Below are 115,343 nucleotides of genomic sequence, written 5' to 3' on the forward strand. Positions count from 1 at the left end.
GATTACTGATGGAGACGGCTCAGTGGTAAAATCCTTTACTCCTGCCTTAAACAGTACAGTAAGCTTACCGGAATTTGTATGGAATGATGTGGCAAAAGGTATGAACGAACTGGTAAAATCCAATGCAAACTTAAAAGATTTAAAAATTGATGCAGCAGGAAAAACCGGTACGGCAGAGGAATCAAAAACAAAACCAAACCATGGTCTTTTTATTGGATATGCACCCCTTGTGAATCCACAGATTGCCATAACGGTAAGAATCGCAAACGGATACAGCTCCGGTAATGTGGTAGGCGTAGGAAAAAATATATTTAATTATTATTTCCATCTGGAAGATACCGAGAAGATTTTAACGGGTACGGCTTCCGGTGTATCCAATAACCTTCGTACGGATTAAAGGAGAAATGGAATGAGACGGGGAACGAAACGGGGATTGAGACGATTTGTGTTTTCTGCTGTTTGCACGTTATTAATACTGATGATTGGTCTGGCCGGAGGATTTTTATTTCTCCGGCTTGAAAGTCAGAAGAACCAGTCAAAAAAGCCGGATGTGCTTTTCTCTGATTATGTGACAAACTTACAAAAGGCGGATTATGAATCCATGTATGGCATGCTTGACGGGCAGAGCCAGTTAAATATCAGCCAGGAAGATTTTATTGCCAGAAATAAGAAAATATATGAAGGAATTGAAGCGGAAAACATAAAAGCAGATATAACCGGCGTTGACTTAAAAGATGAGGAAGCAGTAGTCACTTATCAGATGAGTTTAACCAGTCTGGCAGGAGAGATCAGTTTTTCCAATCAGGCAGTATTTAAAAAAGAGAAGAAAACCGGCTATAAACTGGAATGGAATGACAGCATGATCTTTCCAGAGCTTAACAAAACTGATAAAGTCAGAGTTTCAACCGATGAGGCACAAAGAGGGTCTATTTTTGACAGGAACGGTCTTATGCTGGCGGGAAAGGGAACTGCTTCCTCTGTCGGCCTTGTTCCGGGGAAAATGAGTGAGAATTCCGGTGCGGATGTGGAAAAACTGGGAGAACTTCTATCCATGTCTCCGGAGAGTATTCAAAAGAAGCTGTCTGCTGGCTGGGTAAAAGAAGATTCCTTTGTTCCTTTAAAAACCTTGAAAAAGGTAGATGACTTTCAGATACACGCAGATCAGGTCAGTGAAGAAGATCAGAAAAACAAAGAGCTTCAGGATCAGCTCCTTACAATTCCCGGAGTGTTAATTACAGACACTTCCGTGCGTTCCTATCCTTTGGGGGTAAAGGGCGCCCATCTCATAGGATACGTCCAGAATGTGACCAGTGAGGACTTGGAGAAACATAAGGGAGAAGATTATTTAACAGACAGCGTAATTGGAAAAAGCGGTATGGAAGGGTTGTATGAAAAGGAATTAAAGGGAACCAACGGCCATACTGTTTCCATTACAGATGCAACGGGAACCAGCAAGAAAAAGCTGGCGGTAAGGCCCAGAACCGATGGTGCAGATATCACACTTACCATTGACAGTACGCTTCAGAGTGCGATCTATGATGCATTTCAGGAAGACAAAAGCTGCAGTGTAGCCATGAATCCCCATACAGGTGAGATTCTGGCTCTTGTGAGCACGCCTTCCTATGATGACAATGATTTTATTCTGGGAATGCCGGCAGAAAAATGGGATTCCTTAAATAATGATGAGCGAAAGCCCCTTTATAACCGGTTCCGTCAGAAGTTTGCTCCAGGATCTTCCTTTAAGCCCATTACGGCTGTGGTTGGACTTGAAAGCGGTGCCATTGATCCCAATGAGGATTATGGAAGTACCGGGTTAAGCTGGAGAAAAGATGAGAGTTGGGGAAACTATTACATAACCACCCTTCATGACAGCAGTCCCCTTAATTTAGAAAATGCTTTTATTTATTCAAATAATATTTATTTTGCCAAAGCTGCATTAAAGATTGGCTATGATGATTTTATGTCAGGGCTTAACAAGCTGGGATTTAACCAGGACCTTCCTTTTGAGATTTCCGTTGCCAAGTCCCAGTATTCCAATTCAGACCGGATCGAAACGGAAGTACAGCTGGCTGACAGCGGCTATGGACAGGGGCAGATGCTTGTTAATCCCATCCACCTGGCAGCCCTTTACACCATGTTTACCAATGGTGGCAATGTGATACAGCCTGTTTTAAAAGCAGAGCAAAATGCTGCCCCCAAAGTGTGGCTTCAGGGAGCCTGCTCAGCAGACAATGCCAATCTGGTCCGTGAGGATCTGATCAAGGTCGTCAGCTCAGAGCATGGAACCGGTCATGCCATTATGAGATCTGACCTGACCCTTGCAGGAAAGACAGGAACTGCTGAGATCAAGGCTTCCAAAGGGGATACTACCGGAACGGAGCTTGGCTGGTTTTCGGTATTTACTGCAGATCCTGATACCAGGACACCGCTGCTTCTTGTCAGCATGGTGGAAGATGTGAAGAACCGGGGCGGAAGCGGGTATGTTGTGAGAAAGGATAAGCTGATTCTTGATTCCTATATTCCGGTACAATAAATAAATAAGACAGAGCCTGAGGCTGGTGAGATTCTCCCGTCTCAGGCTCTGTTTTACTGTCTGTAGATATTCTGGTTCTCTAAAATGTCCAGAGTGATCGCTGCGGCAGTGCGTCCGTTGGCAGACTGGTCGCTTTGAATGTTGGTGGAGAACACATAAGTTTCATCCCTGGACTGTGCAAATCCGATAAACCAGCCATTGACATCCTGACCGTTTATATTGCCGGTTCCCGTTTTACCGTATAATGAAACACCCTGGCTGGCAGAAATAAAAAGGGAATCCTTAACGGCTTTGATATGATCCGGTTGAAACGGGAGAGTTCCCTGGCAAAGCCGGGTTAAGAGCTTCACCTGTTCTACCGGAGAGATTTTTAACGAAGACTCCAGCCAGTAGCTGCCGATTCCTCCTGATAAATCCTGATTTCCATATTCCAGTCGCCCAATGCAGTTTTTTAATGCGGATATGCCGCTTTCCTTATCCAGAGCATTAAAATACCAGTTAACAGAACGGCTCATGGCAGTATTCAGGTTCTGATCCTGATTCCAGGCTTCAAAGGGGAATACAGATCCGTCCCATTTAATATAAGAGGAGCCAGGAGTAATCACTCCCTGTTCCAGTGCGCACAGCGCGCTGTATATCTTGTAGGTGGAGTCAGGGGAAATCCTGGTTATTCCAGCTTTCTGATTATAAATATAATATTGATGGGAATTGACTCCGTAAAGAACAAAACTCCCTTCATAACCGTAAAAACAAGAGCCTAAATCCAGCTGTTTCATATGTTCAGGATAAAAAGAGTAAAAAGAACCGCTGGATGCATTGACAGACATGACAGGTATAAAAGCCAGCAGCACCAGACTGGTCACGGAGAGTAAAAACCGGCTTTTTAATTGTTTCCATCTGGATTCTTTGCGGTAAGAAGCAATGCAGCGGATTCTCCTCCTGATCTCTTTTTCAGAGCCTGCGATTTGGGAGGCAAAGGAAAGCCGCCTCACTATAGTTTCTGCAAAACGAATCAGGGTTTTTCCATAATCCAGATAGCTGTTTTCTTCTAACATGGATAAAACGGACAGATCACAACTAACTTCCTGGTCCTTCCTCATCTCTCTTAATCCAATCCAGACGACTGGATGATACCAGTACAGTGTCTGCATAAGAGCCAGGAAACGGTTAAGAAAAAGATCTCTGTGTTTAATATGGGTCAGTTCGTGAAGAAGAATAAAGCGAATCTCTTCTTCTGTAAATTCTGAAAGCATATGGATGGGGAGTATAATTATAGGTTTTACTAAACCCACAGCCATGGGAGAACTTAAATATGCACTGCTGTAAAGGGAAATTTTCTTTTTTATATTCATTTCACGGAGGCAGCAGTCGAACAATTCTCTGATCCGCCTGTTTTGGAGAGGGAGGCTGGCCTGTCTGATTCGTCTGATTTTAATGTCGGAAAAAAGATTAAGGATTGACATAATACCAATTCCCAGTCCCCATACATAAGGCAGAAAAGCAGGAAGTTGAAAAATACGGCTTCGGCTGACGGATATGGAGAAGTCTTGTATAAAGCTGGAAATACCGGCATCATTGGCAATAGTGGGAGTCATTACTTTGACAGGCGAGACACTGCCTCCAGAAAGGCTTAATAAACGAAGCCCTGCATGGATCATGGAGGAGGGGAGAAAAGGAAAGATCAGTACAAGCAACAGGTAATACCAGATTCTGTATTGGGCTTTCCAGGTAAGATGGTTTTTAAATAATTCTTTTATCAGCTGGATTATTCCGAATGACAGAATTATCACAACGCTGTTTAACATAAGACGGATCATAAGGGAATGAAGCATATTATGTTTCCTCCTCATGTTCCTTAAAAAGAAGCTTTTTCAGCTCGTCTAAGTCCTCGCTGGATATATGATTGCTGTTCATGTAGTTTGTTACCATACCGGATATGCTGCCGTTATAGAACCGGTTTAAAAAGTGGCTGTTTTCCTTCTTCAGATAGTCGTCCTCTTTAATAAGAGGAGTATAAATAAAAACACGGCTTTCCTTGGTGTAGGTAGCAGCCCCCTTTTGAACCAGTCTCTTTAACAGGGTGTGAATCGTCTTGGGATTCCAGTCGGTTGTCTGGATTAGCTTTTCAGTTACCTCGTTGGTGTTAATTGGAGCATACCTCCAAAGTACCTTCATCACTTCATATTCTGCCTCAGAAATTTGCGGAAGGTGGCTCATACTCATTCTCCTGTTCTTACAACTGTAATACATATATTATAAGAGTTTAGAGCCACAGTGTCAAGAAAGCAGAGGCTGATTATTTCATAAGTGTGCTTAAACCAGCCACATCATTCACTGGAAGAGAGAATGCAATTGCATGTTCTCCTGTTTCTTTTAATACGGTTTCACAGATGGATTTTAATATTGCCTGTTTATCTGCTTTAGGTACCAGCATCAGAAGAATTTCTTTTTCATTTGAGACGGTCATACCAAACAGTTTGCTGGTAGAATCTCCGCCCAGTTCTCTTGCTTTTATTAGTGTGCCGCCTTTACAGCCTGCATTTCGTGCAGATTCCATAATAGGGTTTGAAAGGTCTGTATTTATGACGGATGCAATTAATTCATACGCGTTCGTATCTGACATAGGATGATCCTCCTTGTGATAATCTGTAGATAAATGGTTCTCATTGCCTGCAATGCCGGAGTTAAGCAGGTTTGAAGCCGCGGCACTGATTCCTGACAGAGAGATGGTGAATACGATACCGTATCCAGGGTTATCCAGCTCCAGTTTTTTATGAAGCGCGGATATCAGGCTTTGGGAGGCTGACTGATCAACCGCTCCGATTACCAGGTCCTTTTCCGGCTCATCAAGCCCCAGGCAATCTTTAATTGCAGAACTGGCTGTTCCATGTCCTCTGACGTTAAGCAGCAGTTCCTGATGGTATTCTTTGAAAACGGAAGCAGCTTTTTCGCCTTTTCCACGGTCAACAATAACCGTAATCCAGTAAACTTTATGATTGGAAGTCATCTGCTTCATCCTTTCCTAATTCAATAAATTCCAGTTCCATATCAATTGAGGCGACTCCTGCAAGAGAACTGGATTTCTTCGTTTTAAAATGGTAAATCACACCGATCAGCTGAATGGTGATTAAGGGTGTCATGGCCACCATGGCAACGATTCCAAAGGCATCGGTCACTATGTTACCGCCCACTGCTTCACATGCGCCCATTGCAAAGGGAAGCAGGAAGGTAGCCGTCATGGGACCGGAAGCCACACCACCGGAGTCAAAAGCGATTGATGTAAAAATGGGCGGTACAACAAAGGAAAGACCCAGTGCCAGCGCATATCCGGGGATCAAAAGTGCAAGAAGGGGGAGGCCCGTTAATATCCTAATGACAGATAATCCCAAAGAAACAGACATACCTACCGATAATCCTGTCATCATGGTTTTTTCTGAAATGGCGCCTCCTGTTATATCTTCTACCTGTTTATTTAATACTAAAACAGCTGGTTCTGCTTTTACAATATAGTAACCAATCAGCATGCCGATTGGAATCATAATCCAATTAAAGGGTAGAGAAGCCAGCTGTTTTCCAAGATAATTGCCGGCAGGCATGAATCCAACATTGACACCAGTTAAAAACAGTGTGAGTCCAATGTAGGAGTACAGCATTCCCATCAGTATTTTAATGATCTGTCTTTGTCTGAGTTTTAAGAAAAATATCTGGAAAACTATAAAAAATAAAAGAATGGGAAACAAAGCCAGAAAAACTTCCTTTGCATAAACCGGAAATTCATGTTGAAAAGCCAGCCACAGATCCTGTGAATTGGTGAAGGCAGGAATTACCGTGGGTTCATAGCTGCTGGAAGAGGAGCCATAGAGTAACCCCAGAATCATGACTGAAAGAATCGGTCCTACAGAGCAGAGGGCCACAAGACCAAAGCTGTCGCTGCCTGAATTCTTACTCCTTCCAACAGAGGAAAGACCCACGCCAAGAGCCATGATAAATGGAACGGTAATAGGTCCGGTTGTTACACCACCGGAGTCAAAAGCCACAGCCAGAAAATCTTTTGGAACAAAAATTGCGGTAACAAAGAGTACTCCATAGCAGATCAGAAGAAGCTTGGATAAATTCCAACCCAGCAGAGTTCTTAAAAATGCCAGGGCGAGGAAGATTCCCACACCGGCTGCGACTGAGAGAATCAGCACCATATCCGGTACTGCAGGGGTCTGACCAGCCAGAACCTGAAGATCTGGTTCAGCAATGGTAATGATAAAACCAATGATGAAGCAGGCAAAAACAATAATAGGTAATTTTTTTGATTTTGCCAGATGGTTTCCTACTTTCTCCCCGATAATCATCATGGACATATCTACGCCAAGTGTAAAAAAGCCCATTCCGACAATGAGTAAGGTTGCACCTACCAGAAACAGCATCAGCGGATCAAGCGGCATAGGTGTAATGGTTATACACAAAATCAGCACAATGCATGTAACGGGCAGTACAGATGAAAGGGATTCAATAATTTTTTCCTTTAGTTTTTGATTCAAGCGAATACCTCCTGTTGTCCGTTTTTTTTGAGTCAGTGGTGCAAAAGCTGAGAAGAAGCAAAATTCATGCCTTTGCAACTCTGACTCTATTCGATTATATTAAGTGTAACACAAAAATAGTTGCGAGTGCAACTATAATTTTGTTAGAGCTTCGTTAACAATTACCTGTATTTGGAAACTTCTTCGTAACTTTCTCCCAGTCTGGTTTCTGTAAAGGGCACAGAAGGACCAATGCGAAAGACCGGTTTTAACACGATTGGTGTGATTATTGTGGTAATAATGACAACAAGAACCACTGGTCCCAGAAAATCACCGCTGAGAAGTCCAAGCTGCTGTCCTTTTCCTGCAACAATCAGAGCGACTTCTCCTCTGGAAATCATTCCAACCCCGATTCGAATGCTCTGATAATTTTTATAACCGCAGATCTTGGCTCCGATTCCGCAGCCAATTACTTTTGTTAGTATGGCAGTAAGTGTTAAAAGAAATGCAAAAAGAATAATTGCTGGAGTCATGGACGGGAGTTCCACCTTAAGACCAATGCTTGCAAAAAATACCGGTGAAAGCAGAAGATAGGACAGGGTGTCAAATTTAGAGGTCAGGAACTGGGATTTCTGGGTGTTGGATATGATAACTCCGGCTATGTAGGCTCCTGTAATATCGGCCACGCCGAAAAAGTGTTCTGCGATGTAAGACATGAGAAGACAGAGACAAAAAGCAGCGATTGCATGGCGTTGCAGGCCACGTTCCGCGTCGTTGCTCCAACGGGAATATGCTTTATAGATCAAAATGCCGCCAATGGCAGAAAAGACAAAGAATGCGGCGATTTTTAATAAGACGGCAAACAGATTGACATTGGGGTCGGTGGTGCTGGTAATGATGGTTAGTGCGATAATTCCCAGTACATCATCAATGATGGCGGCCCCCAGAATAGCGTTGCCGGAATGGGTCTTTATCTTACCGATTTCTTTTAAGGTTTCCGCTGTTATGCTTACGGAGGTTGCAGTCAGAATGACTCCGATGAACATATTCTGAAGAAACAAAGAGCAGGTAGCATCGGAAGAAATCACACCAGGGCGGTTAAAGAAAGAAGCAACAGCAAAGCCGCCGAATAAAGGTACGATGACACCGATCAGTGCGATTATAAATGCTGATTTACCACTCTTTTTTAATTCTGCGGTATCTGTCTCCAGACCAGCGCAAAACATGAGGACAATCACACCAATTTCCGCCAGTTTGTCAAGGAATTCGGTTTCATGGAGTGTGCCCAGCATGGCAGGACCAAGAATTACCCCCGCTAACAGTGCTCCTACTACCTGCGGCATGTGAAACTTCCGCGTTACAAGACCTAAAACCTTAGTGCTTAAAAGAATAATTGTGAGATTTAACAAAAAGCTGTAATCCATACAAACCCCTCCTTTTAATTATATAAGAATTATATAAGATCAACAAAATTTATCTTACTCCTATTGAATCTTACTGTCAATTGTTACTAATAGTTTGTCTCTTCTTTACATGCATCCGTTTTCATGATATAGTGACAAAGTAATTCACTACGAAATTCGGAGGGCAGATTTATGCCATTATCTATTTTCTCATTATATGATCCCACGTAGAAAAAATTTATAGAAGATTGGTATTAAAAAAGCACTGTGAAAACAGAGCTTATTTTTGGTACCTGTTATTTTGTAAATACGGATCATTGGAGAAAATATGAAAGATAAAAAAAATATATATTTGCTTTATGCCCTTTCCTTTCTACAGGGACTGGTATTTTATGGACCTGTGGCCACTCTCTACAGACAGGCAGCAGGTGTCAGCGTATTTCAGATTACAGTAATCGAAAGCATTTCTCTTGCTCTCTGTATTGCTCTTGAGATGCCCTGGGGACTGGTCGCGGACCGGATCGGATATAGAAAGACCATGATTATCACCTGCGGAATCTATTTTATTTCCAAGGTGGTTTTCTGGAAAGCGGACGGGTTTGGTTTGTTTTTACTGGAGCGATTGCTGCTCAGTGTGGTGATGGCAGGAATGTCAGGATGTGATTTAAGCATTCTCTATTTTTCCTGCCGGGAGGAAGAAAGCCAGCAGGTATTTGGCATTTACCAGTCCTTAGGAATGGCGGGGTTGCTTTTGGCTTCTCTTTCTTATTCTGTTTTTATTGGGGATAATTACAGGCTGGCAGGTTTTTTTACCATGGCAGCATATGGAGTGGCAGCCGTTCTTGTCTTTGGATTAAAAGAAGTAAAAGAGCCGGAGAAAGAGAAAAAAAGCAGCATGCATTTTTTTCACACCTTTCTTGACGTGGTAAAAGACCGGTATTTCCTTCTTGGCATGGTGGGAATTACACTGCTTGAGGAGACAAATCAGACGATCACTGTCTTTTTAAACCAGCTGCAGTATGTGAAATGCGGGATGGAGCCAAAGACAATGGGCTATGTTTTTATTATGGTCACATTGTCAGGAATTGCAGGAGGTATGTGGTCCTGCCGGCTGAATAAAAAAATGGGGATTCTTCCTTTTACCATTGCCCTGTTTTTAGGCGGGGGAATGTCCTGCCTGGTTCTTTTCCAGACTAAAAGTGGATTGCTTTCCGTCCTCAGCATCATTATTTTAAGACTTGCGTCTTCTCTGTTCGGACCATTAAAGGCCAGGCTGCAAAACTGCCGGGTTACTTCTACAGACCGGGCTACCGTACTTAGTATCTATGCAGTGATTGGGGAGGCATGCGGGACGGGAACCAATCTCATATTTGGGAAGGCTGCCGCCGCTGACCTTACCTATGCCATGCTTTGGGGCAGCCTGTTGTGTATGGTGGGCGGCGTACTTTTTGTAATTTCCCATTTAAAAATGATTAAAAACAATTAAGGTGTGGTAAAACTGACGTCTCCTGTGTGTATGGTTTCATAACCGTTAAAATGCAGGAGACTGTTTTTAAATTCCCTAGAGCGGATTGTTTCCAGGAGAGCCGTAAAGGCTGGCTGTTCCATGGCAGATTTAAGTATGACCAGATCCATGGAGGCCTCTTTGAACGGGATAAAATCCATATGGGGATATGCAGCCAGATGGGAGAGATCCCCCATACTGACATCAGCAAGCCCGGAAGCAACCGCATTGGCAGATGACATGTGAGACAGGCTTTCATCTGCGTAACCCTTAATAAGGAACCTGTCTATTTTTTTCTCTGTCAGTATCCGGTCTAAATAAATCCGCAGACCATTTCCCTTTTCCCGGTTTAAAAATTTAATTTCAGGGCGGCATAAATCCTTTGGGCTGCTTATATGATCCGGATTTCCTTCTTTTACATAAAAGCCAGTTTTTAATGTGCAGATATGGATGACCGCAGCTTCTTTCCCAGGAAGGAAATGGCTGATCTGGCTGATCCGTTCTTCAAACTGTTCAAAGCAAAAACAGGTCAGTGCCATATGGGTCTTCTCATAATAAAGCGAATAAAGACTGTTGTAATCGTTCATATAAGAATGAAGGAGCGGCAGGCTGTTATCTCTCTGACTTAACAGACTGCGAAGCAGTTCTACTGTCCTGGATTCCTGACTGTTAATAATAAGCCCGTTTGTATGAAGAAGATAATCCATCTGTCTGCTGGCCTGATCGGCTGAAAAACGGGGGATATCCATAACGGGAGGCAGAACATTGGTAAATCCGGCCGCCTCTTTCTTCTGGTTTGTTCTGGTGAGATACTCATCAAGCTGATCCTGGCTGATGCGGATCTGCTTCCCCACCTTTGCGGACTTTAATTCTCCCCGCTTAATTAATTCATATACGGTCGTTTTTTTGATTTTTAGCTGATCCGCCACTTCCTGGGGTCTGTATATTTTTTCCATGTGATATCCTCTTTCCCCTGTCTCATAATTATTTATGGTATAACAAGGTTTATTTTTTGTCAATCAAAGGTGAGGACTAATATGTTGAAATAAATTCATTAATTATTGAAGAAAAATAAGAAATAATCGGAACATATAGGGATATTGACTTTTAATTGTGTATCATTTAAAATAAACAAATACTTACAAAACGCAACAAAACAGAACAAAACGGAACAATAATGAATCAACTAAAAAGAGGAGGAAAAAAGATGAAAAAAAGAAAAAGATTACTGCAAATTATGATGGCGGTATCACTGGCTGGCGGATTGCTTTCAGGCTGTGGTCTGGCGGGGGTAAAAGCGGTTCCTGCCACCCAGGCTGCATCAGCACAAACTGAGACATCAAAACCTGCCCAGGAGACAACAACCGCTGTTCAGACTGCAAAGGCAGAGGAAACAAAGCCGGTTGATGTATATGTGTTTATTGCAGCAAGTCTGAAAAACACCATGGAAAAGATTAAGGAGAATTATGAAAGTGAACACCCCGGAGTAACTATCATTTACAATGCAGACAGTTCGGGTACTCTTCAAAAACAGATTGAGGAGGGCGCCCAGTGCGATATTTTCTTTTCAGCAGCGCCCAAGCAGATGAATGCTTTAAAGGAAGGTGGATTGGTAGAAGAGGGGACCGATACGAACCTTCTTGTAAACAAGGTTGTGCTTATTAAGCCGAAGGGGGAAAAGACGGCAGTAACCGGATTTGAGAATATCACGGCGGCTTCCAGTCTTGCACTTGCAGGAGAAGATGTACCGGTGGGACAGTATGCCAGAAAACTCTTTACCAATATGGGAATACTGGATCAGGTCATGAAAATGGAGATCAACGAAGGTGCCAATGTCACCGCAGTTTTAACCGCAGTTGCAGAAGGCAGTAACGAGGTAGGTGTGGTTTATGCAACAGATGCCGCTTCCATGCCGGATAAAGTTGAGATTATAGCAGAGGCGGATAAAACTAAGATTGATCCCGCTGTCTATCCGGTGGGTCTGATTAAGGACAAGGAAGCCAGTGAGGATCAGAAAAAGGCAGCAGCAGAATTTAAGAAATATTTGACCAGTGATGAGAGTGTAATGAAGCTCTTTACAGATGCAGGGTTTAACAAATATACAGAATAAAAGACCGTATGAAGGAGGTGAATGCATTGGGGGAGATACTTAGAACCATCGACTGGAGTCCTTTCTATCTGTCATTAAAAACAGGAATTGTAGCCACTGTACTGACCTTCTTTTTAGGAATTGGTGCAGCCAGGCAGATTATGAAGCTGAATAATACGACAAAAGCCATTGTGGATGGAATTCTTACACTCCCCCTTGTGCTGCCTCCAACGGTAGCAGGCTTTTTTCTCCTTTTGATTTTCAGCCTGAGAAGACCCTTTGGAAGATATCTTCTGGAAAATTTTGATATCAAGCTGGTGCAGACCTGGCCGGGATGCGTTATGGCAGCATTTGTCATAGCCTTTCCCCTTATGTACCGCAATGCCAGAGCCGCATTTGAACAGGTAGACGTAACCATGATTCAGGCAGGAAGAACGTTAGGACTGTCGGAACGTAAAATTTTCTGGAAGATTGTGGTACCAATTGCTGCTCCGGGACTGGCTTCCGGTACCGTACTTTCTTTTGCAAGAGCCATTGGAGAGTATGGTGCAACTACCATGCTGGCGGGAAATATTCTGGGTAAAACCAGAACGGTATCCGTAGCCATTGCTACGGAAGTGACTGCTGGAAACTGGGACACGGCAGGATTCTGGGTACTGGTCATTGTCCTTTTATCGTTTTTTATTGTGGCAGCAATGAATGTAATATCAGGAAAAAACAGGATAAATGGAAGCGGGTGGGTCTGATATGCTGGAAGCGAGGATCGTAAAAAATTTCCATGGTTTTAAACTGGATGCGGAATTTAAAACCGACAGAGGATGCATGGGAATATTAGGGGCTTCCGGATGCGGAAAAAGCATGACTTTAAAGTGTGTGGCAGGCATTGAAAAACCGGACAGCGGAAAAATCGTTCACAATGGAAACGTGCTTTTTGATTCCGAAAAAGGAATTAATCTGCCGGCAAGGGAACGCCATGTGGGGTATTTGTTTCAGAATTACGCCTTGTTTCCCACCATGACAGTGGAGGAAAACTTAAGTATTTCCCTGACAGGCAGGGATAAGGAAAAGCGGGTTCAGGTTTTGGAACAGATCCAGCGTTTTCAGCTGCAGGGACTGGAAAAGCGCCTTCCCTCCCAGTTATCTGGAGGTCAGCAGCAGCGGGTGGCGCTGGCACGCATGCTTTTATGCAAGCCGGAAATGATTCTGTTAGATGAGCCCTTTTCTGCTTTGGACGGATTTCTAAAGGATACTCTCCAACTGGAGATGCTGGAACTGTTAAAAGAATTCAGTGGTGATGTGCTGTTTGTTTCTCATTCCAGAGACGAGATCTACCGGTTCTGTGACCATATGATCCTGCTGTCCAATGGAGAAAGCGTTGTAAAGGGGCTTACAAAAGAAATTTTTAGGAAACCTTTAAGAGTAGAAGCGGCAAGACTGACTGGCTGCAAAAATATTTCTCCCATAGAACGGATCAGCGAATATGAACTATATGCGCTGGATTGGGGGATAAAACTGAAGACAGCCGAACCAATTGAAGACTCCATTTGCTACATTGGAATCAGAGGTCATAATCTGGTGCCGGCTGCCAATCCTGAGGAAGAGAACACAATGAAAATCTCTCTTGCAGGAAGTGCCCATACAACCTTTCAGCGGCAATATTTAGTTCAGAATGCTTCCAGGTTGTCATCTTCCAAAATCTGGTGGATCAGGGAAAAGAAAGAATATGAAGCGGAAGAAAAGGAGACAATCCCATTATATTTAAAATTCCCAAAGGAAGATCTGTTACTTTTGTCTTAATTTTATTAGGTATTTTTGAATTAGATTGACAAAAGCAGGGACAATATTTATTATGAATAAAAATAACCGGATTGAGAGGAAGGCTGATCATATGAAAATAAGTGCCAGAAATCAGTTAAAAGGAAAGGTTGTAGAGATTGAGTCCGGCTCAGTAAATGCAATCGTAACCATAGACATCGGAGGAGGTAATTTTATATCCGCCACGATTTCCATGGCATCAGTAAAGGATTTAAAGCTGGAAGTTGGGTCAGATGCATATGCTATTATAAAGGCAACTTCTGTTATGGTAGGAATTGATTCATAAGACGGAAGGGGCCTGTGATACGGCTCCTTTTCTTTTATCACAGCGGCAGTCCAGGCGGGCTGTTATTTTTTTAGATGGAATAATTTTTAGATAACAAGCATTGGTTTGTATAAAATACTGTAAATAATTAATTTTAAGATTTATATTTGTGCATTGTGGTGTATTGAATTCAATGGTGAAAACATATATAGTGATAGCAACCTAAGTCGTCGACAAAACTTCAGGGTTACTTTTTCATTTTCTATTCACAAAGAGGTGGAATGGCAGGATCTGCAATAGATCTGCCTTCCGCCTCTTCTTTTATGTAAGGAGGAATTGGTTATGAGACAGGTTGCTATCTATGGAAAAGGCGGTATCGGTAAATCTACAACGACTCAGAACTTAACAGCAGGTCTGGCAGAGATGGGCAAGCACATTATGATTGTTGGGTGCGACCCGAAAGCAGACTCCACCAGACTGGTTTTAGGAGGTCTGGCACAGAAGACGGTACTGGATACCCTTCGGGATGAAGGCGATGATATCGAGCTGGAGGCAGTGTTAAAAGAAGGTTACGGCAAAATTAAAGGAGTGGAATCCGGCGGACCGGAGCCAGGAGTTGGCTGTGCAGGCCGGGGCATTATCACTTCCATTAATCTGTTGGAGCAGCTGGGAGCCTATACCGACGATCTGGATTATGTATTCTATGACGTTCTTGGTGATGTAGTATGCGGAGGTTTTGCAATGCCCATCCGGGAAGGGAAGGCACAGGAAATTTATATTGTATGCTCCGGCGAGATGATGGCGCTATATGCGGCAAATAACATTTCCAAAGGTATCACCAAGTACGCAAAGACCGGTGGCGTCAGGCTTGGAGGTCTGATCTGCAACTCCAGAAAGGTTGATAAGGAACAGGATCTTGTAGAAGCCGTAGCAGCGAAGATCGGAACACAGATGATTCATTTTGTACCTCGTGACAATGCGGTGCAGAGGGCTGAGATCAGAAAAAGGACTGTAATCGATTTTTCTCCTGAGGAGCCACAGGCAGATGAATACCGTACTCTGGCAAGAAAAGTGGATTCCAATGAAATGTTCGTCATTCCCAATCCTATGAAGATTGATGAACTGGAAGAAATTTTAATGCAGTACGGAGTTATGGACTAAGGGGTCAGGAGAGGAGAAAATATTATGTTATTGGTGAGAGCGATTATCAGGCCGGAAAAAGCAGATTATGTCATGAAGGAAGCATCAGAAGCTGGATTTCAGGCAGTGACCAAGATGGATGTATATGGACGGGGCAAACAAAAGGGAATTACGGTAGGGGATGTTCATTACGATGAAATTCCAAAAGAAATGCTGTTGTTTTTCTGCAGTGACGAAGACAAGGATGATCTGGTTAAGGTGATTATGAGAACTGCCAGAACAGGGGAAGGCAATTATGGAGACGGACGTATCTTTGTATCTCCCGTAGAAGATGCCTACACCATCAGCACAGGAAAGCAGGGACTTTAGGAGGAACGATTGCTATGAAAGAAGTAATGGCATTTATCCGGGTGAACAAAATAAACCCTACAAAGAAGGCGCTTGCAGAAGGCGGATTTCCTGCATTTACCTGCAGACCGGTATTAGGAAGAGGAAAGAAGCGGATTGATCCGGAGCTTTTGTCCCTGGTTCTGGAAACAGGAGAGCTTCCCATGTCTCCAAAAGGAGAATATTTAACAGAATCATTCCGATGGATTCCAAAACGGCTGATTACGTTGATTGTAGAAGATCCCCAGGTGAAGGGTGTGGTGGATATCCTGATAAAGACAAACCAGACAGGAAATCCCGGTGACGGAAAAATATTTGTGCTTCCCATTTATGAAGCTTATACCGTCAGAAGCGGAGAAAGCACAATTGAGGCTTATTGACAGGAGGTGAGGGAGATGTCAAAGGAACGAGATTTATTACTGGATAAATATTCATCCAGAGTATTTAAAAATAGAAAAAGTCATATCACCCAGCTGGAATTCGGAGAAAATGGGGATGAGATTACAGCAAATACCAGGGCAATACCAGGGATTATTACAGCAAGAGGCTGCTGCTATGCAGGCTGCAAAGGCGTTGTGGTAGGACCTGTCAAAGATTCTGTGGTTATCACACACGGTCCCATTGGCTGTGCCTTCTATTCCTGGGGAACCAGAAGGAATAAGGCAAAACCTTCCTATGAAGGCGAACCTAACTTTGTTCCATATTCCTTTTGTACAGATATGAGGGCATCAGATATTGTATTTGGAGGTGAAAAGAAGCTGGAAGAGGGAATCGATGAGATCATGGAGCTGTTCCATCCCAAATGCATTTTCATCTGCTCCACCTGCCCCATTGGTCTGATTGGTGATGACGTGCAGGCGGTGGCAAGAAGAGTGGAGGAAAAATACGGCATTACAGCCATTGGATATTCCTGCGAAGGCTATAAGGGAGTTTCCCAGTCAGCCGGTCATCACATTGCCAACAACGGACTGATGCGCTATGTAATCGGAAAAGGGGAAGAGGCGCCAAAGGGAAAATACAGCGTCAATATCCTGGGGGAATACAACATCGGAGGTGATGGATGGGAGCAGGAGCGGATCTTAAAGAAAATCGGATACGAAGTAGTTTCTGTATTTACCGGAGACGGTTCCTATGAAACCTTAAAAAATTCCCATCTGGCAGATTTAAATCTTGTCATGTGCCACCGGTCCATTAATTACATAGCGGAGATGATGAAAACAAAATATGGAGTTGACTGGCTGAAAGTGAATTTCATTGGAGTAGGGGCCACCTCCAAATCACTGCGTATGATGGCTAAATATTTTAACGATCCGGAGCTTACAAAGCGGACAGAGGAAGTGATTGCAGAGGAACTGGCAGAAATTAATGAGGATATGGAGTATTACAAGTCCAAATTAAAGGGAAAAACAGCCGGAATCTTTGTAGGCGGCTCCCGTTCCCATCACTACCAGATGCTTTTAAGGGATTTTGGTATGGAAACCACCATTGCCGGTTATGAATTTGCCCACCGGGATGATTATGAAGGGCGGGATGTCATACCCCAGATTAAAGCAGATGCAGATTCTAAAAACATTGAAGAGATATCAGTGGAGAGAGCGGTTGGATATGATGACAGATACTCTGTGGAAGAGTTGACCAGTCTGCGAAACCAGGGGGTGGAGCTGGATACTTACAACGGAATGATAAAAGATATGAAGGAAGGCTATATGGTAGTGGACGATTACAACATGTTTGAAACCGACCAGCTGATTGAAGAGTATAAACCAGACATTTTCTTTTCCGGAATCAAAGATAAATACGCCATACAGCATGGAGGGGTCGTGTCCCGCCAGATGCATTCCTATGATTACTCCGGACCCTATGCAGGCTTTCGGGGCGCAGTAAATTTTGGAAGAGATGTAACCATGAGTCTTTATACCAACGCCTGGTCGCTGGTGAAGCCGCCGTGGAAGACCATGCCAATGTTAGAAGGAACGTTAGGAGGTGCAGGCTGATGCTTGAATTAACACCAAAAGAAATAATGGAAAACCGCCACATGACCATCAATCCCTGTAAAACCTGTGAGCCCGTAGGCGCCATGTTCTGCGCACTGGGTGCCGAAAAGTGTATGCCTCATTCCCATGGATCACAGGGGTGCTGTTCCTATCACAGAACGGTGCTGAGCCGGCATTTTAAAGAGCCTGCCATTGCTTCCTCAAGCTCCTTTACAGAGGGTGCCTCTGTATTCGGAGGACGCAGCAATATCACCACAGCAGTGAAGAATGTGTTTGACATTTATAAACCGGATATTATGGCAATCCATACCACCTGTCTTTCTGAAACCATTGGTGATGACGTTGGTTCCTATATTATGGATATGGAAGTGCCGGAAGGGAAAACCGTTCTTTATGCCAGTACCCCTTCCTACGAAGGCTCCCATATTCAGGGATTCTCCAACATGATGATTGGCTTCATGCGGTATATGACCAAGAAAACCGGGACCCCCAATGGAAAAGTAGCCATCTTTCCAGGCTGGGTCAATCCCGGAGATGACAGGGAGTTAAAGAAGATTGCAGGGTTAATGGGCGCAGAATATATTTATTTTCCTGATCATGAGGGGATACTGGATCACCCGATGGATGGAAAGAGTGAGTATTTTCATGAAAATGCAGGAACCAAGGCCAAAGATATTGGGGCACTGGGAGATTGTGAAAAGCTGATCTCCATGGGGATCTACTGTTCTCTGGAACCGTCGGAGTATTTAAAAAAGGAATATAAAGTTCCTTTCTCCAATATTCCAGTTCCGGTCGGCGTCAAGCTGACTGATCAGTACATATTGGAACTTCAGAAGTTTACAAAGAAAGAAGTTCCGAAAGAACTGGAGGATGAGCGGGGCAGACTGGTGGATTTAATGCTGGATTCCCACCAGTATGTATATAAGAAGAAAGCCGCCATCTATGGAGATCCTGATATTGTGTATGGCTTCACCGCCTTATGTCTGGAACTGGGGATGAGCCCCAAATACATCATAACCGGTACACCAAAAGCGCACTGGGAAAAAGAGATCAAAGAGCTGATGGATCAGTATGGTGTAGATGAAAGCGAATATGTGGTAAAGGCAGATACGGATTTGTTTTATCTTCATCAGCTGATTAAAAATGAGTCTGTAGATCTTCTTTTAGGCTCCAGTTATGGAAAACAGATTGCAAAGGCAGAAGATATTCCCCTGGTACGTATGGGATTTCCTGTACTGGACCGATACGGTAATCCCATACAGGCCACGGTTGGATATGCAGGTGCAATCCGGTATACAGAAAAGATTGTAGACGCCATGATGGACCGGCAGGACCGGGATGCGGCAGACGAAGATTTCGATGTAGTCATGTAAATCAATTATGAAATGGAACCAGGGAGGGAGCCACCCCTCCCTATTTCTGTTTAAATTTGCGGGTCTTTGAAAGGAGTATGATTATGGAAACGGAGAACAGCAACCGGAATATATTGGACGCAAGGAAAAGTTCCATTGTTGTAAAAGACGGGTGCAGCGGCATGGGGGGTGGAATTTCATGTGACAGCAACAGTGTATCCGGTTCCGTGTCCCAGCGGGCCTGTGTATACTGCGGAGCCAGAGTTGTTTTAAATCCCATTACCGATGCCTGGCATATTGTACATGGTCCCATCGGATGTTCCAGCTATACCTGGGATATCAGGGGATCTTTAACCAGTGGGGAGGATATTTACAGAAACAGCTTTTCCACGGATTTGCAGGAAACAGATATTATATTTGGAGGAATCAGAAAGCTAGAGGCAGCAGTCGATGAGCTGATGGAGAAAGAAGATAATGTGAAGCTGATCTTTATCTATGCCACCTGTATTGTTGGGGTAATCGGAGACGATGTGGAGGCTCTGTGCAAGATGAAATCAGAGCAGTATGACATTCCAGTGATTCCGGTAAAGTCTCCTGGTTTTTCCGGTAATAAATCCACGGGCTACCGGATGGCATGTGATGCGATTATGAATGTGCTTCTGCCTCATAAAAGTGAAGAGAAAAGATCTGCCATTAACATATTAGGGGATTTTAATCTGGCAGGGGAAATGTGGATTATTAAGAATTATTTCAGGGAAATCGGCATTGATGTGATCTCAGGTTTTACCGGTGATACCTGCTATGAGGATATGATTGAGGCGCCGAAGGCTGCTTTAAATATAGTCCAGTGCGCAGGCTCCAGTACCTATCTGGCAAACCGAATGGAGGAGGAATTTGGCATTCCCTTTATCAAGGTCAGTTTCTTCGGAATCGAAGACACTACCAATTCCTTAATCAGGACAGCAGAGGCGCTCCAAAATGAACTGGCAAGAAGAAAAGCGGTGGAATTTTGCAGGAGGAAAGCAGAGGAGCTGGAAAATTTCTTAGGCCGTTACCGGAAAAACCTGGAGGGGAAAAAGGCTGCTATCTACGTAGGGGGCGGATTTAAAGCAATTTCCCTCATACGCCAGTTTCAGGCAATGGGGATGGAAACGGTGGTGGTGGGAACCCAGACAGGGAAAAAAGAAGATTATGAAGTGATTGAGAGTCTGGTGAAATCCGATACTGTAATTTTAGACGATGCCAATCCGGCAGAGTTAGAAACCTTTATGAAAGAAAAGGGGGCGGATATTCTGGTCGGAGGCGTCAAGGAAAGACCTCTTGCCTATAAGCTGGGAATCGCATTCTGTGATCACAATCATGAGAGAAAGTTTCCCTTAGCCGGTTTTGAAGGGGTGGTCAATTTCACCATGGAAATCAATAAAAGCATAAACAGTCCGGTATGGGGCTATATCAGCTGACAGAAAGGCGGAATGACGATGAAGAGTGAAGTAAAACCTCTGGTGAATTTAAATATCAATCCCTGTAAAATGTGTATGCCCATGGGGAGTGCAACGGCATTCTACGGTCTGAAGAACTGCATGACAATCCTTCACGGTTCACAGGGGTGTGCTACCTACATCCGGCGTCATATGGCGACCCACTACAATGAACCGGTGGATATTGCTTCCTCATCCCTGACTGAACAGGGAACCGTCTATGGCGGCAGTGAAAATTTAAAAAAAGGATTAAAAAATTTAATTGAGCTTTACCACCCTGAAATCATCGGTGTCATGACAACATGCCTGGCAGAAACCATAGGAGAGGATGTTCCGGGAATACTCCAGTCTTTTCTGGAAGAAAATCCAGGGTATGAGGACATTACACTGATTCCCTGCCATTCCCCTGGATACAGTGGAAGCCAGTATGAGGGATATTTCGCAGCTCTTTCTGCCATTGTTTCTTCTATTAAAATGGAGACAGAAAAGAATCATCTGGTGAATGTAATCACGGCACCCATAAGCCCGGCAGATACCAGATATTTAAAAAGGATGTTCTCCCTTTTTGGAATTGATGCCGTTCTCCTTCCTGACTTATCCGATAATTTAGACGGAGCCCACGACCCCAGTTACAACCGCCTTCCTCATGAGGGAACGGATCTGGCACAGTTAAAGCAGATGGGTGGAGCCAGATTTACATTGGAATTGACCGCATTTCACCATAAGAATTCTGTGGGAGAATATTTATCCGAAACATATGGAGTACCTTATGAGCGGCTGCCCCTGCCAGTAGGATTAAGGGATACGGATGCATTTTTAAATACACTGTCCCATATTTCCGGGAAAGAAATCCCTGATGAATTAAAAAAAGAGAGAGGGCGCTATTTAGATGCCATGATTGATTCTCATAAATACCATTCTTCAGGAAGAGCGGCTGTATTTGGGGAACCGGATCTGGTATATTCCACTGTGCGCATGATGTGTGAATGCGGAGTCATGCCGGTAGTCTGTGCAGCGGGATCGGCAAGTCCGGAACTTGACGGACTGATCAGACCGGAGATTTCTGATCTTGCAGGTCTGTACCTGGTAGATGAGTATAAAATTGCAGATAAAGCGGATTTTAAGGATATTGAGGAGATGATTGTTACCTATAAGGCCAATATCCTTGCAGGCAGTTCTGACGGAAGGCGTATCGCAGAAGATTTACACCTTCCCCTGGTTCGAAGAGGATTTCCCATACATGATCATGTGGGAGGACAGCGGCTTAAAATGCTTGGCTATGAAGGATCGGTAGAATATATGGATGAGATTGCAAATCAGCTGATCGACACGGTTGAAACCACATTTCGGGAGACTTTATATGATACGTATTATAAAGGTACAGCCATTGATCAGAAGAAGGAACCGGAATCTGCGGAAGAGATCATGAAGCGTAAGACAAAGGAGCACCCCTGCTATAATTGCCAGGCTCATCAGTTTGCCAGAATCCATCTTCCGGTAGCACCTGCCTGCAATGTTCAGTGCGGCTACTGTGTAAGAAAATTTGACTGCCCCAATGAAAGCCGTCCGGGAGTCACTTCTTCCATTCTGACACCTGAGGAAGCACTTAACCGCTATCTGTCAGTGAAGGAGAAAATGCCAAACTTAACTGTTGTGGGGATAGCCGGACCTGGGGAAGCCCTGGAAAACTGGGAGAATGTAAGAAACGTGTTTGAACTCATAAGAAAACAGGATCCCAACGTAACCTTCTGTCTTTCTACCAATGGACTGAAGCTTCCCCAGTATGCGCTGGAACTAAAGGAACTGGGCGTTTCCCATGTAACCGTAACCATGAATGCGGTGGATCCCCATATCAGTGGACAGATGTACCAGTATATCCGGTATATGGGCAGGGAATACACCGGTGACGCAGCAGGAGCCCTTATGGTGGCAAACCAGATTGCGGGAATCAGGCAGTTAATTGCCAATGGAATACTGGTAAAAGTTAATATTGTGACAGTGAAAGGAATCAATGACAGCCATGTACCGGAGGTTGTAAAGACCGTCAAATCACTGGGATGCTTTATTACCAATATTATGCAGATGATTCCGGTGAAGGGGAGTGCGCTGGAACATGTGGAGCCGGTTTCAAACAAACAGTTAAATGAGATCAGAAAGCAGTGTGAAGAGATCATGCCCCAGATGTATCACTGCCAGCACTGCCGGGCAGATGCAGTTGGAACCCTGACCGATGACAAATCCATACAATTAAAAGGATTTGTGGCAGAGGAAAGACCGGTTCTCGTTCCTGTTTCAAAAAGCCTTCGTTTTGCAGTCGCTTCCAAAAGCGGGGTGGTAGTGGATACCCACTTTGGTCATGCAAAGGAATTTTATTTGTATGACTACCGCAACGGAGAAGTCCGGTTTGCAGGTAAACGAAGTGTTGAGCAGTACTGTCAGGGGGAAGAAGAGTGCGGGGAAAAAGAGGATAAAATAGAACGGATTATAGCTGCTTTAAATGGCTGCAGCGGAGTCATTGCCATGCGTATCGGTATGGAACCAGCCAAAAAGCTGACAAAACTGGGCATTAAGCCGGTGAATACCTATGACATGATTGAAGATGCGGTAAAAAAAGCGGCGGAAGCCATGTAAGAGGAGGAGAAAGATGGTACAGCCAAAATATCATGTATTTATCTGCACAAGCTGCAGAATCAACGGGACACAAAAAGGGATGTGTTACCAGAAGGGAGCGGTTGACTTAATCCAGGCTTTTATGCAGGAGATTGAAGACAGGGATCTTTCCGGAGAAGTAGTGATCAACAATACCGGGTGCTTTGGGATCTGTGACAAGGGTCCTGTTGTGGTGGTTTATCCGGAAGGAGTCTGGTATGGCAATGTATCAGAGGATGATGTGGAACGTATATTTGATGAGCATTTTGAAGGAGGAAATCCGGTTGGTGATTTATTGATTTAATACCTGGAATGATGCGGAAGGAAGCACAGGAAAAAGGAGGGGCTGCTGTTGATTAAAATCATTGATGCCACACTGACGATGCTGGAGGAATATCCGTTAAAAAAGGAACTGGTGTATGAATTTGCCCGGACATTAGAGAGTCTTTGCATATGGGGAGCCGTGTTAACCCCAAGAGTTTATCAGCTGATGCAGGGGGACTTACCTCAGGGGATCATCTGGTATATGGAACTTCCCAGTCCATCGGAAAGCGTTAAATATCCCGGAATTCATTTCTTTTTTTCTTCTTTTTGCGATGGTACAGGAAAATATATACGTAATATACAGGTCAATGATGTATCGGAGTTAAGGGGGCTGGAATGTGCCAGACCAGATAACCGGTTAAGACTTACGGGGCTGGACGATTTACTCATCTATGAAAGCCGTGATATTTATGAGCGGGGGATGAAGCTGTTAATCCAGGCTTCTCCCATCCTGTATCCGGAAAACTCCTGCTATTGTGCTTCTGCCATTGCTGCTGATTATTTACAAAATCACCATAACGGAACGGTGATGACTACCTTTACCGGGATCGGAAACAAGGCAGCTACGGAACAGGTCATTCTTGCCATGAGGGTGGTGGAACGTTATAAACCCAACAACAGCTTTGAGAAGCTGGCGGACTTACGAGATATCTTTGAAGCCATGACAAACACACAGATACCGGGTCATACCCCCGTTATTGGAAGAAAGATCTTTTATGTAGAATCGGGGCTGCACGTGGATGGCGTTTTGAAAAAGCCATCCAATTACGAATCCTTTCCTCCCGAGCTTGTGGGAGCATCAAGAAAGGTGATTCTGGGAAAACATTCGGGAGGCACATCCATTCGGTATAAGCTGAAGCAGTACCAGATGGAGGACTGTTATCCGGTAGAGCATCTTTTAGAAATGGTAAAGCGTCTCAGTATTAAAAAGGGCGGGGAAGTAACTGATGAAGAGTTTTTAACAATGATGAGTGAGTGTGATAAGTATGAAAAGGCGAATCAAAATAGTTGATACCACTCTTCGTGATGGCGAACAGTGTCCGGGTGTTGTATTCTCACCTTCTGATAAAGTGCGTCTGGCTTTGTTTTTAGACAGCATCGGTGTTTCCGAAATCGAGGCAGGGATTTACGATGTAGGTACAGAGGGCGTTCATTATATCAGCGAAATTATGAAAAAGAAAAAACAGGCAGCCATCTCCCTATGGTCTAAATTAAACCCTGAAAATGTGGAAGAGTCAGCCAGACAGAAACCGGATCTGATTCATATCGGCACTCCTGTATCCTATGCTCAGATATATAATAAATTAGGGAAAAATAAAAAATGGATTGAAAATTCCCTTCAGGAATGTATGGAAGTCGCCAGGAATTATAACATCCCCATTACGGTAGGTCTGGAAGATGCGTCAAGGGCAGATGTGGCTTTCCTGGTATCTTTAATTCGTCTGATGCGTCAAAAGGGAGTGGAAACCATTCGCCTTGCAGATACGGTTGGGGTGCTGTTCCCCAGACGGGCAGGGGAGCTGGTGCGGGAAATAAAGCAGACAGGAATTATGATCGAGGTTCATGAGCATAATGACTTTGGAATGGCAGTGGCCAATTCCATGGTTATGGCACTTTCCGGGGCTGATATGGTAGATGGGACACTGCTTGGGATCGGGGAGCGTGCCGGTAACTGCAACCTTTACGAATTTGTCCATAGTGCAGCCCGTAAGTTTGATCTAAATGTAAGCAGTGCAGATATCAAAAAAGGGGAAAATCTTTTAAAATCCATAATGAATGGAGGGAAGAAGAATGATTCGGAAAATCAAATTTGAAGATGGCAGAAAAAAAATGGCAGAGGGAATTTTAAGTCTCTGCCGCGTTCTCTCCTGTGAGGGGCAGGTAATGGTAAATGGTGCTTACAGTTTTGCTGCTTCTGAGGTAGCTGGAAAGCTTGAGGGAACAGATTTGTTTTTTAACCAGGGAATCCGTCTGGCAGCTGCAGCCATTGGTGAAATCAATCAGGCAGCAGGCTGCGGAACGGGGGAGTCAGCCCGTCTTGCAGCCCAGCTTCTGGCTTACTGCGAAAGGAAATCTGCGTCTGGAATCAGTCCGGTACTTCTTGCCCGGGAATTAAAAGCCGCTGCAACAGCGGTGGAAGAATTTGTTGGTGAAAAAGCAATCCCCCTGCCTGATATAAACCCGGATTTAATAGAAGGAATCACCAAAGACCAGAGGACTGCCCAAATGATTGTGGAAGGATCAGAAGCGGGGGAACTGGTTGTAAAAGAATCCATGTCTGGGGAAACCAGGCTTGAAATAATAAAAGGAATGCGTCTTGATGGAGGTTTGACAGTGGGGGCGGAAGGAACGGTAGGGGATGCCCTTGTTCTGATTGTAAAAACCCCCATTATTTCCTTTTCAGGCATCTACCCCCTTCTTCAAAAGATTGGACAGCAGAACCTTTTTATTCTGGCTGACGGGATAGAGGGGGAAGCCCTGACTCTTCTGAGTGCAAATGTAAAACAGAACCGCATTCATGTAAGAGCCATGAAGGCGCCGGGGATTGGCAGGAGAAAAGAAGATCTTTTTGAGGATGCTGCGGTGTATACGGATACCATGGTTTTTGACGGTATTTATCCTTGTCAGATGGAAGAAATTTCGCCCGCCATGCTGGGGCGGGTAAAAGCAGTGACAGCTGCCGGTTCTTATACAATTATGAAAGGAAATGCGGATAACAGCCGGATAAACAGGCGGATAGATGGAATTAAAGAGCGGATTGGGGATCCCAAAACCAATTATTACGACAAGCAGATGCTGCGGGGTAGAATTGCAGGATTAATGGGTTGTGCGCCAGTCATCTATGCAGGTGGATATACCACGGTTCAGGCGAAAGAGGAGAAACGCAGAATTGAATCTGCAGTAGCCTATTATCAGACCGTAAAGAAGTTTGGAGTACTGAAAAAAGATGATTTAATTAACTATCAAGCTGGATCAGAAGCAGAAAAGTACCTGACAGAATCCATGAAGAAATGTTTTCAGAATGAGGAAATCAGTGCATACCTGATGATCCTCACGATTCAAAAGATCTGTGGGATGATTGTCATGTGGCTGACAACCGGAGCGGTCATGGTGAGTACCGGATATGACAGAGAAGATTTAGAACTGATAAAAAGCGGAGTGGATGTAGAAAGGTTAAGGAGCTGATATGAACATCAGAAAAGTAAAGCTGAAGCCTGGATTTGCTTTAATGGAACTGGGAGGAGAATTCTGTATTTTCGATGAAAGAGACAGCCAGAACGGTTCCTTAGACGGTCTGCCATCGGTAAATGAGATCTGTATCTTCTTATGGAACAGCCTGGAGAGGGGAGCGGGAGTGGAGGAATTAATCACTCTGTTATCTGAGGAAAAAAATATTGATGAAGAAGATGCAAGGCTTGAGCTGGAGGAGTTTCTTGCAAAACTGATCCATGGTAATGTGGTTGAAATCAACGGGTAAAGGAGGAGCAGACGGGTGGAAAAAATAGCAGTGATCAGCAAAGATCAGGAACTGGTTCCTTTTTTGTATTGCAACCTGGTGGAAATTTTTGAAAAGGTGGGGGAACAGTGGCAGGTGGTGCGTACCGCTTCCTTTTCTCCCATAACAGGAAATACCATTGAAAAACTGAGAAAAGAAGCGGAAGCAATCATGACTCTCGCAGAAGATGCGAAAGCAGTTTTGTGCAGAGAACTTTCAGGAATCCCATTTTCCGTATTTAACCAAAACGGATATTGCATCTTTTGTTCAGAAAAAGCGGACCAGGACACTTTTGACGGAATGATAAAGGATATAGAGGAAAGTGATGAAAAACGCAGAAGGAAAGAAGCAATGATTCAGAATGCCGGTCCTGTGGAAACGCAGACACCTGGAATCTATTTTCTGGATTTGGTCCAGCTTCAGAAAGAGTGCCCTGAGATATCATCCAAAAAGGCACTTTTGCCCTTCCTTTCCCATACTCCGTTTCTCGAATTGCAGCTTGTCTGTGCCCATATTCCGCCATGGCTTGAAACATATGATTCCTATGAAAAAAAGGTGCTTAACGGAAATGGGAAAGTACATATAACCATAACCAGAAAACAGTGTTAGCAGGAGGTGGAAAATATGCAAAATTATATGGTTTTAGACGCTGGGACGCTTCAGACCCCTTATGGAATCCTGGGTGGAGTAGATTCCTTTCTCTGTCATCCAAACGGAGAATTATCAGGAGTAACCCTGTCGGAAAAAAATATGATTGTTACCCAGGCAGGAGAATTAATTCCGGCTTATACGGAAAACGGCAGAAGAAAAAAGAAGCCGTCTGTAGAATTTGACAGGCAGGGAATGGTGGTGAGTGTGGCGTTAGAAGAGCAGCAGGAGGTCCTTACCCCCATTGGAGAGCTTCCGGTTGAACTGATTAAATTTTACCCAACTGGAGAGCTTCACCGAATATTTATCCTCGATGGACAGATCAGCGGTTTTTGGACAGAGGAAGATGAACGGGAGCTTAACATTTCCCTGACCTTTGATCTGGGCTTTACGGAATTTCGGGCAATGATTAATGGTCTTTGTTTTTATAAAAGCGGAGATATAAAAAGTATCACACTTTTTCCGGGGGAAAGGGCTGCCATACGGACTCCCATGGGAATGGTGGAAACTAAGGTGGGACTTTCCTTGTATGAGTCGGGAAACTTAAAATCAGTAGAACCGGCAGAGCCTGTCCTGGTATCAACTCCCATTGGAAGAATAACCGCTTACGATCCGGACCAGATTGGAATCAATGCTGACAGTAATTCTCTTTCGTTTACGGAAAGCGGGGAGATCAAAAGTCTCATCACCTGTGATCACTCCATCTATGTTCAGACTGAGGAAGCGGTAATGAGAAAGTATTCTCCCCACATAAAGCCCCATCCACTCTATGATGAGGTCCTCACTGTATCCGGGATTAAAGTAGAGTTTCTTCCTGAATCAGGAGAAGTATTGATTGAAAATGACAGATATGAACTGGAATCGTGCGGATTTACCATAGAACCGTTTGCACGGCCGGGAATGCACTGCAGCCCTTCTGACTGTGCTAACTGTTCCCTGTGCAATAAGTCCATGGCAGAATAAATGGTTCCAGATTCAACCCTCACTTTCCTGTCCCTTTCAAGAGCCGGTTTTACGTGTTAATAATTCATGCATAAGGATCATAATAAGTAAAACAGCCAGCAGATACAATGGCAATAATGCCACAGTTATCTTATTTGCCAGTATTCCAAATATAGGAGGCATGAGGCAGGTACCAATATAGGCACTTGCCATTTGCACTCCAATAATCGCTTGAGAACGTTCCGCCCCAAAATGTGTTGGAGTGGAATGTATGATGCAGGGATAAATGGGGGCGCACCCAAGACCAATTAAAATCAGGCCAATGAGGGAAAATATCTGCATGGCAGGAAGTAACATTGTAAATATTCCCACTGCAATTAAAATCTGGCCCAGTCGAATCATCTGAACATTATTTAATTTCATTGTAATAAATCCACTGATTGCCCGGCCGATTGTAATCCCAATAAAGAATAAACTGGCAAAACTGGCTGCCGTTTCCGGGGCGATGCCCTTATACAGTGTCAGATAACTGCTTGCCCAAAGCCCAGTCGTCTGCTCTAATGCACAGTAACAAAAAAAGCAAAGCATAACTTCTTTTGCACCTGGAATACGGAAGATTTGATGTAAGGACAGTGGCTTCTTACTTGTATCCGTGCTGACCGGAGCAGTAGTTTTTGAACTTTTCCAAAGTGGAAGGCTGAAAAAGAGTACTGCTGTCAACAGGATCTGCAAGATACCAATATAACGATAACCCATATTCCAGCCATTTCCACCTGTTAGTGCAAAGCCCATAATATAAGGTCCTAAAGTTGCACCGATTCCCCACATGCAATGCAGCCAGCTCATGTGCCTGCTCTCATAATGCAAGGCAACATAATTATTGAGTGAAGCATCAACACTGCCTGCGCCCAAACCATAAGGAATCGCCCAAAGGCAAAGCATTGCAAAAGAATGTGACATAGAAAAACCAAATAGTGCAAGAGCAGTCATAACAACACTGAAGGCAGTTACTTTGCCGGTTCCCAATGTGCGTGTCAGCCGATCACTTTGCAGACTGGAAACAATGGTCCCAAATGCAATAATCATGGATATGATTCCTGCATAAGAAAGGGGCACACCGAATTCCGTATATATGGACGGCCAAGCAGAACCCAGTAAAGAATCTGGCAGTCCAAGACTGATAAAAGCTATATAGATAATTGCTAAAAGAAAATGTGTCATCTTGTAATCCTCCTTCTTTGTTGATATGATTATATCAGCGCAAAGGTAAGAATTATAGAATGAAATCGTCGATTTCCTATGATTATATCTTCGTTTTTGCTAAAAATGGAAAGGGGGTATGATTGTGGCATTATCTGCTTGTGAAGTTATCACGGATAAAACCAGAAAAGAACTGGTCAGTCACGGAGGTGTTATGTTTCCCATTGCCTGCTATGAAGACGATTTAGCATTAACAACGGTACCATGGCATTGGCATGATGAGTTTGAATTTATTATGATAACAGAAGGGTTCGCTCCGGTACAGGTGGAAGAAACAACCATTCAGCTCATGGAGGGAGATGCTGTATTTATCAATTCAGGTGCGCTCCACAACATAGACCATGGAAAAGCGGTGGAAGCCAGATACCACTCCCTGGTGTTTCACGCCAGGCTCATAGGCGGAAGTATTGACAGTATTTTCTGGCAGAAGCTCATTACTCCCTTGATACAGGATAAATCCTTTCGATATCTGCATCTGAGTCATTCCATTTCCTGGCAGGCAGATCTAATTAAAAATATGTCAGAAGCATGGCAGGCAGTAGTGAATAAAAAAGATGATTACGAAAATTTTACACGCTACAGTTTATCAAAAGCATTCCGGCTCTTAAACAACAATCAAAAAGTGCCAGATGCAAAAACAAGTTACCGGGAAAGATTATCCGTCGAGCGGACTAAGATTATGATACAGTACATGGAAGAGCATTATTCTGAGGAACTATCTCTGGATACCATTGCAGACAGTGCATTTGTAAGCAAAAGTGTGTGCCTGCGCTGTTTCAGCCAGGTGATTGGTACCACACCGATTCGATACCTGGTTCAATACCGCATAGAAAAAGCAGCGGAGCGATTAACAGAAACCGATGAAAAGGCGAATGAAATTGCAATAAGCTGTGGATTTTCAGATATTAGCTATTTCTCTAAGTGCTTTCGTGAGATAAAGGGGCTTACTCCATTGAAATATAGAAAATTATTTACGAAGATGTGAATATGTATTTGTTGACTCTTATTTGGATTAATCATATAATTCTGTTAAGTCTACAGACTGACAATGGGACGCTGCTTATTAAAATCAGGGAATGCACAATTATTGGAGGTATGGCAATGAAATTGTTTATAAAATATATATCTATTGTTCTTGCAATCTATCTGCTGTCATTGGTATTAAACACCATTTATATAGGGAGCTTTGGTTCGCTTTTCATTATGGGCATGGTACTTTTGCTTGTAAATCTGATAATAAAACCGATTCTTATGTTGATTACATTACCGGCCAATTTGTTGACGTTAGGCTTATTCAGCTTTATCGTAAATGCATGGACGATCATGATTGCCGATTCCCTTGTTGGAAATATAAGTATGGGTGGCTTTCTCAATTCACTGATTGCGGCTTTCGTCATTACTATTTTAAATAATCTGTTTCAGGATAAAGATTAATTAAGTGCACAAAAGCATGGCCTGAATCCAGGAGTATGGATTCCGACCATGCTTGTTGCTTCCTAATATTTGACACCCTTCCAGTAAAGCGGTTTATAAACATCTGCCTCTTCCGGCAAAGTCACATCCTTCATTGCCCAACGGTAGAATTCTTCAAATCCGGTCCGGTCCACGATATATCCGATGTGTTCCTTTCCGCCGGGAGCGGTGGTATCAATGTATTTTGTTACATAATCATAAGTGTTTAAAATAATTTTTAAAATGCTGTCCTCATCGGCCCATTTGATGAAATCCTCGCCCAAACGGGGATTCTTCTTTCCAGTACGACCAAGCAGGGTGAGGCGGTAAAACTTCTCCTGACTTCTGGTCCAGGCTCTGGTGGGGCAGGCAAGTACACATTCCCCGCAGCCAATGCAGGTCTCATGATTGCGGGTTACCTTGCAGTTTACTGTTTCCAGAGCCCCGGTAGATTTCCGCTTGCATGCTTTCACACAGGCGCCGCAATTGACACAGCGGTCCGCATCGTAGTGGGGGAGTGTCATTCCCATAATGCCGAAATCATGCATCCTTACCTTGGCACAGTCGTTGGGACAGCCGGTTAATGCAACCTTAAAATGGAGATTGTTGGGGAAAATGGCTTTCTCTATTTTCTTTGCAAAATCCGCCGTATTATAGCAGGCATAAGGGCAGACGTTATTGCCGATGCATGCGGTTATATTCCGGGTTCCCGCAGCGCTGTAGCCCTCCCCTGATTTTTCCTGGTTAATACCCAGTCCTTCAATAATCGGCTGCAGGAGAGCATTGACCTTTGGAATATCCGCAAATGGGATTCCAGGGATCTCAAACCCCTGTCTGGAGGTAATGTGTACAGTGCCATTACCGTAAGTATCAGCAATATTCTGAATCATAGATAAAAATCTGGCTTCCAGATAACCGCCTGGAACCCGGACGCGGGAGGCAGTAAGACCTCTGTGTTTCGTTATCCGGAAAGCATTTTTTTTCAGTTCCTTTGTGTTAATATCCATTAGACGTTCCCCTTTCTAATCCAAGAGTTTGCGGCCTTTGGTAAATGGAAAGACAGGTCCGTCCAGGCACACATAGGTGTCATCAATTTTACAGTGTCCACATTTGCCGATTCCGCAGCACATTTTCCGTTCATGGGATATCCAGATATTTTCTTCCTTTAATCCGATATCCAGAAGTCCCTGGGTGGTAAAGCGCATCATGGCAGGAGGTCCCACCACAATAGCAGTGGTTTCTTCTTTGTTCTTCAGCTTTAGTTTTGGTATATACTGGGTGACCAGTCCGATCTGGCATGCCGTGTCATCATCTGCACAGTCGACAGTCAGAATGACTTCCATTGCCTGCTTCCATTTGCCGAAGTCCTCCAGAAAGAGAATGTCCCTGGGTGTCTTAAATCCGGCAATGAGTGTCATGCCCTTTGTTTCTTCCATATGACTGGAAAAATAATCAACCACACCCTTTACAGGAGAAAGCCCGGTTCCGCCTGCTATGACCAGAAGCTCTTTGCCGCGGAAATTTTCCATATCAAATCCATTGCCGTAAGGTCCTCTTAAAAACAGGCTGTCTCCCTGATAACGTTCAAAGATTTCTCCTGTCACCTTACCTACCCGGCGAATGGTTAAATCTACGGAATCCTCCCGGATGCCGCTGACAGAAATAGGCGCTTCCCCGAACTTTGGAATGGAAACCTCAAAGAACTGTCCCGGTTTTACGTCTCCATGATAAGCCATGCGAAATGTGTATTCAATGTCCGTATGGCGGATTACCTCCTTGATTTCAGAACGGAAAGGAAGATATTCATTATGATTCATTTCCATTTACCTCCTTCATGGCATCTTCCAGCTGATTGATGCAGTGGGAAAATGAGATGTACTCCGGGCAGACATCGTCGCACCGGCCGCAGCCTACGCACATATGAATGCCATTACGTTTCTTGTAGTCATATACCTTGTGAAGAACTTTAAAGCGCATGCGCTGTCCGTTGTTCTGGCGGTAGCTGCCGCCTCCTGCAACATCCGTAAAACCATCCGTCATACAGGAAGCCCATACTCTGCGGCGTTCTCCAACTTTACCGTTATCAGTATAGAAAATATCCTGCATGGTAAAACAGGTACAGGTCGGACATACAAAATTACACCGTCCGCAGTTGATGCAGCGGCTGTCATATTGTTTCCACATGGATGACTTCATGACATCTAAGGAAAGAGACTCAGGAATGCTGACCTGTGTTTCAGTCTCGGTTACGTAAGAGGGGGTTACATCTGCCTGTTTTGAACAGTTGGCAGCAAATAACTCATCCCATTCCGGATTTTTATTATCAATTCTCACCCCGTCTTCCGACAGTTCCATGGAAGCATGGTAGTCGTCTGAACGATTGGTACCCATATCAACACAGAAACAGCTCTCAAAGGAGTCTTTACACCCCATAAGTACGAATTTCACCCGGTCCCGAAGACGTTTATAATAAGGGTCTTCAGCCCCGTTATGGAGATACATGGTATCTAAGCGTTTCACCGCATGAAGATCGCAGCTGCGCAGAAATATAATTGCCTGTTTCACAGGGGCTTCCGGTTCCTTTACCGAATCTTCCGTAAAATAAAATAAGGTCTCCGAGATGGGAAGAAGTATTTCTTTAAAAGAAAAGTCTGACTTCTGATCAAATACGATTTCGTCAATGGACTGGATTTCTCCGTAGTGAACAGAGTCCGTATCAGAAAAAGCACCTCCGTTTTTCATCAGCATGGGAGCATAGATGACGGAATCCTTTTTCCAGTTTTGAAATACTTGGTTGATCTCTTTTGTATTAAGGATATATCCCATGCTAAGCCTCCTTTTTTCCGGAAATCAGATAATAGGGAACAGCAGTAAATAAAATTCCGCCTGCCATATTTCCAAGAGTTACAACCAGAATATTGTAAAAATATCCGGAAAGTGAAACTGCCGCACCGTTGGGACTTAAGACTCCCACCGTGAGCAGTGTCATATTTGCAATGCTGTGCTCATAACCGCTTGTTATAAACGCAAAAAGACACCAGAACACCATGATTAATTTTCCGCTTTCTGATTTGCAACGGAAACTGCACCAGATAGCAAGGCAAACTAAGATGTTGCAGAGAACCGCTCTGAAAAAGAGAGGAATGAGGGGGATTGCCATTTTTGCAGCAGCAGCATTTGCCATAAATTCCCCAACTGGCCCCTTTGCCAGCCCGGCACCCCAGAAAATAAGAGCAAGGAGAATGGAGCCAGCCCAGTTTCCAAGTAAACAGACCACCCACAGTCTGACAGTCTCCGAAAATGTGACCGTACCGCTGAACATTCCGCCTGCCATTACTAAATTATTGCCGGTAAACAGTTCTGCTCCTGCCATAACAACAAGACTGAGGGCGATGCCAAAAGATGCACCCATAATAATCTTGACGTAAGGCTGACTGGAAATCATCCCTCCGGCAGAGAAGATCAATAGAATTCCAAAACCCACATAAATACCTGCCAGCATGGCCGCAACCCAGTATCCGACAGGATTCTTTTTCAGTAACTTTGATTTGTTTTCTGCCGCTTTTGCTAACATTGAATATTCTTCCTGAAACATAAACAACCTCCTTTGTTTATTTTTTATCAAACTACCCACAAAACCAGTATAATCAATAAATTAATAAATCACCGTGATCTAAATCACGGTAACAGGTAATTTTATTACGATAACAGGATAAATAGGAATATAGATAGAATAGGGATTTGACCTTATGCAAACTTAATGATAAAATTAATCTGATTTTAATTAAAATTAAGCATAGAAGCAGGTAATTAAATGGAAAAAAAAGTTACAATGCAAATGATTGCTCAACGGGCTGGTGTTAGTGTGGTAACTGTATCAAATGTGCTCTCTGGAAAGAAAGGGGCAAGTGATCAGGTGCGCAATCTGATCTTTGCTTTGGCAGAGGAAACCGGATATCGTAAGAGTGCATCGAAAACACAGGATGGTGGGCAGACATATCGCTTCGGAGTTTTGATTGCTGAACGTTATGTAAAAGAATATCCTTCGTTTTATATGCATATATACAAAGAAATTGCGCAGGAGGCGGCTAAACGGGACTGTATCACAATTTTGGATGTAATTGATGAAACTTGTGAACGCATTGCAGATCCGGTTTATCTATTTCCGGATGCTGAAATAGATGGGCTTTTGATTATTGGTGAGATGGCCTCTTTGTTCGTGGATTTAGTCAGGGAAAATTCAAAGGTGCCTGTAGTGGGTGTGGATTTTTATGATGTGGATAAAGAGATGGATTTTATCATTGCGGACAGTTTCAGGGGAATGCAGAAGGCAACGGAAAGATTAATTGAATGCGGTCATAAGGATATTGTATTTCTTGGAACACCCAGAGCGACAAACAGTATTATGGACCGGTATATGGGTTATTGTAAAGCAATGTTACTGAACCATATTGATCATACCAGCCTGATCTGTGACCGCAGCGTGGATGAATATGGCTCTGTAATCGATTTTGATTTACCTTCACAGCTGCCAGCCGCATTTGTTTGTAATTGTGAAAGAAGTACTGCCTTACTAATTGAGAAACTGAGGGAAAGAGGCGTGAGAATTCCGGAGGATGTATCAATCGCAGCGTTTGACCGTTTTTTGGATGAATATCCGGATGGGCTGAAAGTGACAACGTATGAAATTGATGAGAAAGTATTGGCACGGATCAGTGTTAACACACTTTTAAAAAGAATCAAAGGAAAAGGCAAGAGCTTTGGTATCCGAATGGTGGATGGTGTTATAAAAGAAGGAAATACCGTAAAAAGAAGGGGTAGGTAAGTCTTTGGCTAGAATAGTGACGTTAAAAGATATTGCAAACGAATTAGGGACAAGTATTGTGACGGTATCAAATGCTCTTTCCGGCAAGAAGGGAGTCAGTGAAGCTGTTAGAACTCAGGTTATTGAAAAGGCAAGAGAGCTGGGCTATGACAATGCAAAGCAGAATAAAATCCCGCAAGGAAAAGTTACAATAGGTGTGATTGTATCAGAGCAGTATATTGGTATTGGAACCTCTTTTTATTGGACAATGTATCAGCAGGCAGTCTGGGCTGCCTCCACACACAAAGCGCTTACAACGCTTGAGATTATCAGTACTGACCAGGAAAAGAAGCTTGAACCGCCTCGCCTGGCTGCTGACGAAGCAATTGACGGTCTTATTGTGATCGGAAAACTGGAAAAAATATATCTGGATTGTATACTTAAAGTGCTGAAGGTTCCCGTGGTTCTGCTGGATTTCAGATGTGAGGAATCCGGCTGTTCCTCTGTTATGTCCAACAATTATATAGGAATGTATAAAATGACCCGGTATCTGTTAAAGAAGGGACACCGCAGCATCGGATATGTGGGGGAAGTAGAAACAAATGAAAACCTATGTGACCGTTATTTCGGATATCGAAAAGTAATGGAAGAGTGGGGAGTTCCAGTGAATCAGGAGTGGGTGATTGCAGATCCCCAGGTTGTCAGCCAGAAGGCAGCGATATCGCTGCCAAAAACCCTGCCCACGGCATTTGTGTGCTGCAATGATTACGTTGCAGGTTTTCTCTATGACAGACTTTCCCAGTTGGGATATCGCGTTCCGGAAGATATATCGCTGGTAGGATACGATAATTACCTGTACGGGCATTCCCTGGCAAAGAAGCTTACAACTTATAATGTGGATATGAAAGAGATGGCCGCTGTTGCAGTAAAAATGCTTTTAAAAAAGGCAAATGGAAAGTCAGATTATTATAAAATAGTATATTTGGACAGTCAAATCGTGGAAAGGGATAGTGTAAAAAGCATAACAGTATAATTCTAAAATGGGTGGCAGTGTGCCACTCTTTTTTTATTTATGAATAAAAATTTAACTTAAATTAAATAAACTTAAATTTAAGCCAAAATTTAATAAGACAAAGTACATTTAGATAATGGTAATATGTATTGTGCATAAGAATATTACATAAAAATGTGATATATAAACAAAAATATAGGAAAAATGAAAATAAACTTGTGATTAAAATACAAATATGCTAAGATTAATTTAAGTTAAAAAAGATTAAATAATTGGGAGGTTTTATCATGAGGGTAAGATATGGGAAACAACTTCTGGCAATTGTTCTTGCCGGAACATTAACCGTTTCACTGGCGGCCTGCAATAAAAAAGTGGAAAGCAGCGCAGATAAGACAGACACAGCGGTTGTATTTGACCAGGTTAAGCTGGGAGAGCATACAGACTTAAAGGCAAATTTAAAATTTCTGACCCATAAAACAGACATTGTTGACACGACGTTTAAAGAGTATGTTTCAGAGTTTCAAAAAATGTATCCAAACATTAGTATTGAATATGAGGGGATTACCAATTATGCCAATGATATCACCACCCGGCTGACTACGGGAGACTGGGGAGATATCTGTATGATTCCGGTCACGGTAGATAAGAATGAACTTAAGAATTATTTTGTTACCTTTGGAAATTTAGATGAGATGTCAAAAGAATATACAATGCTGTTTAATTACAGCTATGACAACAAGGTATATGGACTTCCATCCATGGGTAATACTCAGGGGATTGTTTATAACAAGAGGATATTTGAAGAGGCTGGGGTGAAAGAGATTCCTAAAACCCCGGATGAATTTTTGGACGCTCTTTCGAAGATAAAAGAACATACAGATGCAATTCCGCTTTATACGAATTTTGCAGCCGGTTGGACCATGACAGCCTGGGATGCTTACATAGATGCATGTGCTACCGGGCAGGCGGATTTTGCCCATGAAGGACGTGTTAAGGGAAAAAATCCATTTGCCGACAGGGGGGACCAGACCGGACCTTACGCCGTATATAACTTGCTTTACGAGGCAGTTTCAAGAGGGCTTACAGAGGAAGACCCCACCACTACAGACTGGGAAGGAAGCAAGGCCCGTTTAAACAGGGGAGAGATTGCCTGTATGGCACTGGGCTCATGGTCTATCGCCCAGATGAAGGCTGCGGCAGAGCATGGGGATGATGTGGCATATATGCCATTCCCGATTTCTGTTAACGGAAAACAGTATACTTCCGTATCCCCCGATTATAATTACGGGATCAACTGCAACAGCTCAGCAGACAATCAGCTTGCCGCAATGCTGTATGTCAAATGGCTTATAGATAAGTCAGGCTTTGAAGTGAGCCAGGGTGGAATTCCGATTAAAGTAAATGCTCAGTTGCCGGATTTTCTGAAAGCCTTTGACGGAGTGGGGCTTCTATATGATTTACCCACACCGGCAGGTGAGGAAACCCTGGGGAATGATGTGAACAATGAATCAGAGCTGGGAGTGAATGTATCCGGCGGTCTGGCTAAAGCTGTGGTAGAAGCAGCAATTAATGGTCAGCCAGGAATGAAAGAGCTGGCTGCAGAGTGGGATGAAAAATGGACGGCTGCACAGGAGAAATGCGGAATTACTCATTGACAGACAGCAAAAGGGGAGATGATATGAACACAAAAAGAGCACCATTTAATTTTTTTAAGTGGATTCAGTCGGGAAAAGTAAACCGCAGGCTGTGTATGGTTACGTTCATGCTCACACCGCTCTTATTACTTCTGGTTTTTACATATATTCCTTTTGTAAAGATGTTTCAATTCAGCTTTTATGATATGAAATACATCGGAGAACGGAAATTCGTAGGTCTTAAAAATTATTCAGAAGTATTTTCCAGAAAGGATTGCTTTCAGGCATTAAAGCTGAGCGGTTACTATATTGCTGCTTCCTTCTTACAGTTGGGAATTGCTTTGTGGTTCGCCTCTATTTTAAGCTTCCGGGTAAAAGGCGGCAGTCTGTATAAAGGATTTCTGTTTTTTCCATACCTTGTTTGCGGAATCGCTGTAGGTTTTATATTCAAATTCTTTTATACCAGGGGATTTGTGCTGGACACAGTTCTTCAGTGGATCGGATTTGATCTGCAATCTCTGCCTTATTGGCTGAAGGATAAGAAAATCAATAACATTTCAATCACCGCCACCTCCGTGTGGCGGTACACAGGGCAGAACATGGTTCTGTTTATCGGTGCCATTATGTCTGTTGACAGTACACTTTACGAGGCGGCGGCCATTGATGGAGCAACAGGTTGGAATAAGTTCCGGTATATTATTTTGCCCAGTATTAAAACAATTATTGTTTTGAATATGATACTGTCAATTACCGGTTCACTCAGTGTTTTTGAACCGCCTTATGTTATTACAGGCGGTGAGTTCGGAACTGGTACCTATTTTGTTATTATGAATAAGCTGGCCCATGAAAGCCAGAAGGTGGGTCTGGCTTCAGCTATGGCAATCGTTCTCTTTGTATTAATTCTGGTGGCAACGCTGCTTCAGAAAGCGGGAGAGTGGTATTTTCTGGGAGTTGGTGATCGGGAGCCAATACGGACCATAAGAAGGCAGAAGCGGATCGTAAAGCAGACAGAGGAGGGCGGAAGATGAGGAAGTTCAATTTAAAGAAAATTATTTGGACAATAGTAAAATATATATCATTGATTCTGGGTTCTGTCATTTCCGTGCTTCCGGTTATTGTTTGTGTAATCACCGCTTTTAAAACGCCGGAAGAATATGCGACCACCAGTGTTATGACTCTTCCGGACAGCTGGCTCTATCTGAATAATTTCATAGAGGCATGGCAGAAAGCAAATATGGGAGTGGCTTTTCGGAATTCGCTGATCATTCTGGTGTGCGTGCTGGCTGGTTCTGTGCTGACCGGATCTATGCTGGCTTATATTTTAAGCCGGTTCAAGTTTCCCGGTAATGGTTTAATCCGCAGCCTTTTTTTGTTTGCTTCCCTGCTTCCCGGAATTGCCATGCAGGTGTCCGTATATCAGATTATGTACAGCCTGGGCTGGATCAACAGCCTGATGGGATACATGATCCTGATGTGCGGTACTGATGTCATGTCCATTTATATTTTCATTCAGTACTTTGAAAATATACCCGTATCCCTGGATGAATCGGCTATTATGGATGGCTGCACCTATTTTGGAGTATATTTTCGGGTGCTCCTGCCACTTCTGAAACCGGCGATCATTACCGTGATGATTTTAAAAGGAGTGGGAACTTATAATGAATACTATGCAGCAAATCTTTATCTTCAGGATAAAAACAGGCTGGTGACAGTGGCAACGTCTCTGTTTAAATTCACGGGGCCTCTTGGAAACCAGTACAATTATATTTGTGCAGGAGTCATAATAACGATGATTCCTGCGTTGACTGTCTTTATCCTGTGTCAAAAACAGATTTACAGTGGCCTGACCCAGGGAGCAGTCAAGGCATAAACAGGAACTGGAGTCATTGCAATACATAAATGGAGGAAACGATCATGAGTGAAGTAAGAATAATTGGGTCACACGTTCCGAATATGCCGTGGCAGGATAGACCGGAGAGAGCAAAAAAATGGATGCCTGTGTGGAGATATGATAAAAATCCCATTATTGAGCGGAATCCACTGGAGGGGGTAGCCCGTATTTTCAACAGTGCTGTGATTCCATATGAGAATGAATTTATGGGAGTATTCAGGGGAGAACAGACAAATGGAGTTCCATTTATATATCTGGGACACAGCAAAGATGGGATTTCCTGGGAGTTTGAACGTGAAAAAATACAGTTTGTTGATGAGAATGGAGAACCATTCATGCCTGTTTACGCGTATGACCCCCGGCTTGTAAAGGTAGAAGAAACTTATTATCTCATGTGGTGTCAGGACTGTTACGGCGCTTCCATTGGGATGGCACGGACCAGGTATTTTAAGACATTTACAAGAATTGAGAATCCTTTTTTGCCTTTTAACAGAAATGCAGTCCTTTTCCCCAGAAAGATCAGAGGGAACTTCATGATGCTTTCCAGACCCAGTGACAGCGGGCATACGCCCTTTGGTGACATTTATATCTCTGAGAGTCCCGATCTGATCTATTGGGGAAAACACAGGCATGTAATGGGGAAAACAGGAGACAGCTGGTGGGAGAATGTGAAGATAGGGGGCGGAGCGGCTCCTATTGAAACCACAGAGGGCTGGTTATTGTTCTATCATGGAGTAACAGGAACCTGCAATGGTTTTGTGTACAGCATAGGCGGAGCAATCCTGGATATTGACAATCCCTCTATTGTGAAATACCGCTGCAGGAATTTTCTTCTAACACCGGAAGAATGGTATGAGGAGCGGGGATTTGTACCCAATGTGACCTTTCCCTGTGCAACAATACATGATTCAGAAACCGGCAGGATTGCAATTTATTACGGAGCGGCTGACAGCTACGTAGGTCTGGCATTTACAACCGTACAGGATGTAGCGGCCTATATAAAAGAACATAGTTGGGTTACGGAAAGTGATACAGAAATAGGATTGCGCTAGAGGAGATAAGCATATGTTAGCGGAGGAAATGAAACAGCACCTCACAAGGGATATCATTCCCTTCTGGGAAAAACTTGAGGATAAGGAGTTTGGTGGTTTTTACGGATATATGGGATATGACTTAAAGGTCCATAAGAAGGCGGTAAAGGGATGTATTTTAAACAGCCGTATCCTCTGGTTCTTTTCAAATGCGTATCTGCTTTTGCAGGAAGACAGTCTCCTTTTTTATGCCAGCCATGCCTATTCATTTCTCAAAGATCAATGTCTGGATAAAGAAAACGGAGGGGTGTACTGGTCCGTGACATTTGACGGACATCCGGAAGAAAAAGTTAAGCATACATATAATCAGGCATTTGCGATTTATGCACTGTCGTCCTACTATGATGCTTCGGGAGACGAAGAGGCACTGGATCTTGCAAAGGCTCTCTTTGAATTGGTAGAGACAAAGTGTACCGATGAATACGGTTATCAGGAAGCCTTTGATGAAGCATTTCATATCATTGATAACGAAAAACTTTCGGAAAATGGAATTGTTGCAGAAAAAACAATGAATACTTTGCTCCATGTATTTGAAGCTTACACGGAACTTTTCCGGGTGAGCAAAGATCAAGATGTAGCAGAGCGGATGCGCTTCATTCTCGATACATTTGCAGAACGTGTCTATAATCGGGAGGCCGGACATCAGGAGGTGTTTTTTGACCGGGAGTGGAATTCTTTAATTGACCTTTATTCATACGGTCATGATATTGAGACCGCATGGCTGATAGACAGGGGCTGTGAGATTCTGGGAGATAACAATTACAAGGATAAGCTGGGAGTAATTACAAAAGAGATCACTGCGAATATTTATAACAGAGCCTATGTGGACTCATCGCTTATGAACGAGTGCTTAAACGGAATAAATGATACCACAAGAGTCTGGTGGGTTCAGGCGGAGGCTGTAGTTGGTTTTTTAAATGGATATGAAAAGAACCATAAGGAACACCAGTATTTGGAAGCAGCAAACGCTGTATGGAACTACATAAAAACGTACTTGATTGATCGACGCACCGGATCGGAATGGTACTGGGCACTTGATCAGGATAGAATTCCATTAAACAGGCCCATTGTGGAGCCGTGGAAATGTCCGTACCATAATGGAAGAATGTGTTTTGAGGTAATAAGGAGGGCGAAGCATGATTCATAGCAGATATTATACAGAGCTTGACAAATACAACCAGCTGATAAAGAAAAAAAACAAAAAAAGCGGATTTTATAATGGTATTATTGACCGATATGAAAATCCGGTACTGACAAGAAATCATGCACCGCTTATCTGGAGATACGATCTTGATGCAGAAAGAAATCCTTTTTTTATGGAACGTCTTGGCATAAATGCAGTCATGAATTCTGGTGCAATTGAAATAAACAATAAATTTTATCTCGTAGCACGGGTTGAGGGAAATGACAGAAAATCTTTTTTTGCTGTGGCAGAAAGCAGCAGCGGAATTGATGAATTCCAATTTTGGGATTATCCTGTTTTACTTCCTGACACCTGCCCCGAAGAAACCAATGTTTACGATATGCGGCTGACAAAGCACCAGGACGGTTTTATTTACGGCGTCTTCTGCTCCGAAAGTAAGGACACAAAAAGCAGTGATTTATCTGCGGCAGTGGCCGCGGCAGGAATTGTAAGAACAAAAGATCTAAAAACCTGGGAGCGCCTAGATAACCTGACCACACTGCATTCACCACAGCAGAGAAATGTAGTTTTGCATCCGGAATTTGTAGACGGAAAGTATGCATTTTATACCAGGCCAATGGATGGGTTTATTGAGACGGGAAACGGTGGAGGAATTGGGTTCGGACTCTGTGAAAATATAGCACATGCCGTGATTGAGGAGGAGAGAATTATCAGCCGTCGGGTCTACCATACGTTGACAGAAGTGAAAAACGGCGCTGGTGCAGTTCCTATTAAGGGAAAGAAAAGCTGGATTCATATTGCTCACGGAGTGCGCAACACAGCAGCAGGACTTCGCTATGTACTTTATGTTTTTGCAACGGATCTAAATGACCCCTCCAAAGTGATTGCCCAACCATCTGGTCTGTTTCTGGCGCCGTTAGGAATGGAACGGGTGGGGGATGTATCTAATGTAGTGTTTACCAATGGTGCAATTGCCAGGGATAATGGTGAAGTTTACCTGTATTATGCTTCCTGCGACACACGTATGCATGTGGCAACTACTACAATAGATCAATTAGAGGATTATGCATTTCATACGCCGGAGGATCCCCTTCGCTCCTCAGAATGCGTATTACAAAGATACCGGATCATACATGACAATTTAAAATTATTAGAAGATAAAGGTGAAAAGGGAGCTGTTTATGAAAATCAACTTGGATGATCGTAAGCTCCAGTACAGCGGGCGAATTGACAATACGGACCCCAGTCGCCCGGTATTTATCTTTCCGGCCAGCTCTCTCTCCTTTACCTTTATAGGAACAGGGGCAACAGTTGTCATAGATAATCAAAGAGCCTATTGGGATAACTACATAGGAATCATTGTGGATGGAGTACAAAGAAAAGAACGTCTTGCGGATACAGGAAGCAGAAAAATCGTTCTGGCTGAGAACCTGGAGGAGAAGGAACACCGTATTATGATATTCAAACGTCAGGATTCCTGCCATATATTTACAATCCAGGAACTGACTCTGACCGGTGCAGGAAATCTGACGGATAGTCTGGTAAGACCAGTGCGCAGGATTGAAGTCTACGGAGATTCCGTATCTGCAGGAGAGGTGTCAGAGGCAACCGCGTATGCCGGAATGGCAGACCCCTGTCACAGCGGAGAGTACTCTAACAGCTGGTATTCATATGGCTGGATAGCAGCCAGAAAATTAAAGGCTGAAATCCATATTATAGCACAGGGAGGAATTGCCCTGCAAAACGGAACTGGCTGGTTCTTAGCACCTCAGTATCTGGGGATGGAAGACGTCTGGAATAAAGTACATTATAATCCTCAGCTTGGAGCTGTCATGGATTGGGATTTAAATAAGTATATTCCCCATGTGGTAATTGTGGCAATTGGACAAAATGACAATAATCCTGAGGATTACATGAAGGCGGATATAGAAGGAGAAAAAGCTCAGCTCTGGCGGTTAACTTATAAAACCTGGATACAGAAAATCCGGGAAAAATATCCCAAGGCGCTCATTATTCTTTCAACTACCATATTGGAGCATAATGGGAATTGGGATGCTTCTATTGGCAGGGTGTGCCGTGAACTTAAGGATGACAAAATTGTTCATTTTCTATACTCAAAAAACGGTGTGGGGACTCCTGGTCACATACGTATCATGGAGGCGGAGCAGATGGCAGATGAGCTATGTGCATTTATAGAAAGTGTATCGGAGGGTGTCTGGGAATGAATGGAAAATTAATTGATGATGGAACGCTGATATCCGGCATGGAGGCTGTGACGGATCAGGAAATAGCAGATAACAGTGTGTACAGTAAGGGAAATCTGTCGCGTCTCATCAATGTTTTTAAGAAAGCAAACAGAGGGGAGTGCGTGACAATTTCTTATCTGGGCGGTTCTATTACCAATGGTTCCAGCGCAGATCCCAAGGAGACCAATTGTTTCGCATACCGAACTACTCAGTGGTGGAAGAAAACGTTTCCTGATGCAAAGATTAACTATGTCAATGCCGGTATTGGAGCCACGGATTCCTATCTTGGTGTCCATCGCGTTGCGCAGGATGTACTTTTTAAGAATCCTGATCTGGTGGTAGTAGAATTTAGTGTAAACGACTATCGCAGCCATAACCAGGAGAGCTACGAAAGTTTATTGCGGAGAATACTTAAGTACAAGACAAAGCCTGCAGTAGTGGCCTTGTGCCTGACCGAGTTTTCACAGGAAGGCCAATGCATTGATTACAGCCAGTACCATAAAATAATAGCAGATCACTATGACGTCTCTGTAATCAGCTATGGAGACGTAGTGGGGGCAAGGCTTGAAAACGGGACGTTACAGTGGAACCAGTTAGGTCCTTCCGATGACTTCACGCATCCCAATAATGCTGGACATAAGATCATATCACGGTGTCTGAACTGCTTCTACGAAAAGGTACTGGAGGATATAAAGAGCCAGAGTGACGGCGATTTCGGTATCTATGAGATGCCGGAAGATACTCTGACTGAATCCAGATATGAAAATGGTAAAATTCTGGATCACCGTTCCGGCAGCATGGATGGCATTTCCATATCAGGCAGCAATGTGTTCAGAGTTACGTTAGAAAATGCTCAGTTTCCATATGGGTGGCAGACTGATACAGGGGCAGATATTACATTTACAATTGAAAATGCCACCAACATTGGACTGATATATTATGGAGGAATGGAAAAGAGCTACGGAATTTTTGATGTATATATGGATGATCGGTATATTGATACCATCGATACATATTTTTATGGAAGCTGGGGAAGCCATGCGGATTATAAGCTGCTTCTGACAGATGGAACCACAGGTCATCATACGGTGCGTATCATGAAAAATGAGAACAGCCAGGGAAATAAATTTATCATTTTGGGATTTACCGTATCAGGGAGCTGTTATGAATAAGCACCAGAAAGAGAATGTGAGAAAATAAGATGGAAGCCAGAAAAGAATATGAATCATGGTGTAAAAATCCATTTTTTGATGAGAGGATTAAAAAGGAACTGCTTGCCATTAAGGATAATGAGACAGAGATTCAGGACCGTTTTTATAAAGAACTGGAATTTGGGACCGGAGGACTAAGAGGTATAATGGGAGCAGGTACAAACCGAATGAATATCTATACGGTCCGCAGGGCAACCCAGGGGCTGGCTAATTATATTATCGGGGAAAAGGGAGAAAATAGAGGTGTAGCCATTGCCTATGATTCCAGGAATCATTCCCCAGAGTTTGCTCAGGAGGTGGCTCTTTGCCTGGCAGCAAACGGAATCGGCTCTTACATATTTGATTCATTGAAACCGACACCTATGCTTTCCTTTGCAGTTCGAAGGCTGGGGTGTATTGCTGGAGTTGTGATTACAGCCAGCCATAATCCACCTGAATACAATGGTTATAAGGTATATTGGGAAGACGGTGCACAAATTACTGCTCCAAAAGATAAGGAAATAATCGGAGAGGTAAAGAAAGTAACGGATTATGCGCAGGTCAGGACCATGAATTTGGAAGAAGCAATTAAAAAGGGTTTTTACCACGTAATTGAAAAGGAATTAGAGGATTGCTATATGGAGGAATTAAAAAAGCTGGTAATTCACCCGGAAATTATTCTTAAACAGCAAAAAAAGCTGAAAATTGTATATACCCCTCTTCATGGAGCCGGTAATTTACCGGTGCGTCGTATCTTAAAAGAACTAGGCTTTGAGCAGGTTTATGTAGTGCCTGAGCAGGAAATTCCGGATGGAAATTTCCCTACTGTAAATTATCCCAATCCGGAAGACAGTAACGCTTTTTCCCTTGCAATTAAGCTGGCAAAAGAGGTGGATGCAGATATTATTCTTGCTACGGATCCGGATGCAGACCGCCTGGGAGTTCATGTAAAGAACGGCGTAAACGGAGAATATGTGTCCTTTACTGGAAATATGTCGGGAATGATTATCCTGGAGTATATCTTATCACAGAAAAAAGACAATTATGAGCTTCTTAAGAATGGGGCAGTAGTAACAACCATAGTATCAGGCAAAATGTCCAAGGCTATTGCAAAGGCTTATGGCGTGGAATTAATAGAAACTCTGACAGGCTTTAAATACATCGGAGAGCAGATAAAACGATTTGAGCAAAGCGGCAGCCATAACTTTTTATTTGGCTATGAGGAAAGCTATGGCTGCCTTGAGGGAACGCATGCCAGGGATAAGGATGCGGTAGTCACAGCAATGGTACTATGTGAAGCGGCAGCTTATTATCAGACACTGGGAAGAAATCTATGTCAGCAGATGGAGCATTTATACAAAAAATATGGTTATTATAGAGAAAATCTCAACACCATCATTTTTAAGGGAATGGATGGTGCAGAAAAAATAAATGGAATATTGGAAGCGATCAGAAAAAATCCTCCGTCCTGCATCGGGACATTTCCAATAATAAAATTCCGTGATTACGAAACCGGAGTGGTAAAAGATTTGAAAAGCAGGGCAGAGTATCCTACATACCTTCCGCTTTCCAATGTTTTGTATTTTGATTTGGCTGACGAGGCATGGTGTTGTATCCGTCCGTCAGGAACTGAGCCGAAGATAAAATGTTATATCGGCGTAAAAGGCTCTGAAAGCTGTGATGCAGCGGAAAAGCTGGCTGGTCTTACCGCTGCGGTAAAAGTCTTAATCAGCAATTAATTCCCTTAAAAAATGCAGACAGGGCATCTCTGTCAGGAATGACAATTTTACCTCTTAAAATACGGACCAGCCCCTGATCGGTTAAATGCTTTAACTGACGGGAAACGGTTTCCCGTCTGGAACCCAGCATATCTGCCAGATAAGTAATGCTTAATTCCATATTGATTAAGGTCCCTTCCTCATGGGGTATGCCGTAATCCTTGGAAAGCCGCCACAGCTTTGCCGCGATCTTCTTTTCCCCATGTATGGAGTTGGAAGTATTTTTTAACTGCCGGTATAAGCGGCGGTTTTTTAAAGCAAGGGAATCAAGAATCAGTTTTGTCAGTTCAAAATCATGACGCATAACCTCTAAAAAATCCATCTTTCCAAAGCACAGAACTACCGATGATTCAAAGGCTTCGCAGTTAATGGAGGCGGGCATATTCTGCAAAACCTCTTCATTCACCATTTCCCCTTTCCCCAATAGAAAAATGGTTTTTCTCTCTCCCTGGGAATTAATCTTATAAAGGGATACGAAACCGGTTACTACTATATAAAGCGTCTGGCTCATTTCTTTATCCCAGAACAGGTGTGATCCTTTTGGAAAACGCCTCAGGCTGCCACAGGCCATCAGTGTCGCAGCTGATTTTTCAGATATGTTTTGAAAAAGCTGGGTACAGGAACAGGCTTCTTTTATATTCATGGGAACCGAATTCTCCTTTTGTATCTTTGTTTGTCAGGTATATGATGTATGCAAGTATTATACAATGCCATGAAATTCAACGCAAGGAGTAGGAAAACATTACTGCCCTGAGGATTTGTTTCATTGTAATAAGATCTTTTTGAGAGCCATAAATCATTGCTTTACACCTTTACTCTTCCCCGTGTTTCATAATGTGAGCTCCAAACAGCAGTACCAGGTAAAAGACACTTAAAATCAAGATATGTAATGCCGTCTTAATAAACAAAGGAAGGCCTCCAAATGGATCCATGAAGGAAAATGCAGCGTAATAGATTCCAATAGCCAGTATCATGAGTGCCGATGGTTTTGCAATCATATCCCACGCATTCCACACAAAATCCACCATTTTCTTCAAAGTCAGAACATGCATGAAAGCCAGCAGCAGTTCACTTGCCAGAGCTCCCACCAGATATGCAAATATTCCCAGCCGGGGGATACCAAAAAGCACAAACAGGAGCCGGAGAGTCATGGCAATGACGTTCTGGGTAAACGTGATGGAGGTTTTCCCCAGTCCGTTTAAGATACTTCCCATGGTGGTAGCCATGTAAAGAAATGGGCAGAGCCATGCCAGCACAGTCATATACTGTCCGGCAGAACTGTCTTTAAACACACTGACTCCCAGATCATTGCCGAATAAAGTAAATATACCAATGCAAAGAATTCCTACATACATACAGTAACGAAGGGACATGGAAATCGCCGTTCCGATCCGTTTCTCATTCCCCTCAGACTGGGCTTCTGCCACGGTAGGCAGTAATAGTACTGCCAGGGAATTAAATACAGTGGAAGGGAACAAAATAAAAGGCAGTGCCATTCCGGTCAAAACACCGTATACAGAAAATGCGGCCGAATCCGAAAGACCGGACATCTGCAGTCTGCTGGGAATGAGTATGGCCTCTGCACTGGCAAGAATATTTAATACCAGCCGGTTTCCCATAAGAGGAACTGCCAGGTGAAGGAGTCCCGGAGCCGTTTCACTGAAATGGGAGGAATCATAAGCAAAATCTTTGGCCATTTTTGGCGGGAAAAAGCGGTAGGCAAAAACCGTAAAGAGAGAAGAGGCAATCTCCCCGATTAAATGCCCCATAACTGCCAGCTGGACAGTAATGGTAATTCCTGACTGGATCATAATGTCAGCAATGAGGAAAACAGCGCCGATTCTGATGATCTGCTCCATGATCTGTGCCAATGCCGGAACGGAGGGACGCTGCATACCATAATAGTAACCGTTGATACAGGCATGAATCGCCGCGCAGGGAACCGATACGGCAAGGAAAGTAAGTAATGGCGCGCAGCGAGGTTCCATCAAAATAGAACTGGCAATAAAATCCTTAAACTGAATAATAAGATAAGCAAGGATCATGGAAATAGCCACTGAAATGATGAGACCGCTGCGAAAAACAGAACGGCCTTTCTTCACATTAGCGGCTACGGACTGGGAGATGGCGGTCTGAATGGACCCTGCACAAAGGGCAAAGCAGATTCCAAAAACCGGATGAATCAGATTAAAAATACCCAGACCCTCAGCTCCAATGGTACGGGAGAGGAAGATCCGGTAAAAAAAGCCCAGCACCCGTGTGATAAGCCCGGCTGACGTCAGAAGAAGGGTGCCGGTCAGAAGCGCATATTTTCTTTTTGAAAGTTTTCTGGGGATCTTTAGAGAATCATTCATGAAATCTCCTGAAAAAGAGAATTATTATAAATATATGGAAATTGTTCTTTCTTCATGACACAATCATAATGAGAATCATTCCTATTGAATTTCTAGGAAATGTGTGTATAATAGGAAATGTAGATGAAGCTTTTAACTTTAGAACTACAGAAAGGCGGAACTAACAAATATGAAACAACTGATTTATTTAGACAACGCAGCGACGACCAAAACCAGACCAGAGGTCGTAGAAGCCATGCTGCCTTACTTTACGGAATATTATGGTAATCCATCTTCCGTATACGAATTTTCCGGTATCTCAAAGAAAGCGGTTCAGGATTCCAGAGAGATCATCGCAGGTTCTCTTGGAGCCAAGACGAACGAGATTTATTTCACAGCCGGCGGTTCTGAATCCGACAACTGGGCTCTCATCGCAACAGCAGAAGCCTATGCAGACAAAGGAAAACACATCATTACCAGCAAAATCGAGCATCATGCCGTGCTTCACACCTGTGAATATCTGGAGAAACGCGGTTTTGATATCACTTATCTGAATGTAGATGAGAATGGTTCCATAAAGTTAGACGAGCTGAAAAAAGCCATTCGCCCTGACACCATCCTCATTTCTATCATGTTTGCCAATAACGAGATCGGCACCATTGAACCCATTAAGGAAATTGGTGAGATAGCAAAAGAGCATAAGATCCTATTCCATACGGATGCAGTTCAGGCATTCGGTCATGTGCCCATTAACGTAGATGAATACCACATTGATATGTTAAGTGCCAGCGGTCATAAGATTAACGGACCAAAGGGAATTGGATTTTTATATATCAGAACAGGCGTTAAGTCCCGTTCCTTTATTCATGGCGGCGGCCAGGAAAGAAAGCGCCGTGCAGGAACAGAGAATGTAACAGGAATCGTAGGTTTCGGAAAAGCGGTTGAGCTTGCAGTCGCAGGAATGGAAGAGAGAACCCGCAAAGAAACCGAGCTTCGTGAATATTTAATGGAACGTGTCATGAAAGAAGTTCCATACACCAGAATTAACGGCAGCAGAAAGAGCCGCCTTTCCAATAACGTAAATTTTGCCTTCCAGTTTATTGAAGGTGAATCCTTACTGATCATGCTGGATATGAAAGGAATCTGCGGATCCAGCGGTTCAGCATGTACTTCCGGTTCCTTAGATCCGTCTCATGTACTTCTGGCAATCGGTCTTCCTCATGAGATCGCTCACGGTTCTCTCCGTCTGACCCTTGATGAGGTAAACACCAGGGAAGAGATGGATTATGTGGTGGAAGCCATTAAGGAGATCGTAGCAAAACTGCGCAGTATGTCACCTCTTTATGAGGATTATATCAGACATCAGGGAAACTAGTACAAGGTAGAAGAATTACCAGAAAGTGGAGATTATAGAATATGTATACAGAGAAAGTTATGGATCATTTTGAACACCCGAGAAATGTGGGTGAAATAGAGAACGCCAGCGGCATGGGTACAGTTGGTAATGCAAAATGCGGCGATATTATGAGAATTTATCTGGATATTGATGACAACCAGATTATTCAGGATGTGAAATTTAAAACATTTGGCTGCGGTGCAGCGGTTGCTACCAGCAGCATGGCAACAGAGATGGTAAAAGGAAAATCAGTTCAGGAAGCTATGGAGGTTACCAATAAGGCTGTATGTGAGGCACTTGATGGTCTGCCCCCTGTAAAAGTCCACTGCTCCTTACTGGCCGAAGAAGCAATCCATGCTGCGTTGTGGGATTATGCAACCAAGCATGACATTAAGATTGAAGGCTTGGAGAAGCCGAAGTCTGATATCGGCGAGGAAGAAGTAGAAGAAGAATATTAATGGAAATGGAATACTATGAGTAAAGCGAAAGTAGTAGTTGGAATGTCAGGCGGCGTGGATTCTTCCGTTGCAGCCTGGCTGTTAAAGGAACAGGGCTATGACGTAATCGGCGTGACCATGCAGATCTGGCAGGACGAGGATAACGTGACCCAGGAAGAGAACGGAGGCTGCTGCGGGCTCAGTGCCGTGGACGATGCCAGAAGAGTTGCCTGGGATCTTGGAATTCCTTATTATGTTATGAATTTTAAAGAAGAATTTAAATCACAGGTTATCGATTACTTTGTAGAGGAATACCAGAGAGGACGGACTCCCAATCCCTGTATCGCCTGCAACCGCTATGTCAAGTGGGAGTCTCTTTTAAAGCGGAGTTTAGATATTGGAGCGGATTATATTGCCACAGGTCATTACGCCCAGATCGACCGGCTTCCAAACGGCAGATATGCCCTTAAGAAGTCAGTGACTGCAGCAAAAGACCAGACCTATGCTCTTTATAACTTAACCCAGGACCAGCTGGCCTGCACTCTGATGCCGGTAGGTGCCTATTCCAAGGATCAGATCAGGGCAATTGCTGACCAGATTAATCTAAACGTCGCTCATAAACCGGACAGCCAGGAGATCTGCTTTATACCGGATCATGATTATGCCGGATTTATTGAAGAGAGCGCAGGAGAGCGGGCCCCGGAAGGCAATTTTGTAGATCTGGATGGTCAGGTTATTGGACGCCATAAAGGAATCACCCATTACACCGTTGGGCAGAGAAAAGGGCTTAATTTATCCCTTGGCTACCCGGTTTTTGTTGTGGAGATACGGCCTGAGACAAATGAAGTGGTGATTGGAACGGGAGAGGATGTCTATTCTGACACTCTTCGCGCCGGTCATTTAAACTGGATGGCAGTTGACGGTCTTCATGGAGAAGAGATGGAGGTAATGGCAAAGATCCGTTACAGCCATAAAGGCGCCCCCTGTACCATAAAAGAGGTGGAGGACGGCGTGGTGGAATGCAGATTTGAGGAGCCGCAAAGAGCGATCACTCCCGGACAGGCTGTGGTATTTTACCAGGGCGAATATGTAGTGGGAGGAGGAACCATACTGTGATAATCAGAAAAAAATTATTAAGGTGGATGGTTCCTACCGTCCTGCTTTTTTGTCTGTTTCTGCTTTCCGGCTGCGGGAAAAAATATGAAGCCATACAGACTCCTGCAGTGGAAGAAGCCAAAGGAGAATTATCCCAGGAGGCTGAAAGTGCTCCTGTAACCATTGAAGACGATACGGAAAAGACGGCGGAAAAAAGCTCTCACGAAGCTTCTGTGACGAAGGAGACAGCTCCTGAGTTTCAAAAAGCAGATGAGACGGTTTATGTGACAGGCAGCGGAGTGAATGTCAGGACACAGCCATCTTCTTCCGGCCAGATAGCAGCCTCTCTTAATCAGGGAACAGCTCTGAAGCGAACCGGATACAGCCAGAGCTGGAGCCGTGTTATCTATGAGAACAAAGAATGTTATGTGTCTTCCCGTTATTTATCCAAGGACAAGCCGGCGGATAAGGCGGCAGTCACTCCTTCCGTATCAGGAAGCGGGAACGGAAAGCTCATTGCCATTGATCCGGGACACCAGGCAAAGGGTAACTCGGAAAAGGAACCCATCGGACCAGGATCCTCTCAGATGAAACCAAAGGTGGCTTCCGGAACCCAGGGTGTGGCTACGGGCATACCGGAATATAAGCTGACTCTGGATGTCTCCCTTAAATTAAAGCAGGAGCTGCTGAACCGGGGATATCGTGTTTATATGATCCGGGAGACCCATGATGTGAATATCAGCAATGCAGAGCGTGCCAATATGGCAAATGAAAGCGGAGCGGATATTTTTGTAAGGGTTCATGCTAATTCATTAAACGACAGCTCTGTAGCCGGAGTCCTGACCATGTGTCAGACTTCTAAGAATTCTTATAACGGCAATCTGTACGGTAAAAGTTCCGCTCTTTCTAAAACAGTGGTAAACGGGATCAGCAGCCAGACCGGATTTAAAAACCGGGGGGTACAGGAGACCGATTCCATGAGCGGAATTAACTGGTGTAAAATACCGGTAACCATCGTGGAGATGGGCTTTATGAGTAATGCAGAAGAAGATAAAAAGATGGCCACCGATGAATATCGGGACAAGATTGTAAAAGGAATTGCAGATGGAATCGATGCCTATTATGCAGGCGGGAATTAAATCGATATAAGATGCCGGAAAGTAAGAGGGGAACCCCTTCTGCTTTCCGGCTTTTGGCTGTCTTCCTTCCTCCTGCCAGGTCATAAATGAACGGAAAAAAGCATACATTTTCCTGAAACGTTTCTTCAGGCAAGGAGAAGAAAAACATGGCGGATTATGGGCTTGCGTTAGCAGGAGGGGGAACCAGAGGAGCGGTTCATGTAGGCGTTCTTACGGCGTTAGAAGAAAACGGTCTTTTGCCCACCCAGGTTGCAGGAGCCAGTGCAGGAAGTATTGTGGCTGGATTATACGCATCGGGAATGGATATTGGAAAAATGAGAGATACAGTGAGATGGCTGGCAGCCCACGGAGAAAATTATATTGATCCAAATATAATCGGTGTCATTTTGTTTCTGCCTCAGGTGCTGCTACATAGAAAGACATCTTTAATGGGCTTAATTAAAGGCAACCGGCTTTCTGATTTTCTCTGCGATTTAACCGAAGGGATAGAAATACAGGATTGTAAGAAGGGGCTGTTAATTCCGGCAGTGGATATTAACAGCGGGAACACGGTTGTATTTACAAATCTCTTTCAGGAAAAGGTTCCTATGTCAGCACTTCGGGAAGAAAATGTGAGGTGGCAGAAAAACGGGCTTTTATGCGACATTATGATGGCAAGTTCTTCTGTTCCGGCAGTATTCTGTCCAAGACAGATTAATGGCTTTATGCTGGTGGATGGGGGAGTGACCAACAATCTTCCGGTAGACTTACTGATTTCAACGGGAGTATCAAACGTCATTGCGGTTGATATTGGGGAAGCGTATGAAATGCCAAAGGATCATTCCATCATGGAGATTTCGTTCCATTCATTCTCCATTATGAGCAGGGAGTTAAAGGACTGCCGTTCCAGCGGTGAGATTCTTCTGTTAAAGCCCCCCATCCCCAAAGGGTCTGGGCTTTTAACCTTTGAGTTTATGGAGGAATGCATGGAAAGCGGATATCTGTATACGAAAAAAATGATGCCGCGGATTAAGCATATTCTGGAAAAAATAAAATAAATACGGTATACTGTATAAAAATACATTTACAAGAGGAGAAATAAAATGGAACTGACCTTTCGATATGCACAGGAATCGGATACGGCACTGATTCTGGAATTCATTAAAGCACTGGCAGATTACGAGAAAATGTCAGATGATGTGGTTGCTACAGAAGAGCTTTTAAAGGAATGGCTGTTCGGGCAGAAAAAAGCAGAAGTAATCTTCGCACTTGCAGATGGGAAAGAAGTAGGGTTTGCGTTGTTTTTCCATAATTTCTCCACATTCCTCGGCAGAGGCGGAATCTATCTGGAAGACTTGTTTGTAAAGCCTGAATACAGAGGGAAGGGAATTGGAAAAGCCATTTTTAAGAAGTTGGGCGCCATTGCAAGAGAACGTGGCTGTGGAAGACTGGAGTGGTGGTGTTTGGACTGGAATCAGCCCAGCATCGACTTTTATCGTTCCATGGGAGCAGTGGCAATGGATGAATGGACGGTATACCGCATAGCCGGTGAGGGTCTGAACCGACTGGCAGATGGTGGCGAAAAATAAAGGGATCAGAATACAGGAAGCCAGGGAGCGTTATCATGAAAACGCTCCCTTTTTTATTTGGAAAAGAATCATGAAATTGTAATGTCTTTGTAACCAATTTTATTTCATTACAGGTTATACTGCTATTGTAAGAAATAAATTCCAAGGAGGATATCATGAGACGTATCATGGGGAAAAATAATAAAAAACAAAGCAGGAGGCTGCTGGCTGCATTGTTGCTTTTTAGTATATTAGGAGTAAGCGGGTGCAGTATAAAACAAACAGACAGGACAGCTGGTAGTAGGAACGAGTCCACAGTCCCTTCCATAACCCAGACTGAGGCTGCAACGGAAAGTTCTACGGCTGCAGAAATCACTACAGCTGCAGTCACAACGTCAGCAGAAAATGAGTCAGCCCGGTTAGACCGTTACATTGGTTTGCTGGGTCTTACAAAAGAGGAACTGGTGAATAATCTGGGCGAAGAACCGGAGAAGATTGACGAGGGGGGGCTGGAATTTAAAAAAGCCGGAATCCGCATCTGGTTTGATCAGACCAACTACAAGACAGCAGAACAGATCTTTGTCATGGATCCGGATTTTGATATTCATGGTGTGAAACTGGGAGAAAAAATTGACAAATTTAAAGAAGTATTAAAAGATCCGGTCAGCGACCGGAACGGCGATGCTCATTTTAAATATAACGATATCTATCTGTCCATTAACTACGACACAAACACCCAGGTTACCTATGGATTGTATCTGCTGAAAAATGATTTTTGACTTCAGGAGCACAGCAGCTTTAAAAGAGACGGAGAGACAGACATGAAGAGAAATAATAAAAATATCCTGTTGCAGACAGCAATCGCAGCAGCAATGGCCGCGTACTTATCCGGATGCAGTTATTCCGGCAATCAGGCGGGGTTCATACAGCAGCCCAAAGCGGACAATTCTAAAGAAGAAGACCTTACACAGAAAATAAAAAGTATTCTGCCTGCAGGCGCTGAATATTTAACGGCTGATCATTCAGATAAGAAACAAAGCATCGTTCTTGATGACATCAATCAGGATGGAAAACAGGAAGCGCTGGTTTTATATCGGGATACCAGGGATAATAAGCAGGCACATTTTCTGATATTACAGGAAAAGGAGGGGCATTACGAAAAAATATGGGACCAGGAGACAGGTTTTACCTCTTTTGATTCATTTGAAGTGGTGGATTTAGAGGAAGACGGAAAAAAGGAGATTATAGCAGGCGGACAGATTTCCGGACCGGAGAGCCCAAAGCAGCTTTTCATCTATGAGCTTAATCAGGATCAGCTCGTGCAAAAAGAAAACAGAAGTTATGAAAAGCTTTTAATCAGGCAGTTTGGAAACAGTCAGACCCTTTCTATATTTTTATTAGACGGAAAAATAGAGGAAGAACAGAAAGCAGAACTGTTTTCCTATGAGGCAGGTCAATTGATATCCCGTTCCAGCGTGGAGTTAAATCCCCAGGCAGTCCCGGAACATATCACAGCCGGACTTCTGGCAGATGGGGCAGATGCCGTCTTTATTGACAGCGGACTGGGTGCCCATTCCATGTTAACGGAAATTCTTGGAGTGAAAGATGGGAAACTGATAAAAATCGGAGATGACAACGACAGTACTCTGATGAAGGCATATCCCCTTTACAGCAGAGATATTAACGGAGACGGTGTGATTGAGGCAGGAGGAATGTATATACCAGACGGGTATGAAGATGCTGCTATGGCTGAAATTCCATTTATCCAGGTTTATTATGACTATAAGCTGGATGGATCAAAAACGGCTGTTGAGGAACGTTATGCAGAAGAAGGACAGCATTTTTATATTACCATCCCTCCCGATTTATACGGTAAGATCACCATAAAACCATTGGATCAGGGTGTACAGCTTGTAACCGTTTCAGGGGGAGAGACCGTGTTTGAAGTGAAATGGGCAAAGAAAGATGATGCTGGACAGCACGGCACCGTTTTGGGAAAGACAAACGATACGATCTATTATACTGAGTTAAAAGATGAACTGCCTATATCCAAAGACCAGTTTCACCTGGTGGGGGAGGAAAATGAAAGCAATACTGGTAGTTGAGGATGAGTTGTCCATCAGAAGCTTCATCTGCCTGAATTTAAGAAGAAAGAAGTATGAGGTTTTAGAGGCAGAGACCGGAGAAAAGGCTCTTGAATTGTTTGCTTCCAATCCGGTGGATGTGGTGTTACTTGATCTCATGCTCCCAGGTATGGATGGATTTGCTGTCTGTGAGAAGATGAGAGAGTTAAGTCCTCTGGCAGGAATTATTATGTTAACTGCACGTTCCCAGGAAGAGGATAAGATAAAGGGACTGATTCAGGGAGCCGATGATTATATCACTAAACCATTCAGTATGACAGAGCTGGAGGCCAGAATCATTTCTCTTCTGCGCCGTATGGATTTGAGATCCTCTGATCAGGAGGGGACAAGGCTTTGTTCCGGACCATTTGAGCTGGATTTTGAAAAGAACCGGTTATTAAGAAAAGGTGCTGCCGTGAAGGTGACGCCAACGGAGTTCAGCCTCATTCAGTTCTTTATCAGAAATAAAAACAGGGTTTTTACCAGAAACCAGATTTTAGATCAGGTGTGGGGAGAAAACTATGTGGGAGATATAAAGGTGGTTGATGTTAACATCAGGCGGATCCGAAGAAAGATTGAAGATGACCCGGCAAGTCCAGTGTATCTGTGTACGGAATGGGGATATGGATATATATGGAAGGAGTGATTGATTGAAACGGAAAGTAATGGCCTATTTTATGATAATCATCCTTCTTACACTGGGACTTGTACTGACAAGCTTTGGCATTGGTGTAAAAAAATATTTATATCAGCAGATATCAGATACCTTTGAACATTATGCCCAGGCGGTTGTTCCTGTTTGGGATGGCCAGTCTGATTCCCGCCCGTTTGGGCTGTCGGATTTCAGTGACCAGATTATTAAAAACTATACGTTTCAGGGTGCAGATTTAGAGCTGCTAACCAGGAGCGGACAGATGATCCAGTCTTCAACCGGATTTTACAAAGACCGAAGTTACTGGGTAGATTCCCAGGTGCCTGGCGGAAAAACTGTTTACAGGGTGGAAAAAAACGGTCAGACGAAAGAACGGATTATGGCTGTATACACGCCTTTATTGTATGAAGAGCAGGTAGTGGGAATATTAAGATATACCACCTCTTTAAATCCGGTGGACAGCACCATTTTAAGAATTTTCTCTTATGCACTGCTCACCTGTACTGCAATAGCAGCCATTACTTTTTTTGTCAGTCTTCATCTTGGAAATTCCATTGTAAAGCCACTGGAGGATATTATCTCTTTAACAGGAAAAATGGCAGAGGGAAATTACCGGGAGAAAATTAAGAAGCAGTATCCTTATGAGGCTGGAGAGCTGGTAACCATATTAAATCATATGGGAGATGAAATTGGAAAAGCGGATCAGTTGAAAAATGATTTCATTTCTTCCATATCCCATGAGCTTCGCACTCCTCTGACAGGAATTAAGGGCTGGGTGGAAACCATGAGAGAGCCTGAGGGGTTACAGGAAGAAGAGATGGAATTTGGTCTTAAGATTATTGAACATGAAACCCAGCGGTTGATCACCATGGTAGAAACCCTGCTTGACTTTTCCCGATATCAGTCGGACCGGGTGACTGTTTCATTTCAGCGGCTAGACATAGAAAAACTGGTTATGGAAGCAGTGTTTCAATTGCAGAAAAAAGCAGAAAAGAAGGAGATACAGCTTGTGACCAGCACAGCTTTTTCAGAAGTTTACGGAGATGGCGATAAACTGAGACAAGTACTGCTGAATGTAATAGATAATAGTATTAAATTCTCAAACGAGCACAGTACCATTTACGTGGATCAGAAAAAGGAAACGGATTGGGTTACAATTACAGTCCGTGATTCTGGAACAGGGATCAAACCAGAAGATCTTTCTTACGTGACCAGATCCTTTTATAAAGGAGAGGATCAATCAGCTGGAGAAGGGATTGGTTTATCCATCTCCCAAAAGATAATGGAATTACATGGAGGAAAACTTGAAATAGAAAGCGAATATGGAACAGGGACCACGGTTACCATTTTCATTCCCGAAAACCATTCCATGGACTGCTCATAAAATAAGATACCGCACACCTTTATTGGGCTGCGGTATCTTTACTATTAATATTTGTCTGTTAAAATGGGAGCTTCCATAACATCTGTTTCTTCCGCTGTATCTGGTATTTCTATTATTTCATTTATCGGTTCGCTTAAAATCTTTTTTTCAGAAACAGTATCACTCATCAGCTGAATCCAGCTGATCTCATCTTTCATTGCCTGTGCCTGTGCTGCCAACTCTTCGCTGGAAGCAGAACTTTCCTCTGCAGTAGCCGCATTGGTCTGGACTACGGATGAAACCTGGGTTAAGCCTGTGTTGATCTGCTGAATGGCATCTACCTGCTCAGCAGACGCACTGCGGATTTTTTCCATGGATTCACCCAGGAAGTCTGCTTTGTCAGCCAGACCTTTCAGTATTTCCACCGTCTCCCTGGATAAATTTTCTCCATTCTCAACAAGTGAAGAAGAGTGTGCCAGCAGGGAAGAAGTTTCTCCAGCCGCTGCCGTTACCTTTTCAGCCAGATTACGGACTTCATCTGCAACGACTGCAAAGCCTTTTCCGGCCTCCCCGGCCCTTGCGGCTTCAATGGCGGCATTCAGTGCCAGAATGTTGGTCTGGAATGCAATGTCTTCAATCACTTTGGTGATATTTGTGATTTTCTTAGAAGCGTCTCCAATCTCACTCATGGCCTGATTTAAATTCTGTATGTAAGAATTACCTTTTGTAAGCTCTATTCCAGTCTGTTTTACGTACTCATTTACAGTAGAAACGGTGACTACATTTTCCTCAGAATGATGGGCTACATTGGAAATGGAAGCATTTAGTTCCTCTACAGTAGCCGCCTGCTGTGTCGTACCGGAAGCTAAAAGCTGGGCTCCCGAGGAGATCTGATCTGCTCCGCTTGAGATCTGATTAATGGAGCTTCTGAAATTACCGAAAATGGTATTTAAATTGCTGATAATTCCATTAATCGATGTTTTAAGCAGAATAAAATCTGCTTTGTATTCCGATTCAATGGTTAACGTACAGTTTCCTTTTTCTACACCGTCTAAAACAGTGGTGGCATCATTGATGATGGAACGAAGAGAAGAAACGGTATACTTTAAGGATTTGGATAGAGTGCCGATCTCATCCTCGCTTACATACTCCGGAACTTCAGAGTGAAGATCTCCCTGAGAGAGGAGTTCCAGTCTGTCCACCATTTTAATGATGGGGTTAACGATGGGAGAGGCAATCCTTACTGCACTGATCAAGGCGATTATTAGAAATACAGCTACGAAAAGCACCATAACAATAATTGAGAGATAGAAACCTTCCATAAGTTCAGAGGTTTTTGCTGAAACTCCCAAAGACCAGCCGTCTGTATTGGGGATGGGGGCATAGCCGACGGTAAGATGATTTCCTTTATATTGAATGGATTCAATACTGGATTTACCTGCTGTCATGTTCTGCACCATTTTCCCAGCCTGTGAAACGGATGTATCTGTTTTGGCAGCTTCGATGTAATTTAACTGCTGGTTCACATTATCCTGATTCTTATGAGCCACAACGGTTCCTGTTTTATCCACGATAAATCCGTAGCCTGATTTTCCCAGGGAAATGTCATTGATCATTTTGCTGAAAGAGTCACAGGAAAGCCTTGCAAATACGATGCCTTTGCTTCCATCGCCATTCACAGGCGCTGAGAGAATCATAATCATCGTATTGGTTGTTTTGCTTAAAAGGGGAGAGGAGATATAGGTTTCCCCGTTTGTGGATTTCTGAAAATATTCCCTGTCTTTGACATCGGTTCCGTCGGAGGTAATCCCCTGGGTGTTACAGACGACTATGGAATCAAATCCGTATTCCTTCGCCAGCTGGGTCAGGTTCTTCTGAAGCTGTTCCGATGAACCGGATGCGTTCCCGATTCTGCTATCTTTTGAGATTGATTCGATTTTAGTCTTATAGATAAGAATGGCATTCTCTACGGAGTGGCTGTATGCGTTGGTGTTTTCCTGGATTCTGAGCTGCATGTTATTCCTTGCATCCCGATAGATAATAATGGAATTGACGGTACCGAAAAGTAATGTAATGACTGTTGCCAATGCTGCGATACTGATTTGAAGCTTGCGTTTGATTGAATTTTTACTCATGATTTTACCCGTTTGCATTTTGGTGTCTTGAATGGGCATTTGTTTTTCCTGCGACATTTTTCTCTCCTGATTTGGTTTTATTCTTTTTACTATTCTGCCAAAATTCCCTATTATGTAATCAGAGCAATTATAAATCAACCGTATCAGGCTGTCAATTGTACTGGTGAAGAAAATAAAGATTAAACATTATGTAGAATTTTCAAATCGGTTCATGCCCGATTGTTGTGAATAATGATCTGCTTTCAGACAGAAAAACAGGAATTGAGACTGAACTTCAGTATCCTCAATTCCTGTTTTATTTAGATATGATTATTTTTTTAGTTCCTGCATCTTCATGGCACGAACTTTTAATGGAAGACCGAAAAGAGTGATGAAGCCTTCCGCATCGTGATGATCATAGAGATCACCAGTAGTAAAGGAAGCAAGAGATTCGCTGTATAAGGAGTAAGGGGAAGTGGTTCCAGCTTTGATGATGTTACCCTTATAAAGTTTGAACTTCACTTCTCCGGTTACATATTCCTGTGTGGAAGTAACAAATGCCTGAACTGCTTCACGAAGCGGTGTGAACCATTTCCCTTCGTATACGATCTGTGCAAATTTATTACCCATATCTTTTTTTACTTCCATAGTAGCACGGTCTAATACCAGCTCTTCCAGCTGCTGATGTGCTTCTAAGAGAATGGTTCCGCCTGGTGTTTCATAAACGCCTCTGGATTTCATACCCACTACACGGTTTTCCACGATATCCACAATGCCGATGCCGTGCTTACCGCCAAGCTCATTTAACTTTGTGATAATATCGGAAACCTTCATGGCTTCTCCGTTTACGCTGACAGGAATACCTTTTTCAAAGGTCATGGTTACGTACTCTCCTTCATCAGGAGCCTTTTCAGGAGAAACGCCAAGCACCAGAAGGTGATCGTAATTTGGCTCATTCGCCGGATCTTCCAGCTCTAAGCCCTCATGGCTGATGTGCCATAAATTGCGGTCACGGCTGTAGCTGTTGTTTGCTGAGAACGGAAGATCGATTCCGTGCTTTTTGCAGTATTCAATCTCATCTTCACGGGACTGCATGGTCCATACATCTGTCATACGCCATGGTGCGATGATTTTTAAATCAGGAGCAAGAGCCTTGATGCCAAGTTCGAAACGGATCTGGTCATTGCCCTTACCGGTAGCTCCGTGGCAGATGGCAGTAGCGCCTTCCTTCCTTGCGATCTCAACCAGTCTTTTTGCAATGGCTGGACGAGCCATGGAAGTACCCAGAAGATACTTATTCTCATAAACAGCATTGGCCTGTACACATGGGATAATGTAGTTGTCGCAGAAGTCATCTACCAGATCTTCTATATATAATTTGGAAGCGCCTGATAATTTGGCTCTCTCCTCAAGACCATCAAGTTCATTGCCCTGTCCGCAGTCGATGCAGCAGCAGACTACATCATAATCAAAATTTTCCTTTAACCATGGAATAATGGCAGTGGTGTCAAGTCCGCCGGAATAGGCTAAAATTACTTTCTCTTTCATATATGATTCCTCCTCTATGGTTTTTGTATATTTTCTTTTTGAACTTACATAAATATACAACAAAACTGGGGGAAATGCAAGGGTAAAATGAAAAATATAAAAACATCTTGCATAATATACAAAAGAGATGTATAATTATGAAAATCCTGAAGGGAAAGGGTATACGCTCATGAATGGAGAGCCCAGGACCGATACAAAATAGAGAATGCAAAGGAGCGATGACGATGATTAAAGCAGGAATTATAGGATCAACCGGATATGCAGGCGGTGAGTTGGCAAGACTTTTACTCCAGAGAGATGACGTGGAGATTAAGTGGTACGGATCAAAAAGCTATGTGGACCAGAAATACGCTTCCATTTATCAGAATATGTTTGAAATCGTCAGCGATTCCTGCATGGATGATAATATAGAAGCATTGGCAGAGAAGGTGGACGTGATTTTCACAGCGACGCCTCAGGGGTTTCTGGCATCTGCTTTAAATGACCGTATTTTATCAAACGCCAAAGTCATTGATTTAAGTGCGGATTTTCGGATTCAGGATGTAAACATCTATGAAGAGTGGTATCAGATCCAGCACAAATCTCCTCAATATATAAAGGAAGCGGTATACGGACTTCCGGAAATCAACCGGGAAAAGATTAAAAATGCAAGGCTGATAGCCAATCCGGGCTGTTACCCTACGTGTTCGGAGCTTTCCATTTATCCTCTGGTAAAAGAAGGCCTGATTGATCCTGATACAATTATTATCGATGCAAAATCAGGTACATCCGGAGCAGGAAGAGGAGCAAAGCTTGACAATCTTTACTGTGAAGTAAATGAGAACATCAAAGCTTACGGAGTCGGTGTACACAGACACACGCCTGAGATTGAAGAGCAGCTTTCCTACGGAGCAGGAAAACCGGTAACCATCAGTTTCACACCTCACCTGGTTCCCATGAACAGAGGAATTCTCATAACTGCTTATGCATCCTTAACCAGTAAGGTTTCTTATGAAGAAGTAAAGTCTGTTTACGATAAATATTATGGCAAAGAATTTTTTGTCCGGGTACTGGAAAAAGATGTGACACCACAGACAAAATGGGTGGAAGGAAGCAACTTTGTCGATGTGAATTTCAAGATCGATCCAAGAACCAACCGCATTGTGATGATGGGAGCCATGGATAATCTGGTTAAGGGAGCCGCGGGGCAGGCAGTCCAGAACATGAATCTTTTATTTGGACTGGAGGAAAACAAGGGACTGAAGCTGATTCCCATGTTTCCGTAGATGTTGAAAGGGCGAATAGCCGTAAAGGAAAAAAGAATGATAATACGATCAATGACAATCGATGATTATAACCAGGTATATGCACTATGGTCAGGAATTAAGGGATTCGGTATCCGGGCTATTGATGATTCCAGGGAAGGGATCAACCGGTTTCTTCTTAGAAATCCTGATTTGTGCGTGGTTGCAGAGGATAACAATACAATTATAGGTTCTATATTATGCGGTCATGACGGGCGCAGGGGAACGTTATACCATGTGTGCGTGGCAGAAAATTACAGAAAGCATGGAGTCGGTCATGAGATGGTTTTGGAAGCTGTCAGCCGATTAAAGAAAGAGGGAATTAACAAAGTCAATTTAATTGCCTTTCGTAATAACCTTTTGGGAAATAATTTCTGGCGGAAAGAAAAATTCACATTCCGTGATGATTTAAATTACTATGATTTGACCATCAGTGAGGAAAACAAAACTGATTTTGTAAGCTGACCGGATATTATGACAGGAACAGGGAGGAAGTATATAATGAAACAGATAAGCGGAGGAGTAACAGCAGCAAAGGGATTTAAAGCTGCATCAACAGCAGCAGGCATTAAATATAAAAATAACCGGAAAGATATGGCAATGATTTACAGTGAGGTTCCATGCAAGGCAGCAGGTACATTTACTACCAATATTGTAAAAGCAGCCCCGGTTAAATGGGATAAGGAGATTGTGACCAGTTCTCCCTTTGCGCAGGCAGTTGTAGTAAATGCAGGTATTGCCAATGCATGTACCGGAGAAGAAGGATTTTCTTACTGCAGTCAGACGGCAAAAGCTGTTTCCCAGTGCCTTTCCATCCCGGAAGATTCCGTTCTGGTGGCTTCTACCGGCGTCATCGGAATGCAGCTTCCCATTGACCGCATCACAGCGGGGGTAAAGGCAATGTCTGCTATTCTGGACGGCAGCGAAGAGAGCGGAACTGCAGCAGCACAGGCGATTATGACGACCGATACAGTAAAAAAGGAAGTAGCCGTTCAGTTTGAGGCAGGCGGGGCTACCATCACCATCGGAGGTATGTGTAAAGGCTCGGGAATGATTCACCCTGACATGTGTACCATGTTAAGTTTTGTTACTACAGATGCAGCCATTTCCAAAGAACTGCTTCAGGAAGCATTAAGGGAAGATATCAAGGATACCTACAATATGATTTCTGTTGACGGAGATACGTCCACCAACGATACCGTTCTTCTTCTGGCAAACGGAATGGCTGGAAATAAAGAAATTACGGCAAAAAATGAAGATTATCAGTTATTTATCAAAGCACTTAATTTTATCAATGAAACTCTGGCAAAAAAGATGGCAGGGGACGGAGAAGGCTGTACTGCTTTATTTGAGGTGAAAATTATTGGTGCAGAGACAAAGGCACAGGCTGTAACATTATCAAAATCGGTAATTACCTCCAGTCTGACAAAAGCAGCCATTTTTGGTCATGATGCCAACTGGGGACGGATTCTTTGTGCCATGGGATACTCAGGGGCTTCCTTTGACCCGGAAAAAGTAGATCTGTATTTTGAAAGCGCGGCAGGAAAGCTTCAGATTATAGAAAACGGCGTGGCACTTCCCTACAGTGAGGAAGAGGCGACTAAGATATTATCGGAGCCGGAAGTGACTGCCATAGCCGACATTAAAATGGGAAATGCATCTGCAACGGCCTGGGGCTGTGACCTGACCTTTGATTATGTGAAAATCAACGCAGATTACCGTTCATAATTATTTAAGGGCAGATCATAAGAAGGAGAGGAAACAGGAAATGATACTGGATCATAGCATTATGCAAAAAGCTGAGGTATTAATTGAGGCACTTCCTTATATACAAAGGTTTAACCGTAAAACCATTGTGGTAAAATACGGCGGAAGCGCCATGGTAGATGAGGAATTAAAAAAACAGGTAATTCAGGATGTTGTTCTTTTAAAGCTGGTAGGATTTAAGCCTATTATTGTTCACGGCGGCGGAAAAGAGATCAGCAGATGGGTGGAGAAAACCGGAATGGAGCCACATTTTGTCAATGGTTTACGGGTAACGGATGAAGCCACCATGGAGATTGCAGAAATGGTATTAAACCGGGTGAACAAAAGCCTGGTTCAGCTTGTCAATGAGCTTGGAGTTAAGGCTGTGGGAATCAGCGGAAAAGACGGCATGATGTTAAAATGTCAGAAGCGCTATTCTAATGGTGAAGACATCGGTTTTGTAGGCGACATCACTGCGGTAGATACCCAGATCATCAATGATCTTCTGGAAAAAGATTTTCTTCCCATCATCTGTCCGGTAGGATTTGATGAGGACTTTAAAACTTATAACATCAACGCAGACGATGCGGCCTGCGCCATTGCAACAGCCATGGAGGCAGAGAAGCTGGCTTTTTTGACTGATGTGGAGGGCGTTTACCGGGACTTTCAGGATAAGGATTCTTTGATTTCTGAAATGTCCATTGAAGAGGCTCAGGAGTTCGTAAGCGGAGGGACTCTTGGAGGCGGAATGCTCCCCAAACTTCAAAACTGCATTGATGCCATGAATCACGGGGTGTCCAGAGTACATATTATGGACGGAAGAATTCCCCACTGTCTGCTGCTTGAGATCTTCACCAACAGAGGAATCGGAACTGCAATCGTAAGCCCGGGAGAGGAGCGTTTTTATCATGCTGAATAAACAGGAATATATCGATAAGGCGGAATCAGAGATTTATAAGACCTATAACCGTTTTCCAGTTGTCTTTGACCATGGGGACGGAGTACGGCTTTATGATACAGACGGAAATGAGTACCTGGATTTCTATGCCGGAATTGCAGTAAATGGTCTGGGCTATAATGATGCGGAATTTAATGAGGCAGTAAAGGCTCAGGTAGATAAACTGCTTCACATTTCCAATCTCTATTATAATGTACCGTCTGTAGAGGCGGCAGAACTGCTTTTAAAGGCATCCCAGATGGATAAAGTGTTTTTCACCAACAGCGGAACGGAAGCCATAGAGGGAGCTTTAAAAATTGCCAGAAGATACGCTTATAATAAGGACGGCGGTCATGACCATGAAATCATCGCCATGAATCATTCCTTTCACGGAAGAAGCCTGGGGGCACTTTCCGTAACTGGAAATGATCATTATCAGGAGCCGTTTAAACCTTTAATTCCAGGCATTAAGTTTGCCGATTTTAATGATCTGGAAAGTGTAAAGGCTGTTGTAAATGAAAAAACCTGCGCCATTATTATGGAAACTGTTCAGGGAGAAGGCGGAATCTATCCTGCAACCCAGGAATTTTTATCCGGAGTAAGAGAGCTTTGTGATAAAAATGATATTCTGTTAATCCTTGATGAAATCCAGTGCGGCATGGGGCGCACAGGTTCCATGTTTGCCTGGCAGCAATACGGCGTGAAACCCGATGTAATGACGGTTGCAAAAGCACTGGGGAACGGAGTTCCCATTGGGGCATTTCTGGCATCTGGGAAAGCAGCAACGGCTATGGTCCCCGGGGATCATGGAACTACTTATGGAGGGAATCCGTTTGTGACTGCTGCTGCATATAAGGTATTGGAATTGTTTGAGAAACGGGATATTGTGAATCATGTAAAGGAAATGGGAGATTATCTGACTAAGAAGCTTGATAAGCTGAAAGATAACTATGACATTATTATAGCCAGAAGAGGACTGGGCCTCATTCAGGGGTTGGAATTTAAAGTACCGGTTTCCCCTATTATCAGTCAGGCGTTGATCGGGCAGAAGCTGGTGATAATTAGCGCAGGAACTAATATTATACGGTTTGTCCCCCCTCTGGTGATTGAAAAAGAACATGTGGATGAGATGGTGGAAAAACTGTCTGCAGTGTTGGATGAGCAAAAATAAAAACAGTGAATTGAAATATGTAAGAGCCAATAACCGCGTAACAGGGTTATTGGCTCTCTCATATTTACGGCTGACTAATTGACCGGCGTTTATCAGCAGCTTCATAACAATAATCGATTCACATGTCATCTGGGTTTAAAATACAGTTAGGAGAAAAGATCATTTTTGGAACAGCAGATTCCTCTTTTTTCCATTATAATAAAGCTACCACGTGGAAAAAAAGAGAAAGGAGGCAGAAAAATATGGAAGCCGAAGACAGAATATCCAAGGTTGCGGTTTTGGTTGATGAACATATAAAAGAGGGATTGAACACTCTGCAGCTGTCAACCTGGGCAGGTTATTCACCCGGCTATTTTACCAGATGTTTCAAAACAAAATTCGGGATCTCTCCCATGGAATATGTAAAGCAGAGAAAACTTTTAACAGCTGCAAAGGAGATTGCAAATGGGAGGCGGATTCTTGACACAGCCCTGGATTATGGCTGGGAAACACACAGCGGATTCACCAAATCCTTTACCTCTGTATTTGGATACTCCCCTGTTTTGCTGCGGGCCTTCTATGTTCGTGATGCCTCTGTGAAAGGAGACAGACAATCAATGGAAGCATATATAAAAACAACACAGTTATATAAAAAGCCGGAGGAATTATGGCAGATTCTATGCCTTACATTAAAAGAGAATAAAACAGAGTATGACAATGGGAAATTAAGAAGTATATACGAACTGGCAAGAACGTTACATGAGGGAGCGAAACGAAAATCCGGAGAGGAATATATCACCCACCCGTTAAATGTTGCAATCATTCTGGCGGATATGGGGGCGGATGAAAATACTGTCTGTGCCGGACTTCTCCATGATGTATGGAGGGAGGAGCATAAGGAGATAATCTCCCGGGATGCTGGATCTGCAGTACGTGAGATTCTTTTCTCTTATGAAGAATTTGAGCGCACCCATGAAAGCCATGATGACCGTGGAGTTCTGGTAGCACTTTGTGATCGTCTTCATAACATGCGAACCATTGAATTTGTTGATGCGGCAACATGGAAAAAACGGGCAGAAGATACCTTGCGTCTGTTTTCTCCCATTGCTTCAAAATGTGCCGACTTCAGACTTCGCTCAGAGCTTGATGAACTTTCCATAAAATTTCTTTAAGGTTGACAGGACGGTTGAGTGCTGATAAAATCTTTAAATTAAAAAGGATGTATATTAATACGATAATAGTGCATAGAACACATGCTTTTTGACGAGAGGAGAAATAAGATGAAGATTGGTGCGATTACAGTGGGGCAGAGTCCCAGAACAGATGTTACAGCTGATATTATGAGTATTTTTGAGGGAAAGGCAGAACTTCGTGAAAAAGGAGGATTAGACGGGCTGACAAAGGAGGAGATCCGGAAATTTAAGCCGGAGAAAGGCGATTACGTGCTGGTATCCAGATTAAATGATGGTTCTTCCGTAACATTTGCAGAACACTTTATTCTTCCCAGACTTCAGACAGCTATTAACGAACTGGAGGCAGAAGGAGCAGAACTTATCATGATGTTTTGCACCGGCAAGTTTCCGGATACGTTAAGATCCCGGGTTCCCCTGATTTATCCCTGCGATATTCTGGACCGAATGGTACCGCTGTTTTCCCCAAATTCATCTATTATTGTAGTAACCCCATCCCCTGAACAGTTAAAACAGAGTCTGGACAAATGGTCACAGATTGTTGCGAATGTAAACGTTATTTCTGCTTCTCCATATGGAGAGTGGAAGGAAATTTTAAAAGCGGCAGAGAAGATAAAGGGGTTAAGTGCAGATGTGATTGTACTGGACTGTATTGGATACAGTCAGGAAATGAAAAAGGTGTTTGCAAAAGAAACAAAAAAACCGGTAATTCTTCCCAGGACACTGCTTGCGCGTATGATTTCGGAATTAACTGACCATTGAATTGTAAAATCTCCTGATTCTTGTGCACACTGCTTAATTTGTGCAGAAATGACTGTGCACGCAGCTATTTACAAAGAAGAATCCGCCTGATAGTATATTCATAATAATTTATAATTATAAGTCGGGAGGATTCTTATTATGAGTGATATCTTATTCAGAGCAAAGGAATTGGAGTCATATGGGATTGCCATGAGACGGCAGATTCATAAGAATCCTGAACTTGGTTTTGAACTTCCAAAGACATTAGAGCTTGTAGAGCGGGAACTGGCTTCTTTGGGGTATGCGCCGGTTCGCTGCGGAAAAGCCGGAATCACTGTTACCGCTGGAAAACCAGGCAGGACTTTTTTACTCCGGGCAGATATGGATGCTCTTCCGATGAAAGAAGAGACCGGTCTGGAGTTTGCATCTGAGAACAATTGTATGCACGCCTGCGGACATGACATCCATACTAGCGCTCTCCTTGTGGCGGCCCGGATCTTAAAAGAAAGAGAAGAAGAATTACAGGGAACTGTAAAACTGATGTTTCAGCCCTGTGAAGAAGGCGTAGCAGGTGCACTTGACATGGTAAGAGCGGGAGTGCTTGAAAATCCTCACCCGGACGCAGCTATGGCCCTTCATGTACTGCATGGGAAAGCAGGTACTGTAGGATATTCATGGACGACGGCCTGTGCTTCCAGTGATATATTTACCATAACTGTGAAAGGAAAGGGCGGTCATGGAGCAGCACCTCACAACTGTGTGGATCCCATCAATGCAGCGGTGCATATACATATGGCTCTGCAGGGAGTAAACAGCAGAGAGGTTCACCCGGATGAGATGCTGGTGCTTAGTATCTGTGAAATACATGGAGGAACCGCTTCCAATATATTTCCTGAGACAGCAGTGATGAAGGGGACGATTCGTACTATGAATCCGGAAGTCAGAAGTTTTGCAAAGAATCGTCTGGTTCAGATCGCAAAGCAGACGGCTGACGCATTTCGGGCAGAAGCCACAGTGGAGTTTCTTCACGAAGGGGTTCCGCCTATGAAAAATGATACCATTCTTCTGCAGGAAACCACCGGATACATTAACCGTATTTTAGGAGAAGATTCCTGCTATGAACTTCCCCGTATGACAGGTTCAGAAGATTTTTCCGTTGTGTCCCAGCTGGTTCCTTCGGTCCTCTATTGGGTAGGTACCGGGTCAGAGGAAGAAGGATACCCCTACGGTGTTCATGATCCGAGAGTTACATTTGATGAGAAAAGTTTACATAAAATGGCAGCCGTCTATGCGGGAACTGCGATGGAATGGCTGAGAGAACATTCTTAAGTCTGGGATTTATTTTATACTGGCATAATAAACGATAGTTAAAGGCGACTATGTCCTCTTTGGCTGTCGTTTTATTAAAATATAAAGAAAAGAGGAAGAATTATGAAAAAGAGAATCTTAGCAGCATTTGCCGCCTTGGCAGCTACTGCTGTCCTAAGTGCATGCGGCTCTGATAAACCAGCCTCGACAGCAGCAGCGACGGAGCAGGCCAGCACAGCACAAGAGACGGCAAAAGAAGAGAAGACACCTGGGGAACCGGTATCCGGAGGCGTTTTAACCATCTCCCTTTCATCCTCCCCTAAGAACCTGGATCCTGTAAAATATACGGGGACTTACGAATCTCAGATCATTGGAACCGTCTGCGATACGCTTGTAGAGTACAATACAGAATTGACAGAAATCCAGCCTGGTCTGGCTAAATCGTGGAAGGTCAGTGAGGATGGACTGGCTTATACGTTTACACTTCGGGATGATGTATATTTCCAGCCTGGCAAATTTCAGGAAGGAAGAAAGATGACGGCAGAAGATGTGAAGTATTCTCTGGAACGTTCCAATCAGCTTTCCGCCATGAATCGTCTGGACATGCTTGATCACTGTGAGGTGGTCAGTGATACAGAACTGGTATGTTATCTGGCAGAGCCTAATGCCGTATTCTTAACAGCACTGACTGATGCAGGAAATGTAATTGTTCCTAAAGAAGAAGTGGAAGGCTGGGGAGATGATTTCGGAACTCACCTTGTGGGAACCGGCCCATTTGCGCTGGAGTCCTTTGAACTGGATCAGCAGGCAGTATTAAAACGCAACGACAAATACTGGGCCGCAAAACCTTATCTGGATGGGGTTACCTTTAAGCCGGTCAGTGATGGAAATCAGGCAGTGAATGCTCTGAGAACCGGAGAAATCAACCTGGCTACCAGCTTAAGCGGAGAAGCAGTCAAGATTGCAAGAGAAGATCAGTCAGTGAAACTGATGGAGACACCGGGACTTCATGTTGCATACATCTATTTCAACCAGAAAAGTGGTCCTACGGCAGACATAAAAGTGAGACAGGCAATAATTAAAGCAGTCAATGTGGATGAACTGACTGCCGGAGTATATCAGTATAATGAGGCAAAACCAGCCAGCCTTCCGCTGCCTCCTGGTTCCTGGGGATATGATTCCAGCCTTGAGTCAGAAAAGCTGGCCTATGATCCGGAAGGAGCAAAAAAGCTTTTGGCTGAGGCAGGATACCCGGATGGTTTTGATTTAAATATTTATATCTCCAACACGGAAGCCAGAATCAAGATGGCAACCCTGTTTCAGGCTTATTTAAAGCAGAATTTAAATATCAACGTAAACATCAACACCAGTGAATGGGGAACCTTCAGTGAAATTGCGGCATCCGGCAAAGCTGATGTGTTCGCAATGTCCTGGACCTGGTATCCGGATCCTTACTTCTTCTTAAACAAACTGTTCCACTCCAGCTCCATCGGATCTCTCGGAAACGGTCAGGGATTTGAAAATAAAGAGGTAGATCAGTATCTTAATGATGCCCTTCTTACAACAGATCAGACAAAGCGTGCAGAACTGTATAAGAAAGCCCTTGCTGTTATTGTAAAACAGTATCCGGGAATCTTTTATGCCAATGAAAATGTAAACTGGGGCGTAAGTTCCAATGTTCAGGGTCTCACACAGAGAGCAGATGGAAAAGTGAAAATCTGTACCCCTGATATCAATGTATGGTTATCAAAATAAGAAGCTGGGATGAGGGATATTGCGCAGGCAATATCCCCTGTTTCAAAAAACGAGAGGAGATCTATGTTTAAAACAATATTAATCCGATGTCTGCAGATCCTTCCATCTCTCTTTGTAGTCGTCACGCTGACGTTTATCCTTACCAGAATGATTCCCGGTGACCCGGCAAGAGCGGTTTTAGGTCCTCAGGCATCCGTAGAGGATGTACAGAAAATGCGTGAAACCATGGGGCTTGATCAGCCTCTTGCCAGTCAGTATAAAGATTATATGATCCAGATTGCAAAGGGAGACTTCGGAGTCTCCTATTCTTACAATCAGCCGGTTCTCGGGCTGATTGCAAAGAGGATTCCAAATACTTTGCTTTTAGCACTTCCGTCGGTATTGATCGCGCTGCTTGCAGGTCTGTTAATTGGTGTGACTTCGGCAGTCCGGCAGGGAACCTTCGTCGATTATCTGTTCATGGTGCTGGCTCTGGTGGGAGTTTCCATGCCTATTTTCTGGCTGGGTCTGATGCTGGTGCTGGTTTTCAGCGTTCATTTAGGCTGGCTGCCTGTGCTGGGGATGGGAAGTATTTCACAAGGGATCGGAGATGTGATCCGCCATATGGTACTGCCATGCTTTTGTCTGGCAACCATTCCGACTGCAACATTTTCCAGAATCACCCGTTCCAGTATTCTGGAATCCATTCATGGCGATTCCATCCGGGCTCTCAGAGCAAGGGGAATTAAGGAATCGGTTGTAATCTGGAAATATGCATTAAAAAGCGCACTTCCGCCTGTAGTCACAGTTTTGGGACTGCAGCTGGCAGGCTGTTTTGCAGGTGCGATTCTTACCGAGACTATTTTTGCCTGGCCTGGCATGGGAACCCTGATCGTAGGGGCAATTGACAACAGAGATTATGCCCTGATACAGGGAGCGGTTCTGGTGATTGCATTGGCATTTGTAATTATTAACATGCTTGTGGATGTGGTATATATGATCATCAATCCAAATGTCAGCTATGAAGGAGGTTTTTAAATGGCAAAGGTGCTTTTACTGGACCAGCAGTCCCAGGAAGAGATTCTGAGAAAAGAAAGAAAAGCAAATAACGCATGGAATAAGCTGAAACGGAATAAGACAGCGGTGCTGGGACTTGCAGCTGTTTGCTTTATGATTGCCATTGCAGTGTTTGCACCATTTATAACTGACGGGAAACCAAACGAAATCCACCCGATTGATGCTTATCTGACTTTTTTTGAAAAAGGCCATATATTTGGAACCGATGAATTTGGAAGAGACTTATTTACCAGAATCTGCTATGGAGCAAGAGTTTCCCTTTTAGTTGCTGCGGGAGCCACAATCGTGGGAGGCATTGCAGGCGTTCTTTTGGGACTTCTCTCCGGTTATATGGGGGGGATTGTGGATGCGGTAGTGATGCGGATTATGGATGGAGTTCTGGCATTTCCCTTTATACTGCTTTCCATTGTGCTTATGACTGTACTGGGCTCTGGAATGATCAATGTAATTCTTGCCATCGGAATTGCTGAAATTCCAAGGTTTGCAAGAGTGGTAAGAGGTCAGGTGCTGGTGGTGAAGCGGGAAGAGTACTGTAATGCAGGCAGAGTAATCGGAATCTCTCACCTGCGCATGCTGTTCCGCCATATTCTACCCAATACCATTTCGGAAGTGATTGTTTATGCGACTTTAAATATAGCCAGTGCCATTATTTCGGAATCAGCCTTAAGCTTTCTGGGGCTTGGAATCGATCTGCCCACAGCTTCCTGGGGAAGCATTCTGAGGGCAGGGAGAAATTCTCTGAATACAGCGCCTCATATTGCGGCTGTTTCCGGTGTATTTATCCTCATAACGGTAATTGGTTTTAATCTTCTTGGTGACGGGATTCGTGATGTGCTGGATCCTAAGATGAAAAAGTAGGGAAATGTATGGATATTAACAAAATAAAATCAGTGGCAGTACAGACGATTGAAGAAAGATCGGATCAGCTTTGGGAACTGGCTCTCTATCTGTGGAACAATCCGGAATATAATTTCTATGAATACGCCTCCAGCAAAGCGGTAAGTGAACTGCTTGAGACCTTTGGTTTTCAAGTGGAACGGAGAATCTGCGGTCTTGATACGGCATTTTGCGGACGGTATGAAAGTGGAAAGCCTGGTCCTCATATCGGCTTCCTCGCTGAATATGATGCGGTTCCCGGCATGGGGCATTCCTGCGGGCATAATCTAATGGCAGCCATGGCCGTGGGAGCAGGGGCCGGGGTTAAGTCAGTTATTGATCAGTTAGGCGGAACCATAACGGTATACGGAACCCCCGCAGAAGAAGGCGGAGGCGGAAAAGTGATTATGCTTGAACGGGGTGCCTTTCGGGAACTGGATGCAGCCATGATTATACACTCTGCAAACGAGACTGTGGTCAATGATATCTCCTATTCTGTAACCGACATCATAGTCACTTTCCATGGGAAAAAGGCCCATGGAGCAACCTGGCCGGAGGAGGGGGTCAGTGCACTGGAACCTTTGCTTTTGCTGTTCCAGTATATAAATGGACAGAGGCTGTCCTGGAATGGCAGAGGGACGATTCTGGGAGTGATAACGGATGGCGGCAGGGAACCAGTCACCATACCGGAAGTTACTCAGGCAAAGTTTACGGTCAGGTCTTTTGACCAGAAATTGAAAGAAAAAATATTAAAGGAATTTCTGGAAGCCGGAGAATCCATTGCACGGCTGACAAGGACTACCTTTGAGTATGAACAGGCAGGATATACATACGAGGATATCCGCAATAATCCCGGATTGGAAGCATTGCTTGAAAAGAACTTTACACAACTTGGAGAAGTGGTAATGCCAAGAAGAAAAGAGCTGGGAATCGGCTGCACTGATGTAGGAAATATCACTCATGTAATTCCTGCACTCCAGTCATACGTTAAGGTGGTGCCAGAACTGCGCGGACATACCAGGGAGTTTGAGGAGGCATGCAGAAGTGAAGACGGAAAGAAGGCTGTATTAACAGGGGCGAAGGCACTTGCTCTTACCGCTCTGGACCTTCTGGCATCTCCTGAGGAGATGGAGAAGGTGAAGAGAAGCTTTGAAGAAAGGAGGGAATGCTGTGAGTGAGGCATTATTAACTGTTAAGGATTTAAAAACTTATTTTTATACTTCAGGCGGTATCAGCAAGGCGGTAGACGGAGTGAGTTTTCAGATTAACCGGGGAGAGATTATGGGAATTGTGGGCGAATCAGGATCTGGAAAAAGTGTCACTTCCTCCTCAATTATCCGTCTTCTGCCGTCAGATACTGGAAAAATTGTAAGCGGCAGCATTGATTTTGACGGGACAGATGTCCTGGCTCTTAATAAGAAAGAGCTTCTGTCTTTCCGGGGTAAGGATGTTTCCATGATATTCCAAAATCCCATGACATCCTTATCTCCCGTTTTTAAAATCGGACACCAGATGACAGAATTAATCCGGACCCAGCAGAAAGTAGACCGGAAGACTGCCTGTCTTATGGCAGAAGAGGCATTGGTGAAAGTTGGCATAACGGATGCCAGACGGCGTCTTGATTCCTATCCTTATGAACTGTCAGGCGGCATGTGCCAGCGTGTGATCATTGCAATGTCTATTTTAAGCAGTCCCAAGATGATTATTGCCGATGAGCCCACCACTGCCCTTGATGTTACCATTCAGGCTCAGGTGCTGGACTTATTAAAAGAAATGCGAAAGACCTATCAGACCGCCATACTTTTAATCACCCACAATCTGGGAGTTGTCTGGAAAATGTGTGACAGCGTTATGGTGATGTATGCCGGAAAAACAGTGGAATACACCACATGCAGGGATCTGTATCACAATCCGCTGCACCCATACACGTGGGGGCTTCTTGATTCCATGCCAAAACTTGGCAGTGAACCAGAAGAAGAGCTGTCCACCATTCAGGGAACGCCGCCTGATCTAAGGCTGACAGGAACCTGCTGTAATTTTTCCAGTCGTTGTCCCTATGCAGGTGAAATCTGCAAAAGCATGGTGCCCGAATTAAAAGAACTGGAACCGGGACATTTTGTCGCCTGTCACAGGCAGTGCGGGGAGGGCGGTCTTGTGCGGGGAGGTGTGGATCAGGCATGAATGAAAATTCAATCATTTTACAGATAAAAAATCTGTCCAAGGATTTTGAGGTAAAGGGCAAAGGCCTGAAAGGAAAGAAATCGGTTCTTCATGCCTTAAAGGACATCAGTCTGGATATCAGAGAAGGAGAAGTTCTTGGAATTATCGGCGAATCGGGATGCGGTAAGTCAACGCTTGGAAGATGCCTTGTGGGACTGCATAAACCCACTGGAGGAGATATCTTGTTTGAAGGAAAGAGCATTTTAAACAGATCTTCCAAAGAACGGTTTGAGTTATGCAAAAACATTCAGATGGTTTTTCAGGATCCGTACTCATCCCTGGACCCCAGACATACAGCGGCAGATTCCGTAGCGGAGCCAATGATCGTCCATAAAACAGTAAAGGGCCGTCAGGAGCTGGAAAATAAGGTACTGGAGCTGTTTCATCAGGTAGGTCTGGATATTCAGCATATGAACCGCTATCCCCACGAGTTTTCAGGCGGACAGAGACAGCGTTTAAATGTGGCAAGAGCTATTTCCATTCAGCCTAAGGTGGTTGTCTGTGATGAGCCGGTATCGGCGCTTGATGTATCCATTCAGGCACAGGTAATCAATTTATTAAAGGGTCTGCAGAAAAAATATCATCTTACCTATGTGTTTATATCCCATGATTTAAGTGTGGTGAAATACGTCAGTGACCGGATTGCAATCATGTATCTGGGACAGATTGTGGAGCTGTGCAATGGGGGAGACATTTATAAAAATCCGCTTCATCCCTATACAAAGGCTCTTCTATCCGCCATTCCGCCGGAAAGTCCGGAGGAAAATAAGGAGCGGATCACACTGGAGGGAGAGATATCAAGCCCCATCGGAGACCGGGAAGGCTGTCCTCTCGCCGGACGGTGTCCAGAGTGTATGGAACGCTGTAAAAAAGAAGTTCCGTCGCTTTTGCAGTATGGAGAAGCCGGACATCAGGTAGCCTGCTTTTTATATGAAAACAGGATCGCGCAGGGAGGAAAATAATATGACAAAAAAAGAGCTGGTACAGTATGTGGAGGATCATCGTGATGAACTGATTACGCTGGTATCACAGCTGATTCAGATAAAAAGTGAAAATCCAATCGGCACACAGAGAGATGTGGTTGATTTTGTGGAAGCATTTTTAAAAGATGCCGGTATTGAATATAAGGAAACAGGCTGTAATCCGGATTATCCCTGTGTAGTGGCAGGCTACGGAACAGACATGGGATTTTCCCTGATTATAAATGGCCACGTGGATGTAGTTCCGGCAGGGGATTTAAGCCAGTGGGATTTTAATCCTTTTTCCGGTGAGATAACAGACACCCAGATACTGGGAAGAGGAACCTCGGATATGAAGGCGGGGGTAGCAGGTGTTTTATTCGCCCTCTCTCTTTTTGCAGGAAAACAGGTTCCCTTACATGGCAATATCCGTCTTCACATTGTTTCCGATGAGGAAAGCGGAGGACAGTTTGGAACCCAGTGGCTTTGTGCCAACGGTTATGGAGAGCATGCCGATGCATGTCTGGTGGCTGAGCCCACATCCATGAATACCATAGAAATCGGGCAGAAGGGCGGTCTGCTTCTAAAGATAAAATCCTATGGAAAATCCGCTCATGGAAGCCTTGGGGACTTTAAAGGAGAAAATGCCATATTAAAGCTTTCAAAAGTTCTTTCCCACGTTTCTCTGCTTTCCAAGATAGAAGGTCATTTTTCGGAGCGGCAGATAAAACCGCTGATGGATTCCAAACTGCTTGCGGAAAGAGAAAATCACATTCCCGGACTTGGCAGAGTGATTGATCATGTAAGCACCAATGTTGGTCTGATTCAGGGAGGAACCAGGCACAATATGGTTCCCGACTACTGCGAAGCGACCGTGGATGTCAGGCTTCCCATCGGAGTGAACAAAGAAGAAATAGATGAAACCTTAAAACAGATTCTTGAAATCAGTGGAGTCGAGGGTGTGGAGTATGAGCTTCAGTACAAGAGTGATGCCAATTTTACAGACCATGAAGCACCCATTGTACTGGCGTTTAAAGAAAATGCAGAACATCTTTTGGGAAAAGAAGTGATTCCTGCATACCAGTGGGCCTCCAGCGATGCAAGGGATTACCGTAAGCTTGGTATCCCGACGATTCAGTTTGGCCCTTCTAATACAGTCGGTATCCACTCTTATAATGAAACAGTCCAGATCGAGGATGTGGTCACAGCAGCTAAAATCTATGTGGCAGCTATTTGTGATTTGATGGAAATTAAGTAAAGAACATGGAGGATTTATCATGCTGATGAAACAATTGATCGAGGTATATGATCTGCTTGACAGCAGTTATGCCAGTGGAAAACAGGTGGAAAGCTATTTAAAAGGCATACGCAGTGATGCTGATGTGGAAGTTTATACTCTGGAAGGGCCAAAAGGAAAAACCGATATGGTCAAAGTGAGAATTCCGGGAATAAAAGGGAAAAGCAAAGGCATGGATGCCCCTACCATTGGATTGCTTGGAAGACTTGGAGGTCTGGGTGCAAGACCGGAGCGGATCGGCTTTGTATCAGACGGAGACGGCGCGTTGATTGCAATCTCTCTGGCAGCAAAAATTTTAGATATGCAAAACAAAGGGGATCATCTGGACGGGGATGTCTTTATTTCCACCCACGTTTGTCCGGATGCACCCACCAGAGAGCATCATCCGGTGCCTTTCATGGATTCTCCTGTAAACATGGCACAGGTTAACCGGGAAGAGGTGACAGAAGAACTGGATGCCATATTATCTGTGGACACCACAAAAGGCAACCGGATCATCAATACCAGAGGCTTCGCCATCTCACCCACAGTTAAGGATGGATATATCCTGAAGGTATCAGAAAGCATTCTTGATCTGATGCAGATGACCACCGGAAAGCAGCCCTTTGTATATGCCCTGTCTCAACAGGATATTACTCCTTATGGAAACGGCCTTTATCACCTGAACAGCATTCTTCAGCCGGCAACTGCCACAAAAGCACCGGTAATCGGAGTTGCCGTTACGACGGAGGCTCCTGTGGCAGGCTGTGCAACCGGAGCCACACATATCACGGACTGTGAAGAAACTGCCAGATTTATGCTGGAGGTAGCAAAAGCTTATGGCCGCGGAGAGTGCAGCTTTTACGATGTGGCAGAATATGAGCGGATTCAGTATCTTTACGGCAGCATGGATCACTTTCAGACGCTGGGAACAGGCAATGAGTGCGATGATGATGCCTGATGCTACATATTCTGAATCAGCTCGAAGGCACAGATTCCAAGGTAGAGGCGCAGGATATCCTCAACAGCAGACAGTTCACAGCAAAGCAGCTTTTTCGCCAATGTCAGACGTGAGGTCAGAGTATTTCTGTGTATAAATAGTTTCTGGGCTGTATCGGTTAAATTCATGGAGCTTTCCAGATATGTTTTAAGGGTGAGAAGAAGCTCACTTTTATTTTCCTGATCATAGGATACAAGCTCCTTTACCGTATCCCCGTAAATCTTATTTAATTCATAGGAACTAAGCTGTGTCAGAATATGGTAGGCGTACTGGGCGGAATAGGAGTTAACTTTAGATGTTTCTGTAAATTGAGTCTGCAGATGTAATGCCTGCAGGCTTTCTTCATATGCTTTTGCAATGGAAGAGCAGGATATATGACACCGGCTGATTCCAAGTCTGAAGAAGGAGTAATAGTCGTTCAGCGCTTCCATTAGCTGGGAAACTGCCTGGTTAGCAAGAAAAAGTGCTCTGCTATTGGGAATTTGTTTTGAATACAGAAAAAATATAACAATACGGTTTTCGTGGTTACACAAAAAGTATTTATAATCAAGACGAATCATCTCATGATTGATTAAATTGTACATACTGCGGAACAATCTGTTTTCTTTATCCAGACATTCCAGTGTGACGCAGACTCTTTTTAACTGATAAGGAAATGAATAGGAATCACAGATCAGCTGAATCTCTTCCACGGATTTTTTCTTTTTATCGGTAAGCATATAAAAGAAAGAATCAAAATAATTTTTTTGTGAAAATGTCCTGTTCTGAACCTGCATGGAGGACAGTTCCAAAGCGATTACGGAAAAAATCTGTTTTAAAATAACTGTGGTTGTCTCATCTATATCCGTTTTTGTGTGGTCAATGCACAAATAATGTCTGTTGTCAGGAAGCAGAAAAGTCTGAAAGGAAAGAAGCGTATTATTGAAATAAAATGTTCGGCTTCCGGATGGATCTTTTTCTGTGCCCTGGGGGGATACGGTATGAAGAGGCTGGGCATGAAGCTTATTTATTTTGTTAAATTCCTCCTGTTGTCTTAGAGGAATATAGTAATACAGCGGAAAATCAGAGATAGTGGTGATCATAACAATGGAATTGGTATAATGGGATATTTCTTCCAGCATTTTCATAATTCCTTCTTTGTTAAAATAGAGCTGGTGAAATTTTTCTGTTTCCCGGAGAATAAACTGCTGCAGGGAAATTTTCTGGTCAATTAAGTTTTGATTGATTACACTGATGATATTGGAGTAGACATGATAATAAGGGACGGAGACCAGCGGAACCCCATATTTTTCAGCCTCTTTGATCAGCGATTCCGGTATCTGATCAAAAAAGCGTTTTACTTTTATACAGAAAGCAGTGCATTCAATGGCATGGAGATCGGCAATGACCTGCTTTTGCAGCTCCACATCATTGTAGAATATATATCCGGTTGTCAGAATAATCTCATGTTTCTTAATCCATCTTACACCATCGGGATTATCGAGCACACTGATTCCGCTAATCGGCTTTTGAAGGTCTTCTTCCCTGCCGATTAATTCAAGGTTATCAATTGGTGTTTCATATAGAAACCATCCCAGCGTCAAGGGCGGAAACTTCATTCCATGCTCCTTTCTAAAAGAATCAAAAGGTGACAGTCTGTTTTTAGTTAACGACAATAATAACATCGATTCCCCAACATTACAAGGTTCTGCTGTAAAAATTTGTCGAAAAAGAACCTTGTGTTTTTTTCCCAAGGCCGATATAATGGTAAAAAATAATGCCGGGAAGAGAGGAACCTATAAATGATAAAGGATCTTACAGTTTCTGCGTTTCTGGAAGAATTGTCATCCAAAAGACCAACACCGGGAGGCGGAGGTGCGGCAGCACTTGGAGGCGCCCAGGGTGTGGCACTGGGAGAGATGGTAATTAATCTGACTCTGGGGAAAAAAAAGTATGCAGATGTGGAAGAAGAGATGCAGCTTCTTTTGGTTAAGCTGGAGGAAATGAGAGAAGAATTTCTAAGACTGGCTGATGAAGATGCGAAAGTATTTGCACCTCTGGCAGCCGCCTATGGCCTGCCTTCCGGAACGGAAGAAGAAAAAAAGCATAAGGAAGAAGTTTTAGAGACCCATCTCCTTGCAGCCAGCCTGGTTCCCAAAGCTGTGATGGAACAGGCCGTGGAGGCAATTAAAATCATGGATATTCTGGCTCGCAAAGGCAGCAGGCTGGCTGTCAGTGATGTAGGCGTAGGCGTTTCATTTCTCAGGTCAGCACTTTTAGGAGCAAAGATGAACGTATCGATCAATACAAAATTTATGAAGCGAAGGGAAACCGCCCAAAAGCTGGACCAGGAGGCGTACATGCTTGCTGAGATGGGCTGGAAGCTTTCTGATGAGATATATGCAAACGTAGAAGCTGCGTTAAAGTAAAGATAAAGGAGTCTGGGTAGCGTGATAACATTAAAAGGAGCAGTTGTATCTGCGAAAATCAAAGAAGAGGTAACAGAACTTTTACGTGAACTTGCGGGAACGATACCAAGACTTGCAATTGTAAGGGTAGGAGAACGGCCTGATGATATGGCATATGAACGTGGTGCATTGAAGAAAATGGAAAACTTCGGTCTGCAGGCAGAAAGCTTCTCCTACCCGGCAGATATTTCCGATGAAGATTTTCAGGCAGAATTTAAAAAGATTAATGAGAATCCTGGCATAGATGGAATTCTTCTTCTGCGTCCGCTGCCAAAACAGATTCATGAACGGGATATTGAGCGTATGATTCTTCCAGAAAAAGATTTGGACGGAATTTCACCTGAGAATATAGCCCGGGTTTTTGCCGGGGAAAGTGAGGGGTTCGCGCCCTGCACAGCAGAAGCGGTTATTGAGGTGCTAAAGGCCAATGACATTTCCCTGACAGGAAAGCGGGTGGCAGTTGTTGGAAGAAGCATGGTAGTGGGGCGTCCTCTTTCCATGCTCCTGCTAAAGGAGAATGCAACGGTTACCATCTGTCATACACGGACAAAGGAAATCGAAAAAACCTGTCAGAATGCAGAAATCTTAATAGCCGCCGCCGGACAGGCAAAGATGATAGATCCTTCTTATGTTGGTGCAGATGCGGTTGTGATTGACGTAGGAATTAATGTGGATAACGATGGAAATCTTTGCGGAGATGTGGATTTTGAATCATTAAACGGCGTTGCCTCCATGGCAACCCCAGTGCCGGGAGGTGTGGGAGCCGTGACGACAGCGGTTCTTGCAAAGCATCTGGTAATGGCAGCAAGGAAACGCAGAGGCAGCAGAGCGTAAATATTTAAAAGCGTCATAGACCGGACTGTATTTAACCGGTTTATGACGCTTTACATATATCCACACCATTTATTTCTTCGGAATATCCGAATGATGAATTTCTTCCGAGAATTCTGTTAATAATCGGCGTCGTTTTGCAGTTTCTTCCTGTATACGCTTTGGAGTGGGAGCCTTTCGTTTTGCCGAGGCACGCACAAATGGATAGCAGGCTGAGAAAAATGCAACCAAAGCCAGACCGGCGATAAATCCCAGTGTCTGTCCTTTTATAAATGGCATGCTGAACATGGCAACTACAAGGCCTGCCAAGGTAAATAAGGAACTGTATGGGAAACCGCACAATCTGCAGTTTCCTTCCGGTTTTCCGTTCTTTTTCCGGAAACGGATATGAGTTGCCATAAGCATAATATAAGTGAAAAGAAGTGCAAATCCTCCGGAACTGATTAAAAATAAATAAACTTCAGGAAAAATCAGACCAACATAAAGAAACAGCAGCATGGAGCAGCCGGAAAAAAGGATGCCGCGATAAGGAACGTCGGTTCTGTCTCTTAGAAAAGCGGGTCCCAGGCCATCCTCCACCAGAGAGCGAAGCATTCTTCCAATTCCAAACATTGCAGCCACCATTGTGGATAAAATGGCACTGATTAAGATGATTGTCATGGCTGTGCCCGCCCAAGACATCCGGAAACTGTTTAATGCCGTGACCATGGGACTTACCTCTTCACTTAAAGATGAGGTAGGGACCAGAAGCAGAAGCATGGAAATACAGAGAATATAAAGTGTAACCAGCCAGCCTACAGTCATATGAATTGCCCGGGGAACGTTTCTTTCCTTGTCCTTTGTTTCACTGGCTGCAAGTCCAATAATTTCGAATCCTGCATAGGTGAACAGGACAATCAGCATGCTGCCTGCCAGGCTTTTAATACCGCCGGGCAGAAATGGTTCTGACCTTAAGACCTGGAATCCAAGAGGTTTATAACCAGGAATCAGTCCAAACACAAAGAGAGCGCCGAAAACAATAAATCCCAGGATAGCAACAACTTTCACTCCAGCCAGAAGACTTTCCAGACTGCTGAGCTGACTGGCTCCCAGAAGATTAATAAGGGTCACTCCCAAAATCAGAATTGTCCCCAAAACCGGTATGGAAACAGTGGGAAACCAGGTTCGAAACAGCAGGGAAACTGCTGTTGCTTCACTTGACATAGAGATTACCATACCGGTCCAGTAAACCCAGCCCACTACAAATCCGGCGCCTTTACCTAAATATTCTGCCGCAAATGTCCGGAAGGAGCTGGAGGCAGGATTGGAGACCGTCATTTCTGAAAGTGCAAACAGGATGAAATAGACCATGACTCCGCAGATCAGGTAAGAAAGTATAATCCCGGGACCAGCGGCCTTTATGGCAACGGAAGACCCGAGGAAAAAGGAACCGCCGATCACAGTTCCCAAAGCCATCATTGTTAAGTGGCCTGCAGTCAGACCATTTGTTTTCTGTTTCATAAGAAGCCTCACTTTTTGCTTTTAGTCTTATTATTTCAGTTATTGTGAAAGTTATTCGAAATAAAAAAACAAGCTGTACAATACACAGCCTGTTTTTTTGCAATTCTTATTTTTTTCTTGCTCTGATTAAATATTGGTAAGTGGTAAATGCGTCCATACCGCTGGAACTGATCGCGCACAGCTGTTCAATAAGCTTTTGCTGCTCCGGAGTAATATAGATCCGGGTCACACCAATATCTTCAATCTGGTAACCAGTCTGGGAAAACATCCGTACAATCTCATTCTTGGTGAAGAAACGAAGATGGGTTTTATCCAGAATCCCGCTGTCTTCATAAGTCCAGTATCCGTTCAGCAGATTGCTGACAATTGAGATATGCATGATGTTTGGGATACTGGCAAGTATAGCGCCTCCTGGTTTTAAATACCGTTTCATATTTTCCAGCACAGTGGCAGGTTGATGAAGGTGCTCCAATACATCTCCAAAGATAATATAGTCAAAGTACCCATCCTCATAATCCAGGGTTTCCTCCACATTTCCCTGAGTGACAGGAAAGAGAAGGGAAGAGATATTCCAGGAACCTTCATCCAGCTCGATTCCGTGGAGGGTTGATTTGGGATATTTATTTTTAAGGGCAAGCAGGGAGGCACCGCAGGCACAGCCCACATCTAATACATTTATGGGCGTGTCAGCAGGATCTTTGATTAATGCCAGAATATCAGGACGTGGGAATAGAGAATAATTCAGCCGCACGTTCCATTTTTCATAGAAATGGTTGTAATCATACCAGCGGGCCTGATTGCTCTGCTCTAGACCAAAAGTATAAACATATCCATGATGGCATAAATAGGTGATCTTTTTTAATTTAAGAAGCTGAAAAGAAAAATCTTTTTGTGATACTTCCTGGGTAAGATAATTTTTATCAAATCCCGCCGTTTTATCAAAGACATCTCTTCGTATAAGGATAGTACAGCAGGAAGGGATCAGAACCGGATCCATTTGCTCGTCACCAGGAAGGTTATGTTCATCAGCATAAACGCTGGCCCGGTCAATGGGAGTAATAAAATCAGTCAGTCCAAAAACAACCCCGTTGGTAACCCCATTGACTGCACCAATGGATTCATCCTTATAAAGAGACATACGCAGCTGGAACATTGCGTGGGGAAGCAAGACGGATCCCTTGCCAAGGGCTAATAAATCCTCTTGTTTCTCTGTTTGTTCACAGGCTTTATTAAATGCTGCCCCAGGTGTCAGTCCTTTTACAGAAACAAGTTTAATTTCCTTTTGCTCTTTCAGCCATTCCGTGACTTCCATAGATACTTCTTCATCTGAAACTATTATGGTTTTAACATCTTCCCTGCTTAAGACACATGTCTGAAGGATGGCTTTCATCATATTTAAATCAGGGACAGAGGGGATTATGAGGGCGGCTTTTGGCAATTCATTTAAATGCGACTCTTCCCAGTCTTTTATTACTTCTGTCAGCCGGTTTGTATCCTCTTTACTGCTGCACAGGAACAGGCTGTGAGCGTAGCAGAGATAGGCCCGTTTAAGATTGCCATTCTGGTGATAATATTTCCCCATTTCTTCATAACTTTTATAATTCCGGCTGTTTTTTGCAGCCTCTAGATGTAGATCCTGAATATTCATGAAGACTCCTTTCAAAAAATCCTGACTGAATCATATAAGCGCTCTCATATCAGTATATTCCGCTGGTACATGCCAGCGTGATGAATCCATATGGTGCTACGTAATTAATAAAAATAGTGTGAAAGAAAAACTAAAATTCCGATAACTTGTTAAGGAAAGCTTAAGTATTGTTGAATTGAAACAAAGAATTTTGTTTGTTATAATAAATAAGACTGTATTTTACAAACAGTTTAAAATATTACACCAAAAGAAGGGGGAAAGAATATGACGACTATGAGTTTATTTTCCACAATTATTGCCGTTATTCTGATAGCAGGCATCCTGGGGATCCTGATGTCTGGGTATGTAAAGGCTCCGCCAGATATGGCATTTATTATTTCCGGATTAAGAAGAAAGACGGTGATTGGAAAAGCCAGTATCAAGATTCCGTTTCTTGAGCGGCTGGACCGGTTGAGTTTAAAATTAATACCCATTGATGTTAAAACATCCAACGCAGTTCCTACCGCGGATTATATTAATATTCAGGTAGATGCTGCTGTTAATGTAAAAATAAGCAGTGATCCAAACAGACTTTCTTTAGCAGCACAGAACTTTTTAAATCAGGATACCGAATACATAGGCCGGATTGCGAGAGAGGTTTTAGAAGGAAACATGCGTGAGATTGTGGGACGCATGAGACTGGAAGAGATGGTCAGCGACCGTATAAAATTTGCGGAGCTGGTAAAAGAAAATGCCATGCCGGACCTTGCGGCTATGGGACTTGATATAGTCAGCTTTAATGTACAGAATTTCTCTGATGCCAATGGTGTTATTGATGACCTTGGTATTGACAATATCTCACAGATCAAGAAAAAGGCAGCCATTGCAAAAGCAGAAGCGGATAAAGAAATAGCCATTGCAAAAGCCGCCGCAGATAAGCAGGCCAATGATGCGAGAATTAATTCGGAGCGTGAAATTGCGATCAAAAATAATGAGCTTGATCTTCAGAAGTCTGACTTAAAGAAGCATGCAGATGTTAAGAAAGCAGAGGCAGATGCGGCATACCAGATTCAGCAGGAAGAGCAACGTAAAACCATTGAGGTCACATCCGCAGATGCTGATATTGCCAAGCAGGAAAAAGAAGTTCTGATTAAGCAGAAGGAAGCCGAGGTTATGGAAAAGGCCCTTGATGCAGAAATCAGAAAGAAGGCGGAAGCAGACAAATTCGCCAGACAGCAGAAGGCAGAAGCTGAGCTTTATGAACGCCAGAAAAACGCGGAAGCAAAGCGTTTTGAAAAGGTTCAGGAGGCAGAAGCCCAGAAGGCAAGTGCAGAAGCTGAGCGTTACTCAAAAGAGCAGGAAGCCCAGGGAATTCGTATGGTGGGTGAAGCGGAAGCGGAAGCCATCAAGGCAAAGGGGCTTGCAGAAGCAGAAGCCATGGAAAAGAAAGCCCAGGCTTACCAGCAGTATAACAATGCGGCTGTAGCTGAAATGATCATTAAGGTATTACCGGAAGTAGCAGGAAAGATTGCAGAACCCCTTTCCCAGATTGATAAGATCACCATCATCGGAGGCGGTGAAGGCGGCAGTCTTGATTCCGTATCCGGCAATGTTCCGGCAGTTATGGCAAAGCTGTTTGAATCCATGAAGGAAACAACCGGAATTGATTTAGGCGACATTGTTAAGGCAGGGACCTATGATGCGAAGGTAAACCGGAATATTAATATTACGGGAGTGCCGGAGATTACTATTAAGCCGGAAGAAAAGACGGTGGTGCAGAAGACAGATGAAGTAATAGATACAGAACCAACAGTATAATGTAAATTGCGGTATCGGAGAAAAATCTCTGGTACCGCTTTTTTGTGCCCTGAATAGACATAACCTTACCAAAAATTACATGTAGAGCGTTATTTATTACATAATGCCCAAAAATGTTACAATATAAGATATAATAATTTAAAATATATCATTTTGTAATTATAAAAATTACTGTAATTTAATGTTGAAGTAATTTTAAGAAGGAGGAAATTTTATGACAGAATATATAAACGTAAAAATTATGTTAAATTCCCAAGAAATATTTTTAATTAATCCCATAATAAATATTCAAAAAAATGCAGGAGATCATACAAAGCTGAAAATACAGGGAGTTGTCAGGGAGAATAGCTATCGTCAGCTTATTATTGCTGACACAAGAACTGATGTGCAGGTACAACTCTCAGGTCAGCCTGAAAATCTTTTCTGGGGTATCGTAACTCACATCGATATTCAGGTTAGTGTATCTGAAGGAAAGCAATACCAGGAACTATATTTGGAGGCAAGGTCATTTAGCAGCTTGCTGGATAAAAATAAACAGTATCGTTCCTTTCAAAAGCAGAATGCCTCATATAAAGAAATTATTGAATTTATTATAAAAGATTACCAGGGATCCAATTACATAATAAACCCTGAACTGACAGAAAAATTTTTAAACCGTTTTACAGTGCAATACAATGAGACAGACTGGGAATTCCTTAAGAGGATAGCCTCCTTTCTTCATGTCCCGTTAGTAGCGAGTCATAATACGAAAGGAGCAAAATTTACATTTGGAGTGATCTGGAAAACTAAGGTATTCGAAATCTCCAAGGAGGATGAGTGTCAGGTAGAGATTATACATAGCTCTATTAATAAATCAGAGACAGCAGAAGATGATTATCAGGGAGAGCAACAGTATTTTAAATGGAAGGTAGATAGTACGGAAACTCCCGTCTTTGAAGTAGGTGACTGTGTACTCTATAAGGGAATTAGATGTTACGTTAAGAAAGCAGATGTGGCAATACAAAACCATATAATTACACAGGTGTGTTATCTATATGGTAAAAAAGGATTTTATGCTCCGGAAGAACGAAATAAGTTTATAACAGGTCTATCGCTTCCTGGAAGTGTAAAAGAGGTGAAGAATAATCAAATAAAGGTATCTCTTGATATTGATGCGTCAAATGAGAACGAATGCTGGTTTCTTTACTCCACTTTTTATTCCACATTTTATTGCATGCCAGAGAATGGAGATCGAGTAAACTTATATTTTCCAGATAATATAGAGAATCATGCTTTTGTATTGAATTCCGTCAGAACAGTTCCGCAAAAGGCTGTGAATGAATCCGCATCTCAAAAGACAGATGATACTTCTGGAGATGCTGGTAAGCAGGCAGGAACTAATTCTGTTAAACAGATGCAGGGAACGGAAGGGACAGAAATAGACATTTCACCAATATTGGAAATGCTGGCCAATCCTCAAAACGGAAAGCTTATCAATGCTTCTGTTACCTATAAGGAAAACATTGATGGGGCATCTATCCAGCAGCAAGGACAGGCAGAAAATCATGGTGGGAATGCCCAAAGAGGTATGGGGGGGACCTCTGGAAGAGCAGCAAAAAGTGCTCAGCCTAATTATGACTTCGAGACCCTGGCTGCGAATGAAAACACAAAGGTTCTATGTACAAAAGGAGGGAAAATGGTGATTTTAGATGACTCAAATGGCAGTGTGTCTATCGTTTGTAATGATGGAACCTTTATTGGTTTGGCAGGTTCGAATATTACGATTACCTCCAATAATAAAATAACCTTTTATGCAGCAGAAGATATTAATTTATCAGCAGGTAAGACTCTTAACATATCAGCAAAAGAAAAGATTCAGATAAATTGTGATCAGTGTGGATTGGAAATAGTGCCTGAGAAGATAGGAATACAGGGTACGGATATAAAGATAAATGAATAAAGGAGCAAAAGAAATGGTTACGACAGGAGCAAACCCCAAACAGGCTATTATTATGTCAGAATTAAAAAATAATTTTGGAAAAAGCGTATCAAATGGAATTTTCAGTGCGGCGGGCAAGGTTTTTTTCCCGACAGGGAGCAAAATGGAAAAGGCAGTGCAGAAGGGATACTATAATATCATTCAGTCCATGGTAAGCAGTCAGTGCTATAAAGACCAGAAATAGGGGGGATCTGATGGAGAAAGCGGAAGCACTAAAGATTTTTTTAGAGAAAGATGTTAGAGAAAGATCCAGGATTTTTTTGTTAAGTTCCTTAGATGAGTTGAAAATAGAATTAAGACAGAAGAGGATAGAAGCTTTCGTAAATGATTTTCTTATATTGCTTAATGAATGTGAAAAATCAGGAGAATCTGTTCGTTATATTCAGCTCTCACTTATCCGGTCAAAGGCACTTAGCAATAAGCCTTTTTATATTTTGGAAGCATATGGAAGTCTGTTTTATCTTTCACAGCCTATTGCAGTACGTGAACTTAGTCTCGACTGGTTCTATGAAAAATTTAATGAGTTCTGCGAAGCTGTTAAGAAGGACAGCAAGAAATATATCCTTAAGATTGGAGGAATGGAATTAGACCGCATAATTCTTGCAGAACTTATTAACTGCAACAGATTACTGAAATATCTTTTGGAGGAATCTTTGGTACATATCATTAGCCTGGAAGAATTTACTAAACTTAAGCTATCGGAAGGAATTCAGATTCAGATAGGAGAATATAGAGGACCGTTTGAAGTAATTATGGTAACCAACGAGTACACGTACAATATAGGCAGGTGGTGGAATGGAATATTATAGAATCACGCAAAAGGATGACTGGTGGAATGTGATAAAACCGGAGGTTCCTTCTGTGACCGAAATATGGGAAAAATCTGAACCGTTTTTTCTTTCTGGGATATCAAAGGAACCGGACGATTATTTAATGTTTTTACCATTTTATGATGGTGATACATTTTTGATTTCAGACCCAGTTAAATATATTTGGAAAAGATACCAAAAAGGAGGCCGATACCGTCCATGTGCATTTGGAAGCGTAAAACAGAGACAAATTCTGCCCTATTGTTTTATGATGCCAAGAATTCTGGAAGCAATCCACAGTGATACAGAATATTTTAAGAATGGTGATATCAGGGAACTGGTTTTAAATAAAAAAATCATTGGTGCAAACCGGGTATTTGGCGTAAGATCTCTCAGACGCATCAGACTGATTATTTCAGCAGATGTATTGGAAGAAATGATAAGAGAAAATATAACCGGATATAACTGGTCGAAGGTTAAAATAAGTCAGGGGTGATTCGAGATGTCAAAAAAGTATGTAATAGAAGAAGCTCTTTTAAACTGTCAGTATGGGAACTGTACATGTAAATTAAAACCATGGGATGACCGTCATATTTATATTGGGGATAAGCTGATTGCCAGTGAATGTGATATTGGGAAATTGTGTAGTAATGGAATATTTGGTTCGTGCAGGAGCCCGTTTGTGGCTTCTGTAAAGCGTGAGTACAGAGACGGAATGAAGAGTCAACAGCAGTTGGTCTTATGTAATGATATACCATGTGAGATGTCTGTACGCTTACAATGGCAAAATGCGAAGGATGATGTTTTTTTTGGAGGATATAAAGCGGTACTTGATGATGGCTGGACAATTTGCGAGACGGGTTTAGGAATAATTTCCCTGGTTGATTCCGGGCAGACGCAAGAAGCACTAATCCAGGAAATGCAGGAAAGGCTTTTGCAATTAAACAGTATTGTAGATGATTATATTAGTAAGCATGGAATTTCTCCAAAACAGAAATCTGCACTCATGGATAGTGTATTGCTTTGGAATGGATATTTAGGTCAGGACATTTGCTGGGATTATAAGAGCAATGAGACTAATCGTGAATTCTGTTCTTATCTGGAAAAAACAAATCCGAATCTATTTAATTACTTTGAACGTGGTCTTTATATTGATGATGGAGAGAATGGACCTATTGATTTAAGCTATATGATGGGTGTCAATAAGGCTCTTAATGGAACGAAAGATGAATGGGAATGCGTATCCCAGACTATTGCAGAAGACAGGGGAATGTATAACGGATATTTGGAAGCATGCCGGCAGGAACGTGGAAAAAATTCCTATGAATTACTAAACAATTTCCTTAATTCTTATAGCGATCCAGATTACGATAGTTATGGAAGATACGAATCATATGTCAATTATCCGCCTCAGGATTGGAGAGACAGATATTGCCGGGATCAGGGATATGACCCGAATGAACTATCTGTTACAGAACAGAATATAGGTGTTTTACACAACATGATTACGGGAAGAATACAAAATCATATGCCATATAATCCAGAGGAAGATCCCAAATTAGGAGATATTGTACAAGAACAGTCAAGGAACGCAAATAGGGTTGCGGATGTATTTCTTGGAGCGCTGAGAGAAGATTTAAAGAAGGGGGAATGAACATGGAGATTCTGGAACAGGGAAGTCTGGAATTGATTGGGAAAGAATGCTTTGGTTCCCTGGCAGATGTAAGCCTGCAACAGAGTTTTGGGAAGCATGGTTTTTTAAAGGCGAAAGTATGGCTGAAATATGGAACAGAATGGGATGAAAACAGTAAGCAGTGGGAAGATCTGCCGATTGCACTGATTCCCAGAGGTAAGACACAGGAGCCTATTTTTTCAGGAATTGTAACCTCCTCTGCGTTTTCTCTTATTAATGGAAGACCTGTGGTAAAATTGGAGGCTTATTCCTATACAATCATTATGGATAGATTTAATAGAGATCGTTCCTTTCAACAGGAGAGTAATACATATGGCGGTTTAGTTCGCAGCATACTGTCTCCCTACCAGGCGGCATATATCTGGAATTGTGAAGGGCGTGACGAACCAGTGGGAAGATTTCTGATGCAGTATCAGGAGAGCGATTGGGAATTCTTACGCAGAGTAGCATCTATTTATGGGCATCCAATTATGCCGGAAGTACGTTTTCCAGGAGCAAAGATGTTTATCGGACTGCCTGCTGGAAGAAAAGCTCAGCCTTTGGATGCGGAACAGTACCGGATTAAAAAAAGTCTTGATAAAACCTGCAAGAACCTGGATAATAAGACTACGGGAGGCCTTTCAGAGGGACTGGAGATAGAGGTCAAAGACCGTTATGAAAATTATTTTCTTGGAGATATTATAAAATTTCTAAAAGTTCATCTGGTAGTAACAGCAAAGAATTCTTACTTAAAAGGTGGTCAATGGGTTCATGATTATAGTTTGAGACCGTCAGTAAATTGTAAAATGGAGCGGATGGACAATCTTAGGCTGGCTGGAGCAGCCATACCAGGAAGGGTACTGGGAACCTCCCTGACATCTACAATGCTTGCTTTGGATACAGATATAGAAGGAATGGTGGAGAGCTGGCATGTACAGCCGGTATATTATGCAGGTGGTGGAAAAGGCTACAGTGGACAGCCAGAGAAGGGTGACGGCCAGTACCTGTATTTTCCAACTATGCGGGAAGAAGACCGTTATATCCTGGGAGGAGCAGATGCAGGAGAAGATAGGATCACGTCTATTGTGGCTAAGGCCTCGTCAGAAGAAAAAAAGGAAGAATTAAGAAGGAAGAAATTATCGGCTGGAGGAGATGGTCAGGCAACATCCCAGCCGCTTTCAAAAACAAAGAGCTGGACAACACCTGGAAATCAGAAATTGATACTTAATGGAAGTGGAGTCAGCTTGTCAAACAAAAAACAGACAAGAGTAAGCGTTACTGGGAGTGGGATTAATATATCCAGTTCTGGAAATTTATCACTTGAGACAGGAAATATTCTGGGGTATGGCAAAAATATAGAAATGAATGCTAAGGAATATGTCTGGATTAACTGTGAAGAGAGCGGGATTCTCCTGTTACCAGAGGCAGTTCATATGAAGGCAGAAGAAATCTACATAGAAAGCCCTCAAAATGTACCCCATGAAATTGTTAGGGAAGATGCTGTTGAGAAGATTCTTGGGATCTATGAAAAATCGAAAAAGACAATACCTCCTATATATGCTTCAGATGGAAGCATAATACGAAGAGAGGGGTATGACGATATTCTTTTCAGTGAGGAGCTGTTTCACTATTTCGAAGATAATGTGTATGGTAAAGGTGAGTACGAGAATCCAATTGGGCAGCCAGTCCTGAATTTTTATGACAGTTGGCTGGACGAGACATATGGAAAATCTAAATTAAAAAAATTTTGGGAGCACATGAGCACTCTCGATGGATTCCAGGATATGCTTGATGTTGCAGGTATCATTCTAGAGCCGGCGGATCTTCTTAATTGCTTTATTTATGCGTGCCGGGGGAATGGCAAGGAAGCAGTACTTTCATTAATTTGTACAGCACCGCTGATCGGTGATCTGATAGGAAAAGGCGGCAAGGCGGTAATGGGAGCCAGTACAGATTTGGCTCTGAAGCTTGGAAAAGACGGAAAGAAGATAGTGGAAGGTCTGGAATTGGTATATAAAACTTCGTCAGACGGAGCCGCATTTTTAAGAAAACATATCGATGACGCATTGGATCTTCTAAGCAGCGGCATGCGTGGGGAAGATGGCTATAGATTGGCATTTGCGGGAGGGGGATATTTTGATGATGCTGGTAAGATAACATTTAGCATAGTTGATGATGCAGGAAATGCTTCATCTTATGTCAGGTATATTGATGATGTTATGGATGGGGCGAATAGAAGTGCTAGAAACGGAAGTACCAAAGTTGTAGCTGAGGGGACGGGTAACCTAAAAAAGAGTCTTACCGATAAAATTAATAATATAAGAGAACAAATGCCTAATAATCCACTTAAAAATAAAGGTAATATGGCTACAGCAGAGGTTGATATTCCTGGGATTAAAAAAGAGTTTAGCGCTCATAGTAAGATTAATTCCTCACTAGATAAGGGCGCAGATATAAGTGATTTTTCTTTATTGAAACCAGAAGGGGATAGAATATTTAAAACTTATGAACCAGCATCATCTACACTAACAGGTACTCCATTTGACCGATTCCATGATACAGAAGCTAAAATTTTAGAAGATATTGCTTCGCAAATAACTGATCCAAATATCTCCGGAACCATAGATTTATTTACAGAATTACCAGCTTGCCAAAGTTGTACTAATATTATTTTTGAATTTAAAAGGAAGTTTCCTAATATTAAATTAAATATTCTTACTAAGGATTAGAAATGTGAAGGGAGAATTAAGCAATGGATTTAACTTATTTAGAAATTAAAGAAGATATGCAAGATTCATTTGACAGTTTATACAAAAGAGCCAATTACACTGCAAAAGACGCATTCTATGCGACACTAGAGGATTACATAACACATGATAGTTCAACAGAAACAGAAGAGTGTTGTATTTATGTAAATTTCGCATTAATTTTAATTAATGCTGAGGAAAAAATAGAGTTTTTAAAAAATAGGCTTTTGGAATTAATAGATGATAAGAATATAAGTTTTTACAAAGAGGAACTTAATAATGACTTTAACAACTTTTATCAAGATTTAATAACACTTAAAAAATTATTATAGTATTAATTATAGGCAATTATCCTGAATTATTAAACCCCCAAATTGATAGGAATTTTAAAATCACCCCTTTTGAAGGTTTTGGTTTGAATATGCTAATGTTTAAATGGAGTCGTTCATAACCCCGTAAATCTTTTGCATAAATGAGTATTCCCTACAAGCGCAACCTCGGTTACGACCCCAATGCCAAAAATCCGACCCCGATGATAAAGTTCTCTCAGCCCGCATTGCGGGCTGATGTTAGCCGAGTCGGGGAAGTTTTTGACCCCGGCTCTTTAACCTGCATCATTTTCGACCCCATGGTTCATCCCTGCTTTTGTAGCAAAATAGAGTGAAAATATTCCAGTTCAGGAATTTATAAATGGTTGCGATTATGCGACTTGAGGGATATGAAAAACTGGTCTATATGCGACATTTTTCTGAAAAATCAACCGGAAGACGAACAGGAGGCAATAGCAATCCAAACAGTTATTAGGTGCAAAGGGAAAATCCATATTTTTCAAATTTGCCCAACGAGGTGCTTTATTGCCTGAATGGCATATATGTTCCACCAGTGGTTTTAAAGGCCACACAGGGGTGATATTTTGCGACACAGGGCAAAACGAAAGTGGTCTATTGATTCTGTTCCACCAGAAGCTTAGTCAGATCATCTACCCTATGGTTCATGGTGAACCATGAATTTACTTCAAACTGGTTCTATGGTAAAATGGTGCTGCCGGGGGTTACAGGGGGTGAAAACACTTCTTCTGTAACTCCCTTTTCTGTTTCTTTTTCTGCCGTTCCTTTCTCCTGAAACTAAATCCAGAAATGACTTGCAATCCATTCCATACAGAGTTAACATCAACAACCAATAAAAGAAATAACTTGTCCATCCACCCATTGGTTTGTTGTAGATTGGCTGTCGCCCCCTTGCGGACTCGTGAAGAGTTAACGCTGTCATCTGAGGTTGCCGGTACGGGAACTGATTGGTTGGAAGCAAGATCTGGAGGGAGAGAATTGCAAAAAAGAGAAAATTTGCTTTATGTAGGAATTGACTTGCATAAGGAAAGTCATACCGCAGTGATGGTAAACTGCTGGAATGAAAAGTTAGAGATAGTAGTGATAGAAAACAAGCCTAGTGAATTTAAAAAGCTGGCAGAAAAGGTAAAGAGAAAATCCAATCATCTTGGGCTTGAACCTATTTACGGATTGGAGAATGCATACGGCTACGGCAGAAGTTTAGCTGTCTGGCTGATTGAAAAAGGTTACATTGTAAAAGACATTAATCCAGCTCTGGCTTATGACCAGAGAAAAAGTGCACCCATGCTCCGTAAAAATGATGAGCATGATGCGTATTGTGTGGCAACGGTACTCATAAACCAGTTACATACTTTGCCAGATGCTAAGCCAAAAGATAACGAATGGACATTGGCTCAATTAGTAAATCGGAGAGATTTATTGGTGAAAGACGGTATTCGCTTTAAGAACGGACTCCATGAGCAGATATCCATAGCTTATCCCAGCTACAGTAAGTTCTTCAGCGAAATAGACGGAAAATGTGCCATGTATTTCTGGAAAACCTACCCATCCCCTGTTCACTTACAGGGAAAAACGGCAGAAGACCTAACAATCGAATTTAAGGAAATATCCCGTATTGCCAAGAAAGATAAAGCGGAGTTGATTCTGGACTGTGTTCAGAATGATGGAAATACCTTTCGGGAATATCAGGAATCCAGAGATTTTATCACAACAAGTCTGGTACGGGATTTGGAACATCAAAAAGAAGAATTAGCAGGGCTTGATAAAGAAATCGATATAATCCTGCTTAGCTTTGATTATAAACTGACCAGTATGTCAGGGATTGGAACTTCTATAGCCAGCAAGCTGATTGCAGAAATCGGAGATATTCGAAGATTTCCCAGTGCAGATAAGCTGGCAAGATTCGCGGGAGTGGCTCCTGTAAAGTTCAGTTCCGCCGGAAAAGGCAAGGAGCAAAGCTCCAGACAAGGAAACCGCCAGTTGCATGGATTGTTTTATTTCCTGGCAGTAACCATGGTATCGAAGCCAAAGAACGGAATACCCAATCATCCGGTATTTTATGATTATTACATGCGGAAAATCGGTGAAGGAAAGACAAAGTCTCAAGCGCTGGTCTGTATCATGCGCCGTTTGGTGAACATTGTGTACGGAATGATGAAAAACAAGACGGAATACCGTGAACCGATTCCAAAAGAGGAACAGTAATTTTTCTATTTAAAAACGGCACAAAGGCGTGCTATAATTTTTTTAATTGAATACGAAAATTTACCGTTAGTCGGATATCTCAGTACTCCACCTGAGGGGGCGGGTTATGCTGGTAAAAATTCTTTAAATATTGTAAAAGAAACAGATATGTTTGTAGATTATGTCAATGAATCAGGTACAGTAATAAGAGTTCCAAAACAAACACCACAATCTATTGCTGATTCAATAAGTAAGAATTTAGATAGTGCAGATATTGGAGTAAGTACAGAGGCAAAAGTAGCAGATTTCATAAAAAATAATACTGATGCCACAATAACAGATTTTGGTAATAAAATTAAGTCTTCAAATGGAAATCTTTTGGGAGATATTGATGTTGCAACAGAAAATAGTCTAATTGAAGTAAAAGCATCAATTTCATCGGTAAAAGAAAAGCAATTATATAAGTATATTGATAGTTCTAAAAATACATATATAAATACTGGAAACAAGCAGGCTATATTGTATATTGGTGAACCTATAGATATGGCTAATCCGAATAATGTGAAATTGCTAGAACGAATAAAAGATATGGGTGTTACTGTTGTTAATGATATAAATGAATTGAAAGGAATGATTAAGTAATGGGATTATCTGGAATACTGTTAAAGAAGAAGGAGAAATTTGACTTTGATAAGTTAATATATGATATCAGGTGTGCAGCTAACGAAGCAAGTATTATTTGTTTAGATGGAATGGAATATGAAAAGAATAATAATGGAACATATGAATATGTAACATTTGTTCTTAAAGATACTGAAGTGGAGACTGATAATCAGTTTATCATGTATGTGTATAATGATGTTCATAATATGGTAGATGGAATGTTTAATTTTATTGATGAGAAAAATAACTATCAGCAATGTATAAATATTGAGGATTTTAGGTCGTGTAAAATGCTCTTAAATTTTATATATGAGTATATGAAATTAAACTTGGACGACATATTTTATGATGAATTAAAATGGCATTATACATTCACGGATATTGAAAAAATAGCTAAGAGTGAGAATTTTGACTCAGAATGGTGTTATAAAAATCCACGTGAATAAAAAACTATCAGATTGATTAAAAAAAACTTAATAGTTACCAGTAGGGTCTTGGTCAATAGTTGGGGTGGGGTTCGTTTTAATTCCTATCCATTCTTGTGTGGCAGTATAAATATCTCCTGCTATGCAGGGGGAGGGATGATTTAATAGTTTAGCCCATACTAAATGGGAATGCAAGTACAGGAACATGACAGGAAAATATTATCAGATAAATAAATCCTTTCTTTTCAAATTGGTTTAAAGGAGTTAAAGTAGGGTAAAGAATCGAATTAACAAGAATTCATTATAGGGTATCTGTTAAATAAGGATAAGGTAACTGGTTACGATTTTCTGGAGCCGTTAATAACCCCGTTATTCTTTTGCATAAATGGACATTCTCTGCAAGTGCGACCCCGCTTACGACCTCAATGCCCAAAATCCGACTCCGATGAAAAAGTGCTTTCAGTCCGCATTGCGGGCTGATGTATTCCGAGACGGGAGGTTTTTGACCCCGGCTCTTTAACCTGGATCATTTTCGACCCCATGGATGGTTCATCCCTGCTTTTGAAGCAAAATAAGGCGAGTATTTACCAGTTCAGGAATTTATAAATGGTTGCGATTGTGCGACTTGAGGGATATGAAAAACTGGCCTATATGCGATATTTTTCTGAAAAAGCAACAGGAAGACGAACAGGAGGCAATAGCAATCCAAACAGTTATCAGGTGCAACGGAAAAAGCCGGTCGCCTACCTTTAACTATTATAAATGAGATGAGGAGAATTAAGTGGTGAAAAAACGTAATTACTTGATGTGTGTTTTATTGACGATATTAACTTTGGGGTTGTACGGATTTTATTGGCTTGTGCAGATTACTGACACTGTTAATGAACTTGCAAAGCCTGATAAAAAGACTTCTGGCATAAAATCTTTGCTGTTTGAACTGCTTACCTGTGGAATCTATATCTATTTTTGGTCTTGGAAAATTGGTATTGTGCTGGATCAGGAAAGGAGCAAAGCAGGGCTGCCTCCTAAAAATTTAAAGCTGTTATTTCTGATTTTGGCATTCTTTGCTTGGCCGGTTTCTATGGCATTGATGCAGAAGGAAATTAATGAAATAGGCGGTATTCCTGAGAAAAATGCTTCCTTATATGATGTGCAGCAGAACACAAGCAACAGAATAATGAGATGGATCATCTCTATAGCAGGAACTTTTGCGTCTTTATTGTTCCTACTTGTCTCCCAAATCTTGAAACTGGGATTTGTACAGAAAAAGGGTATGGGGAAGGGGGTGGGATATGGTATCACCTTATGGATAAAAGATACCTTTACATATAATCCCTTTTCCTTCAGCCTAATTCTCACAGGCATCTGCATACTGGTTATTAGCTGTTTATTTCTGGGACCATGTTATGGAAGGAAAAAAAGCAGTGTAGTCAGTATAGTTGCGATGATAGCCATGATACTCTTATCTGTGTCTCTTTTTATAAATGGTATTTATTACAAGCCGTTCTACTCTGAATTTCGTTTCCTTAGTTCTTTGTTTATATGTAATATTGTTATGATTAGCAGTATGCTGGTGGCTGGGCTAAGTGCGGCAGTATTTTGTAGTATTGAATTTATGATTTCTATATCAATAAATAAACTGCGTTCGGTTTTCCTTGCTGCAACCACAGCCTTTTTTTGGAATTACAACAGTGGGTATTACCGTTATAGTATTGCTCCAACACAGAATCTATGTAGTGCCTGGTTATTTATTTCTTTTTGGATTCCCATTCCTGTTGCTTGCAATATCGCAGCTTTCCGGATGCATAAAGAGAAACTTTTGAATCCATTCCGACTATTTTTAGTTCATACCCTGAATCATTTTTGCCCCATGGTTCATCCCTGCTTAGTCTGTTTTTATATCATACACCGAAAAAAGAGATTTGAACAGGTTGCATTTCGCTTACAAAAACTGTGACTCGCTTTACAATTAAGTCACTAAATTCACTTTATGTTGACAAGAGAATATTATAGTGATATATTTATAACATAAAGTTATAAATATATCACTATTGGAGGTCTATCATGAAAGTCAACAAACTAGGTTTTTTATCCATTCTCGCGTTGCTGGGCTTTATGGGTTTTACTGTCAGTGCACCGTTTTTTGGCTTCTTTGGTTTTGCCCAATACGTCCGATACTTTTTTGTAACACCAGATGAGATGTTTCAGCAAAATGTCACAAAAGCGGCTGGTTTTGGTTTCTTTTCCGGTGCAGGGGTTACCAGCCTTGCCATTGCCTTACACTTCCTGTTTCCAGCCATTCTGCCAGTCAATATAGCACTGATCTCATGCTATGTTGTCTCAATGGTATGTTTTACAATCAGTCTGGTAGTACTGGAAATAAATGAACAGCGGGAGATGGGAACATGGCATTAGTTACTAAAATGAGAGAATACAGAGCAAAGCTCAATTTAACCCAGGATGAACTTGCTGCACTGGTTGGAGTGAGGCGGGAGACAATAATTAATCTGGAAAAAGGAAGGTATAATCCGTCGTTAAAACTTGCCATGGATATAGCCAAAGTATTTTCTGCCACTGTGGAGGAACTATTTATCTTCCATGAAGAAGAATAAGTATGTATGAAACAGAATCTAAAAAGGATGCTCACAGCGGATGAGCGTCCTTTTTTAGTTCAATCAATGAGATTTCTTATCAATTCCCATTTATGCAGCAAAACCGCATTTATTTAACAGTTTCTTTATACTTGAAAAGTCCAGTCTCATCATTTTTCCCGTATTAATAATCCGCATATTTTTGCGTATAATTGTTAAAAAAACGTAAAAGAATGTCGAAAAATAGTTAAAATTCTGCATGTTAAATATTTAACTTGTTCAAAATAGAAAGTTTTCATATTCTTCTGGAATGGTTTTCCATATTTTGCTTTTATAAGTTAAATCTGTATAAATTGTACACAAAACAAAACATTGACATCCCTTTTTCGTGTGATATAATGAGCACGAATTGATCAATTATGTAATATGACATCTTAGGTTTCGACATTTTAAATAACTAAAAAATAATTTTTAAGCGATTCTTGACAGAAATTATAAAAAGTAAGGTGATGAATGTATGGGTGCGATTACGGTATTGGTATTATTTCCTCTTCTGGCAGCGCTTGCTGTGCTTTTGGTGAAAGAGGACGAAGTAAGAAACAAAATTGTCCGGGTGAGTGCAGGCATAACAGCTGCTTTGACGCTGGTTGTTGTCTGTCTGTTTTTCCATAAGGGAATCGCTTATTCCTACCGCTGGGAAACTGTAATCGATTTAGTAATGGCGGTTGTGGAAGTGGTACTCGCCGCTTATATTATTACAATTGGTATCCGTTATAAAAATTATGCTATTTCTGTTCTTTCTTTTCTACAGACTGCAGCCATACTCTGTTTTGAACTGACCGCAAAAAGCCAGATCGAAGTGGAGAATGCGATTGTCTTTGATAAACTTACTGCAATCATGGTTGTAATCGTGGGAGTGGTAGGCAGCCTGATCTGCATTTATGCGGTGGGTTATATGAAAACTTATCATATACACCATACCGAGTATGAGGATCGCAAGGGTTTCTTTTTTGCAGTTTTATTCCTATTCCTTTCTGCAATGTTTGGTATTGTACTGAGCAATCAGCTTACCTGGATGTATTTTTGCTGGGAGCTGACTACATTCTGCTCCTTTTTACTGATTGGGTACACAAAGACGAAAGAGGCAAGAAACAATTCGTTCCGTGCACTTTTCATTAACCTCTTAGGAGGAGCAGCTTTTGCTGCCGGAATCATTATTATCGGCATGAGCAGACATACACTGGAACTATCTGTATTTACAGCACAAAAGCCAGATGCATACCTTATGATTCCTGTATTTCTGCTGTCTCTGGCAGCACTTACCAAATCGGCACAGCTGCCGTTTTCTTCCTGGCTGCTTGGCGCCATGGTTGCACCTACCCCCACATCGGCTCTGCTCCATTCGGCTACCATGGTTAAGGCAGGCGTGTATTTAATTATCAGACTGGCACCCCTTCTTGGTGCTTCGCCAGTGGGTAAAACAGTCACACTTGTGGGAGGAGTCACATTTTTAGCATGCTCTTTTATGGCGATTTCCCAAAGCGATGCCAAGAAGATTCTGGCCTATTCCACACTGGCAAACCTGGGTCTTATCGTTATCTGTGCCAGCGTTGGTACGGAAGAATCCATCTGGGCAGCAATCCTTTTAATTATTTTTCATGCAGTATCAAAGTCCCTGCTCTTTATATCTGTTGGTTCTGCGGAACATCAGATTGGAAACAGGAATGTGGAAAACATGGATATCCTTCTTGGGGTTTCAAGAAAACTGGCTCTGTGTATGATGATAGGAATTGCAGGTATGTTCCTTGCTCCCTTTGGTATGCTGATTTCCAAATGGGTGGCAATGAAAGCATTTATTGACTCCAATAATATTCTGATCGTCATTATCCTGGCTTATGGCAGCGCAGCCACGCTGTTTTACTGGACCAAGTGGATGGGTAAGCTGGTGTCAAAAGTTAATATGAGGCAGCAAAGTGAAAACGAATTTCACTTAGATGAGGAGATTCCCATTACAATCCTTGCTTGTTTGGTTGTTGTATCCTGCTTTACTTTTCCGATTGTATCCAAATATGCCCTGATACCTTATTTAAACCAAGTCTTTAAAGGTCAGGCTTTGATGCCCATCGGATCGGGAGATATCAAACTGATGCTTTATATGTTAAGTATGCTTATCATTCTGCCAATCAGCTTTATACCGGTTTATAAAAATGACAAACGAAGAAGAGTTCCCATTTATATGGCAGGAGAAAACACGGGAGACAATGAGACCTTTTACGGAGCCTGCGGGACTAAGCGGCAGGTGGAGCTTCATAACTGGTATATGGACAGCTATTTTGGAACAAAGAGGTTATCCTTCTTTAGTGACATTTTATCTTTTGTCATTCTCATTTGGGGAGTGATACTGCTGATCGGAGGGATTGCATCATGATGAACGTTCTAAGAATTATCGGGATAATAATTCTCGCACCTGTGGTAGGCGGTCTGCTGACCGGTATCGATCGTGTCATCACTGCCCGCATGCAGGGCAGACAGGGTCCTCCTGTTTTACAGCCGTTTTACGATGTGCTGAAGCTGACGCAGAAGGAATCCATTGAAGTCAATTCCATGCACCGTTTTTTCGTGTATGTATCAATGGTATTTGCTGTGTTTACCACAGTCATCATGCTTTCAGGCGGCGATATTTTATTGGCAATCTTTGCACTGACACTTGGATCTGTATTTTTTGTTCTGGGTGGTTACGCGTCAAATTCTCCATATAACACCATTGGATCGGAGCGGGAGCTCTTACAGATTATGGCTTATGAGCCAATGGTGCTTCTTACCTGCATTGGCCTTTACTACGCGGAAAAAAGCTTCTTTATCAAAGACATAGTCATGGCTGATAAACCATCTATTCTTTATCTGCCTGGGGTTTTCATCGGTCTGGTTTTTGTTCTGACATTTAAACTGAGAAAATCACCCTTTGATTTAAGCATGTCCCATCATGGACATCAGGAGATCGTCAAAGGTATTACCACCGAGTATTCCGGAAAGGATCTGGCTGTGATTGAGGTAACTCACTGGTATGAGGTGATCATATCGTTATCTCTTGTATATGTATTTTTTGCCACCTCTGCACCAGTCAGCCATGTGGTTGCTGCAATTGTGTGTCTCGGTGTGTATCTGTTTGAAATAATTGTAGATAACTGTGCAGCAAGGCTGAAATGGCAGCATGCACTTAATTCTGCGTGGATTGTTACGGGAGTAATGGGTACGGTGAATCTGGTGATCCTTTCATTTTTTATGAAATGAAATCCCGGGAAAATTGAGGAGAGTGCGTATGAATTTGAATGTGGTTAAGAAATCACCCTGGATTCTGCATTATGACGGCACAAGCTGCAATGGCTGTGATATCGAAGTACTGGCGTGTCTGACACCATTATATGACGTGGAACGTTTTGGGATTATCAATACCGGAAATCCCAAGCATGCGGATATCTTACTTATTACCGGCAGCGTCAATGAACAGAATATTCCGGTTGTGAAACAGCTTTATGAACAGATGCCGGAACCCAAAGCAGTGGTAGCAGTTGGAATCTGTGCAACCTCCGGCGGCATTTTTGCAGAATGCTATAACGTAGCTGGTGGTGTTGATAAGGTAATTCCTGTTGATGTATATGTGCCTGGATGTGCAGCACGTCCGGAATCCATTATCGATGGCGTAGTGAAAGCCCTTGATATTCTGGAAGAGAAGAAAAAAGCGATGCCGAAAAAGCGGATTGGAGAAAAATGAAAGAACAGATATTAAAAGAAATCTCCCCCAATGATCTGCTGACGGAGATTATGAAAATAAAAAATGATGGTTACCGGCTGGTAGCAATTTCCTGTACCAATAAAAATGGAATGGAATTAACCTATTCCTTTGATAAGGATTACGAATTGCTGAATATCCGGCTGATCACAGATACGGAAACCGAACTGCCAAGTATCAGCATTCTTTATCCCTATTCATTTCTTTATGAGAATGAGATAAAGGAACTGTTTGGAGTTAACATAACAGGCATTATACCGGATTTCAATGATAATCTTTATAAGATTCCGGTGAAGACACCATTTGGCGTGAACGAATAGCTGGCTGTGGCAGCCTGCATCAGTATGGAGGTTATTTATGGGAAATAGGACAATTGTTCCGTTTGGTCCGCAGCACCCGGTTCTTCCGGAGCCGATCCATCTGGATCTGGTGCTGGAGGATGAAACGGTTGTAGAAGCAATTCCTAGAATTGGATACATTCACAGAGGCTTGGAAAAGCTGGTGGAAAAAAGAGATTATCAGCAGTATTGTTACGTGGCAGAACGAATCTGCGGAATCTGCTCGTTTATGCATGGAATGGGATATTGTATGTCCATTGAGCGTATTATGGATGTGGAGGTGCCGGAGCGGGGCGAGTTTTTACGCACAATCTGGGCAGAGCTTTCAAGGCTTCACAGCCATCTGCTCTGGCTTGGACTTCTGGCGGATGCCTTTGGATTTGAAAGTCTGTTTATGCAGTCCTGGAAGTTAAGGGAGCAGGTTCTGGATATTTTTGAAGAGACCACAGGCGGACGTGTCATTTTCTCCGTATGTGATATCGGAGGAGTAAGAAAAGACATTAGTCCCGAGACGTTAATGAAGATTAAAACAGTTTTAACTGAAATGGAAAAGGAATTAAAAGAGACAACCAGTGTCTTTATCAACGATACCACAGTGAAGCTGCGCACCAAAGGTGTGGGAGTTCTGACAAAACAGATGGCATTTGATTTAGGTGCAGTAGGTCCTATGGCAAGAGCAAGCGGAATCGAAATGGATATGAGAACACAGGGATACAGTGCATATGGCAAGCTGGATTTTAAACCAATTACCAATGATGGCGGGGATTGTTATGCCAGAACCAGGGTAAGAATCAAGGAAATGTTCCAGTCAATCGATTTAATCAGACAGTGTATCGATATAATCCCTGGCGGTGATATTAACGTGAAAGTAAAAGGAACTCCAAACGGAGAACAGTTTATCCGGCTGGAGCAGCCCCGCGGTGAGGTTGTTTATTATACCAAAGCAAATGGAACCAAATTTTTGGACCGGGTAAGAGTCCGGACTCCTACCTTTGCCAATTTGCCTGCATTGCTTGAGACACTAAAGAACTGCTCGCTGGCAGACGTACCCATATTGATTCTTACCATAGATCCCTGTATCAGCTGTACCGAGCGGTAACAAACAGAGGTACAGCCAATCAGGTAACAGGATAACATGTAAATGCTGTCATAAGCAGCAGAATCGAGGGTATTATGTCTGTATTTAAGATGTCAAAGACACTGTTAAAGAATATATTCCATGGTCCCTATACCGTGCCATACCCGGTAAAGAAGAAGGAAACCTATGAACGGACCAGAGGAAAAATTGGAATTTCCATTGATGACTGTATTTTCTGCGGTATGTGTGAAAGAAGATGCCCGACCGGAGCGATTCAGACTGATAAGGCAAAGACGTCATGGAGCATTGAACGGTTGAAATGTATCCAGTGCGGTTACTGCAGTGAGGTCTGCCCGAAAAAATGTCTTACCATGGAAAATCAGTACACGGCTCCATCATATGGGAACGTAAGGGATGAATACGTAAAATGCACGAATATCCAATCACCAGGCGAATCATAGAAATCGCCGGAGAATATGCAAAGGACAATGGTGCATCTGAGGTAAAGGTGATCAATCTGGTTGTGGGAGATTACTGTGGTTATGTGGCAAGCTCCATTGAACTCTATTTTGAGCTGATTGCGGAGGGAACTCCATGTGAGCATGCAAAGCTTCATATCGAGAGGGTAGTTCCCAAACTGCGGTGCACAGGCTGCGGCCAGCTGTTTGTCAGAAAGCCCTTTACCTTTGAGTGCCCCCTTTGTAAGGGTGAAGGAACACCCACTGAAATAGGACAGGAATTTTATATTAAATCCATTGAAGTACAGGATTTAAATGAGCCGTAAAGCGGCTTGTTTACGAAAGGCAGGGATGTTGTCATGTCAGAAAATAAAGAAATTGAAATCATGCAGTCTGTCTATGATAAAAATGACCAGGTTGCAGCTAAAATCCAGGCTTCCCTGACAGAGAGCGGTATTTTTGCCGTCAATGTAATGGGAGCGCCCGGAGCGGGAAAGACCACCTCTCTGATTCAGCTGATCAAACGTCTGGAAGAAGTTACCGCTTATGTCATTGAAGGTGATATTGAGGCAGATTTTGATACAAAAACCTTACAATCCCTGGGTGTAAAAGCGATTCAGATCAACACCGGCGGAGCCTGTCATCTGGATTCTCCGTTAATCGGACAGGCGGTAGAGGATCTTCACATCAGTGATGGAGTGCTGTTTATTGAAAATATCGGAAATCTGGTTTGTCCTGCCGAATTTATGATTGGCGAGCATGCGAAAATGCTCATATCCACTGTAACAGAGGGAAGCGACAAGCCTTATAAATATCCTCTGGCATTTGAAAAGGCAGATTTAATTCTGTTAAACAAATGTGATCTTTTACCCTATGTAGACTTCGATGAAGACTTTTTCATGAAGGGAGTACGGGCATTAAATAAAACAGCTCCGGTGATCAAGGTCTCAGGAAAGACCGGAGAAGGCTATGAAAAGGCAGCAGAATGGATAATGGAAAAAATAAAGAAACAGCAGTAAAAATTAAAGTCTGCGGTATTGTACAGGGGGTTGGATTCCGACCCCTTGTTTATCGTGCAGCCAGAGAACTGGGGTTGAAAGGATGGGTACGAAACGTTGGCGGTGATGTGGAAATTGTGGCACAGGCATCAAAAACAGCACTGGACCGGTTCTTATCTGATTTAAAAGAAAATAAAGATCAAAGATATGAGATTATAAACATGGAGACAGAAGGTCTGCCGGTCTCTGATCTTGAAAATTTTGTTATCATACCAAGCGGTGAAGCAAAAGAAATTTCCATGATTCCTGCAGATCTGCCTGTCTGCCCCCAATGCTTAAAAGAACTTGCTGATCCATTGGACAGAAGATATGGCAATCCATTTATCAGCTGTATGGCGTGCGGTCCCAGATACACCATAATAGAAGAAATGCCCTATGACAGAGACAACACTGTCATGAAGGATTTCCCCATGTGCAGTGCCTGCAATAAGGAATACACTTCTCCCGAAAGCAGACGGTTTCATGCGCAGACAATTTCCTGTAATGACTGCGGACCCTATCTTTTATACCAGGATAACAGGCAGCGGGAGGCGGAAGAACTTACCGACCGGGAGGCCTTAAAAAAAGCCATAAAGGTGCTGGGAGATGGCGGAATCGTGGCAGTAAAAGGAATCGGAGGCTATCACCTGGTGTGTTCGCCTTTTCTCGAGAAATCGGTAGTCCGGCTTCGCCAATGCAAAGGACGGGAAGAAAAGCCTTTTGCCGTTATGTTTCATTCTGTTTCAGAAATAAAGAAATACTGTGATGTTTCAAGAGAAGAAGAGATACTGCTTACATCCAAAGCAAGACCCATCGTACTGCTTCCGATGCGGGAAGACCTCATGGCTCCGTCCACCAATAAAAAAAGCCTGTACTGCGGAGCATTTCTGCCCTATACGCCCCTTCAGCATCTGCTGACGGAAGAACTTGGCCCCCTTATTATGACAAGCGCCAATACATCAGGACAGCCAATTATCCGTGAAGATGATTGTATGTGTTCTCTTTCCGATCCATACCTTGATGGAGTATTGTATCATAGAAGAAGAATAGTAAGATCCGTAGATGATTCCGTAGCAAAGATCGTGGCAGGCAGTCCTCAGCTTATCAGAAGAAGCCGGGGATATGTTCCTTATCCGGTTTTTCTGCAAAAAGAAAAAGCCGGAGAAGCAGAGGTTTTCGCTGCGGGAGGAGATTTAAAAGCGGCTTTTTGTCTCAGCCGCGGGGCAAAAGCAGTTGTATCCCAGTATTTCGGTGATTTGGAAGAATTCAGTGTTAGGGAGGAGTATAAAAAATCCTACAAAGATCTGACACGCCTGTTAAACATTACCCCGAAGCTGGCAGTTTGTGACCAGCATCCCAATTATTACTCTTCCCGTTTTACCCAAAGTCTGATGCTCCCTGTGATGAAAGTTCAGCATCATCATGCCCATATTGCATCTGTTATGGCGGAGCATGGGCTGAAAGGTCCCGTAATAGGCGTGGCATTTGACGGAACCGGCTATGGAACCGATGGGAGCATATGGGGAGGGGAATTCTTAATTTGCGAAGGAACGGAATTTGTCCGGGCTGCTCATTTGCGCCCATTCCCGATTCTTGGAGGTGATCAGTCCATGCGGGATGGGAAAAAGACTGCAGTCTGTTATCTCCATCATGCAGGTCTTGACAGTTCATTTCCCGATGAAAGAAAGCAGCTGATAACGGCTGCTCTGGATCAAAGAATTAATACAGTTTTAACTTCCAGTATGGGCAGGCTCTTTGATGCAGCGGCATCTGTCCTTCAGATTGCCCATGAGAACAGGTATGAGGGAGAATGCGCCATACTGCTTGAACGGGAGGCTGAAATTGCCAGAAGAGAACATATAAAACCTCCGTCCCTGCCATTTCTGATAACTAAAGAGGATGGTGTTTTAAAACTGGACCCCAGACCATTTTTTGAAGCAGCAGTAAACTGCAAAGACAGAACGAAAACCGGTGCGCTGGCTCTGGGTTTTCACCATGCAGCAGCAGAAGGAATTGCAGAAATCTGTGAAATCTTGAGAGACTGTCACCATACCAGTGATGTGGCACTGAGTGGAGGTGTATTTCAGAACACGGTTCTTACAGAACTGACGATTACCCTTTTAAAGGAAAGAGGTTTTCATGTATACGTAAACCGCCTTGTTCCGCCGGGGGACGGCGGACTGAGTCTTGGACAGATCTACTTAGGCAGAGAACATTGGAAGGAAAGTAACAGGTAACTGGAAGAAAGGAGAGAATCTCATGTGCGTTGCAATACCAGGAAAAGTCATAGAAATACGGGGAGATTATGCAAGAGTGAATGTAATGGATAATATCACCGATGTGAATATAAAGCTTGTGGATGCTGGAATCGGAGATTATGTCCTGATCCACGCAGGCTGTGCCATAGAAGTAATAAGCGGGGAAATGGCTGAGGATATCTTAAGCCTTTTTTCAGAACTTCAGGAGGACAGGTATGAAGATCCAGGAAGTGATTGATGAACTGAAATCTTATGACGGGAAACCGGTGAAAATCATGGAGGTCTGCGGAACCCATACTTCAAGCATTTTTAAAAATGGAATCAGAAGTATGATATCTCCTAAAATTAAACTGATCTCCGGCCCCGGCTGTCCGGTTTGTGTTACCTCATCTGCTTATATCGACCGATTGACAGAATTTTCCTTAAAAGAGGATCACTGTGTTTTGACCTTTGGCGATATGATGAAAGTAAAAGGCAGCAGCATGTCCTTAACAGAAGCAAAGGCAGCAGGAGGAAAAGTGAAAATCCTGTATTCTCCATTAATGGCTTTAACAGAGGCCAGAGAGCATAAAAACATCCAGTATCTGTTTGCAGCGGTAGGGTTTGAGACGACCGCACCCATCTATGCTCTCATGATGGAGGAGATGAAGCAAAAAAATATTACCAATCTGAAACTTTTAACTTCTGTAAAAACAATCGTACCGGCCCTTTCTTATATCTGTGAGAGAGAAAAAAATATCGATGCATTCTTAAGCCCTGGCCATGTCAGCGTGATTACGGGGGCTGACAGCTACCGGGAACTGGCGGAAAAATACAGGAAGCCGTTTGTAATTGCAGGCTTTGAGGGAGAGCATATTCTGGCAGCTGTCTATGAAATCATGAGGCAGTTAAAAACAGGCCGATATGAAGTGAAAAATATGTACGCCACTGCAGTAAAGGAAAAAGGCAATGAAAAAGCCCGTGCCCTGCTTTCAGAGTATTTTGAACAGGGAGATGATTTCTGGCGGGGGATCGGTATCATTGAAAATTCCGCTTTAAGGCCGAAAAAGGAATATGAGATATTTGACGGGGGCAGCCGTATTGAGGGCATGAATGAGGAAATGCCCAAAGGGTGCAAATGTACAGACGTGATTCTGGGACGCAGGAATCCGGCAGAATGCCCGCTGTTTAAGACGGTCTGCACGCCGCTTCATGCAATTGGTCCCTGTATGGTGTCATCAGAAGGAGCCTGCGGGATCTGGTATCAGAATTCATAAATCCAATCACAATAACAGATGAAAGGTCAGGACAGAGGTTATGAAAATTGATATGTCTTACGGCAGCGGTGGCAAGCAGACCGGTGATCTAATTAATCAGGTTTTTTTAAAGCATTTCAATAATAAAACGTTAAACAGACTGGAAGATGCGGCAGTGCTGTCTGTTGAGGGAAAAATTGCCTACACAACAGATTCCTTTGTTGTTACCCCTCTGTTTTTCAGAGGAGGAAATATTGGCAAGCTGGCAGTGTGCGGGACTGTTAACGATTTGTCCATGATGGGAGCAGTTCCAAAGTATCTCACTGCAGGCTTTATTATAGAAGAAGGGACTGAGCTGGAAACCATAGAGGAAATCGCCCGCACCATGGCTCTGACTGCAAAAGAAGCAGGAGTCCGGATTGTAGCAGGCGATACCAAGGTAGTGGATGGCAATGGCGGTGTTTTTATTAATACGTCGGGAATAGGGGAAGTAATGAAAGGCGGTATCAGTATCTCTCACTGTAAACCAGGTGATGCCATTATTTTATCGGGAAACTTAGGAGAGCATCACGCGGCGATTCTTTCCCACCGCATGGGGATAGAAAATCAGATTGCCAGCGATTGTGCGCCGCTTAACTCCATAGTCCAGAACTTATTGGACAGCCAGATCAGGGTTCACTGCATGCGGGATGTCACCAGAGGCGGTCTTGCCACGGTTTTAAATGAAGCAGCAGAGCAGTCTGCATGCAGTGTGGAGATCTGGGAGGAAGCGCTTCCTGTCAGTCCTGAGGTAAAAGGCTTTTGCGGTATCCTGGGGCTGGATCCGCTCTATATGGCCAATGAGGGAAAGATGATAGCGGTTGTCCCGGGAAATCAGGCCGAAAAGGCGTTAAAAGCAGTGCAGAACAGTAAATACGGAACAAATGCCAGAATCATTGGAACAGTTCTCGAGGGAAACGGAGTCAGAATGAAAACCAGGCTTAATGGACTTCGAACCATTGATCTTTTGTATGGAGAAGGTCTTCCAAGAATCTGTTAGTGTAAGTGAAGAGGTCAGCTTATAAAAAGCGGGCTTCTTTTTTTCTTTTAGCAGAATAAATTTTATTGACGTAGTAACAACTTATTTGCTATAATGAAGTTGTTTCTTTTGGAGCAAAAGGAGAATAAATATATGGAAAAAGAAAAAAAACGTCAAATATCACTACAGCGGGCAGATGAACTGAAGGGGAGGATTGAAGATTTTCTTGAGGCAAGGAAATCAATTTCCACTGGTATCAGCAAAGAAGATGTGCTGAAGGAACGGAAAAACAAAATACTTCATATTTATTCGGCAACGGAAGAGGACTGGAATGACTACAGATGGCAATTGAAAAACAGAATTACAGATGTGGAGAGCTTAAGCCGGATTCTTCCTGTCAGCGAAAAAGAGAAGCAGCTGATCCGGGAAGTGGGGGAAAAATTTCGGTGGGCAGTTTCCCCGTATTACCTAAGTCTTGCAGATCCGGACGACAGCTTTGATCCCATACGTCTGATGAGTGTCCCAAACTATAAGGAGCTGGAAGACAGCTGTACGGATTTAGATCCTATGGCAGAAGAGTATACCAACCCAGCCGGATGTATTACCAGACGGTATCCGGACCGCCTGATTATCAACGTAACCAATGAATGTGCCATGTACTGCAGGCACTGCCAGAGACGGCGCAACATCGGGGAACAGGATGTCCACAATTCCCGTGACAAGATTGCAGAATCCATTCATTACATCAGAGAGAATGAGGAAATCAGGGATGTTCTTATCACAGGGGGAGATGCACTCACTCTGTCAGATCAGCAGCTGGAATGGATTATCAGCCAGTTAAAGGAGATTCCTCATGTGGATTACATAAGGCTTGGCAGCAGAATTCCCGTAACCATGCCCCAGAGAATCACCAAAGAGCTTTGCGATATGTTAAAGAAATACCACCCAATCTATCTAAACACTCATTTTAATCACCCCATGGAGATTACAGAAGAATCAAAAGCAGCCTGTGAAAGGCTTGCTGATGCAGGAATTGTTCTGGGAAATCAGGCAGTTTTGTTAAATGGTATTAACAATGACAAATTTGTAATGCGTGTGCTCAATCATGAATTGTTAAAGTGCAGGGTGCGGCCATATTATATTTTTCATGCGAAGCATGTACAGGGAACCACCCACTTTAACACATCCATTGAAGATGGCATTGAGATTATGGAAT

At 43.0% G+C, this 115,343-nt stretch carries 107 protein-coding genes (2 of these 107 cut by a window edge); 89 read left to right on the forward strand and 18 right to left on the reverse strand.

The window, feature by feature from the left end; translation table 11 throughout:
- Together BXY41_RS03595 and BXY41_RS03600 are read left to right on the forward strand one after the other, a co-directional pair.
- On the forward strand, window positions 1-397 hold the 3' portion of the coding sequence (locus tag BXY41_RS03595) for a penicillin-binding transpeptidase domain-containing protein (RefSeq protein WP_170072196.1). The gene continues 2,462 nt to the left of window position 1, outside the view; only the last 397 of its 2,859 coding nucleotides appear in the window; its start codon lies off the left edge, out of view; its stop codon occupies window positions 395-397.
- Between the two features lie 12 nt (window positions 398-409).
- A complete protein-coding gene (locus BXY41_RS03600; protein ID WP_104434782.1) occupies window positions 410-2,533 on the forward strand; it encodes a penicillin-binding transpeptidase domain-containing protein in 2,124 nt (707 codons plus the stop codon).
- Between the two features lie 53 nt (window positions 2,534-2,586).
- Here BXY41_RS03600 and BXY41_RS03605 read toward each other — a convergent pair whose 3' ends face one another.
- From BXY41_RS03605 to BXY41_RS03625, 5 genes are all read right to left on the reverse strand, one after another.
- Window positions 2,587-4,365 (reverse strand): BlaR1 family beta-lactam sensor/signal transducer, encoded by a 1,779-nt coding sequence (locus tag BXY41_RS03605; RefSeq protein ID WP_170072198.1) that lies wholly within the window; start codon window positions 4,363-4,365, stop codon window positions 2,587-2,589.
- 1 nt (window position 4,366) lies between these two features.
- The gene (locus tag BXY41_RS03610) at window positions 4,367-4,750 is read right to left on the reverse strand and encodes a BlaI/MecI/CopY family transcriptional regulator (RefSeq protein ID WP_104434784.1); all 384 of its coding nucleotides are present in this window, start codon (window positions 4,748-4,750) and stop codon (window positions 4,367-4,369) included.
- Between the two features lie 79 nt (window positions 4,751-4,829).
- Entirely contained in the window at window positions 4,830-5,540 is a 711-nt protein-coding gene (locus BXY41_RS03615) for a hypothetical protein (protein WP_104434785.1), read from the reverse strand.
- Window positions 5,524-7,065 (reverse strand): DUF1538 domain-containing protein, encoded by a 1,542-nt coding sequence (locus BXY41_RS03620; protein ID WP_104434786.1) that lies wholly within the window; start codon window positions 7,063-7,065, stop codon window positions 5,524-5,526. Before BXY41_RS03620 ends, BXY41_RS03615 begins: the two co-directional genes overlap by 17 nt.
- 161 nt (window positions 7,066-7,226) lie before the next feature.
- Window positions 7,227-8,468: a cation:proton antiporter gene (locus BXY41_RS03625; RefSeq protein ID WP_104434787.1), complete on the reverse strand. Its 1,242-nt coding sequence runs from the start codon at window positions 8,466-8,468 to the stop codon at window positions 7,227-7,229.
- Between the two features lie 307 nt (window positions 8,469-8,775).
- Between BXY41_RS03625 and BXY41_RS03630 the strand changes: the two genes are divergently transcribed.
- Window positions 8,776-9,933 carry an MFS transporter gene (locus BXY41_RS03630; protein WP_104434788.1) on the forward strand — a complete coding sequence of 386 codons (1,158 nt, stop codon included), beginning with the start codon at window positions 8,776-8,778 and terminating at the stop codon, window positions 9,931-9,933.
- Here BXY41_RS03630 and BXY41_RS03635 read toward each other — a convergent pair.
- A complete protein-coding gene (locus tag BXY41_RS03635; RefSeq protein WP_104434789.1) occupies window positions 9,930-10,907 on the reverse strand; it encodes a substrate-binding domain-containing protein in 978 nt (325 codons plus the stop codon). The two genes, BXY41_RS03630 and BXY41_RS03635, sit on opposite strands and share 4 nt — an antisense overlap.
- A 251-nt stretch (window positions 10,908-11,158) precedes the next feature.
- Between BXY41_RS03635 and modA the strand changes: the two genes are divergently transcribed.
- The 18 genes from modA to BXY41_RS03725 all read left to right on the forward strand — a co-directional run bounded on the left by modA (window position 11,159) and on the right by BXY41_RS03725 (window position 28,551).
- Window positions 11,159-12,061, forward strand: coding sequence for a molybdate ABC transporter substrate-binding protein (modA, locus tag BXY41_RS03640; protein WP_104434790.1), 903 nt, complete (start codon window positions 11,159-11,161; stop codon window positions 12,059-12,061).
- A gap of 17 nt (window positions 12,062-12,078) precedes the next feature.
- A complete protein-coding gene (modB, locus tag BXY41_RS03645) occupies window positions 12,079-12,786 on the forward strand; it encodes a molybdate ABC transporter permease subunit (RefSeq protein ID WP_104435612.1) in 708 nt (235 codons plus the stop codon).
- A 1-nt stretch (window position 12,787) separates the two neighbouring features.
- Window positions 12,788-13,837, forward strand: a complete 1,050-nt coding sequence (locus BXY41_RS03650) for a sulfate/molybdate ABC transporter ATP-binding protein (RefSeq protein ID WP_104434791.1) — start codon at window positions 12,788-12,790, stop codon at window positions 13,835-13,837.
- Window positions 13,838-13,889: 52 nt separating this feature from the next.
- On the forward strand, window positions 13,890-14,141 hold the full coding sequence (locus BXY41_RS03655) for a TOBE domain-containing protein (protein WP_432765494.1): 252 nt from the start codon (window positions 13,890-13,892) through the stop codon (window positions 14,139-14,141).
- A 321-nt stretch (window positions 14,142-14,462) separates the two neighbouring features.
- Window positions 14,463-15,281 carry a nitrogenase iron protein gene (gene nifH, locus BXY41_RS03660; RefSeq protein ID WP_104434792.1) on the forward strand — a complete coding sequence of 273 codons (819 nt, stop codon included), beginning with the start codon at window positions 14,463-14,465 and terminating at the stop codon, window positions 15,279-15,281.
- A 24-nt stretch (window positions 15,282-15,305) separates the two neighbouring features.
- Window positions 15,306-15,629 (forward strand): P-II family nitrogen regulator, encoded by a 324-nt coding sequence (locus BXY41_RS03665; RefSeq protein WP_104434793.1) that lies wholly within the window; start codon window positions 15,306-15,308, stop codon window positions 15,627-15,629.
- A gap of 14 nt (window positions 15,630-15,643) precedes the next feature.
- On the forward strand, window positions 15,644-16,027 hold the full coding sequence (locus BXY41_RS03670) for a P-II family nitrogen regulator (RefSeq protein ID WP_104434794.1): 384 nt from the start codon (window positions 15,644-15,646) through the stop codon (window positions 16,025-16,027).
- Window positions 16,028-16,042: 15 nt separating this feature from the next.
- Complete coding sequence (locus tag BXY41_RS03675; RefSeq protein ID WP_104434795.1) at window positions 16,043-17,641, forward strand: nitrogenase component I subunit alpha; 1,599 nt, start codon at window positions 16,043-16,045, stop codon at window positions 17,639-17,641.
- Window positions 17,641-19,014, forward strand: coding sequence for a nitrogenase component 1 (locus tag BXY41_RS03680; protein WP_104434797.1), 1,374 nt, complete (start codon window positions 17,641-17,643; stop codon window positions 19,012-19,014). Before BXY41_RS03675 ends, BXY41_RS03680 begins: the two co-directional genes overlap by 1 nt.
- 83 nt (window positions 19,015-19,097) lie before the next feature.
- The gene (gene nifE / locus BXY41_RS03685; protein WP_104434799.1) at window positions 19,098-20,453 is read left to right on the forward strand and encodes a nitrogenase iron-molybdenum cofactor biosynthesis protein NifE; all 1,356 of its coding nucleotides are present in this window, start codon (window positions 19,098-19,100) and stop codon (window positions 20,451-20,453) included.
- A gap of 18 nt (window positions 20,454-20,471) precedes the next feature.
- The gene (locus BXY41_RS03690; protein ID WP_104434801.1) at window positions 20,472-23,102 is read left to right on the forward strand and encodes a nitrogenase component 1; all 2,631 of its coding nucleotides are present in this window, start codon (window positions 20,472-20,474) and stop codon (window positions 23,100-23,102) included.
- A gap of 13 nt (window positions 23,103-23,115) precedes the next feature.
- Complete coding sequence (locus BXY41_RS03695; protein WP_104434803.1) at window positions 23,116-23,424, forward strand: 2Fe-2S ferredoxin; 309 nt, start codon at window positions 23,116-23,118, stop codon at window positions 23,422-23,424.
- A 48-nt stretch (window positions 23,425-23,472) separates the two neighbouring features.
- Window positions 23,473-24,456: a homocitrate synthase/isopropylmalate synthase family protein gene (locus tag BXY41_RS03700; protein ID WP_104434805.1), complete on the forward strand. Its 984-nt coding sequence runs from the start codon at window positions 23,473-23,475 to the stop codon at window positions 24,454-24,456.
- On the forward strand, window positions 24,431-25,258 hold the full coding sequence (locus BXY41_RS03705) for a hydroxymethylglutaryl-CoA lyase-like TIM-barrel protein (protein ID WP_104434807.1): 828 nt from the start codon (window positions 24,431-24,433) through the stop codon (window positions 25,256-25,258). The genes BXY41_RS03700 and BXY41_RS03705 overlap by 26 nt, the downstream gene beginning before the upstream one ends.
- Window positions 25,236-26,630 carry a TCP-1/cpn60 chaperonin family protein gene (locus tag BXY41_RS03710; protein ID WP_104434809.1) on the forward strand — a complete coding sequence of 465 codons (1,395 nt, stop codon included), beginning with the start codon at window positions 25,236-25,238 and terminating at the stop codon, window positions 26,628-26,630. Before BXY41_RS03705 ends, BXY41_RS03710 begins: the two co-directional genes overlap by 23 nt.
- A 1-nt stretch (window position 26,631) precedes the next feature.
- The gene (locus BXY41_RS03715; RefSeq protein ID WP_104434811.1) at window positions 26,632-26,922 is read left to right on the forward strand and encodes a PqqD family protein; all 291 of its coding nucleotides are present in this window, start codon (window positions 26,632-26,634) and stop codon (window positions 26,920-26,922) included.
- A 15-nt stretch (window positions 26,923-26,937) separates the two neighbouring features.
- On the forward strand, window positions 26,938-27,549 hold the full coding sequence (locus BXY41_RS03720; protein ID WP_104434813.1) for a Fe-only nitrogenase accessory AnfO family protein: 612 nt from the start codon (window positions 26,938-26,940) through the stop codon (window positions 27,547-27,549).
- Between the two features lie 15 nt (window positions 27,550-27,564).
- A complete protein-coding gene (locus BXY41_RS03725; RefSeq protein WP_104434815.1) occupies window positions 27,565-28,551 on the forward strand; it encodes a hypothetical protein in 987 nt (328 codons plus the stop codon).
- A 36-nt stretch (window positions 28,552-28,587) separates the two neighbouring features.
- Here the strand turns inward: BXY41_RS03725 and BXY41_RS03730 are convergent, their stop codons facing one another.
- The gene (locus BXY41_RS03730) at window positions 28,588-29,751 is read right to left on the reverse strand and encodes an MFS transporter (protein WP_104434817.1); all 1,164 of its coding nucleotides are present in this window, start codon (window positions 29,749-29,751) and stop codon (window positions 28,588-28,590) included.
- A gap of 124 nt (window positions 29,752-29,875) precedes the next feature.
- Here BXY41_RS03730 and BXY41_RS03735 point away from each other — a divergent pair, with 124 nt between their 5' ends.
- Both BXY41_RS03735 and BXY41_RS03740 read left to right on the forward strand, forming a co-directional pair.
- Window positions 29,876-30,775: a helix-turn-helix domain-containing protein gene (locus tag BXY41_RS03735; RefSeq protein ID WP_170072200.1), complete on the forward strand. Its 900-nt coding sequence runs from the start codon at window positions 29,876-29,878 to the stop codon at window positions 30,773-30,775.
- Between the two features lie 116 nt (window positions 30,776-30,891).
- Window positions 30,892-31,224 (forward strand): phage holin family protein, encoded by a 333-nt coding sequence (locus BXY41_RS03740; protein WP_104434821.1) that lies wholly within the window; start codon window positions 30,892-30,894, stop codon window positions 31,222-31,224.
- 62 nt (window positions 31,225-31,286) lie between these two features.
- Here BXY41_RS03740 and asrC read toward each other — a convergent pair whose 3' ends face one another.
- Genes asrC through BXY41_RS03760 form a run of 4 tightly spaced genes read right to left on the reverse strand, consistent with a single transcriptional unit; the run spans window position 31,287 to window position 34,837 of the window.
- A complete protein-coding gene (asrC, locus tag BXY41_RS03745; protein WP_104434823.1) occupies window positions 31,287-32,249 on the reverse strand; it encodes a sulfite reductase subunit C in 963 nt (320 codons plus the stop codon).
- Window positions 32,250-32,264: 15 nt separating this feature from the next.
- A complete protein-coding gene (asrB, locus tag BXY41_RS03750) occupies window positions 32,265-33,059 on the reverse strand; it encodes an anaerobic sulfite reductase subunit AsrB (RefSeq protein WP_104434824.1) in 795 nt (264 codons plus the stop codon).
- The gene (gene asrA, locus BXY41_RS03755) at window positions 33,049-34,068 is read right to left on the reverse strand and encodes an anaerobic sulfite reductase subunit AsrA (protein WP_104434826.1); all 1,020 of its coding nucleotides are present in this window, start codon (window positions 34,066-34,068) and stop codon (window positions 33,049-33,051) included. Before asrA ends, asrB begins: the two co-directional genes overlap by 11 nt.
- Window position 34,069: 1 nt before the next feature.
- Entirely contained in the window at window positions 34,070-34,837 is a 768-nt protein-coding gene (locus tag BXY41_RS03760; protein WP_104434828.1) for a formate/nitrite transporter family protein, read from the reverse strand.
- A gap of 219 nt (window positions 34,838-35,056) precedes the next feature.
- On the opposite strand from BXY41_RS03760, the gene BXY41_RS03765 reads away from it, so the two are divergent.
- From BXY41_RS03765 to BXY41_RS03815, 11 genes are all read left to right on the forward strand, one after another.
- Window positions 35,057-36,067, forward strand: a complete 1,011-nt coding sequence (locus BXY41_RS03765) for a LacI family DNA-binding transcriptional regulator (protein WP_104434830.1) — start codon at window positions 35,057-35,059, stop codon at window positions 36,065-36,067.
- A 4-nt stretch (window positions 36,068-36,071) separates the two neighbouring features.
- The gene (locus BXY41_RS03770; RefSeq protein WP_104434832.1) at window positions 36,072-37,079 is read left to right on the forward strand and encodes a LacI family DNA-binding transcriptional regulator; all 1,008 of its coding nucleotides are present in this window, start codon (window positions 36,072-36,074) and stop codon (window positions 37,077-37,079) included.
- Window positions 37,080-37,345: 266 nt separating this feature from the next.
- Window positions 37,346-38,713 (forward strand): ABC transporter substrate-binding protein, encoded by a 1,368-nt coding sequence (locus BXY41_RS03775; RefSeq protein ID WP_104434834.1) that lies wholly within the window; start codon window positions 37,346-37,348, stop codon window positions 38,711-38,713.
- A 23-nt stretch (window positions 38,714-38,736) separates the two neighbouring features.
- Entirely contained in the window at window positions 38,737-39,720 is a 984-nt protein-coding gene (locus BXY41_RS03780; RefSeq protein WP_104435617.1) for a carbohydrate ABC transporter permease, read from the forward strand.
- A complete protein-coding gene (locus tag BXY41_RS03785; protein WP_104434836.1) occupies window positions 39,717-40,562 on the forward strand; it encodes a carbohydrate ABC transporter permease in 846 nt (281 codons plus the stop codon). Before BXY41_RS03780 ends, BXY41_RS03785 begins: the two co-directional genes overlap by 4 nt.
- A gap of 44 nt (window positions 40,563-40,606) precedes the next feature.
- A complete protein-coding gene (locus BXY41_RS03790) occupies window positions 40,607-41,635 on the forward strand; it encodes a glycoside hydrolase family 130 protein (RefSeq protein WP_104434838.1) in 1,029 nt (342 codons plus the stop codon).
- Window positions 41,636-41,648: 13 nt separating this feature from the next.
- Window positions 41,649-42,821 (forward strand): AGE family epimerase/isomerase, encoded by a 1,173-nt coding sequence (locus tag BXY41_RS03795; RefSeq protein ID WP_104434840.1) that lies wholly within the window; start codon window positions 41,649-41,651, stop codon window positions 42,819-42,821.
- Window positions 42,811-44,019 carry a glycoside hydrolase family 130 protein gene (locus BXY41_RS03800; RefSeq protein WP_104434842.1) on the forward strand — a complete coding sequence of 403 codons (1,209 nt, stop codon included), beginning with the start codon at window positions 42,811-42,813 and terminating at the stop codon, window positions 44,017-44,019. Before BXY41_RS03795 ends, BXY41_RS03800 begins: the two co-directional genes overlap by 11 nt.
- Window positions 44,000-45,043: an SGNH/GDSL hydrolase family protein gene (locus BXY41_RS03805; protein ID WP_104435619.1), complete on the forward strand. Its 1,044-nt coding sequence runs from the start codon at window positions 44,000-44,002 to the stop codon at window positions 45,041-45,043. Before BXY41_RS03800 ends, BXY41_RS03805 begins: the two co-directional genes overlap by 20 nt.
- Entirely contained in the window at window positions 45,040-46,236 is a 1,197-nt protein-coding gene (locus BXY41_RS03810; protein WP_170072202.1) for an SGNH/GDSL hydrolase family protein, read from the forward strand. Before BXY41_RS03805 ends, BXY41_RS03810 begins: the two co-directional genes overlap by 4 nt.
- 29 nt (window positions 46,237-46,265) lie before the next feature.
- The gene (locus BXY41_RS03815; RefSeq protein WP_104434846.1) at window positions 46,266-47,993 is read left to right on the forward strand and encodes a phospho-sugar mutase; all 1,728 of its coding nucleotides are present in this window, start codon (window positions 46,266-46,268) and stop codon (window positions 47,991-47,993) included.
- On the opposite strand, the gene BXY41_RS03820 is transcribed toward BXY41_RS03815, so the two are convergent.
- Both BXY41_RS03820 and BXY41_RS03825 read right to left on the reverse strand, forming a co-directional pair.
- The gene (locus tag BXY41_RS03820; protein ID WP_104434848.1) at window positions 47,983-48,675 is read right to left on the reverse strand and encodes a Crp/Fnr family transcriptional regulator; all 693 of its coding nucleotides are present in this window, start codon (window positions 48,673-48,675) and stop codon (window positions 47,983-47,985) included. The two genes, BXY41_RS03815 and BXY41_RS03820, sit on opposite strands and share 11 nt — an antisense overlap.
- A 169-nt stretch (window positions 48,676-48,844) precedes the next feature.
- Window positions 48,845-50,386, reverse strand: coding sequence for a polysaccharide biosynthesis protein (locus BXY41_RS03825; RefSeq protein WP_104434850.1), 1,542 nt, complete (start codon window positions 50,384-50,386; stop codon window positions 48,845-48,847).
- A gap of 169 nt (window positions 50,387-50,555) precedes the next feature.
- Here BXY41_RS03825 and nifS point away from each other — a divergent pair, with 169 nt between their 5' ends.
- The 10 genes from nifS (at window position 50,556) to BXY41_RS03875 (ending at window position 60,138) form a co-directional block, all read left to right on the forward strand.
- Window positions 50,556-51,740 (forward strand): cysteine desulfurase NifS, encoded by a 1,185-nt coding sequence (gene nifS, locus BXY41_RS03830; RefSeq protein ID WP_104434852.1) that lies wholly within the window; start codon window positions 50,556-50,558, stop codon window positions 51,738-51,740.
- A gap of 41 nt (window positions 51,741-51,781) precedes the next feature.
- Window positions 51,782-52,219: a Fe-S cluster assembly scaffold protein NifU gene (nifU, locus tag BXY41_RS03835; protein ID WP_104434854.1), complete on the forward strand. Its 438-nt coding sequence runs from the start codon at window positions 51,782-51,784 to the stop codon at window positions 52,217-52,219.
- A gap of 15 nt (window positions 52,220-52,234) precedes the next feature.
- Entirely contained in the window at window positions 52,235-53,314 is a 1,080-nt protein-coding gene (gene mnmA, locus BXY41_RS03840) for a tRNA 2-thiouridine(34) synthase MnmA (RefSeq protein ID WP_104434856.1), read from the forward strand.
- Between the two features lie 2 nt (window positions 53,315-53,316).
- Complete coding sequence (locus BXY41_RS03845) at window positions 53,317-54,432, forward strand: N-acetylmuramoyl-L-alanine amidase family protein (protein ID WP_432765501.1); 1,116 nt, start codon at window positions 53,317-53,319, stop codon at window positions 54,430-54,432.
- Window positions 54,433-54,578: 146 nt separating this feature from the next.
- The gene (locus BXY41_RS03850; RefSeq protein WP_104434858.1) at window positions 54,579-55,469 is read left to right on the forward strand and encodes a patatin-like phospholipase family protein; all 891 of its coding nucleotides are present in this window, start codon (window positions 54,579-54,581) and stop codon (window positions 55,467-55,469) included.
- A 45-nt stretch (window positions 55,470-55,514) separates the two neighbouring features.
- Window positions 55,515-56,000 carry a GNAT family N-acetyltransferase gene (locus BXY41_RS03855; RefSeq protein ID WP_104434860.1) on the forward strand — a complete coding sequence of 162 codons (486 nt, stop codon included), beginning with the start codon at window positions 55,515-55,517 and terminating at the stop codon, window positions 55,998-56,000.
- A 155-nt stretch (window positions 56,001-56,155) separates the two neighbouring features.
- Window positions 56,156-56,758, forward strand: a complete 603-nt coding sequence (locus BXY41_RS03860) for a hypothetical protein (protein WP_104434862.1) — start codon at window positions 56,156-56,158, stop codon at window positions 56,756-56,758.
- Between the two features lie 42 nt (window positions 56,759-56,800).
- A complete protein-coding gene (locus tag BXY41_RS03865) occupies window positions 56,801-58,084 on the forward strand; it encodes a type 2 periplasmic-binding domain-containing protein (protein ID WP_104434864.1) in 1,284 nt (427 codons plus the stop codon).
- The gene (locus BXY41_RS03870; protein WP_104434866.1) at window positions 58,062-58,748 is read left to right on the forward strand and encodes a response regulator transcription factor; all 687 of its coding nucleotides are present in this window, start codon (window positions 58,062-58,064) and stop codon (window positions 58,746-58,748) included. The genes BXY41_RS03865 and BXY41_RS03870 overlap by 23 nt, the downstream gene beginning before the upstream one ends.
- Before the next feature lie 4 nt (window positions 58,749-58,752).
- Window positions 58,753-60,138: a sensor histidine kinase gene (locus BXY41_RS03875; protein ID WP_104434868.1), complete on the forward strand. Its 1,386-nt coding sequence runs from the start codon at window positions 58,753-58,755 to the stop codon at window positions 60,136-60,138.
- 44 nt (window positions 60,139-60,182) lie between these two features.
- On the opposite strand, the gene BXY41_RS03880 is transcribed toward BXY41_RS03875, so the two are convergent.
- Window positions 60,183-62,309, reverse strand: a complete 2,127-nt coding sequence (locus BXY41_RS03880; protein WP_104434870.1) for a methyl-accepting chemotaxis protein — start codon at window positions 62,307-62,309, stop codon at window positions 60,183-60,185.
- A 252-nt stretch (window positions 62,310-62,561) separates the two neighbouring features.
- A complete protein-coding gene (locus tag BXY41_RS03885) occupies window positions 62,562-63,779 on the reverse strand; it encodes an argininosuccinate synthase (RefSeq protein ID WP_104434872.1) in 1,218 nt (405 codons plus the stop codon).
- Between the two features lie 224 nt (window positions 63,780-64,003).
- Here BXY41_RS03885 and argC point away from each other — a divergent pair, with 224 nt between their 5' ends.
- The 16 genes from argC to BXY41_RS03965 all read left to right on the forward strand — a co-directional run bounded on the left by argC (window position 64,004) and on the right by BXY41_RS03965 (window position 81,237).
- Window positions 64,004-65,044, forward strand: coding sequence for an N-acetyl-gamma-glutamyl-phosphate reductase (gene argC / locus BXY41_RS03890; protein ID WP_104434874.1), 1,041 nt, complete (start codon window positions 64,004-64,006; stop codon window positions 65,042-65,044).
- A 36-nt stretch (window positions 65,045-65,080) separates the two neighbouring features.
- A complete protein-coding gene (locus BXY41_RS03895) occupies window positions 65,081-65,527 on the forward strand; it encodes a GNAT family N-acetyltransferase (RefSeq protein WP_104434876.1) in 447 nt (148 codons plus the stop codon).
- 36 nt (window positions 65,528-65,563) lie between these two features.
- Window positions 65,564-66,790, forward strand: coding sequence for a bifunctional glutamate N-acetyltransferase/amino-acid acetyltransferase ArgJ (argJ, locus tag BXY41_RS03900; RefSeq protein WP_104434878.1), 1,227 nt, complete (start codon window positions 65,564-65,566; stop codon window positions 66,788-66,790).
- Window positions 66,791-66,830: 40 nt separating this feature from the next.
- Window positions 66,831-67,727 carry an acetylglutamate kinase gene (gene argB, locus BXY41_RS03905; protein ID WP_104434880.1) on the forward strand — a complete coding sequence of 299 codons (897 nt, stop codon included), beginning with the start codon at window positions 66,831-66,833 and terminating at the stop codon, window positions 67,725-67,727.
- Window positions 67,720-68,916, forward strand: coding sequence for an aspartate aminotransferase family protein (locus BXY41_RS03910; protein ID WP_432765502.1), 1,197 nt, complete (start codon window positions 67,720-67,722; stop codon window positions 68,914-68,916). Before argB ends, BXY41_RS03910 begins: the two co-directional genes overlap by 8 nt.
- Window positions 68,917-69,158: 242 nt before the next feature.
- Complete coding sequence (locus BXY41_RS03915; protein WP_104434884.1) at window positions 69,159-70,067, forward strand: helix-turn-helix domain-containing protein; 909 nt, start codon at window positions 69,159-69,161, stop codon at window positions 70,065-70,067.
- 108 nt (window positions 70,068-70,175) lie between these two features.
- On the forward strand, window positions 70,176-70,847 hold the full coding sequence (locus BXY41_RS03920; protein WP_104434886.1) for an AroM family protein: 672 nt from the start codon (window positions 70,176-70,178) through the stop codon (window positions 70,845-70,847).
- Window positions 70,848-70,985: 138 nt separating this feature from the next.
- Window positions 70,986-72,155: a M20 metallopeptidase family protein gene (locus BXY41_RS03925; RefSeq protein ID WP_104434888.1), complete on the forward strand. Its 1,170-nt coding sequence runs from the start codon at window positions 70,986-70,988 to the stop codon at window positions 72,153-72,155.
- Window positions 72,156-72,257: 102 nt separating this feature from the next.
- Complete coding sequence (locus tag BXY41_RS03930) at window positions 72,258-73,889, forward strand: ABC transporter substrate-binding protein (RefSeq protein WP_104434890.1); 1,632 nt, start codon at window positions 72,258-72,260, stop codon at window positions 73,887-73,889.
- Window positions 73,890-73,952: 63 nt separating this feature from the next.
- Window positions 73,953-74,906 carry an ABC transporter permease gene (locus BXY41_RS03935; protein WP_104434892.1) on the forward strand — a complete coding sequence of 318 codons (954 nt, stop codon included), beginning with the start codon at window positions 73,953-73,955 and terminating at the stop codon, window positions 74,904-74,906.
- Complete coding sequence (locus BXY41_RS03940) at window positions 74,907-75,803, forward strand: ABC transporter permease (RefSeq protein ID WP_104434894.1); 897 nt, start codon at window positions 74,907-74,909, stop codon at window positions 75,801-75,803.
- 8 nt (window positions 75,804-75,811) lie between these two features.
- Complete coding sequence (locus BXY41_RS03945; RefSeq protein ID WP_104434896.1) at window positions 75,812-76,999, forward strand: M20 family metallopeptidase; 1,188 nt, start codon at window positions 75,812-75,814, stop codon at window positions 76,997-76,999.
- Complete coding sequence (locus tag BXY41_RS03950) at window positions 76,992-78,002, forward strand: ABC transporter ATP-binding protein (RefSeq protein WP_104434898.1); 1,011 nt, start codon at window positions 76,992-76,994, stop codon at window positions 78,000-78,002. Before BXY41_RS03945 ends, BXY41_RS03950 begins: the two co-directional genes overlap by 8 nt.
- A complete protein-coding gene (locus BXY41_RS03955) occupies window positions 77,999-79,003 on the forward strand; it encodes an ABC transporter ATP-binding protein (protein ID WP_104434900.1) in 1,005 nt (334 codons plus the stop codon). The genes BXY41_RS03950 and BXY41_RS03955 overlap by 4 nt, the downstream gene beginning before the upstream one ends.
- A 1-nt stretch (window position 79,004) precedes the next feature.
- On the forward strand, window positions 79,005-80,258 hold the full coding sequence (locus tag BXY41_RS03960) for a M20 family metallopeptidase (protein WP_104434902.1): 1,254 nt from the start codon (window positions 79,005-79,007) through the stop codon (window positions 80,256-80,258).
- A 19-nt stretch (window positions 80,259-80,277) separates the two neighbouring features.
- Complete coding sequence (locus BXY41_RS03965; protein ID WP_104434904.1) at window positions 80,278-81,237, forward strand: DUF1177 domain-containing protein; 960 nt, start codon at window positions 80,278-80,280, stop codon at window positions 81,235-81,237.
- 2 nt (window positions 81,238-81,239) lie between these two features.
- Here BXY41_RS03965 and BXY41_RS03970 read toward each other — a convergent pair whose 3' ends face one another.
- Complete coding sequence (locus BXY41_RS03970) at window positions 81,240-82,874, reverse strand: PucR family transcriptional regulator (protein ID WP_170072204.1); 1,635 nt, start codon at window positions 82,872-82,874, stop codon at window positions 81,240-81,242.
- A gap of 183 nt (window positions 82,875-83,057) precedes the next feature.
- Here BXY41_RS03970 and BXY41_RS03975 point away from each other — a divergent pair, with 183 nt between their 5' ends.
- Together BXY41_RS03975 and BXY41_RS03980 are read left to right on the forward strand one after the other, a co-directional pair.
- A complete protein-coding gene (locus BXY41_RS03975) occupies window positions 83,058-83,684 on the forward strand; it encodes a cyclodeaminase/cyclohydrolase family protein (protein ID WP_104434908.1) in 627 nt (208 codons plus the stop codon).
- Window positions 83,685-83,705: 21 nt separating this feature from the next.
- On the forward strand, window positions 83,706-84,557 hold the full coding sequence (locus tag BXY41_RS03980; protein WP_104434910.1) for a bifunctional 5,10-methylenetetrahydrofolate dehydrogenase/5,10-methenyltetrahydrofolate cyclohydrolase: 852 nt from the start codon (window positions 83,706-83,708) through the stop codon (window positions 84,555-84,557).
- A gap of 69 nt (window positions 84,558-84,626) precedes the next feature.
- On the opposite strand, the gene BXY41_RS03985 is transcribed toward BXY41_RS03980, so the two are convergent.
- Window positions 84,627-86,054, reverse strand: a complete 1,428-nt coding sequence (locus tag BXY41_RS03985; RefSeq protein ID WP_104434912.1) for an amino acid permease — start codon at window positions 86,052-86,054, stop codon at window positions 84,627-84,629.
- A 106-nt stretch (window positions 86,055-86,160) separates the two neighbouring features.
- The gene (locus tag BXY41_RS03990; protein ID WP_104434914.1) at window positions 86,161-87,702 is read right to left on the reverse strand and encodes a class I SAM-dependent methyltransferase; all 1,542 of its coding nucleotides are present in this window, start codon (window positions 87,700-87,702) and stop codon (window positions 86,161-86,163) included.
- A gap of 273 nt (window positions 87,703-87,975) precedes the next feature.
- Between BXY41_RS03990 and BXY41_RS03995 the strand changes: the two genes are divergently transcribed.
- The 27 genes from BXY41_RS03995 to eam form a co-directional block, all read left to right on the forward strand.
- Window positions 87,976-89,499, forward strand: a complete 1,524-nt coding sequence (locus BXY41_RS03995) for a flotillin family protein (protein WP_104435623.1) — start codon at window positions 87,976-87,978, stop codon at window positions 89,497-89,499.
- A gap of 214 nt (window positions 89,500-89,713) precedes the next feature.
- Window positions 89,714-91,438, forward strand: a complete 1,725-nt coding sequence (locus BXY41_RS04000) for a contractile injection system protein, VgrG/Pvc8 family (protein WP_104434916.1) — start codon at window positions 89,714-89,716, stop codon at window positions 91,436-91,438.
- 13 nt (window positions 91,439-91,451) lie between these two features.
- Window positions 91,452-91,661, forward strand: coding sequence for a hypothetical protein (locus tag BXY41_RS04005; RefSeq protein ID WP_146088549.1), 210 nt, complete (start codon window positions 91,452-91,454; stop codon window positions 91,659-91,661).
- A 10-nt stretch (window positions 91,662-91,671) separates the two neighbouring features.
- Window positions 91,672-92,286, forward strand: a complete 615-nt coding sequence (locus BXY41_RS04010; RefSeq protein WP_104434920.1) for a hypothetical protein — start codon at window positions 91,672-91,674, stop codon at window positions 92,284-92,286.
- Complete coding sequence (locus BXY41_RS04015) at window positions 92,273-92,782, forward strand: hypothetical protein (RefSeq protein ID WP_104434922.1); 510 nt, start codon at window positions 92,273-92,275, stop codon at window positions 92,780-92,782. Before BXY41_RS04010 ends, BXY41_RS04015 begins: the two co-directional genes overlap by 14 nt.
- 6 nt (window positions 92,783-92,788) lie before the next feature.
- Complete coding sequence (locus BXY41_RS04020) at window positions 92,789-93,940, forward strand: PAAR-like protein (RefSeq protein ID WP_104434924.1); 1,152 nt, start codon at window positions 92,789-92,791, stop codon at window positions 93,938-93,940.
- Between the two features lie 2 nt (window positions 93,941-93,942).
- Window positions 93,943-96,687: a deaminase domain-containing protein gene (locus BXY41_RS26985; protein WP_242980033.1), complete on the forward strand. Its 2,745-nt coding sequence runs from the start codon at window positions 93,943-93,945 to the stop codon at window positions 96,685-96,687.
- Window positions 96,688-96,710: 23 nt separating this feature from the next.
- Window positions 96,711-97,037 (forward strand): hypothetical protein, encoded by a 327-nt coding sequence (locus BXY41_RS04030; protein WP_104434926.1) that lies wholly within the window; start codon window positions 96,711-96,713, stop codon window positions 97,035-97,037.
- 993 nt (window positions 97,038-98,030) lie between these two features.
- On the forward strand, window positions 98,031-99,257 hold the full coding sequence (locus tag BXY41_RS04040) for an IS110 family RNA-guided transposase (protein ID WP_104434930.1): 1,227 nt from the start codon (window positions 98,031-98,033) through the stop codon (window positions 99,255-99,257).
- Between the two features lie 147 nt (window positions 99,258-99,404).
- Complete coding sequence (locus BXY41_RS04045) at window positions 99,405-99,878, forward strand: hypothetical protein (RefSeq protein ID WP_104434932.1); 474 nt, start codon at window positions 99,405-99,407, stop codon at window positions 99,876-99,878.
- Window positions 99,878-100,345 (forward strand): hypothetical protein, encoded by a 468-nt coding sequence (locus tag BXY41_RS04050; protein WP_104434934.1) that lies wholly within the window; start codon window positions 99,878-99,880, stop codon window positions 100,343-100,345. The genes BXY41_RS04045 and BXY41_RS04050 overlap by 1 nt, the downstream gene beginning before the upstream one ends.
- A 763-nt stretch (window positions 100,346-101,108) precedes the next feature.
- Window positions 101,109-102,281, forward strand: a complete 1,173-nt coding sequence (locus BXY41_RS04055) for a DUF4234 domain-containing protein (protein WP_146088550.1) — start codon at window positions 101,109-101,111, stop codon at window positions 102,279-102,281.
- A gap of 107 nt (window positions 102,282-102,388) precedes the next feature.
- Window positions 102,389-102,739 (forward strand): DUF3796 domain-containing protein, encoded by a 351-nt coding sequence (locus tag BXY41_RS04060; RefSeq protein ID WP_104434938.1) that lies wholly within the window; start codon window positions 102,389-102,391, stop codon window positions 102,737-102,739.
- Window positions 102,730-102,936, forward strand: coding sequence for a helix-turn-helix transcriptional regulator (locus tag BXY41_RS04065; RefSeq protein WP_104434940.1), 207 nt, complete (start codon window positions 102,730-102,732; stop codon window positions 102,934-102,936). The genes BXY41_RS04060 and BXY41_RS04065 overlap by 10 nt, the downstream gene beginning before the upstream one ends.
- A gap of 496 nt (window positions 102,937-103,432) precedes the next feature.
- The gene (locus BXY41_RS04070) at window positions 103,433-105,343 is read left to right on the forward strand and encodes a proton-conducting transporter transmembrane domain-containing protein (protein ID WP_104434942.1); all 1,911 of its coding nucleotides are present in this window, start codon (window positions 103,433-103,435) and stop codon (window positions 105,341-105,343) included.
- Complete coding sequence (locus BXY41_RS04075; protein ID WP_104434944.1) at window positions 105,340-106,206, forward strand: respiratory chain complex I subunit 1 family protein; 867 nt, start codon at window positions 105,340-105,342, stop codon at window positions 106,204-106,206. Before BXY41_RS04070 ends, BXY41_RS04075 begins: the two co-directional genes overlap by 4 nt.
- Before the next feature lie 28 nt (window positions 106,207-106,234).
- Window positions 106,235-106,687 (forward strand): NADH-quinone oxidoreductase subunit B family protein, encoded by a 453-nt coding sequence (locus BXY41_RS04080; protein WP_432765495.1) that lies wholly within the window; start codon window positions 106,235-106,237, stop codon window positions 106,685-106,687.
- A complete protein-coding gene (locus BXY41_RS04085; RefSeq protein WP_104434946.1) occupies window positions 106,684-107,025 on the forward strand; it encodes an NADH-quinone oxidoreductase subunit C in 342 nt (113 codons plus the stop codon). Before BXY41_RS04080 ends, BXY41_RS04085 begins: the two co-directional genes overlap by 4 nt.
- Before the next feature lie 37 nt (window positions 107,026-107,062).
- Complete coding sequence (locus BXY41_RS04090) at window positions 107,063-108,142, forward strand: hydrogenase large subunit (RefSeq protein ID WP_104434948.1); 1,080 nt, start codon at window positions 107,063-107,065, stop codon at window positions 108,140-108,142.
- 74 nt (window positions 108,143-108,216) lie between these two features.
- The gene (locus tag BXY41_RS04095; protein ID WP_104434950.1) at window positions 108,217-108,582 is read left to right on the forward strand and encodes a 4Fe-4S binding protein; all 366 of its coding nucleotides are present in this window, start codon (window positions 108,217-108,219) and stop codon (window positions 108,580-108,582) included.
- Window positions 108,549-108,905, forward strand: a complete 357-nt coding sequence (locus BXY41_RS04100) for a hydrogenase maturation nickel metallochaperone HypA/HybF (RefSeq protein ID WP_104434952.1) — start codon at window positions 108,549-108,551, stop codon at window positions 108,903-108,905. The genes BXY41_RS04095 and BXY41_RS04100 overlap by 34 nt, the downstream gene beginning before the upstream one ends.
- A 33-nt stretch (window positions 108,906-108,938) precedes the next feature.
- On the forward strand, window positions 108,939-109,598 hold the full coding sequence (hypB, locus tag BXY41_RS04105; RefSeq protein ID WP_104434954.1) for a hydrogenase nickel incorporation protein HypB: 660 nt from the start codon (window positions 108,939-108,941) through the stop codon (window positions 109,596-109,598).
- Window positions 109,565-111,853: a carbamoyltransferase HypF gene (hypF, locus tag BXY41_RS04110; protein ID WP_104434956.1), complete on the forward strand. Its 2,289-nt coding sequence runs from the start codon at window positions 109,565-109,567 to the stop codon at window positions 111,851-111,853. Before hypB ends, hypF begins: the two co-directional genes overlap by 34 nt.
- Before the next feature lie 22 nt (window positions 111,854-111,875).
- A complete protein-coding gene (locus BXY41_RS04115; protein WP_104434958.1) occupies window positions 111,876-112,112 on the forward strand; it encodes a HypC/HybG/HupF family hydrogenase formation chaperone in 237 nt (78 codons plus the stop codon).
- Window positions 112,090-113,130 (forward strand): hydrogenase formation protein HypD, encoded by a 1,041-nt coding sequence (gene hypD, locus BXY41_RS04120; protein WP_104434960.1) that lies wholly within the window; start codon window positions 112,090-112,092, stop codon window positions 113,128-113,130. Before BXY41_RS04115 ends, hypD begins: the two co-directional genes overlap by 23 nt.
- A gap of 40 nt (window positions 113,131-113,170) precedes the next feature.
- The gene (gene hypE, locus BXY41_RS04125) at window positions 113,171-114,148 is read left to right on the forward strand and encodes a hydrogenase expression/formation protein HypE (protein ID WP_104434962.1); all 978 of its coding nucleotides are present in this window, start codon (window positions 113,171-113,173) and stop codon (window positions 114,146-114,148) included.
- A gap of 132 nt (window positions 114,149-114,280) precedes the next feature.
- Window positions 114,281-115,343 carry the 5' portion of a glutamate 2,3-aminomutase gene (gene eam / locus BXY41_RS04130; protein WP_104434964.1) on the forward strand. Its footprint extends 194 nt past the window's final position, so only the first 1,063 of its 1,257 coding nucleotides appear in the window; it begins with the start codon at window positions 114,281-114,283; the stop codon falls past the right edge of the window.

This window comes from Lacrimispora xylanisolvens, from assembly GCF_002934545.1.
Lineage (GTDB): Bacteria > Bacillota > Clostridia > Lachnospirales > Lachnospiraceae > Lacrimispora > Lacrimispora xylanisolvens.

Bases quoted from the DNA above. Each gene is read 5' to 3' on its own strand.
- BXY41_RS03600 (WP_104434782.1), top strand. From the start codon at position 410: ATGAGACGGGGAACGAAACGGGGATTGAGACGATTTGTGTTTTCTGCT.
- BXY41_RS03605 (WP_170072198.1), bottom strand. From the start codon at position 4,365: ATGCTTCATTCCCTTATGATCCGTCTTATGTTAAACAGCGTTGTGATA.
- BXY41_RS03610 (WP_104434784.1), bottom strand. From the start codon at position 4,750: ATGAGCCACCTTCCGCAAATTTCTGAGGCAGAATATGAAGTGATGAAG.
- BXY41_RS03615 (WP_104434785.1), bottom strand. From the start codon at position 5,540: ATGACTTCCAATCATAAAGTTTACTGGATTACGGTTATTGTTGACCGT.
- BXY41_RS03625 (WP_104434787.1), bottom strand. From the start codon at position 8,468: ATGGATTACAGCTTTTTGTTAAATCTCACAATTATTCTTTTAAGCACT.
- BXY41_RS03630 (WP_104434788.1), top strand. From the start codon at position 8,776: ATGAAAGATAAAAAAAATATATATTTGCTTTATGCCCTTTCCTTTCTA.
- BXY41_RS03635 (WP_104434789.1), bottom strand. From the start codon at position 10,907: ATGGAAAAAATATACAGACCCCAGGAAGTGGCGGATCAGCTAAAAATC.
- modA (WP_104434790.1), top strand. From the start codon at position 11,159: ATGAAAAAAAGAAAAAGATTACTGCAAATTATGATGGCGGTATCACTG.
- BXY41_RS03650 (WP_104434791.1), top strand. From the start codon at position 12,788: ATGCTGGAAGCGAGGATCGTAAAAAATTTCCATGGTTTTAAACTGGAT.
- BXY41_RS03655 (WP_432765494.1), top strand. From the start codon at position 13,890: ATGAATAAAAATAACCGGATTGAGAGGAAGGCTGATCATATGAAAATA.
- nifH (WP_104434792.1), top strand. From the start codon at position 14,463: ATGAGACAGGTTGCTATCTATGGAAAAGGCGGTATCGGTAAATCTACA.
- BXY41_RS03665 (WP_104434793.1), top strand. From the start codon at position 15,306: ATGTTATTGGTGAGAGCGATTATCAGGCCGGAAAAAGCAGATTATGTC.
- BXY41_RS03670 (WP_104434794.1), top strand. From the start codon at position 15,644: ATGAAAGAAGTAATGGCATTTATCCGGGTGAACAAAATAAACCCTACA.
- BXY41_RS03675 (WP_104434795.1), top strand. From the start codon at position 16,043: ATGTCAAAGGAACGAGATTTATTACTGGATAAATATTCATCCAGAGTA.
- BXY41_RS03680 (WP_104434797.1), top strand. From the start codon at position 17,641: ATGCTTGAATTAACACCAAAAGAAATAATGGAAAACCGCCACATGACC.
- nifE (WP_104434799.1), top strand. From the start codon at position 19,098: ATGGAAACGGAGAACAGCAACCGGAATATATTGGACGCAAGGAAAAGT.
- BXY41_RS03690 (WP_104434801.1), top strand. From the start codon at position 20,472: ATGAAGAGTGAAGTAAAACCTCTGGTGAATTTAAATATCAATCCCTGT.
- BXY41_RS03695 (WP_104434803.1), top strand. From the start codon at position 23,116: ATGGTACAGCCAAAATATCATGTATTTATCTGCACAAGCTGCAGAATC.
- BXY41_RS03705 (WP_104434807.1), top strand. From the start codon at position 24,431: ATGAAAAGGCGAATCAAAATAGTTGATACCACTCTTCGTGATGGCGAA.
- BXY41_RS03710 (WP_104434809.1), top strand. From the start codon at position 25,236: ATGATTCGGAAAATCAAATTTGAAGATGGCAGAAAAAAAATGGCAGAG.
- BXY41_RS03715 (WP_104434811.1), top strand. From the start codon at position 26,632: ATGAACATCAGAAAAGTAAAGCTGAAGCCTGGATTTGCTTTAATGGAA.
- BXY41_RS03725 (WP_104434815.1), top strand. From the start codon at position 27,565: ATGCAAAATTATATGGTTTTAGACGCTGGGACGCTTCAGACCCCTTAT.
- BXY41_RS03730 (WP_104434817.1), bottom strand. From the start codon at position 29,751: ATGACACATTTTCTTTTAGCAATTATCTATATAGCTTTTATCAGTCTT.
- BXY41_RS03740 (WP_104434821.1), top strand. From the start codon at position 30,892: ATGAAATTGTTTATAAAATATATATCTATTGTTCTTGCAATCTATCTG.
- asrC (WP_104434823.1), bottom strand. From the start codon at position 32,249: ATGGATATTAACACAAAGGAACTGAAAAAAAATGCTTTCCGGATAACG.
- asrB (WP_104434824.1), bottom strand. From the start codon at position 33,059: ATGAATCATAATGAATATCTTCCTTTCCGTTCTGAAATCAAGGAGGTA.
- asrA (WP_104434826.1), bottom strand. From the start codon at position 34,068: ATGGGATATATCCTTAATACAAAAGAGATCAACCAAGTATTTCAAAAC.
- BXY41_RS03760 (WP_104434828.1), bottom strand. From the start codon at position 34,837: ATGTTTCAGGAAGAATATTCAATGTTAGCAAAAGCGGCAGAAAACAAA.
- BXY41_RS03765 (WP_104434830.1), top strand. From the start codon at position 35,057: ATGGAAAAAAAAGTTACAATGCAAATGATTGCTCAACGGGCTGGTGTT.
- BXY41_RS03775 (WP_104434834.1), top strand. From the start codon at position 37,346: ATGAGGGTAAGATATGGGAAACAACTTCTGGCAATTGTTCTTGCCGGA.
- BXY41_RS03780 (WP_104435617.1), top strand. From the start codon at position 38,737: ATGAACACAAAAAGAGCACCATTTAATTTTTTTAAGTGGATTCAGTCG.
- BXY41_RS03785 (WP_104434836.1), top strand. From the start codon at position 39,717: ATGAGGAAGTTCAATTTAAAGAAAATTATTTGGACAATAGTAAAATAT.
- BXY41_RS03790 (WP_104434838.1), top strand. From the start codon at position 40,607: ATGAGTGAAGTAAGAATAATTGGGTCACACGTTCCGAATATGCCGTGG.
- BXY41_RS03795 (WP_104434840.1), top strand. From the start codon at position 41,649: ATGTTAGCGGAGGAAATGAAACAGCACCTCACAAGGGATATCATTCCC.
- BXY41_RS03800 (WP_104434842.1), top strand. From the start codon at position 42,811: ATGATTCATAGCAGATATTATACAGAGCTTGACAAATACAACCAGCTG.
- BXY41_RS03805 (WP_104435619.1), top strand. From the start codon at position 44,000: ATGAAAATCAACTTGGATGATCGTAAGCTCCAGTACAGCGGGCGAATT.
- BXY41_RS03810 (WP_170072202.1), top strand. From the start codon at position 45,040: ATGAATGGAAAATTAATTGATGATGGAACGCTGATATCCGGCATGGAG.
- BXY41_RS03815 (WP_104434846.1), top strand. From the start codon at position 46,266: ATGGAAGCCAGAAAAGAATATGAATCATGGTGTAAAAATCCATTTTTT.
- BXY41_RS03820 (WP_104434848.1), bottom strand. From the start codon at position 48,675: ATGAATATAAAAGAAGCCTGTTCCTGTACCCAGCTTTTTCAAAACATA.
- BXY41_RS03825 (WP_104434850.1), bottom strand. From the start codon at position 50,386: ATGAATGATTCTCTAAAGATCCCCAGAAAACTTTCAAAAAGAAAATAT.
- nifS (WP_104434852.1), top strand. From the start codon at position 50,556: ATGAAACAACTGATTTATTTAGACAACGCAGCGACGACCAAAACCAGA.
- nifU (WP_104434854.1), top strand. From the start codon at position 51,782: ATGTATACAGAGAAAGTTATGGATCATTTTGAACACCCGAGAAATGTG.
- mnmA (WP_104434856.1), top strand. From the start codon at position 52,235: ATGAGTAAAGCGAAAGTAGTAGTTGGAATGTCAGGCGGCGTGGATTCT.
- BXY41_RS03850 (WP_104434858.1), top strand. From the start codon at position 54,579: ATGGCGGATTATGGGCTTGCGTTAGCAGGAGGGGGAACCAGAGGAGCG.
- BXY41_RS03855 (WP_104434860.1), top strand. From the start codon at position 55,515: ATGGAACTGACCTTTCGATATGCACAGGAATCGGATACGGCACTGATT.
- BXY41_RS03860 (WP_104434862.1), top strand. From the start codon at position 56,156: ATGAGACGTATCATGGGGAAAAATAATAAAAAACAAAGCAGGAGGCTG.
- BXY41_RS03865 (WP_104434864.1), top strand. From the start codon at position 56,801: ATGAAGAGAAATAATAAAAATATCCTGTTGCAGACAGCAATCGCAGCA.
- BXY41_RS03870 (WP_104434866.1), top strand. From the start codon at position 58,062: ATGAAAGCAATACTGGTAGTTGAGGATGAGTTGTCCATCAGAAGCTTC.
- BXY41_RS03880 (WP_104434870.1), bottom strand. From the start codon at position 62,309: ATGTCGCAGGAAAAACAAATGCCCATTCAAGACACCAAAATGCAAACG.
- BXY41_RS03885 (WP_104434872.1), bottom strand. From the start codon at position 63,779: ATGAAAGAGAAAGTAATTTTAGCCTATTCCGGCGGACTTGACACCACT.
- argC (WP_104434874.1), top strand. From the start codon at position 64,004: ATGATTAAAGCAGGAATTATAGGATCAACCGGATATGCAGGCGGTGAG.
- BXY41_RS03895 (WP_104434876.1), top strand. From the start codon at position 65,081: ATGATAATACGATCAATGACAATCGATGATTATAACCAGGTATATGCA.
- argJ (WP_104434878.1), top strand. From the start codon at position 65,564: ATGAAACAGATAAGCGGAGGAGTAACAGCAGCAAAGGGATTTAAAGCT.
- argB (WP_104434880.1), top strand. From the start codon at position 66,831: ATGATACTGGATCATAGCATTATGCAAAAAGCTGAGGTATTAATTGAG.
- BXY41_RS03915 (WP_104434884.1), top strand. From the start codon at position 69,159: ATGGAAGCCGAAGACAGAATATCCAAGGTTGCGGTTTTGGTTGATGAA.
- BXY41_RS03920 (WP_104434886.1), top strand. From the start codon at position 70,176: ATGAAGATTGGTGCGATTACAGTGGGGCAGAGTCCCAGAACAGATGTT.
- BXY41_RS03925 (WP_104434888.1), top strand. From the start codon at position 70,986: ATGAGTGATATCTTATTCAGAGCAAAGGAATTGGAGTCATATGGGATT.
- BXY41_RS03930 (WP_104434890.1), top strand. From the start codon at position 72,258: ATGAAAAAGAGAATCTTAGCAGCATTTGCCGCCTTGGCAGCTACTGCT.
- BXY41_RS03935 (WP_104434892.1), top strand. From the start codon at position 73,953: ATGTTTAAAACAATATTAATCCGATGTCTGCAGATCCTTCCATCTCTC.
- BXY41_RS03940 (WP_104434894.1), top strand. From the start codon at position 74,907: ATGGCAAAGGTGCTTTTACTGGACCAGCAGTCCCAGGAAGAGATTCTG.
- BXY41_RS03945 (WP_104434896.1), top strand. From the start codon at position 75,812: ATGGATATTAACAAAATAAAATCAGTGGCAGTACAGACGATTGAAGAA.
- BXY41_RS03955 (WP_104434900.1), top strand. From the start codon at position 77,999: ATGAATGAAAATTCAATCATTTTACAGATAAAAAATCTGTCCAAGGAT.
- BXY41_RS03960 (WP_104434902.1), top strand. From the start codon at position 79,005: ATGACAAAAAAAGAGCTGGTACAGTATGTGGAGGATCATCGTGATGAA.
- BXY41_RS03965 (WP_104434904.1), top strand. From the start codon at position 80,278: ATGCTGATGAAACAATTGATCGAGGTATATGATCTGCTTGACAGCAGT.
- BXY41_RS03970 (WP_170072204.1), bottom strand. From the start codon at position 82,874: ATGAAGTTTCCGCCCTTGACGCTGGGATGGTTTCTATATGAAACACCA.
- BXY41_RS03975 (WP_104434908.1), top strand. From the start codon at position 83,058: ATGATAAAGGATCTTACAGTTTCTGCGTTTCTGGAAGAATTGTCATCC.
- BXY41_RS03985 (WP_104434912.1), bottom strand. From the start codon at position 86,054: ATGAAACAGAAAACAAATGGTCTGACTGCAGGCCACTTAACAATGATG.
- BXY41_RS03990 (WP_104434914.1), bottom strand. From the start codon at position 87,702: ATGAATATTCAGGATCTACATCTAGAGGCTGCAAAAAACAGCCGGAAT.
- BXY41_RS03995 (WP_104435623.1), top strand. From the start codon at position 87,976: ATGAGTTTATTTTCCACAATTATTGCCGTTATTCTGATAGCAGGCATC.
- BXY41_RS04000 (WP_104434916.1), top strand. From the start codon at position 89,714: ATGACAGAATATATAAACGTAAAAATTATGTTAAATTCCCAAGAAATA.
- BXY41_RS04005 (WP_146088549.1), top strand. From the start codon at position 91,452: ATGGTTACGACAGGAGCAAACCCCAAACAGGCTATTATTATGTCAGAA.
- BXY41_RS04010 (WP_104434920.1), top strand. From the start codon at position 91,672: ATGGAGAAAGCGGAAGCACTAAAGATTTTTTTAGAGAAAGATGTTAGA.
- BXY41_RS04015 (WP_104434922.1), top strand. From the start codon at position 92,273: ATGGAATATTATAGAATCACGCAAAAGGATGACTGGTGGAATGTGATA.
- BXY41_RS04020 (WP_104434924.1), top strand. From the start codon at position 92,789: ATGTCAAAAAAGTATGTAATAGAAGAAGCTCTTTTAAACTGTCAGTAT.
- BXY41_RS26985 (WP_242980033.1), top strand. From the start codon at position 93,943: ATGGAGATTCTGGAACAGGGAAGTCTGGAATTGATTGGGAAAGAATGC.
- BXY41_RS04030 (WP_104434926.1), top strand. From the start codon at position 96,711: ATGGATTTAACTTATTTAGAAATTAAAGAAGATATGCAAGATTCATTT.
- BXY41_RS04045 (WP_104434932.1), top strand. From the start codon at position 99,405: ATGTTTGTAGATTATGTCAATGAATCAGGTACAGTAATAAGAGTTCCA.
- BXY41_RS04050 (WP_104434934.1), top strand. From the start codon at position 99,878: ATGGGATTATCTGGAATACTGTTAAAGAAGAAGGAGAAATTTGACTTT.
- BXY41_RS04060 (WP_104434938.1), top strand. From the start codon at position 102,389: ATGAAAGTCAACAAACTAGGTTTTTTATCCATTCTCGCGTTGCTGGGC.
- BXY41_RS04065 (WP_104434940.1), top strand. From the start codon at position 102,730: ATGGCATTAGTTACTAAAATGAGAGAATACAGAGCAAAGCTCAATTTA.
- BXY41_RS04070 (WP_104434942.1), top strand. From the start codon at position 103,433: ATGGGTGCGATTACGGTATTGGTATTATTTCCTCTTCTGGCAGCGCTT.
- BXY41_RS04075 (WP_104434944.1), top strand. From the start codon at position 105,340: ATGATGAACGTTCTAAGAATTATCGGGATAATAATTCTCGCACCTGTG.
- BXY41_RS04080 (WP_432765495.1), top strand. From the start codon at position 106,235: ATGAATTTGAATGTGGTTAAGAAATCACCCTGGATTCTGCATTATGAC.
- BXY41_RS04085 (WP_104434946.1), top strand. From the start codon at position 106,684: ATGAAAGAACAGATATTAAAAGAAATCTCCCCCAATGATCTGCTGACG.
- BXY41_RS04090 (WP_104434948.1), top strand. From the start codon at position 107,063: ATGGGAAATAGGACAATTGTTCCGTTTGGTCCGCAGCACCCGGTTCTT.
- BXY41_RS04095 (WP_104434950.1), top strand. From the start codon at position 108,217: ATGTCTGTATTTAAGATGTCAAAGACACTGTTAAAGAATATATTCCAT.
- BXY41_RS04100 (WP_104434952.1), top strand. From the start codon at position 108,549: ATGCACGAATATCCAATCACCAGGCGAATCATAGAAATCGCCGGAGAA.
- hypB (WP_104434954.1), top strand. From the start codon at position 108,939: ATGTCAGAAAATAAAGAAATTGAAATCATGCAGTCTGTCTATGATAAA.
- hypF (WP_104434956.1), top strand. From the start codon at position 109,565: ATGGATAATGGAAAAAATAAAGAAACAGCAGTAAAAATTAAAGTCTGC.
- BXY41_RS04115 (WP_104434958.1), top strand. From the start codon at position 111,876: ATGTGCGTTGCAATACCAGGAAAAGTCATAGAAATACGGGGAGATTAT.
- hypD (WP_104434960.1), top strand. From the start codon at position 112,090: ATGAAGATCCAGGAAGTGATTGATGAACTGAAATCTTATGACGGGAAA.
- hypE (WP_104434962.1), top strand. From the start codon at position 113,171: ATGAAAATTGATATGTCTTACGGCAGCGGTGGCAAGCAGACCGGTGAT.